General features: G+C 47.0%; 98 protein-coding genes, 1 pseudogene and 1 riboswitch (2 of these 100 cut by a window edge). Of the genes and pseudogenes, 28 read left to right on the forward strand and 71 right to left on the reverse strand.

The window, feature by feature from the left end; all coding sequences use genetic code 11:
• The 3 genes from ACN6NF_RS21105 to ACN6NF_RS21115 form a co-directional block, all read left to right on the forward strand.
• Nucleotides 1–874, forward strand: the 3' portion of a protein-coding gene (locus ACN6NF_RS21105; RefSeq protein ID WP_474319449.1) for an MFS transporter. 359 nt of this gene lie to the left of the window's left edge; 874 of the gene's 1,233 nt are visible here — the last part of the coding sequence; its start codon lies off the left edge, out of view; the stop codon is at nt 872–874.
• A 397-nt stretch (nt 875–1,271) separates the two neighbouring features.
• The gene (locus ACN6NF_RS21110; protein ID WP_474319450.1) at nt 1,272–2,405 is read left to right on the forward strand and encodes a virulence factor; all 1,134 of its coding nucleotides are present in this window, start codon (nt 1,272–1,274) and stop codon (nt 2,403–2,405) included.
• Between the two features lie 120 nt (nt 2,406–2,525).
• Nucleotides 2,526–2,728, forward strand: a riboswitch (Lysine riboswitch).
• A 134-nt stretch (nt 2,729–2,862) separates the two neighbouring features.
• Entirely contained in the window at nt 2,863–4,329 is a 1,467-nt protein-coding gene (locus tag ACN6NF_RS21115; RefSeq protein WP_474319451.1) for an amino acid permease, read from the forward strand.
• A 124-nt stretch (nt 4,330–4,453) separates the two neighbouring features.
• On the opposite strand, the gene ACN6NF_RS21120 is transcribed toward ACN6NF_RS21115, so the two are convergent.
• Nucleotides 4,454–5,830, reverse strand: a complete 1,377-nt coding sequence (locus ACN6NF_RS21120) for an MFS transporter (RefSeq protein ID WP_474319452.1) — start codon at nt 5,828–5,830, stop codon at nt 4,454–4,456.
• 48 nt (nt 5,831–5,878) lie between these two features.
• Nucleotides 5,879–7,006: a transglutaminase domain-containing protein gene (locus ACN6NF_RS21125; RefSeq protein WP_474319453.1), complete on the reverse strand. Its 1,128-nt coding sequence runs from the start codon at nt 7,004–7,006 to the stop codon at nt 5,879–5,881.
• Between the two features lie 280 nt (nt 7,007–7,286).
• Between ACN6NF_RS21125 and ACN6NF_RS21130 the strand changes: the two genes are divergently transcribed.
• The 3 genes from ACN6NF_RS21130 to ACN6NF_RS21140 are packed head-to-tail and all read left to right on the forward strand — an operon-like array spanning nt 7,287 to nt 9,745.
• Entirely contained in the window at nt 7,287–7,532 is a 246-nt protein-coding gene (locus ACN6NF_RS21130) for a FeoA family protein (protein WP_016820309.1), read from the forward strand.
• Nucleotides 7,523–9,532, forward strand: coding sequence for a ferrous iron transport protein B (gene feoB, locus ACN6NF_RS21135; RefSeq protein ID WP_474319454.1), 2,010 nt, complete (start codon nt 7,523–7,525; stop codon nt 9,530–9,532). Before ACN6NF_RS21130 ends, feoB begins: the two co-directional genes overlap by 10 nt.
• 36 nt (nt 9,533–9,568) lie before the next feature.
• Nucleotides 9,569–9,745, forward strand: a complete 177-nt coding sequence (locus ACN6NF_RS21140) for a FeoB-associated Cys-rich membrane protein (RefSeq protein ID WP_474319455.1) — start codon at nt 9,569–9,571, stop codon at nt 9,743–9,745.
• An 86-nt stretch (nt 9,746–9,831) separates the two neighbouring features.
• On the opposite strand, the gene xylB is transcribed toward ACN6NF_RS21140, so the two are convergent.
• Nucleotides 9,832–11,355, reverse strand: a complete 1,524-nt coding sequence (gene xylB, locus ACN6NF_RS21145; RefSeq protein WP_474319456.1) for a xylulokinase — start codon at nt 11,353–11,355, stop codon at nt 9,832–9,834.
• A gap of 56 nt (nt 11,356–11,411) precedes the next feature.
• Nucleotides 11,412–12,728: a xylose isomerase gene (xylA, locus tag ACN6NF_RS21150; RefSeq protein WP_474319457.1), complete on the reverse strand. Its 1,317-nt coding sequence runs from the start codon at nt 12,726–12,728 to the stop codon at nt 11,412–11,414.
• Nucleotides 12,729–12,862: 134 nt separating this feature from the next.
• Between xylA and ACN6NF_RS21155 the strand changes: the two genes are divergently transcribed.
• Nucleotides 12,863–14,035, forward strand: a complete 1,173-nt coding sequence (locus ACN6NF_RS21155) for an ROK family protein (protein ID WP_474319458.1) — start codon at nt 12,863–12,865, stop codon at nt 14,033–14,035.
• 103 nt (nt 14,036–14,138) lie between these two features.
• Here the strand turns inward: ACN6NF_RS21155 and ACN6NF_RS21160 are convergent, their stop codons facing one another.
• Nucleotides 14,139–14,369, reverse strand: coding sequence for a glutaredoxin family protein (locus ACN6NF_RS21160; protein WP_318300702.1), 231 nt, complete (start codon nt 14,367–14,369; stop codon nt 14,139–14,141).
• Nucleotides 14,370–14,422: 53 nt separating this feature from the next.
• Nucleotides 14,423–15,364: a thioredoxin-disulfide reductase gene (gene trxB / locus ACN6NF_RS21165; protein WP_016820315.1), complete on the reverse strand. Its 942-nt coding sequence runs from the start codon at nt 15,362–15,364 to the stop codon at nt 14,423–14,425.
• Nucleotides 15,365–15,647: 283 nt separating this feature from the next.
• Here trxB and ACN6NF_RS21170 point away from each other — a divergent pair, with 283 nt between their 5' ends.
• Nucleotides 15,648–16,379, forward strand: a complete 732-nt coding sequence (locus ACN6NF_RS21170; protein WP_013373094.1) for a ZIP family metal transporter — start codon at nt 15,648–15,650, stop codon at nt 16,377–16,379.
• An 81-nt stretch (nt 16,380–16,460) separates the two neighbouring features.
• Here the strand turns inward: ACN6NF_RS21170 and ACN6NF_RS21175 are convergent, their stop codons facing one another.
• Nucleotides 16,461–16,922 carry a hypothetical protein gene (locus ACN6NF_RS21175; protein ID WP_474319459.1) on the reverse strand — a complete coding sequence of 154 codons (462 nt, stop codon included), beginning with the start codon at nt 16,920–16,922 and terminating at the stop codon, nt 16,461–16,463.
• A 10-nt stretch (nt 16,923–16,932) separates the two neighbouring features.
• Complete coding sequence (locus ACN6NF_RS21180) at nt 16,933–17,487, reverse strand: NAD(P)H-dependent oxidoreductase (protein ID WP_474319460.1); 555 nt, start codon at nt 17,485–17,487, stop codon at nt 16,933–16,935.
• Nucleotides 17,488–17,622: 135 nt separating this feature from the next.
• Here ACN6NF_RS21180 and ACN6NF_RS21185 point away from each other — a divergent pair, with 135 nt between their 5' ends.
• Together ACN6NF_RS21185 and ACN6NF_RS21190 are read left to right on the forward strand one after the other, a co-directional pair.
• Nucleotides 17,623–18,258 carry an HlyD family secretion protein gene (locus tag ACN6NF_RS21185; RefSeq protein ID WP_474319461.1) on the forward strand — a complete coding sequence of 212 codons (636 nt, stop codon included), beginning with the start codon at nt 17,623–17,625 and terminating at the stop codon, nt 18,256–18,258.
• Nucleotides 18,259–18,267: 9 nt separating this feature from the next.
• Nucleotides 18,268–19,791 (forward strand): DHA2 family efflux MFS transporter permease subunit, encoded by a 1,524-nt coding sequence (locus tag ACN6NF_RS21190; RefSeq protein WP_474319462.1) that lies wholly within the window; start codon nt 18,268–18,270, stop codon nt 19,789–19,791.
• Between the two features lie 160 nt (nt 19,792–19,951).
• Here the strand turns inward: ACN6NF_RS21190 and ACN6NF_RS21195 are convergent, their stop codons facing one another.
• The 28 genes from ACN6NF_RS21195 to ACN6NF_RS21330 form a co-directional block, all read right to left on the reverse strand.
• A complete protein-coding gene (locus ACN6NF_RS21195) occupies nt 19,952–21,934 on the reverse strand; it encodes a heavy metal translocating P-type ATPase (protein WP_474319553.1) in 1,983 nt (660 codons plus the stop codon).
• A gap of 432 nt (nt 21,935–22,366) precedes the next feature.
• Nucleotides 22,367–23,815 carry a PEP-utilizing protein gene (locus ACN6NF_RS21200; RefSeq protein ID WP_474319463.1) on the reverse strand — a complete coding sequence of 483 codons (1,449 nt, stop codon included), beginning with the start codon at nt 23,813–23,815 and terminating at the stop codon, nt 22,367–22,369.
• Between the two features lie 304 nt (nt 23,816–24,119).
• On the reverse strand, nt 24,120–26,465 hold the full coding sequence (locus tag ACN6NF_RS21205; RefSeq protein WP_474319464.1) for a heavy metal translocating P-type ATPase: 2,346 nt from the start codon (nt 26,463–26,465) through the stop codon (nt 24,120–24,122).
• A 186-nt stretch (nt 26,466–26,651) separates the two neighbouring features.
• The gene (locus ACN6NF_RS21210; protein ID WP_007432172.1) at nt 26,652–27,020 is read right to left on the reverse strand and encodes an ArsR/SmtB family transcription factor; all 369 of its coding nucleotides are present in this window, start codon (nt 27,018–27,020) and stop codon (nt 26,652–26,654) included.
• Nucleotides 27,021–27,122: 102 nt separating this feature from the next.
• On the reverse strand, nt 27,123–28,247 hold the full coding sequence (locus tag ACN6NF_RS21215) for an NADH:flavin oxidoreductase (RefSeq protein WP_474319465.1): 1,125 nt from the start codon (nt 28,245–28,247) through the stop codon (nt 27,123–27,125).
• Between the two features lie 178 nt (nt 28,248–28,425).
• Nucleotides 28,426–28,761, reverse strand: coding sequence for a cytochrome o ubiquinol oxidase subunit IV (gene cyoD / locus ACN6NF_RS21220; RefSeq protein WP_016820324.1), 336 nt, complete (start codon nt 28,759–28,761; stop codon nt 28,426–28,428).
• Nucleotides 28,762–29,370, reverse strand: a complete 609-nt coding sequence (gene cyoC / locus ACN6NF_RS21225) for a cytochrome o ubiquinol oxidase subunit III (RefSeq protein WP_016820325.1) — start codon at nt 29,368–29,370, stop codon at nt 28,762–28,764.
• Nucleotides 29,370–31,346, reverse strand: a complete 1,977-nt coding sequence (locus tag ACN6NF_RS21230; RefSeq protein WP_474319466.1) for a cbb3-type cytochrome c oxidase subunit I — start codon at nt 31,344–31,346, stop codon at nt 29,370–29,372. The genes cyoC and ACN6NF_RS21230 overlap by 1 nt, the downstream gene beginning before the upstream one ends.
• 26 nt (nt 31,347–31,372) lie before the next feature.
• Nucleotides 31,373–32,356, reverse strand: coding sequence for a ubiquinol oxidase subunit II (cyoA, locus tag ACN6NF_RS21235; protein ID WP_474319467.1), 984 nt, complete (start codon nt 32,354–32,356; stop codon nt 31,373–31,375).
• 354 nt (nt 32,357–32,710) lie between these two features.
• On the reverse strand, nt 32,711–32,959 hold the full coding sequence (locus ACN6NF_RS21240) for a hypothetical protein (RefSeq protein ID WP_058711489.1): 249 nt from the start codon (nt 32,957–32,959) through the stop codon (nt 32,711–32,713).
• A 221-nt stretch (nt 32,960–33,180) separates the two neighbouring features.
• Nucleotides 33,181–34,527, reverse strand: a complete 1,347-nt coding sequence (locus tag ACN6NF_RS21245; RefSeq protein ID WP_474319468.1) for a GH1 family beta-glucosidase — start codon at nt 34,525–34,527, stop codon at nt 33,181–33,183.
• Nucleotides 34,524–36,995 (reverse strand): glycoside hydrolase family 95 protein, encoded by a 2,472-nt coding sequence (locus ACN6NF_RS21250; RefSeq protein ID WP_474319469.1) that lies wholly within the window; start codon nt 36,993–36,995, stop codon nt 34,524–34,526. Before ACN6NF_RS21250 ends, ACN6NF_RS21245 begins: the two co-directional genes overlap by 4 nt.
• 105 nt (nt 36,996–37,100) lie before the next feature.
• Nucleotides 37,101–38,795 (reverse strand): ABC transporter substrate-binding protein, encoded by a 1,695-nt coding sequence (locus ACN6NF_RS21255; protein ID WP_474319470.1) that lies wholly within the window; start codon nt 38,793–38,795, stop codon nt 37,101–37,103.
• Between the two features lie 63 nt (nt 38,796–38,858).
• Nucleotides 38,859–39,761, reverse strand: a complete 903-nt coding sequence (locus ACN6NF_RS21260; protein WP_474319471.1) for a carbohydrate ABC transporter permease — start codon at nt 39,759–39,761, stop codon at nt 38,859–38,861.
• A gap of 14 nt (nt 39,762–39,775) precedes the next feature.
• Nucleotides 39,776–40,789, reverse strand: coding sequence for an ABC transporter permease (locus ACN6NF_RS21265; RefSeq protein ID WP_474319472.1), 1,014 nt, complete (start codon nt 40,787–40,789; stop codon nt 39,776–39,778).
• Between the two features lie 276 nt (nt 40,790–41,065).
• A complete protein-coding gene (locus ACN6NF_RS21270; protein WP_474319473.1) occupies nt 41,066–41,482 on the reverse strand; it encodes a cupredoxin domain-containing protein in 417 nt (138 codons plus the stop codon).
• A 143-nt stretch (nt 41,483–41,625) separates the two neighbouring features.
• Nucleotides 41,626–43,425, reverse strand: coding sequence for a thiol reductant ABC exporter subunit CydC (cydC, locus tag ACN6NF_RS21275; protein WP_474319474.1), 1,800 nt, complete (start codon nt 43,423–43,425; stop codon nt 41,626–41,628).
• The gene (cydD, locus tag ACN6NF_RS21280; protein WP_474319475.1) at nt 43,406–45,166 is read right to left on the reverse strand and encodes a thiol reductant ABC exporter subunit CydD; all 1,761 of its coding nucleotides are present in this window, start codon (nt 45,164–45,166) and stop codon (nt 43,406–43,408) included. The genes cydC and cydD overlap by 20 nt, the downstream gene beginning before the upstream one ends.
• Nucleotides 45,166–46,179: a cytochrome d ubiquinol oxidase subunit II gene (cydB, locus tag ACN6NF_RS21285; RefSeq protein ID WP_016820336.1), complete on the reverse strand. Its 1,014-nt coding sequence runs from the start codon at nt 46,177–46,179 to the stop codon at nt 45,166–45,168. Before cydB ends, cydD begins: the two co-directional genes overlap by 1 nt.
• Nucleotides 46,166–47,572, reverse strand: coding sequence for a cytochrome ubiquinol oxidase subunit I (locus ACN6NF_RS21290; RefSeq protein ID WP_474319476.1), 1,407 nt, complete (start codon nt 47,570–47,572; stop codon nt 46,166–46,168). Before ACN6NF_RS21290 ends, cydB begins: the two co-directional genes overlap by 14 nt.
• Nucleotides 47,573–47,979: 407 nt before the next feature.
• Nucleotides 47,980–49,629 carry a response regulator gene (locus ACN6NF_RS21295; RefSeq protein ID WP_474319477.1) on the reverse strand — a complete coding sequence of 550 codons (1,650 nt, stop codon included), beginning with the start codon at nt 49,627–49,629 and terminating at the stop codon, nt 47,980–47,982.
• Complete coding sequence (locus ACN6NF_RS21300; RefSeq protein WP_474319478.1) at nt 49,622–51,412, reverse strand: cache domain-containing sensor histidine kinase; 1,791 nt, start codon at nt 51,410–51,412, stop codon at nt 49,622–49,624. The genes ACN6NF_RS21295 and ACN6NF_RS21300 overlap by 8 nt, the downstream gene beginning before the upstream one ends.
• A 125-nt stretch (nt 51,413–51,537) precedes the next feature.
• Nucleotides 51,538–52,119 carry a peptide deformylase gene (gene def, locus ACN6NF_RS21305; RefSeq protein WP_016820341.1) on the reverse strand — a complete coding sequence of 194 codons (582 nt, stop codon included), beginning with the start codon at nt 52,117–52,119 and terminating at the stop codon, nt 51,538–51,540.
• A gap of 300 nt (nt 52,120–52,419) precedes the next feature.
• Entirely contained in the window at nt 52,420–53,394 is a 975-nt protein-coding gene (locus tag ACN6NF_RS21310) for a polysaccharide pyruvyl transferase family protein (protein ID WP_474319479.1), read from the reverse strand.
• Complete coding sequence (locus ACN6NF_RS21315) at nt 53,369–54,748, reverse strand: lipopolysaccharide biosynthesis protein (protein ID WP_474319480.1); 1,380 nt, start codon at nt 54,746–54,748, stop codon at nt 53,369–53,371. Before ACN6NF_RS21315 ends, ACN6NF_RS21310 begins: the two co-directional genes overlap by 26 nt.
• Nucleotides 54,749–54,821: 73 nt before the next feature.
• Nucleotides 54,822–55,775 (reverse strand): glycosyltransferase family 2 protein, encoded by a 954-nt coding sequence (locus ACN6NF_RS21320; RefSeq protein ID WP_474319481.1) that lies wholly within the window; start codon nt 55,773–55,775, stop codon nt 54,822–54,824.
• A gap of 38 nt (nt 55,776–55,813) precedes the next feature.
• Entirely contained in the window at nt 55,814–56,755 is a 942-nt protein-coding gene (locus tag ACN6NF_RS21325) for a glycosyltransferase family 2 protein (protein ID WP_474319482.1), read from the reverse strand.
• A gap of 204 nt (nt 56,756–56,959) precedes the next feature.
• Nucleotides 56,960–57,760, reverse strand: a complete 801-nt coding sequence (locus ACN6NF_RS21330; protein ID WP_474319483.1) for a DUF1836 domain-containing protein — start codon at nt 57,758–57,760, stop codon at nt 56,960–56,962.
• Nucleotides 57,761–57,984: 224 nt separating this feature from the next.
• Between ACN6NF_RS21330 and ACN6NF_RS21335 the strand changes: the two genes are divergently transcribed.
• A complete protein-coding gene (locus tag ACN6NF_RS21335; RefSeq protein ID WP_474319484.1) occupies nt 57,985–59,349 on the forward strand; it encodes a hemolysin family protein in 1,365 nt (454 codons plus the stop codon).
• A 128-nt stretch (nt 59,350–59,477) separates the two neighbouring features.
• A complete protein-coding gene (gene bacA, locus ACN6NF_RS21340; protein ID WP_013373128.1) occupies nt 59,478–60,275 on the forward strand; it encodes an undecaprenyl-diphosphate phosphatase in 798 nt (265 codons plus the stop codon).
• A 124-nt stretch (nt 60,276–60,399) separates the two neighbouring features.
• Here bacA and ACN6NF_RS21345 read toward each other — a convergent pair whose 3' ends face one another.
• The 7 genes from ACN6NF_RS21345 to ACN6NF_RS21375 all read right to left on the reverse strand — a co-directional run bounded on the left by ACN6NF_RS21345 (nt 60,400) and on the right by ACN6NF_RS21375 (nt 66,368).
• Complete coding sequence (locus ACN6NF_RS21345; RefSeq protein ID WP_019688638.1) at nt 60,400–60,726, reverse strand: thioredoxin family protein; 327 nt, start codon at nt 60,724–60,726, stop codon at nt 60,400–60,402.
• Between the two features lie 157 nt (nt 60,727–60,883).
• Nucleotides 60,884–61,795 carry an aldo/keto reductase gene (locus ACN6NF_RS21350; RefSeq protein WP_474319485.1) on the reverse strand — a complete coding sequence of 304 codons (912 nt, stop codon included), beginning with the start codon at nt 61,793–61,795 and terminating at the stop codon, nt 60,884–60,886.
• A 157-nt stretch (nt 61,796–61,952) separates the two neighbouring features.
• Nucleotides 61,953–62,696 carry an alpha/beta hydrolase gene (locus ACN6NF_RS21355; protein WP_474319486.1) on the reverse strand — a complete coding sequence of 248 codons (744 nt, stop codon included), beginning with the start codon at nt 62,694–62,696 and terminating at the stop codon, nt 61,953–61,955.
• Between the two features lie 33 nt (nt 62,697–62,729).
• On the reverse strand, nt 62,730–63,710 hold the full coding sequence (locus tag ACN6NF_RS21360) for a siderophore ABC transporter substrate-binding protein (protein ID WP_474319487.1): 981 nt from the start codon (nt 63,708–63,710) through the stop codon (nt 62,730–62,732).
• Between the two features lie 12 nt (nt 63,711–63,722).
• Complete coding sequence (locus tag ACN6NF_RS21365; protein WP_474319488.1) at nt 63,723–64,481, reverse strand: iron ABC transporter ATP-binding protein; 759 nt, start codon at nt 64,479–64,481, stop codon at nt 63,723–63,725.
• Nucleotides 64,475–65,425: an iron chelate uptake ABC transporter family permease subunit gene (locus ACN6NF_RS21370; protein WP_474319489.1), complete on the reverse strand. Its 951-nt coding sequence runs from the start codon at nt 65,423–65,425 to the stop codon at nt 64,475–64,477. The genes ACN6NF_RS21365 and ACN6NF_RS21370 overlap by 7 nt, the downstream gene beginning before the upstream one ends.
• On the reverse strand, nt 65,415–66,368 hold the full coding sequence (locus tag ACN6NF_RS21375) for an ABC transporter permease (protein WP_474319490.1): 954 nt from the start codon (nt 66,366–66,368) through the stop codon (nt 65,415–65,417). The genes ACN6NF_RS21370 and ACN6NF_RS21375 overlap by 11 nt, the downstream gene beginning before the upstream one ends.
• Before the next feature lie 261 nt (nt 66,369–66,629).
• Between ACN6NF_RS21375 and ACN6NF_RS21380 the strand changes: the two genes are divergently transcribed.
• From ACN6NF_RS21380 to ACN6NF_RS21395, 4 genes and pseudogenes are all read left to right on the forward strand, one after another.
• On the forward strand, nt 66,630–67,307 hold the full coding sequence (locus tag ACN6NF_RS21380; protein ID WP_474319491.1) for a response regulator transcription factor: 678 nt from the start codon (nt 66,630–66,632) through the stop codon (nt 67,305–67,307).
• Nucleotides 67,308–68,225: a sensor histidine kinase gene (locus tag ACN6NF_RS21385; protein WP_474319492.1), complete on the forward strand. Its 918-nt coding sequence runs from the start codon at nt 67,308–67,310 to the stop codon at nt 68,223–68,225.
• Between the two features lie 108 nt (nt 68,226–68,333).
• Complete coding sequence (locus ACN6NF_RS21390) at nt 68,334–69,011, forward strand: ABC transporter ATP-binding protein (RefSeq protein ID WP_474319493.1); 678 nt, start codon at nt 68,334–68,336, stop codon at nt 69,009–69,011.
• A pseudogene (locus tag ACN6NF_RS21395) lies at nt 69,008–71,543 on the forward strand (ABC transporter permease). The gene ACN6NF_RS21390 and the pseudogene ACN6NF_RS21395 overlap by 4 nt, the downstream one beginning before the upstream one ends.
• Before the next feature lie 111 nt (nt 71,544–71,654).
• Here ACN6NF_RS21395 and ACN6NF_RS21400 read toward each other — a convergent pair.
• Nucleotides 71,655–72,185 carry a GNAT family N-acetyltransferase gene (locus ACN6NF_RS21400; RefSeq protein WP_474319494.1) on the reverse strand — a complete coding sequence of 177 codons (531 nt, stop codon included), beginning with the start codon at nt 72,183–72,185 and terminating at the stop codon, nt 71,655–71,657.
• A 262-nt stretch (nt 72,186–72,447) separates the two neighbouring features.
• Between ACN6NF_RS21400 and ACN6NF_RS21405 the strand changes: the two genes are divergently transcribed.
• Entirely contained in the window at nt 72,448–73,422 is a 975-nt protein-coding gene (locus tag ACN6NF_RS21405) for a ring-cleaving dioxygenase (RefSeq protein ID WP_474319495.1), read from the forward strand.
• A gap of 154 nt (nt 73,423–73,576) precedes the next feature.
• Here the strand turns inward: ACN6NF_RS21405 and ACN6NF_RS21410 are convergent, their stop codons facing one another.
• From ACN6NF_RS21410 to ACN6NF_RS21425, 4 genes are all read right to left on the reverse strand, one after another.
• A complete protein-coding gene (locus ACN6NF_RS21410) occupies nt 73,577–75,274 on the reverse strand; it encodes a M3 family oligoendopeptidase (RefSeq protein WP_474319496.1) in 1,698 nt (565 codons plus the stop codon).
• Nucleotides 75,275–75,526: 252 nt separating this feature from the next.
• Nucleotides 75,527–76,336: a bifunctional hydroxymethylpyrimidine kinase/phosphomethylpyrimidine kinase gene (gene thiD / locus ACN6NF_RS21415; RefSeq protein ID WP_474319497.1), complete on the reverse strand. Its 810-nt coding sequence runs from the start codon at nt 76,334–76,336 to the stop codon at nt 75,527–75,529.
• A 197-nt stretch (nt 76,337–76,533) separates the two neighbouring features.
• On the reverse strand, nt 76,534–77,940 hold the full coding sequence (locus tag ACN6NF_RS21420) for a DNA-binding protein (RefSeq protein ID WP_474319498.1): 1,407 nt from the start codon (nt 77,938–77,940) through the stop codon (nt 76,534–76,536).
• Nucleotides 77,941–78,187: 247 nt separating this feature from the next.
• A complete protein-coding gene (locus tag ACN6NF_RS21425) occupies nt 78,188–80,095 on the reverse strand; it encodes a bifunctional 2',3'-cyclic-nucleotide 2'-phosphodiesterase/3'-nucleotidase (protein WP_474319499.1) in 1,908 nt (635 codons plus the stop codon).
• A gap of 254 nt (nt 80,096–80,349) precedes the next feature.
• Here ACN6NF_RS21425 and ACN6NF_RS21430 point away from each other — a divergent pair, with 254 nt between their 5' ends.
• The 4 genes from ACN6NF_RS21430 (at nt 80,350) to phnE (ACN6NF_RS21445) (ending at nt 83,835) form a co-directional block, all read left to right on the forward strand.
• On the forward strand, nt 80,350–81,318 hold the full coding sequence (locus ACN6NF_RS21430) for a phosphate/phosphite/phosphonate ABC transporter substrate-binding protein (protein WP_474319500.1): 969 nt from the start codon (nt 80,350–80,352) through the stop codon (nt 81,316–81,318).
• Nucleotides 81,319–81,419: 101 nt separating this feature from the next.
• The gene (gene phnC / locus ACN6NF_RS21435) at nt 81,420–82,190 is read left to right on the forward strand and encodes a phosphonate ABC transporter ATP-binding protein (RefSeq protein WP_474319554.1); all 771 of its coding nucleotides are present in this window, start codon (nt 81,420–81,422) and stop codon (nt 82,188–82,190) included.
• Nucleotides 82,187–83,041 carry a phosphonate ABC transporter, permease protein PhnE gene (gene phnE / locus ACN6NF_RS21440; protein WP_474319501.1) on the forward strand — a complete coding sequence of 285 codons (855 nt, stop codon included), beginning with the start codon at nt 82,187–82,189 and terminating at the stop codon, nt 83,039–83,041. Before phnC ends, phnE (ACN6NF_RS21440) begins: the two co-directional genes overlap by 4 nt.
• On the forward strand, nt 83,038–83,835 hold the full coding sequence (gene phnE, locus ACN6NF_RS21445) for a phosphonate ABC transporter, permease protein PhnE (protein WP_474319502.1): 798 nt from the start codon (nt 83,038–83,040) through the stop codon (nt 83,833–83,835). Before phnE (ACN6NF_RS21440) ends, phnE (ACN6NF_RS21445) begins: the two co-directional genes overlap by 4 nt.
• A gap of 85 nt (nt 83,836–83,920) precedes the next feature.
• Here the strand turns inward: phnE (ACN6NF_RS21445) and ACN6NF_RS21450 are convergent, their stop codons facing one another.
• The 14 genes from ACN6NF_RS21450 to ACN6NF_RS21515 all read right to left on the reverse strand — a co-directional run bounded on the left by ACN6NF_RS21450 (nt 83,921) and on the right by ACN6NF_RS21515 (nt 97,877).
• Complete coding sequence (locus tag ACN6NF_RS21450) at nt 83,921–85,051, reverse strand: aminotransferase class V-fold PLP-dependent enzyme (protein ID WP_474319503.1); 1,131 nt, start codon at nt 85,049–85,051, stop codon at nt 83,921–83,923.
• A gap of 162 nt (nt 85,052–85,213) precedes the next feature.
• Nucleotides 85,214–86,089: a sulfate ABC transporter permease subunit CysW gene (cysW, locus tag ACN6NF_RS21455; protein WP_474319504.1), complete on the reverse strand. Its 876-nt coding sequence runs from the start codon at nt 86,087–86,089 to the stop codon at nt 85,214–85,216.
• A gap of 63 nt (nt 86,090–86,152) precedes the next feature.
• Nucleotides 86,153–86,986, reverse strand: coding sequence for a sulfate ABC transporter permease subunit CysT (gene cysT / locus ACN6NF_RS21460; protein WP_016820376.1), 834 nt, complete (start codon nt 86,984–86,986; stop codon nt 86,153–86,155).
• A 79-nt stretch (nt 86,987–87,065) separates the two neighbouring features.
• Complete coding sequence (locus ACN6NF_RS21465) at nt 87,066–88,130, reverse strand: sulfate ABC transporter substrate-binding protein (RefSeq protein WP_474319505.1); 1,065 nt, start codon at nt 88,128–88,130, stop codon at nt 87,066–87,068.
• Between the two features lie 365 nt (nt 88,131–88,495).
• Nucleotides 88,496–89,179, reverse strand: coding sequence for a hypothetical protein (locus ACN6NF_RS21470; RefSeq protein WP_045244999.1), 684 nt, complete (start codon nt 89,177–89,179; stop codon nt 88,496–88,498).
• A 116-nt stretch (nt 89,180–89,295) separates the two neighbouring features.
• Nucleotides 89,296–89,793 carry a hypothetical protein gene (locus ACN6NF_RS21475; RefSeq protein WP_474319506.1) on the reverse strand — a complete coding sequence of 166 codons (498 nt, stop codon included), beginning with the start codon at nt 89,791–89,793 and terminating at the stop codon, nt 89,296–89,298.
• Nucleotides 89,794–89,840: 47 nt separating this feature from the next.
• On the reverse strand, nt 89,841–90,890 hold the full coding sequence (locus ACN6NF_RS21480; protein WP_474319507.1) for a leucine-rich repeat domain-containing protein: 1,050 nt from the start codon (nt 90,888–90,890) through the stop codon (nt 89,841–89,843).
• A 152-nt stretch (nt 90,891–91,042) separates the two neighbouring features.
• Nucleotides 91,043–92,344: a pyrimidine-nucleoside phosphorylase gene (locus ACN6NF_RS21485; RefSeq protein ID WP_474319508.1), complete on the reverse strand. Its 1,302-nt coding sequence runs from the start codon at nt 92,342–92,344 to the stop codon at nt 91,043–91,045.
• A 32-nt stretch (nt 92,345–92,376) separates the two neighbouring features.
• Nucleotides 92,377–93,084, reverse strand: coding sequence for a purine-nucleoside phosphorylase (gene deoD / locus ACN6NF_RS21490; RefSeq protein ID WP_013373173.1), 708 nt, complete (start codon nt 93,082–93,084; stop codon nt 92,377–92,379).
• Between the two features lie 91 nt (nt 93,085–93,175).
• Nucleotides 93,176–94,360 carry a phosphopentomutase gene (gene deoB, locus ACN6NF_RS21495; RefSeq protein WP_474319509.1) on the reverse strand — a complete coding sequence of 395 codons (1,185 nt, stop codon included), beginning with the start codon at nt 94,358–94,360 and terminating at the stop codon, nt 93,176–93,178.
• 30 nt (nt 94,361–94,390) lie between these two features.
• Nucleotides 94,391–95,569, reverse strand: a complete 1,179-nt coding sequence (locus tag ACN6NF_RS21500; RefSeq protein ID WP_016820385.1) for a NupC/NupG family nucleoside CNT transporter — start codon at nt 95,567–95,569, stop codon at nt 94,391–94,393.
• Between the two features lie 75 nt (nt 95,570–95,644).
• A complete protein-coding gene (locus tag ACN6NF_RS21505) occupies nt 95,645–96,040 on the reverse strand; it encodes a cytidine deaminase (RefSeq protein ID WP_016820386.1) in 396 nt (131 codons plus the stop codon).
• A 30-nt stretch (nt 96,041–96,070) separates the two neighbouring features.
• Nucleotides 96,071–96,733, reverse strand: a complete 663-nt coding sequence (gene deoC, locus ACN6NF_RS21510; protein ID WP_474319510.1) for a deoxyribose-phosphate aldolase — start codon at nt 96,731–96,733, stop codon at nt 96,071–96,073.
• A 208-nt stretch (nt 96,734–96,941) separates the two neighbouring features.
• Complete coding sequence (locus tag ACN6NF_RS21515) at nt 96,942–97,877, reverse strand: sugar-binding transcriptional regulator (protein ID WP_017425578.1); 936 nt, start codon at nt 97,875–97,877, stop codon at nt 96,942–96,944.
• Between the two features lie 275 nt (nt 97,878–98,152).
• On the opposite strand from ACN6NF_RS21515, the gene ACN6NF_RS21520 reads away from it, so the two are divergent.
• A complete protein-coding gene (locus ACN6NF_RS21520) occupies nt 98,153–98,566 on the forward strand; it encodes a chemotaxis protein CheW (RefSeq protein ID WP_016820389.1) in 414 nt (137 codons plus the stop codon).
• Between the two features lie 60 nt (nt 98,567–98,626).
• On the opposite strand, the gene ACN6NF_RS21525 is transcribed toward ACN6NF_RS21520, so the two are convergent.
• The 6 genes from ACN6NF_RS21525 to ACN6NF_RS21550 all read right to left on the reverse strand — a co-directional run bounded on the left by ACN6NF_RS21525 (nt 98,627) and on the right by ACN6NF_RS21550 (nt 107,742).
• Nucleotides 98,627–99,745 carry a slipin family protein gene (locus tag ACN6NF_RS21525; protein WP_474319511.1) on the reverse strand — a complete coding sequence of 373 codons (1,119 nt, stop codon included), beginning with the start codon at nt 99,743–99,745 and terminating at the stop codon, nt 98,627–98,629.
• A gap of 713 nt (nt 99,746–100,458) precedes the next feature.
• The gene (locus ACN6NF_RS21530) at nt 100,459–101,088 is read right to left on the reverse strand and encodes a class I SAM-dependent methyltransferase (RefSeq protein WP_474319512.1); all 630 of its coding nucleotides are present in this window, start codon (nt 101,086–101,088) and stop codon (nt 100,459–100,461) included.
• Between the two features lie 41 nt (nt 101,089–101,129).
• Nucleotides 101,130–104,051, reverse strand: a complete 2,922-nt coding sequence (locus ACN6NF_RS21535; protein WP_474319513.1) for a glycosyl hydrolase — start codon at nt 104,049–104,051, stop codon at nt 101,130–101,132.
• 648 nt (nt 104,052–104,699) lie between these two features.
• Nucleotides 104,700–105,800, reverse strand: coding sequence for a bifunctional diaminohydroxyphosphoribosylaminopyrimidine deaminase/5-amino-6-(5-phosphoribosylamino)uracil reductase RibD (ribD, locus tag ACN6NF_RS21540; protein WP_474319514.1), 1,101 nt, complete (start codon nt 105,798–105,800; stop codon nt 104,700–104,702).
• Entirely contained in the window at nt 105,797–106,561 is a 765-nt protein-coding gene (locus ACN6NF_RS21545) for a GTP cyclohydrolase II (protein ID WP_474319515.1), read from the reverse strand. Before ACN6NF_RS21545 ends, ribD begins: the two co-directional genes overlap by 4 nt.
• Before the next feature lie 83 nt (nt 106,562–106,644).
• Nucleotides 106,645–107,742, reverse strand: coding sequence for an FAD-dependent monooxygenase (locus ACN6NF_RS21550; RefSeq protein ID WP_474319516.1), 1,098 nt, complete (start codon nt 107,740–107,742; stop codon nt 106,645–106,647).
• A gap of 256 nt (nt 107,743–107,998) precedes the next feature.
• Between ACN6NF_RS21550 and ACN6NF_RS21555 the strand changes: the two genes are divergently transcribed.
• A complete protein-coding gene (locus tag ACN6NF_RS21555) occupies nt 107,999–108,334 on the forward strand; it encodes a winged helix-turn-helix transcriptional regulator (RefSeq protein WP_474319517.1) in 336 nt (111 codons plus the stop codon).
• A gap of 169 nt (nt 108,335–108,503) precedes the next feature.
• Here the strand turns inward: ACN6NF_RS21555 and ACN6NF_RS21560 are convergent, their stop codons facing one another.
• Entirely contained in the window at nt 108,504–108,896 is a 393-nt protein-coding gene (locus ACN6NF_RS21560) for a winged helix-turn-helix transcriptional regulator (RefSeq protein WP_474319518.1), read from the reverse strand.
• Between the two features lie 149 nt (nt 108,897–109,045).
• Here ACN6NF_RS21560 and ACN6NF_RS21565 point away from each other — a divergent pair, with 149 nt between their 5' ends.
• Nucleotides 109,046–109,564 (forward strand): DJ-1/PfpI family protein, encoded by a 519-nt coding sequence (locus tag ACN6NF_RS21565; protein ID WP_474319519.1) that lies wholly within the window; start codon nt 109,046–109,048, stop codon nt 109,562–109,564.
• A 193-nt stretch (nt 109,565–109,757) separates the two neighbouring features.
• Complete coding sequence (locus tag ACN6NF_RS21570) at nt 109,758–110,459, forward strand: YoaK family protein (protein ID WP_017425588.1); 702 nt, start codon at nt 109,758–109,760, stop codon at nt 110,457–110,459.
• A 12-nt stretch (nt 110,460–110,471) separates the two neighbouring features.
• Here ACN6NF_RS21570 and ACN6NF_RS21575 read toward each other — a convergent pair whose 3' ends face one another.
• Entirely contained in the window at nt 110,472–111,647 is a 1,176-nt protein-coding gene (locus ACN6NF_RS21575) for an alanyl-tRNA editing protein (RefSeq protein WP_474319520.1), read from the reverse strand.
• A 239-nt stretch (nt 111,648–111,886) separates the two neighbouring features.
• Between ACN6NF_RS21575 and ACN6NF_RS21580 the strand changes: the two genes are divergently transcribed.
• From ACN6NF_RS21580 to ACN6NF_RS21590, 3 genes are all read left to right on the forward strand, one after another.
• Nucleotides 111,887–112,420, forward strand: coding sequence for a MarR family winged helix-turn-helix transcriptional regulator (locus ACN6NF_RS21580; RefSeq protein WP_474319521.1), 534 nt, complete (start codon nt 111,887–111,889; stop codon nt 112,418–112,420).
• Between the two features lie 136 nt (nt 112,421–112,556).
• A complete protein-coding gene (locus tag ACN6NF_RS21585) occupies nt 112,557–113,876 on the forward strand; it encodes an HlyD family secretion protein (protein WP_474319522.1) in 1,320 nt (439 codons plus the stop codon).
• The gene (locus ACN6NF_RS21590) at nt 113,860–115,110 is read left to right on the forward strand and encodes an ABC transporter permease (RefSeq protein WP_474319523.1); all 1,251 of its coding nucleotides are present in this window, start codon (nt 113,860–113,862) and stop codon (nt 115,108–115,110) included. Before ACN6NF_RS21585 ends, ACN6NF_RS21590 begins: the two co-directional genes overlap by 17 nt.
• 122 nt (nt 115,111–115,232) lie before the next feature.
• Here the strand turns inward: ACN6NF_RS21590 and ACN6NF_RS21595 are convergent, their stop codons facing one another.
• Nucleotides 115,233–115,343, reverse strand: the 3' end of a protein-coding gene (locus tag ACN6NF_RS21595) for an NAD(P)H oxidoreductase (protein WP_474319524.1). The gene runs 450 nt beyond the window's last position; only the last 111 of its 561 coding nucleotides appear in the window; its start codon lies beyond the right edge, outside the window; its stop codon occupies nt 115,233–115,235.

The raw sequence follows: 115,343 nt of genomic DNA on the forward strand, positions 1-115,343 counted from the left end.
GGGTTTGGCGGCAGCCACCTTTTCCCCTGTTGCTCTCGCATACGCCGTAGATATGTTTCCGACTGAAAAACGGGTAACGGCTATCGGTTTTATCAGCACTGGTTTTCTAGTGGCAGGTATTGCCGGACAGGTATTTAGTATTGTTATCAGCGAACAAATCGGATGGAATATGGTATTTCGGATGCTAGGTGTTTTGTACGCAATCACCTTCCTGATCGTTCTTTTTTTACTGCCTAAAGCTCCCTCCCCGCAACGAGGGATTCGCATTTGGGCAGCCTTCGCTCAGTTGGGGACCGTTCTGCATTCGTATCCTTTATGGTTAAGCTACACGATCGCTTTTGTTCTTCTGATGTCATTTGTGAGCATGTATACGGTTTTGGGAAGCTACCTTGGCAGTCCCGAATTCGGCCTGAATAGCACACAGATGCTATATGTCAGATCCGCTGGCATCATCGGTATGCTTCTCTCACCCTTCGCCGGAAAACTGGCCCTGAAATTCGGTGTTCACCTTTTATTACGTGTAGCTCTTCTTCTTTCCATTCTCAGCTTGGCGCTGATGGGGATGACGCATTCTCTAATATCTATCGTGGTATTAAGTGTATGTTTTGTCAGCGGCATTGCCCTGAGTGTCCCTTCACTTATTGCAATAGTTGGCCAGCTCGGCGGTACAGCAAGGGCCATAGCGGTTTCACTCTATACCTTCATTCTGTTTGCCGGTACGAGTCTAGCTCCTATGCTTTCCATTCGTTTGATGGGGAATGGCGGCAATCAGATGACTACATTTATGCTGTTGGCGGCTGTTCTGTCTGTGGGACTTATCGCCTCCCTGCTCATTCGCCGCCGTCAAAACGATCCACTGAAGCGGGATGCATAATACAAACATCAAACTAAAACCGAACTTAAAAGTACCTATAGTGCCACTGTGCAGTCGGATGGTACTTCCCATCGCCACTGCCCCCGGATTTCTAGAATAAAACCTATGAATAGGGTAAAAAACCGGGGACAAAAGCGACCGCTACGCTTGTACAATACCATTCCGCTTACTCCGTTTTCATGTTCATTTTTTCGAGTTTGGCTTATATAGCATCCTGTTTTCATTCAAAAATACTCCTATTTAACAGGTATACTCATCTAAATCATGTGATATATGTCATTGTGTTTTCTCTATAAATGAAAACTCTCTCTTTGGAGACCTACGCAGAATGAGGTACAATACAGATAAGCTATATATGATATATGGAGAACTTTTGAACAGGAGGCTGTACCGAGCTATGAAGATAACATCTATCGAGCCAACTCCCAGTCCGAACACCATGATGCTGCATCTGGATGAGCGACTGGAAGCGGGTATCCGCAGAACATATACACGGGACAATGAGCGTTCCGCTCCCCCATTTATCCGGCGTATGCTGGCGATTGAAGGGGTCAAAAGCGTGTTTCACACGACTGATTTTGTAGCCCTTGACCGTAAAGGAAATGCCGATTGGTCTACTATTTTGGGTCAGGTCCGGGATCAACTAGGCGAGGAAGGTGCTGACGCGAATTGGGATTTACCAGAGGAAACCTCTGGGGAAGCGTTTGGCGAAGCACAGGTTTTTGTACAATTTTTTCGCGGCCTTCCCATGCAGATTCGAGTTAAAGCGGGACAGCAGGAGGAACGAATTTCCTTGTCCGACCGCTTCGTGCAAGCCGTTACTCGTGTAGCAAGTGCAACGCTGATCAAGGAACGCAAGCTGAGTGATTACGGCGTCCGCTATGGTGAACTGCCGGATATTGCCCGCGAGGTTGAGCAGGAATTAGAGGCAGCCTTTCCGCAGGATCGGCTGGAACAAATTATCCAGCAGGCAATTGCCCACGGCGCGGACAACAGCGAATTCGTGGAGGAACGCCGCGAGTGGAGCGATGCCGAGCTGAAGCAGGCCCTCCAACACGAGGACTGGCGCACACGCTACGCTGCACTGGATCGGCTGGAGCCGACGCCTGAGCATTTGCCGCTGATCCGGCAAGCGCTGCATGACGACAAAATGCAGCTGCGGCGGCTGGGAGTCGTCTATCTGGGCGATATTCGTACACCGGAAGCGATGGAACTGCTGTTCGAGGCGCTACGCGATCCTTCAGCGGCAGTACGCCGCACTGCTGGCGACACGTTGTCGGACATTGGCGATCCCATCGCTACCAGCGCTATGATCGGGGCCCTATCGGACAGCAGCAAGCTGGTGCGCTGGCGTGCAGCTCGTTTTTTATATGAGGTTGGAACCGAGGATGCGCGTGATGCGCTGGAGAAGGCCGTCGATGACCCCGAATTCGAGGTCAGTCTGCAGGCTAAAATGGCGCTGGAGCGCATCGAATCAGGAGAGCAAGCCGCAGGTACGGTTTGGCAGCAGATGGCCAAACGGAACTCCTGATTTAAGAATGGATAAGTGGATTTCAAAAAATTGTCGATTGTCAGAAGGTGTACAGGTACGATATACTGTAGTTCGCTATACAATATAATATCATGTCATACACCTCATCAACCTGTTTTATGATGAGGTAGAGGTCGCGGATGTAATCAGTACACTGGAGGAGACGCCAAGAGCCGTCTGAGATTCCAGTAGAAAGGTACACCCGCCGAAGTATGCGGAGCTGACTCTTTGTAAATACTCCGTATGCTGGGGCTGCTAACCGAAAGGAGCAGAACTGTCACGCGATGTCCTAACACAAACACGCGTGTTGAGCTATCTTGTTATAGAAGAAGGTATGGTGCGGAATGCATAGACAAGACCGCAGGCGTATTCCCTGTGGTCTTTTGATTTATATACTCCCCCTCCTTCTGGCTCTTGCCCTGACATGAAATACAATTTCATGAAGGAGTGTTTGAACATGCAACACAAAGCAACATCTAACGCAACCTTGCGTAAAAGTCTCAAAGCCCGTCATATGACGATGATCGCCCTCGGCGGCTCGATCGGAACAGGGTTATTCCTTGCCAGTGGAGGCGCGGTCGCCGAAGCTGGACCTGGCGGTGCCCTGCTGGCTTATGCAGCAGTTGGCCTCATGGTCTACTTCTTAATGACCAGCCTCGGTGAGTTGGCTACGTTTATGCCTGAATCCGGCTCTTTTAATACCTATGCAGGTCGCTTCGTTGATCCGGCTTTTGGTTTTGCCATGGGCTGGAACTTCTGGTACAACTGGGCAGTAACGATTGCTGCCGAATTGGCAGCAGCGACCGTGCTCATCAAATACTGGTTTCCGGAAAGTCACTCTGCCTGGTGGAGTCTGTTATTCTTGGCCATAATCTTCTTGCTGAACGCGTTGACGGTCAAAGGCTACGGTGAGTCCGAATACTGGTTCGCGATGATTAAAATTGTGACTGTAATCATCTTTTTGGCCGTAGGGGTGCTGATGATTTTCGGCATCATGGGTGGTCCTGCGGTGGGCTTTGCCAACTTCACGGTAGGAGATGCCCCGTTCCATGGTGGATTCTTCGCTGTATTGGGCGTATTTATGGCTGCGGGCTTTTCCTTTCAGGGAACCGAGCTGATTGGGGTAGCCGCTGGCGAAAGCGAAAATCCGCGTGACAATGTGCCACGTGCCATCCGTCAAATCTTCTGGCGTATCTTGTTCTTTTATATTCTCGCGATTCTCGTTATTGGTTTGATCATTCCGTATACGAATCCGAATCTGTTGCGAGGAGATATCAGTGATATCGGAGTCAGTCCGTTCACGCTTGTATTTGAAAAAGCGGGGCTTGCCATTGCTGCCTCAGTCATGAACGCCGTTATTTTGACCTCCGTATTGTCGGCAGGCAACTCGGGTATGTATGCAGCGACTCGGGTACTGTACGCTTTGGCGCGGGAAGGTAAAGCCCCCCGTTTCCTTGGGCGTATCAATCGACGCGGCATTCCTATGAATGCACTTCTGATTACGACTGCTGTTGGTATGCTGGCTTTTCTCGCCTCCCTGTATGGAGACGGTGTAGTCTATAACTGGCTGCTCAATGCCTCTGGAATGTGCGGATTTATTACGTGGGTTGGGATTGCAGTCAGCCACTATCGTTTCCGCCGTGCCTTTACTGCACAGGGTCACAGTCTGAGTGAACTTCCCTACAAAGCCCGCTGGTTCCCGTTTGGACCGTTGTTCGCCTTTGCTCTATGTATCATTGTCATTATTGGGCAAGGGACGGATGCTTTCACCGGACAGGAGATTGACTGGAAAACGATGATCGCTACGTATATGAGTGTGCCGCTGTTCCTTCTGTTATGGCTTGGATACAAATGGATTAAACGTACTAAAATCGTTCCATTAAAAGAATGTGATTTGAGTTCAAATCCATCTTCGGATAAATAACAGAACACAGTGATAAAAAGCCCGTCTCCACATATCAGGGAAACACGCTGGTACACCTGGTCCCAAGACCGTTATCCGCATGTTCCCCTGTATATGCCCGGAGACGGGCTTTTTCTTTTTCTGTTTATTTGGAAGAAGCAGCTACTTCAGCTGATAAAGACATAGATAAGGCACGACGACTAAAAATACCATATATGACAGCAATCAGCGTCAACACTGCTGAAAACAAGTACAAATTAACAATACCCAGATGATCTGCAATCCAGCCCATTAAAAGCAGCGAAATGCAAAACGTCAGGCTTGTCAGCGTAGCCTGGGCGGACAGCACCTTAGGCAAATCATGTACCGACACACTCATTTGCATCATCGTGCGGCGGGAGACGACCGACATTTCCGCAGGTAGCCCCATCAACAGCACGATAAGCAGCGTTAGTGGCGGTAATGTGTTCAGTGCATACCAAGCTGTCAGCAGCCCGTAGCCTGCCATCCCTGCCAGCATGGCGGGCAGCAGTCTGCGCTGCAACAGCTTGACGCAGGCAAGGACTACGATGCCGCCACCAATCGCCCCCGCAAAATACGCGGCATTGATGTATCCCCACCATGCTTCGCTCTTGTGCAAGACCTGCTGAGCGAAGGCAAGCGTGAACGCACCTACCCAAACGGAGCCTCCTAGCAGGTCGATCATATCCATAAAAATAAGAGCCTTCAGTCTGCGACTGGATCCGATGAGACTCCAGCCTTCACGCAGTATTTCCTTTTTACGTTTAGGAGGCACCGCCGGGCTTTCTGATTCCGGACCATACAGCTTATCTTCCATTTGTGCGGGTGGCAAGTCATAGTGTCCTTGTCCCGGCTCGGTTACACCCTCAGAAGCCAAGACATCTCCATTTTGTACCCTTGTTCCAGGCTGAAGCAAATAATGGGCTTTGCCCTCTAGGGGGTCTCGAATCAAGCTGGTGAAGATCAGTGCTATCATATACAGACCGCCAGCCACCAGCAATGTTTTTTCCGAGCCCAGCATAGCTACGAGCACGCCACTGAGCCCCCACCCCGCTAATTGCACCGTCTGATCGCTGACTGATACCAAACTGTTTGCCCGCATGAGCCCTTCCCCGGAAGCAAGACGGGGAATCAGCGCATTGCGCGCAGGCGTGGTCCAGCCGTCCAGAAAGGACATGGCTGCCACCAACGCAAACACAACAACCCACATAGGCTCTGTGCCCGCTGACCATAAGTGGCCCAGCAGTACAGCGAAGAAGGCCAGTTGTCCGAACTGGGAAACAAATAAAATAAATGGAAGCTGGAATCGGGCCAAAATGAGCGGTGCCAAAAAGCCGCTGATCATCTGTGCACCCATTCGCAGCAACGGAACGAGTACTGAAGAGAAGATCGAGTCTGTTTCATGAAAAACCAAAGACACAAGTGCCATAATATAAAGAATGTCGGCCGCATTGGACATCGTCTGCGTGCCAAGCAAATAGGTAAAGGAACGCTTGTGCATATAAGTTAAAATACTCCTTTGTTAGTCTAGCTTTTTACAGCAAAATCATTAGGTCCATTTCAGAGTTACCCGAAGATTGCCGGTACTTCCGAGATCCGTAATCTGATAGGAAATGGATTTCAAGCCGAGTTGATATAAGGACTGTAAATCCTCCTTGAGACTTCGCTCCGTTCCCTGATAGCCGAAGGTAAGTGACGCCTCTCCCTTATTTATCATCTTACCAACCTGTTCCTTGATGTCAGCAGATGATTTGACCAGCCCCTTGCCGTCTTGCAATGGATATTCCAGGTTATTGTACAGTTTTTGATACACGACAGCCTTTGATCCTCCAGCAGCTATCAATGCTTTTAAGGTTTCCCGATACGATGTATTCGCCAGAGGGTATTGTTTCACCCATGAGTGATCCCGCCGCATTTCTGAATCGGTCAGCAGATAATATGAAGTGCTTACCTCGTTTGCACGATCGGGGGTCGGGTCATCCCATGTCGTATCCATGTGATACCATCGACCATCTAATAAAACAAGATTCCATGCATGCAGCTGTCCCCCTGCTCTACCTTCCACTATCCGGTTCGTAATCCCTGCTCGTTCAAGCATTTTATAGGCCAACAGCGAATAGCCCTGGCAGACCGTGCTTCCCGTTTTCAGCCCATCGTAGGCTGTATACTTTTGCTGTGCTTCATCATACTTCAGGCGAACGACGATCCAATCATGAATGGCCTTCACCTTTTCGTGATCCGTCATTCCCTTCGTAATGATATCCCCCAGCACAGCTTGAACTGTGCTATCCACATATGCCGTCTGTTCCTTCGTCTCCCGGTAGCTTAAACGAATCGTAACCTGGGCGGAGGTGGTTGTGCCTGTATAGCTGAATGCGTAGCTTTTGATTGTATAATTCACATACGGATCGCTCTCCATCGCCTGTTGGATGGCTGTCTGTAACTGCTGCTTGAGACCGTTCACTCGCCCTTGATATGTAAAGGTCAGCGTTTCACTCCGCGTAGCCATTGCCTGTAAAAGCTTGTTCTGAAGCTGCTGCGAGGATACGGAGGAAGCCGGCTTGACCGACGACGCATACACATTGCTGCCCCACTCTACAGCCTGCGGCAGCAACACAGCCAGCGCCGCACCTGCAACCAGACATTTTACAAGCCTAACCCCGATTTTTCTGTTCATACAGAGCGTTCCTGCCCTTCTTAGCATAGTTGTAAACAGCTCTATCTTACCATAAAAACAGTTGCCCCAAACGCTCTAGTTTTGTCGGTTGCAGACGAGTAAGAGTGCAGTTAATGACAGGTTGTGACACCATGATCTGCTATATAACAGTTGGAACCATAAGCAAACATGTCATTCACAGAGAATTTTATCACAGCAATCTAGTACTCCTCATGATATGGTACTGGCATCGGAAGTAAATGATATTGATTCTCATTCTAGATAAGAAAGGCTGAGCACCATGCCAGAATGTATTTCACTCCTTCGTACGCCACTAGGTCAGACTGTGCGATTGCAATCTCTTGCGCCTCTTCATCCCTCATTGCGCCGTCGCTTAACAGACATGGGCATCAACGAAGGCTCCATCATACGCTTAAAAAAAATCAGTTTATTGGGCGGTCCTATTGTTATTGAATGCAACGGCCAGCTGGTCGGCCTCCGTCAAAATCAAGTGAAACAACTGGAGGTTGTTCCGACATGGACATGATCGCTCTTTTTGGCAATCCCAATACAGGGAAAACCTCATTATTCAACAAGCTGACTCGTACGTATGCTGAAGTAGGCAACTGGTCTGGCGTCACCGTGGAAAAGAAAACAGGAATTCTGCGTGACAAGTCTGCCGTATTGGTGGATTTACCGGGTGCCTATTCTTTACTCCCTCTATCGCTGGATGAAGGTGTCGCTACCCGTTATTTGCTGGAGGAACCGCCTGCGGCGCTGATTAACATCGTGGATGCATCCCAGCTCCAGCGCAATCTTTATCTGACCTTACAACTATTAGAATACGGCCGTCCGCTTGTACTCGGCTTAAACATGACTGATGTAGCTGATGCCACCGGTCTTCGGGTAAACAAGGAACTATTAGCTGACCAATTGAACGTTCCCATTATTCCTATGGTGGCACGTACAGGTAGCGGAAGTAAGCAAATGCTTGCGTCTCTTCGAGAGGTCAGACATACATCCAATGTTTTTCAACTGGATTACGGTCCTGCTGTCGAAGCTGCTATTACGGATATTTGCAACTTGCTGCCGAATACAATTGTACCGCAGCTCCGGTGGGCTGCATTGCAATGTCTGGAAAACAATCCAGTCGTCATGGAATGGATGGCGAATGAGACACAGCGTGAACAAGTAACTACACGCATCCAGCGTTGCGAAGAAGAGCTTCTCAGGGAAGGTAATGCCGTCACTCCTGCTCAGTATATTCGTTCTGTACGAACAGCATGGATTGCTGAGCTGTGCAGCAAGGCAATTGACACATCCAAACTCAGACCTCACAACCTGACGGATAAGCTGGATGCATTGCTAACTCATCGGTATTTGGGGATTCCGATCTTTTTACTGCTGATGTACGCTACCTTTAAGTTCACCTTCGATTGGGCGGGTACAATTCTTTCAGATATGCTGGATGAATTTTTTTCTGGGACACTCAGCAGCTGGATTTCTGAGTTACTCGTCCACTTGAACGCGTCCGCTTTTACGCAAAGTCTAGTCGTGGATGGCATTGTGGCTGGGGTCGGAGGTGTGCTTGTTTTTCTGCCTCAAATTGCGATCTTATTTCTGATTATCTCAGTGATCGAAGACTCTGGGTATATGGCACGAGTTACGATACTTATGGATCGCCTGATGCAAGCCGTGGGCTTGAACGGGAAAAGCTTCATTCCCTTCATCATCGGATTTGGCTGTAATGTTCCAGCAATTATGGCAGCACGAACCATTGAACAACCCAGAGAACGTCTCATTACAACGTTGCTGGTACCCTTTATGTCATGCTCGGCCCGCTTGCCAGTCTATGCGTTGTTTGCAGGTGTGTTTTTCCCATCACATGCGGCAAGCATCATCATGCTGATGTATGTGTTAGGGATCACCGTATCGCTTATACTTGCCAAAATTTTTTCCAAAGTTTCTATTTTATCAGGCGAGCCCTCCCTCTTCATCGTGGAACTCCCTCCCTATCGGGTGCCGCAGGCTCTTACATTATTTCGCAGCACATGGGAAAAGGTCAAAGGCTTCGTCCGTAAAGCCGGAACGATTATTCTTGCAGGCTCCGTTGGCATCTGGCTCTTGTCCAATTTTGGTCCGCAGGGCTTCGGCGCTGAAATGGATGACAGCCTGCTCGCTACGATTGGAGGATGGTTTGCACCTCTATTGGCCCCTCTCGGTTTTGGCACCTGGCAAGCAGGCGCGTCCCTGCTCACAGGTTTTATGGCCAAGGAGGTAGTCGTATCGACTATGAATATCATTTACCACGTTCCCGATATGCAGGGATTGGAACTGCAAGTCAGTCAGGCCTTTACACCGCTTGCCTCATTTAGCTTTATGGTGTTCATTCTGTTGTATGTGCCGTGTCTGGCTACGGTAGCGGTTATTCGCAAAGAAACACTCTCCTGGCGCTGGACCGCATTTTCTGTGGTCTATCCGTTGATCGTTGCATACATCATCGCCATCTTGATCTATCAGTGTGGCAGATTATTAGGTTGGGGTTAAGGCAGACCCTAGAGCATATAGAAGGAAGTGGATTCCATGATCAATGTAATTATTTTATTGGCGATCCTTGGTTATAGTGCGTGGGTGTTGGTACGATTTTTGCGAAAAAGCCGCCAAGGCGCCTGTGCCGGCTGTTCATCAAGCAAGTCATGTCCTGGCTGTGCCGTGAGCTCAGTGACTGAGGATCATTCGAAAATGAAGAAGAGCCTTTAATTCAAACTTTATCGTCCATGATAAAAGCGGCTTCGGAGGTTTCCACATCCGAAGCCGCTTCTCATTTATGCGCAAAGCTCACCATATTACCGATAAACCGCCAAATGCTCACTTAGCTCCCGTGTGTGTAGATACACTTCACGGTATAACTCGTGTAAGCCTTCATACTGTGCCACACGTTCCGGGTTCGGCGAATACCTTGCTGCTTCACGCAGAAAAGCTTCAGCGCACGCTTGCAGCGATTCAAACCACCCGCTACCATAAGCAGCCAGCATGGCCGCTCCCAAGGCAGGTCCCTGCTCACTTTCCAGCTTGACAATATCCGCGTTAAATATATCTGCCTGCATTTGCAGCCATGCCTCATTACGCGCACCGCCGCCGATGGAAATCACTTCATTTACCGTTTTGCCTGTACCTCTGAGAATATCAATGGATTCCTTAAGCGAAAACGTAATTCCTTCCAGCACTGCCCGTGTAAAATGCACAAGCTTGTGCCCCGCATCCATCCCGATAAAGCTGCCTCGAATAGCTGCATCTGGATGAGGGGTACGTTCGCCCACGATATAAGGCGTGAACAACAGCCCTCGGCTGCCCGGCTCGATCGAGTTCACATCCTCCAACAGTGCATCAAAAGAATGCTCCGGCGCAAAGGTATCCTTAAACCAGGTCAAGCTATATCCAGCCGCGAGTGTAACTCCCATGATATAATAAGCATCCTGCTCACTATGATTAAAAAAATGGGCTCGCCCCTGAACGTCGATATCCTTGCGTTCCTCATAGGACAGCACAACTCCCGAGGTGCCGATGCTGCACAAGGTGCGGCCTTCGCTCAAAATGCCGGCGCCAATCGCGCCACATGCGTTATCTGCTCCGCCTGCATAGACCTTGATTTCAGACGAAAGCCCGCTCTGCTCCGCAATCTCCGGCAATAGTGTGCCCGTCTGGTCAAAGGACTCCACCAGCGGCGGGAACAGCGACAACGGCAGATCAAACGCTGCTGCGATCTCTTCGCTCCACTGCTTGTTCGCAATATCCAGCAGTAATGTGCCCGCCGCATCCGAATACTCCATCGCCAACTCTCCTGTGAGACAGTAGCGCACATAATCTTTGGGCAGCATAAAATGGGCCGCATGAGCCAGCACCTCTGGCTCATGCTCCTGCACCCACAGCAGCTTGGGTAGCGTGAAGCCTTCCAGCGCGCGGTTGCGTGCGATACTTAGCAGCGCTGACCCAAGCCTTTCTTCAATACGGCGGCATTGTGCCGTTGTGCGCGTGTCATTCCACAGAATAGCCGGACGAAGCACTTGGCCTTCCTTGTCAGTCAGCACAAGCCCGTGCATCTGCCCCGAAAAGCTAATGCCATCCACAGCATCTGTACCGCCGATTCCGGCCTTCTCTACAAGCTCTTTCAACGATGTTAATGTCCCACGCACCCAATCTTCAGGTTGCTGTTCGCTATACCCTGCCTTCGGCTGATGAAGAGGATAGGACTGGGAGGTTTCATAAGCCACTTGCCCCTTGCGGTTGACCAGCACCGTTTTAACTGCGCTGGTACCCAAATCCACGCCGATGACATAACGCTCCTGCTCCTGATTTAGCTTCTCCTGCATTGAAGTTCCTCCTTCCCTTTATCGTGCAATTCTTATTTCATATATAAGCTCTGGCATTAATCAGCCAGAATGTATTGATTTAATGTTGCTTTCAGGTATTCCTGACGACCGGACACGTTTTTGCGTGGTGCTTCGTTCGCCAGAGCATATTCAGCCAGGGAAGCAAGCGTTGCTTTTCCGGATACGATGTCAGCTCCAATGCCTTCCTTAAAGCTGCTGTACCGCTTCTCAATAAAGTCTTCAAACACACGATCCTCGATCAGTTTGGCGGCTACCTTCAGCCCTTTCGCATACGTATCCATACCTGCGATGTGGGCGAGGAACAAATCTTCTGGCTCAAACGATGCTCTGCGCACCTTGGCATCAAAGTTGATACCGCCACGGCCCAGGCCTTCATTTTGCAGTACTTCATACATGGTCAGTGTAGCATCATACAGATCAACCGGGAATTCGTCCGTATCCCATCCCAGCAGCAAATCGCCTTGGTTGGCATCCAGGGAACCCAACATGCCGTTAACCCGTGCTACACGTACTTCATGATCAAAAGTATGACCCGCCAAGGTTGCATGGTTAGCTTCCAGATTCAGCTTGAAATGCTGATCCAGATCATATTTTTGCAGGAAGGCAATCGTCGTCGCCGCATCAAAGTCATACTGATGCTTGGTTGGTTCCTTCGGTTTTGGCTCAATTAGGAACTGAGCGTCAAAACCGATTTCACGCGCGTAGTCCACAGCCATATGGAACATCCGTCCCAAATTGTCCTGTTCCAACTTCAAATCTGTATTCAGCAGTGTTTCGTAGCCTTCACGGCCTCCCCAGAATACGTAGTTATCCGCGCCCAGACGTTTGCCCACTTCCAGGCCTTTTTTAATTTGAGCAGCTGCGTGTGCGTATACATCTGCATTGCAAGTCGTCGCGGCTCCATGCAAATAACGTGGATGGCTAAACATGTTCGCCGTGTTCCACAGCAGCTTTTTCCCCGTAGCCTTCATGTGCTCCTCAATCAGGTCCACGATGGTATCCAGATTGCTATAAAATTCCTTCAATGACGCGCCTTCTGGTGCAATATCCACATCATGGAAAGCAAAATAAGGTAAATTCAGCTTATCCAACAGCTCAAAGGCAGCTTCCACACGTGCCTTCGCCAAATCTAGTCCGGTAAACTTGGACCATGGACGCTCCGCAGTCTCTACTCCAAAAGGATCAGAGCCGCCTGCAACCAGCGTATGCCAATAGGCCATACTAAAACGCAGATGCTCCTCCATCGTTTTTCCCGCTACTATTTCCTGAGGATTATAAAATTTAAATGCAAAAGGATTATCGGATTGCTTGCCCTCGAATTTAATTTGAGATACTTGTTCGAAATAAGCCATTATAAGTTCCTCCTTTGTAGTAAACGTTTACAAAAACGATTCTAGCACAGCCAACAAACTTTGTCTATCGCTTAAACTAAGTTTATTTTTATGATATAATAACGGGAATTACATCAACAGGAAGTGAAAAAAACATGAATGTTACTGGCGATCAGGCGCTTGTCAAAAAGCTGAATAAATCCATTGTATTGGAGCGAATCCGCCTTCATGCCCCTTTATCCCGGGCACAGTTATCCAGTCAAACCGGATTAAACAAGGCCACCGTGTCCAACCTGGTTGCAGAGCTTATTACCGATGGATTGGTGTATGAGACGGGATTAGGAGAATCCAGCGGTGGGCGTAAACCTTTAATGCTGCTGTTCAACAGCCGTGCAGGCTTTGTACTCGGTATCGAGGTTAGCGTACAGTACATCAAGGGTGCTTTGACCGATCTGGCAGGTACCATTGAAACAGAGCTTACCCTTTCTCTAACCCAGCATGATCCTGACTTTGTCATCGAACAAATTCGTAAGCTTGTGCAGAAGCTCATGCAGGTCACTCCTCCCTCCCCTCATGGTATTGTCGGCATTGGGTTGGGGGTGCCGGGTATGGTGGATGAAACCGGAAATGTTTTATTCGCACCCAATTTGGGCTGGGAAGAGGTTCCGCTGCGGCAGCAGCTTGAGACAGAGCTGGGTCTTCCCGTAGTGGTGGATAATGAGGCCAACGTCGGTGCACAAGGCGAATTGTACTATGGTATGGACGCGGATCATCGTCAGCTGGTACGGGATCTGGTCTACATCAGTGCAGGCTCCGGAATCGGGGCCGGAATTATCATTGATGGCAAGCCGTATCAAGGGGCTTGGGGATACGCGGGCGAGAGTGGGCATATGTCCATTGACTGGAACGGGCGCTCCTGTTCCTGTGGCAGCCGAGGCTGCTGGGAGCTGTATGCTTCGGAGAAGGCGTATGTAGCATCCACATTGAAACTGCCCGCACATAATACAGCGGGATTACTCCCGTTTGCCCAGCAAGGTGATGCGAGTACATTAAGCGTCCTTGGTGATATCGGGCGATATTTAGGTGTGGGTATTACCAACATTGTGAACAGCCTCAACCCCGGCATGCTTATCATTGGCGGTCCACTCGCGGAGGCGAGACCTTGGTTGGAGCAAAGTATGCGTGAAGTGATTGATGAACGTGCCCTGCCCTATCACCGTCGACAATTACAGATTCGTTTCTCCACGCTTGGTAGCCGTTCGACGATGCTAGGTGCCGCCTATGCGGCAACAGCTCCTTTTCTCGGGCGTGTACGTGTATCTTTATAAAAGACCAAAAAAAACAGGCCCCCGTTGCAGCAGTATGTAACTGCGGCGAGGGCCTTGTTCCAACGATTTGACGATCACAGGATCGCCAACTGTTTAGGTTGGATTAAGCGTTCAACACTTTTTCAAACTTGGTTTTGTTCATCCCGGAAATACGCTCTTCTCCGATCAAAGTCAATGGAACAGCGCGAATGCCCATATCCCAAACCTCTTGCGCAAAAGCTTCATTGGTTTCAATGTTGCGTTCTTCATATTCGACACCTTTTTCAGCCAGGTAACTTTTTACTTGACGGCAATGCGGGCAGTTTGTAGATGTGTAAACTATTGCTTTTTTCATGAATATCACCTCATCATTTATTGTTACATCATATTTATTCACACTTGCAAGTATTACAGCGCCAGGGCACTGTGCTCCAGACTTTCAATGTATTTCTCGCTGTCCATAGCAGCCATACAACCACTACCTGCTGCGGTAATCGCTTGTCTGTAGCGTGTATCCTGTACGTCGCCACAAGCGAAAACGCCAGGTACGTTTGTTTCGGAAGTACCCGGATTGACGACAATATAACCGTTCGCATCCGTTGTAATTTGTCCCTCAAGGAAGCCTGTATTCGGATGATGACCAATTGCTACGAATACGCCGCTCACTGTAATGATTTCCTCTTCACCTGTTGCGTTGTTCAGCACTTTCAAGCCAGTTACTCCGTTTTCGTCTGCAACCACTTCTACAGGAGTACGATTGAGGGCCCATTCAATTTTGCTGTTTGCACGAGCACGATCCTGCATAATTTTGGAAGCTCTCAATTCTTCACGGCGATGAACTAACGTTACTTTGGAAGCAAAACGAGTCAGGAAATTAGCTTCTTCCAGTGCAGAGTCTCCACCGCCGATAACAACGATTTCTTTGCCACGGAAGAAGAACCCGTCACAGGTAGCGCAAGTGCTCACGCCGCGTCCGATATTATCCTGTTCACCGGGAATCCCCAGGTATTTGGCAGTCGCCCCTGTGGAAATAATCAGCGTATCGGTAACCAGTTCACCCAAACCTTCTACATCCAGTGTAAAGGGACGAGCGGTTGTGTCTACCTTGTTCACCCAGCCTGTGCGGAATTCAGCGCCAAAACGCTCCGCTTGCTTACGCATATTATCCATCAAATCGGGTCCCATGATTCCTTCAGGAAAGCCTGGAAAATTCTCAACTTCTGTAGTCGTAGTTAATTGTCCGCCCGGTTGTGGTCCTTCGATCACCAGCGGGTTCATATTAGCACGTGCCAGGTAAATAGCGGCGGTCAAACCGGCAGGGCCGGTACCTATAATAATGGACTTGTACATATCTTGGTTCCTCCTAAAATATCATAAGTATTATATAGCGAGTTTTTCGGTACCGGGCGCTGGGCTGCTGCATATACTCTAAAAGTAGTGCTGGCAGAAGCTCATCCCAAAAAGTGGACACCCGGATGTTGTTAAAAACGAATCACTTGTTTTGTAGCTTCTTATGACTTAGACTGATTCTAAATCCTAATTTCATTATGCGGAAAGAGCTGTAAACAGTCAAATGAAGTTTTCATGAAGCGAAGCTTAAAGATAAATGAGGTATGGAGGGATTATCCCGATTATGAATGACGTTTTCGTAGGTAGCTTAATTTCTGCCTTGTCCACTGGACTCGGCGCCGTGCCTATTCTGTTTATGCGTAATATCACACATCGGCTTCGTGATGTTCTGCTGGCTTATGCCGCAGGAATTATGACCTCTGCATCCGTGTATAACCTGATTCCAGAAGCGATACAGCATTCCAATTGGTTCGTGCTGACTGCGGGGATTTTGCTCGGTTGCCTCGTATTACTGGTGATGGAAATGTATATTCCCCATGCTGATTTGGAGGACCCGGATTCCAAGACTTTTCAATTGGAGTCCAAATCTTTTCTCATCATCGCAGCTATTACGTTGCACAACTTGCCGGAAGGACTCTCTGTCGGGGTCAGCTACGCGAGTGAGACTCAGAATCTAGGCAATCTCATTGCCTTCTCTATCGGTCTGCAAAATGCCCCGGAAGGCTTTATTGTAGCGTTATTCCTGGTGAATCAAAACATCGGGCGTTTCAAGGCATTGGGCATTGCTACCCTAACCGGGGCTGTGGAAATCATCACTAGTCTGATCGGCTTTTATTTGAGCAGTTGGGTGAACGGACTGGTGCCGTACGGTCTTGCTTTTGCTGCCGGGGCTATGATGTTTATCGTCTACAAGGAACTGATTCCCGAAAGTCACGGGGACGGTAATCAGCGAATCGCCACATTCTCCTTTATTCTCGGCTTGATTACGATGATCGGGCTAACCGAATGGCTATAGCCGTGCAACACAAAAAGGCTGTATTCTGCCTGTATTCCAGACAGTAAAGCAGCCTTTTTGTCATGTTCAAATGAAGGGTTCTCATTTTTTTTGATTCATGGAACGCAGTGCTTCACGGTACTGCTCGTCCTCACTTTTGGAAGTCTCCTTCTCTCCATCAGAGAGTCGGGAACGTTCATGCTTTTCTCCGTCCTTTCCAGCAAAACCACGCAAAGCCGCACGATAATCCTGGTCCCCGTAAGCACCTTCTGTATTCTCGCGATCTTTTTCCACCCTTATTTCCGTCTGGACATCAGTCAACTTGTGATGCTCCTCGGCATGATGTTCTTCAATGCCGAAATCCTTAGTCTGGATCTCTCCCGTATGCTCCGTCAATTCATTCGCCTTGGGTTCCACTTGCACAGGATAAGGACGTCTGCTCCTTTGCCGAGATTCCTCTTGATGGGGGCGATTCTTGGCCGAGGACTTGCGCGTCATCTTCGTATTAAATACTAGCAAAAAGATAAAGGCAACCACAGCTACTGCGATAAAAGCAATGGTCATCGGCGGCCTCCTATTCTCTTTCGGCGTTACGGTACCGTCCCGCTATCGCAGCGACCCGTTTGCCCAAAGATCGACCTAGCGCAAGATCATCGCCCGTTGGAAGGTTGGGCGGTCCATCGGGATCTGTCTCTACCGGACATGTTACCCCTACGCCGTAATAGGAGCCGTAGAGCGCATTTTCCGTGATGCTAGCGGGCAGGCCTACAATAATCATACCTTGATGAAGCATTGGAGTAATCAAATTCAGTAGCGTTGATTCCAATCCACCATGTACGGTAGCGGTTGTGCAAAACACTGCACCGATTTTGTCCACTAGCTTGCCCTGCGCCCACAGATACCCCAGCCTATCAATCCAACTCTTCAGACCGCTACTGATGGTACCAAAATGACCCGGGCACCCCCATATGATCGCATCCACGCTTACAAGCTCATTCACATCGGCTTCATTTACATTTTTTAGCAGCACTTCTGTGTGATTCAGGCGTGCCCCTTCTGCGATCGAGCGAGCGAGACGTTCCGTATGTCCATTTTCACTGTCATATACAATCATGATTCTGGTCGTCATTGTGCGCATCATCCTTTGTCAGCAAGATCATCCTTTTGGCATACGCTCTTAACCTTTCCCAACATTCATCTGAATATTATGAATCGTTTGACGCATACTTTGAACATCCAAAAACACTAGGGAGGCATGCACAATATGAATTCGCGCGCCATATTAGTTAACCTGCTGGTAATCATCATTATTCTGGCAGGAGGTGGTGCCGCCGCCTACTACTACAATCAATCCGCCAACTACATAAAAACCGATAATGCCCAAGTGAGCGGACAAGCGGTTACCGTTGCCTCTCCAAGCGCGGGCAAGCTCACAGGTTGGAATGCTGAAGTTGGTAAGACGTACACCGCTGGCAGCACGCTGGGTAGTGTTGAAGGAGGCGGAAGCCGAATTAGCGTTACGATTCCAACTGATGGTACTGTCGTACAGCAAACGGCTGTCAACAACTCAATTGTCGGGGCGGGTACACCTTTAGCAAAGGCTTTTGATCTGAACAATCTTTGGATTACTGCCAATATAGACGAAACGGCTGTGCAAGATCTTCAAGTAGGCCAGACCGTAGATGTGTATATTGATGCATACCCGGATACGTCCCTAAGCGGTAAGCTCGAAAAGATCGGCCTAGCGACCGCTTCCACCTTTTCACTGCTGCCTACTTCCAATACCACTGCCAACTATACCAAGGTGACGCAGGTCGTGCCTGTCAACATATCCATTCAAGGTTACAAGGGTCTGGGTATTATACCAGGAATGAGTGCGACGATCAGAGTTCACAAGTAGGAGGCTGTCATGGATCAAAAAATGTCCGTCGGACGCATTCTGTCCGTGCTGCTGCTAGGCGCCTTCATTTCCATTTTGAATCAAACGCTGCTGAACGTGGCGATTCCGCACTTGATGAATGACTTCAATGTGTCTGCCACAACCGTTCAATGGCTATCCACTGGATATATGCTGACCAACGGGATTTTGATTCCAATCACCGCTTTTCTCATTGAGTCATTCGGGACACGTGCACTGTTCATATCCGCGATGGGGTTATTTACTGCCGGGTCTGTCGTCTGCGCTGCCAGCACCGGGTTCGCCCCTATGCTGGTTGGACGCGTGATTCAAGCTAGCGGTGCGGGCATCATCATGCCTGTGGTGATGAACGTTTTCCTGACTGTATTTCCTCCCGAAAAACGGGGCGCTGCTATGGGGACCATGGGGATCGCTATGATGTTTGCTCCGGCGGTAGGACCCACTTTATCTGGCTGGATTGTAGAGCACTACAGTTGGCGGCTGCTATTTTTGTTAGTAATTCCGCTGGCAATCATTGATATTCTGTTTGCTGTGCGCTGGCTCAAAAATGTGTCCAAGCTGACAAAACCACATTTTGATCTGCTGGGAACCATTTTTTCGACCCTTGGTTTTGGTCTTCTGTTGTATGGCTTTAGTTCAGCCGGAGACAAGGGCTGGAGCAGCAATACGGTAATACTCTCGCTCGCTTTTGGAATCGTGTTTATTGTGTTTTTTGTCGTGCGTGAGCTGAACATGCTGGAGCCTATGCTGGAATTCCGTGTATTTAAATACAATATTTTTACGGTATCTACGCTGGTTGGGGCTACCGTCAATATGACCATGTTCGGCGGGATGCTGCTGCTACCGATCTATTTGCAAAATATACGCGGTTTTACTCCGCTGCAATCGGGTCTGCTGCTGTTGCCGGGTGCGCTGCTGATGGGTGTGATGTCACCGATATCAGGGGCAGTATTCGATCGTATTGGCGCGAGACCGTTGGCGATCATCGGGCTAATCATTACGGCAATCACGACATGGGAATTCAGTCTGCTGACCGATGCCACCACCTACGGACATATTATGATCATCTATACGATTCGCAGCTTCGGGATGTCATTGCTGATGATGTCCGTTCAGACGGAAGGACTCAACCAGCTGCCTCCACATCTCGGCAGCCATGGTACTGCCATGTCCAATACAGTACGGCAAATCGCCGGATCTATCGGTACCGCTTGGCTCATTACTGTAATGAGCAGCCGGACTACGGTTCATATGGCAGATTATGCGAATGTCGCTACCACAGCCAATGCCTCTGTAACGGAAGGGGTATTACAACTGGGACAAACCATCGCACAAACAGCGGGTATTTCTGCGGAAAGCGGCTCTGCACTCGCGATACAACAGGTATACGGAAGAGCTGTTACAGAATCGACGATCCATGGTATTAATGATGCCTTCATCATTGCAACCGGAATTGCACTGGCGGGATTACTGTTTTCCCTGTTCTTGCGGCGGTCTACACCGCGTCGTAGATAGGCGCACTGCAATCGTGATTTAGAGGTATGAGATTGAACTAGCCTTGAAATACAAAAAAGGATGACACTGCCAAAGAAGGAGCATTCATCCCCCTTGCATGTAAGAGGGTTGAATGCTCCTGACTGTTTGTAATCTTATGTTTGTGAATTGGTTTATAGTCTTATGATCGCAATAAGCGCAGGCCGTTCAAAATGACAAGCAGTGTGCTACCTTCATGCCCAATGACCCCGAATGGCAGGGCTATATTTTGCACAAAATTACTAATCACCAGCAGCACAATGACACTTACCGCGAAGATCATATTTTGTTTGACCACTCGCTGTGCCTTGCGCGCCAGTGCTATCGTCGGCGCAATCTCCTCAATTCCGTCGTTCATTAGCACCACGTCTGCGACCTCCAGGGCTGCTCCGCTGCCATGCATCCCCATGCCTAGCCCTACGGTTGCTGCGGTCAAAGCCGGAGCATCGTTCACACCGTCGCCGACCATGACGACATGTCCGTATTGCTCCCGCAACATGCGAATATGACTGACTTTGTCCTCTGGCATTAAGCCGGCATATACGGCGTCGACTCCAGCCTGTGCCGCGATCACGGCTGCCGTTTCCGGGCGGTCTCCGGTCAACATGACGACCCGAATCCCCTGTGCTTGCAGGCGTTTCACAGATTCTCGTGCCTGTGGACGCAGCTCGTCACGTAGCGCCAGCATTCCGACAATCCGATCATCCGCGAGAATGATGGATACGGTTTTGCCCTCGGCTTCCAGTCGTGCTCGACTCTCCACCCACTCTGGCTCAGTCAGAAGACCAGGTTCATCCAGCACGTTCGTGCGACCGATTTTCCATTTCACCCCGCCTATGATGCCTTCCATTCCCCATCCGGTAAGGGCCTGCACTTGCTCGGCTGTGAGCAGCTCTCTCTGTCCCAATTCAGCTTCGGCTTTGGCTACAATCGCTCGCGCCAGCGGATGTAAGGAATAGCTTTCGATTGTCGCGACAATGTGCAATAGCTCATCAGCATCGTAATCTGGGGCGACAATCCAATCCGTGACCACAGGTGAGCCCTTCGTTAACGTGCCCGTTTTGTCAAAAGCAACAACCGAAGTTAATGCCATATTCTCCACATGCGCGCCACCTTTGAACAGGATGCCCCGCCGGGCACGATTGGAAATGGCCGATAGCATCACCGGCATAATGGATGACACGAGCGCACAAGGTGAGGCTACGACAAGGAACACCATCGCCTTGTAAAAAGCCGCTGCCCACGTCCAGCCTAATGCTAGGGGTGCACCCACAATGACGATCAGCGTGACGGCAACAACAATTCGGGCGTATACCGATTCGAATGTTTTAATAAACCGCTGGGAATCGGGAACCTCGGTCCGTGCCTCTTCTACCATACGAATGATTTTTGAAAATAAAGTATCTTCCGAGGACTGGCTGACCTCTACATATAGCACGCCTTCTCCATTAATGGTGCCTGCATATACTTCGTCACCTGCCTCTTTGTTTACCGGAACAGATTCCCCGGTAATGGATGCCTGATTCACCGCCGACACCCCCTTGAAGATTCGACCGTCCGCCGGAATTAGTTCGCCGGGCTTAACCAGCAGCAGGTCGCCTGGTAACAGCTGCTCAATGCCAACCGTTTCTGTTCCGTCGTGAGACAAGCGCAAAGCCGTTTCCGGTTTCAACGCCATGAGCTCGGAAATATCCTTACTGCTGCGCTCGGTGGTATAGCTCTCCAGCGCACCGCTGAGTGCAAAAATAAAGATCAGCATGGCTCCTTCATTCCAGTAGCCAATGGCCGCAGCTCCTAAAGACGCAGCGATCATAAGTAAATTAACATCCAGATCATGTTCTCGGATCAGGGTTTCAATCCCTTCTCTGGCTTTGGACCAGCCTCCAAGGGCATAAGACACCACATAGAGAATGATGGATAGCCATTGCCACCAATGTGAGACCCCCCATGCTATCAGCATTAGCATTCCACTGCCTAGAGCAGCCTGCATCTCCTTATTTTTCAGCATGCTTTTGAGCTGAAATTGCGGCTTGCGATTGGGACCGGGTCGTCCGCTGCCACTGTTTTTTGAAAGTGCTCGGTTAGAGGGAGACAATGTATCTTGTAATCGTTGAACTGCTTGCATCTTGTCACGTTCCTTTCCATTTTGGTCCTTGTACTTGCGTCTCATTGAGAATGATATCCATTGTTAAGTGCCCTAAAATAGCACATGCTGCTTCGGGAAGCCCGAAGCAGCATGTCTGGCAATGAGAATGATAATCATTTTTGCATCTATACAATTATTTTGCTTTAGAGAAACTTTTGTTTTATTATATACCCTTCCTTTTCCACTTGTAAACTGCTAATAGCCTAAATAAAAAAGATACCCGCGCAAACAACGCAGGTATCCTCTATATTTCAAAGCGTTCTATTCAGGATTTGCAAAATTCGATTCCAGTCGCTCCAAAGTGCAATATATAGACGAACTAGACCATTTCGATCTATATATTGTTCATTGAAAGTCGCTTACTGGATTTTTGCAAAATCCTCTATCACATGAATTCAGGTTATCTTCAGGCTATAGTGGAAACTTCCACGCATGGGTGTGTGCAGTTTCTGAAGTGTGTTGACGATTGGTTTGCTGTTGCAGTCTCCAACGCGCAGCCGCGAGGCGTACAACAGGAACTGCTGGGTCCGAGCAAATGACCCCCGTCAGTTCGTTCTCCCAAATCCAATTCCCATCCAGGGACTGGTGAATTTCATCTATCGCCACCCATATAGGAAGCTCGGGCTTTACACGCCGAACAGCTTCCATTATGCGTTTTATCGTATCATTAGCATTCTCATGACCGTCAACAACGGATGGAATCAGTGGGCCCCCAGCTCTGTTGTCATCAGATGGAGTTGGTATGACTTCTAAAATGATCATATCGGCAAAGCGTGCCAAATCTGCAGCTTGAGCCGCCTGCTTGGTCTGTCGTGCGCTCACTTCGAACATGTTATCGGCGTTGGCCGACTTCTCGGACTGTGCGGATTGCTCACTCCATGTATGGCCTGCATCAGGCACCAAACTTGCATCAATCGTCAAAAGTACGCCTACCCGATATGGAACGCACCGCAGGCGCCCGCACAACGTTTGCTCGGCAACGCCGTCAATCCAGTCTCGGATAGTCTGAAACTGGTTTACGTCAGCCGGATTGCGCACCATAATCTCCAACCGTGGTTCTCCCCCTTGTCGCATACTCCGCAACGCTGCACGCAGTAATGCCTCCAGCTGCATATCCTGCAGGCTTCCGATGCCCACTGCATTGTTTTGCTCAGTCAAAGCTATAGTCAGCGGCAATCCGTCCAGCAACTCAAACAAGCCCTCGTACTCTGTTTCCAGCAGGCCAATGATTCGTCGGGACAGGTGCTCACACAATCCCGGCAAACCAGATGCTTTATTAAATGATGTGTACGTCTCGGATGCACGGGAACCAGGGACAAGGATGGGATCGGGCTCCCCGTCAGGAGCATGAATCTTTTGTCCAGACTCTGCCGCGTCCAAATAGGCATAGCATAATTCCCTCACGCGGCCGGATGCCAGTGACAATGGACCATGCAGCAGACTATAACCGTCAAGACTACCTATTCCTAATGCTTCCTCTGAACTTTTACGACTCATACTTGCAGGAGCATCAGCATAAAGCCGTATGGAGGTGTGCCTGTATTCATCGCTCCATTTTAGTAGTGTGTCCATGGCTTGCACTGTATCATTGCCGTTACTCAGCATCGGTTCTCCAAGTAATTCCGGGTTTGCAGCCAGCAACGCCTCCGCTCGACTGATTGCACCCTGCTCGGCTAAACCAACCAGCCAGCCCAATGGATCTTCCTCCTGTGCAGCAGATACTTGATGGCTTCCTGCTTTTAGCGTCTCCATAGCCAATCTCCGTGCAGCAGACTCCATACCTGGCTCTGGAACGTTGCAATCCCGGCTGTTTATGCCACCCAACAGCTCTGCGAATACCTGCATCAGTTTAGCCTCCATGCTATTAATCCATCCTTTCTTTCGTCAGCAAGTTGGCACACACGAATTCGAGTACCCCTTCAAACAAAGAAAACGCTTACTCATTACTGAGCAACCGAATGTGACATGGGCCTTACTTATAAAGTCCCTACCTTAAACGTATTAGGCCCTCCCCACATTTATACATCTCTGCACAACTACTATATATGAGAAAATAGATCTCTATACTGCTGAAAGCACATGTTACACAAAAAAGGCAGCTATAAAAAACACCCCCTGTTTTCATAGGATGTCTACATCCAATGTTAACGGGGGTGTTCCCTTTTTATTCGTCAGAACCAACCTTCAGTACACGCATCACATTTAATACGGCTAGCAGTGTTACACCTACATCGGAGAATACAGCCTCCCACATGGTAGCAATGCCAAACGCGCCCAATGTCAGAAATACTGCTTTGACACCTAGCGCAAATATAATGTTTTGCCAGACGATACGGCGTGTGCGTTGGGCAATGTGAATTGCCGTCACCAGCCTCGAAGGCTCGTCGTTCATGATTACGATATCTGCTGCTTCAATTGCAGCGTCTGAGCCCAAACCGCCCATCGCTACACCGACATCTGCCAAAGCAAGTACAGGTGTATCATTGATTCCATCGCCTACAAACAAGATTTTATCGCTCGGTTTCTTACTTGCAGACAACTGCTCAATGGCTTCGGCTTTATGCTGAGGCAACAGTTCTGCCCGTACTTCATCCAGACCCAACTGACGTCCTACAGCCTCGGCAACTGTCCGATTGTCACCTGTTAGCATGATGGTTTTGACCACCCCCAGCTTTTTCAGCGAAGCAATCGTCTTGGCCGCGTCCTCCTTAACCTCATCCGATATCAGAATACACCCGGCATACATTCCGTCTACAGCCACATGTACGACCGTTCCTTCATCCATTGGCCCTGCTTGCTGCGCCACATTAAAAGCAATACGCTCCCGCTCCATCAGCTTAGCGTTTCCGGCCAATACCAGGCGCCCATCGATTTGAGCCTGAATGCCGTGGCCAGATATTTCGCTATATTGCTGCACTCGCTCCGTTTGGAGCTCATTGCCATATGCTTCACGCAGGGAAGCTGCGATCGGATGCGTGGAGTGCATCTCGGCCAATGCAGCAGTCTCTAGCAGACTTTCCTTCGTAAAAACTTCGGCAGGATAGATCCCTGTCACGTGGAAAACCCCTTTGGTGAGCGTACCTGTTTTATCAAAAACAGCGTATTTCACATGATTCAGGGCTTCAAGATAATTACCACCCTTGATCAGCACACCTGAACGGGAGGCTGCCCCGATCCCGCCAAAGAAGCCTAGTGGAATGGACACCACCAGCGCACACGGACAAGAAATAACGAGGAAAACAAGCGCACGATATAACCAATCCGCAAACTGTGCACCCGGCACAACAAGCGGAGGAACAACCGCCAGCAACAACGCTACAATAACCACTACAGGAGTATAATATCTGGAAAATTTCGTGATAAACTTTTCAGTCGGCGCTTTTTTGGCACTCGCATTTTGTACCAGTTCCAAAATTTTGGAGACCGCCGATTCACTAAATTCCTTGCTGACCTCTACCGTCAGAAGTCCGTTCGTATTCACAAATCCACTCATCACACTGCTTCCCGGCTCAACGGTACGCGGCACAGATTCACCGGTCAATGCAGAGGTATCGACATGCGACTTGCCTTCTACAACCTTACCATCCAGCGGAATCTTCTCACCCGGCTTGATTACGATCAAATCTCCAACGCGAATCTCTTCTGGAGACACCCTCCGTACGGACTCAGCGGTCTTCAGGTTGGCATAGTCTGGCCTAATATCCATCAGATCGCTGATGGACTTGCGTGAACGGTTAACTGCAATGCCTTGGAATAGCTCTCCAATTTGATAAAAGAACATGACAGCTACGCCTTCGGGGTATTCTCCAATAGCAAATGCGCCCACAGTAGCCAGCGTCATCAGGAAGTACTCGTCAAAGGCCATTCCACGCACCAAGCTACGTGCAGCCTGCAAGACAACATCACCGCCAACGATGATGTATGCCACTAAAAATAGAGCCAGCTTGCCCACACCTTCGACAGGTAACCACCAAGCAACAGCCGCAATAACCGCTCCTATGGACAGACGCGCAATCATGCGGCGCATACCGTCCGTACCATGATCATGCGTATGCCCGGCATGACTATCATCATCATGCGAATGAGCATGGGTAGCTTCACCATGATCGTGCAGTGCATGGTTATTGTGATGCATGTGTGTATGATTACTGTGGTTGTGCCCGTCGTGCGCCTCATGTGATTCATGGCTGTGGCCAACGTGGCTGTGAGCAGCATGCTGTGCGGCACCAACGCTGCTTCGGCTGTCTTCGCGCAGGCGTCCACCGGCACTTTTGGCAACCATCCGAACATGAGGCTCAAGTCTATGAACCTTCCGTTCCGTTTGGCGAAAAACCTCTTCTTTTTGATCCGAAGTTGTGGTCATCGTCAACGTTTTTGTTACAAAATTGACCGAGCAATCCAAGACCCCTTCTATTTTACTGACTCCATTTTCAATTTTGAGAGCACAGTTGGCGCAATCCAAACCTTCCAAAATCCATTCATGCCGTTCATTTCTTTTTAGAGCATCCATAATAATTGGCCTCCAATTAGCTATATATGAGCAACTGTTCATATATTATTTGTTAAGGTCATTATATTCAGGTTTAGGGGTAAAAGTCAATGATCATAGCCCTTATTAACAAAAAAAATCGACTTCAATGGACAAGCACCAAAAGAGCGCCAATTGCTTGGCGCCCTGCTGTTGTTTTTTCAAAAATTATTGATGTGATATGTGCTGATGAGTTTGCAAAAAAATCTGCTCCACATGATTATCATCCAGTGAATAAAACACTGTTTTGCCTTCCTTGCGCCGTTTGACAATACGCAGGTTGCGCAAATAACGAAGCTGGTGGGATACAGCAGATTGGCCCATATTCAACACCTGGGTCAGATCATGAACACACAGTTCTTTTTGGGCCAGGGCATAAATCAGCTTGATTCGTGTCGGGTCACCTAGCGCTTTAAACAACTCCGACATTTTGTATGCGATGGAATCCTCAACAAGGGAAGATTTTATGCGCTCAATTTCCTGATCTGAACCGTGACAAGCCGGCTCGCAATCCAAAGCTTCCGTTTCAGAATTCATCCTTTTTCACCCCGTGTATTTCGACTTGATGCTCCTATTATAACAAATTCGTAGAATTTACGAATAGCTTATATTACAGCTTGCCCTGTAACCGAAACTTGCCTAATTCAACGTTTTTAATACTTCGTCATTGTAAGGAATTATTTCTTTTATCTGTTGATCACGCAATTTCACTGCAAATGCCGGATCCACCAGCAATGCACGTCCAACTGCAACCAGATCAACTTCCTCTCGTTCTACTAGCCCCACAAGTTGTTCTAATCTGGCCTCCACACTACTGGATTGATCAGCCTGACGATTATCATTTTTTTCCAGATCACTCAGGAAGGCCTTCTCCAAACCAACCGACCCCACCGTAATCACTGGCTTGCCTGTTATCTTTTTCGTCCAAGCTGCCAGATTCAGATCTGAGCCTTCAAATTCCGGTTCCCAGAAACGACGACTTGAACAATGGAATACATCCACACCGGCCTTCACTAATGGAGCAAGAAACTGTTCAAGTTCCTGTGGTGTATGTGCAAGCTTTTCTCCATAATGGTACATCTTCCATTGGGAGAATCGCAGTACAATTGGAAAATCCGGGCCCACTGCACGACGACAAGCCTCAATGACCTCGACCGCAAACCGTGTACGCTGGACCAAATCGCCTCCATATTGATCGGTACGCTTATTGGTTTTGTCCCAGAAAAATTGATCGATTAAATAGCCATGTGCTCCATGAAGCTCAATGCCGTCAAACCCTACCTGCTTGGCATCAGCAGCGGCCTGAGCAAAGGCTGCGATGATATCAGCAATTTCCGCCTCCGTCAATGGCTCAACTACCTTTTCACCGGCGGGAGAAATACCCGAAGGACCGACAGGCAATGCTTCGGGATTCGGTTGGTTATCCGCCCCTATTTTCCGGGCTGTACCCACATGCCAGAGCTGCGGTATAATTTTGCCACCTGCCGCATGAACCTCCTCTACTACCTTGGCCCATCCTTTCAACCCCTCACCATAAAAGTTAGGGATGCTTGTGTGCTCCACAGCTGCAGGATGATGAATAGCCGTTCCCTCCGTAATAATCAATCCAACAGCATTTTCCGCTCGGCGCCGATAATATGCGGCAACCTCAGGCCCCGGAATACCTTGAGGAGAAAAATTCCGTGTCATGGGAGCCATAACGATCCGATTGGGAAGAGATAAGTTACCTAGCTTAAAAGGTTTAAACAATATTTCGGTGTCCATGACGTTTTCCTCACTCTCGATTATTATTATCTTTTTCGCTCTTCTGTTATACAATTCCATTTTACACACATACAAACTTGAGTTCAAGAAGCCACAGTTTAATTCCCGCTTCCTCTTTACAAAAAAAGAGGAAGTGGCATAGAGCCACTTCCTCTTATCAAAATTAGTGTGTTATTTATTAGTGTGCTACCATGTTGTATTCCATAATCCATACAGAACCGCCAACAACAGTCAACAGGATCACTATGCCAAAAATCAAAGTCATAACATTCCAACGTGGTCCATTGCTTTCACGGATGTGCATGAAGAAGAATAGCTGAACCAGAAATTGCAGCACTGCCGCGGCTAAAATAACAACCATGGTCGAAGTGCGGCTCAACATATGATTCATAACCACGCCGAGAGGAATGATGGTCAGTACGATGGACAGAATAAATCCGATAACATAGGATTTCACTGAACCGTGAGAATCATCATGACCATGCGAGCCCGCTCCTGATTGATGCTGTGCCATCTACATCACCCCCATCAGATAGACAACTGTCAGCAAGAAGATCCAGACAGCGTCCAAAAAGTGCCAGTACAAGCTCAATGCCGAAACTTTGCCCTTCGTCTCTGGAGTAAGTCCGCGTTTTTTCAATTGGAACATAAGTCCAATCATCCAAACCAGACCTAACGAAACGTGAAGTCCGTGTGTTCCGACCAATGTGAAGAATGCCGACAAGAACGCACTGGTTCCAAAATTGGCACCTTCATGTACGATTTCAACAAACTCATAAACTTCAAAACCGATAAAACCAAGACCCAGGATTGCCGTCACGATTAACCAGTTGATTAATCCCTTCATGCTTCCTTTGTTCATAGCCAACACAGCCAGACCACTTGTGAAGCTGCTTGTGAGCAAGAGGAACGTTTCAATAATAACGCCCGTCATGTTAAACAGCTCTGCGCCACCTGGTCCTCCGGCTGTGTTGTTCCGAAGGACGACGAAGGTTGCGAACAAGGTACTGAACAGGATTACGTCCGTTACGAGGAAGATCCAAAAACCAAGCATCTTCAATTCTTGCGGATCGTGATGCCCGTGGTCATGATCATGGCTGTGATGTGCTGCTGCTTGTGCCATTATACAGACCCCCTTATTGCCGCTTCCGTGCGTTTTACTTCATCCGCAGGGATATAGTAGTCGCCATCATAGGAGAAGAACGAACGGCAAATCATACAAATTGCCACGCCGATCAGCCCTGGAATATAGAAGAACGACCATCCAAATACGAATCCGAAACCTGCAATGAAAAAGAATACCGACATAATGAATGGAATCGCCGAGTTTTTCGGCATATGAATCGCTTCAATTGGCGGTTGCTTTCTGAAAATACCTTTTGCACGTTTATCTTTTTCTGCCCACCAGTCATCGCGTTCTTCTACTTGCGGAATGGTAGCAAAGTTGTATTCCGGTGCAGGTGAAGGAATTGACCACTCTAACGTGTGACCACCCCAAGGGTCGCCAGTTGTATCCTTCAGCTTGCGGTAATTTTTGATACCCAGAAGAATTTGAAGAACCTGGAACAAGAAACCAATCCCCATCAGGAATGCCCCAACGGTTGACACCATGTTAAGCGGCTGCCAGCCAGTATCCCAGCCGTAAGTGCTTAGACGACGAGTCATACCCATCAGACCGAGAGAATATTGCGGAATGAAACATACATAGAAACCAATATTCCAGAACCAGAAAGCCCATTTACCAGGCGTTTCAGGCAATGTGAAACCGAACATTTTAGGCCACCAGTAATACAGACCTGCCAGGTAACCGAACACTACCCCACCAATCAGAGCGGAGTGGAAGTGAGCGATCAGGAAGTAGCTGTTATGGAACTGGAAGTCCGCAGGTGCTACAGACAACATAACGCCCGTCAAACCTGCAATCAAGAAGTTCGGAATAAACGCAATAGACCACATCATCGGAGTTTTAAATTCGATTTTACCCCGGTACATCGTGAACAGCCAGTTAAATACTTTAACCCCTGTCGGTATTGCGATAACCATCGTCGAAATCGCAAAGAATGCATTCACATCTGCGCCTGATCCCATCGTGAAGAAGTGATGCGCCCACGTGAAGAAGGACAGAATTGCAATAATGAACATGGCGTAAACCATGGATTTGTAACCAAACAATTTCTTTTTGGAGAATACGCTGATGACCTCGGAATAAATACCGAAGGCAGGCAATACTACGATATACACCTCAGGGTGACCCCACATCCAAATCAAGTTGATGTACATCATCGGGTTACCGCCGAAATCAAGGGTAAAGAAGTGTCCTCCTCCAAAACGGTCAAGGAACAGCAAAGCCAAAGTAACCGTCAGAATCGGGAACGCGAAAATGATAATAACACATGATGAAAATACGGACCACGTAAAGACAGGCATTTTCATCCAAGTCATACCAGGTGCGCGCATTTTAATAATGGTAACAATAAAGTTGATCCCCGTAGCCAATGAACCTATACCGGAAATCTGAATACCCCAGATATAGAAGTTCTGACCGACGCCGGGACTAAATTGCAGTTCTGAAAGCGGTGGATAACTCAACCAACCTGCATCTGGCGAACCGCCGATAACAAAGGACAAGTTGAACAACATCGCACCCATAAAGAAGAGCCAGAAGCTCAATGCGTTCAGGAAAGGAAACGCAACGTCGCGCGCACCAATTTGAAGGGGTACGGCGATGTTAAACAAACCAAACATCAACGGCATCGCCATAAACAAGATCATGATTGTGCCGTGAGTTGTAAAAATCTGATTGTAATGCTCAGGATGCAGGAGTGTCACATCCGGTGTAGCAAGTTGAATACGCATCAATAATGCATCCACGCCTCCGCGGAATAACATCAAGATGGCCGCAAGAATATACATAATACCGACTTTTTTATGGTCAACCGTAGTCAACCAGTTTTTCCAAAGCCAGCCCCATTTTTTGAAATAAGTGAGCACAAACACGATCCCGATCGTTGCTAGTGCGATGGAAACGTCCGCTCCATAGATCATCGGGTCTCCAGTAACGAAGAAAGTGGATGCAAACTCTTTTATTTTGTCAAGCATTGGGGGCCTCCTTCCCTATAATCATTTTAATTGTGTCCGCTCATATTCATATGACTCATATCCATTTCAGCATGCTCTTCTGTACCGGTCTTGGACGAATCTTCTGTGGAGGTAGCTTCACCATGTCCAGCATGGGGGTTAGAAGAGCCTTCCACTACATACTTGTTAACAATTTCTTTGAACAAGCCGTCTGGAATCGAAGAATACTCATCAGGCTGGGACAAACCTGGTTTTGCAAGCGCCAAATAGCCGTCCTTCGTCAGCGGCTTAGACTGCTTCTTGATGTCAGCGACCCAGTTTTTATACTCTTCATCCGACTGGACTTCTACATCAAAACGCATTTGTCCAAAATGCTCACCGCTAAAGTTTGCACCCGAGCCAAAGTAAGTTCCTTCGTGATCGGCCTGCAAATGCAGTTTCATAGCCATGCCTGACATGGTGTAGATTTGACCGCCCAATTGCGGAATCCAGAAAGAGTTCATCGGGGCATCAGCAGTCAGTTCAAAACGGACTGGAACACCTTTAGGAATATGAACTTGGTTAACTGTAGCTATACCTTCCTCTGGGTACATAAAGAGCCATTTCCAGTCCAGTGAAGTCACTTGGATGGTTACTGGCTTTTGCGTACTGGCCAAAGGCTTGGAAGGCTCTAGCAAGTAGGTATATCTCGCAGTGATGACCGCAATAATACAAATAACGATAATTGGAATAGCCCACCATGTGGTCTCCAGCTTTTTGCTGTCATCCCAGTGAGGTTGATACTTCACCTTGTTTGTTGGGGTATCGCGATACCGCCAAATGATGAAGAAAGTCAAAATCATAACCGGTACAATTATAAGCGCAGACAATGCCGTCGTAAGAATGATCAGCTCTTTTTGTGCTTGCCCAATTGGTCCTTTCGGATCGAAAACAACGTATTTTCCGCCAGCATAAAAACACGTCCAGATGAGCAATGCTACCGTGAGCACGGTCAAAACCAACGCAATAATCGCTTTTGGTTTTTTGTTCATGTTGTTCCCCTCTCCTTAAAATAGTAAATTACTAAAACTAACGAACTCCTGTGATGTTGCCCTTATATAAGATAGCAGAAAAGCGGCCACTTTTTTTATTGTTAACAGAATTGTCGATTATTTGTCCGATTTTTGTGAAAAACCTCTCTAAAAATAAAATTTCTCTTGCAAATTCAAAATTTCTTTTTAATTCAAAAATGACATATAAAAACGTTAATTGTGCATCTTAAAGTATCTTAAAAAAGCTATATTAAAGCAAAAATCGGGACTCCTTACAGTTATCATCCTACACTGCTCGAAGCCCCGCGCTGTTGTTTTCGTCATCCGTTTTCTGTACAGCATTTTTCGATTATATTAACGACGTCCGTTCTCTTGGTCTTCCTTCTTGCGGGCAATGACAAATGATTTCCCAATTAGAAAAATAAAAATTCCGGCAGCAAAGGCGCCAATGCCTGTCATTAGATATATATTACGATCAGTTAAATTCCCTATATCAAGCAAAATAAGAATAATACCTACAATGCAAGCGATCAAAGAAATAACAGATACCGTACGGCTCATTTGGTTATCCCTTGATCCTGATTTTCTGAAATTCGAAGCCATACCCTCCACTCCCTCTAGTCTAAAATGGTTTAAAAAGTGCCCTCGTCAGGTATTTTTTTCAGTATGCACAATTTTTATTTTTTCATTCCTGCGGTTTCTACATACTTAGAACAATTTGTAATTCATCTTAGCTATTATTACCCCAGAGGACCTCCTATTTAAACAAAAGGGAGTAGAGACAGGCCTATATCTGCTTTATTTTTAATAATATTTCTCTTCGTTTAACGTCTAGTTTCCAACCAGTTATTACTTACTACATTTCGATACCAATAGTAACTTTCCTTCGGGGTGCGGACCTGTGTGCGGAAATCGACATGAATCATGCCGAATCTCATATTATATCCCTCTGCCCACTCAAAATTGTCCATAAGTGACCATGCCATATAGCCTTTAACATGAAGACCGTCATGAATGGCCCGGTGTACCTGCACCAAATGCTGCTGCATGTAGGAAATTCGACGGTCATCCTGAACCTTTCCGTTTACGACCTCATCATTGATACAAGCCCCGTTCTCTGTGATGTAAATATCAATGTTACCGTATTTTTGCAGATAGTGCAGTACCTCATACAGCCCTCGTGACTCCACCGGCCAGCCAATATCTGTGACAGGTAGTCCCATATTGATTTCTTCAGATTGGAGAAAGCCTGCTTCCGGATTAAAACGATTAACCGACATACTATAATAATTGATACCAATCATATCTATAGGCTCACCGATAATATCCATATCTCCATCTTGTATAGGTACGGTGGCTCCCTGCTCCGCAAACCAGTCTACCAAAAACTGAGGATACGAGCCTTGATAAATAGGCTGGAGAAACCAGTCACTGTGCAGGGAAATCGTGCGCGCACAAGCCGCTTTGTCTTCCTCAGAGGTGCTGTAAGGAACAGCCCAGGAGACATTTGGAGCGATGCCGATCTGGCCACTGGTGCCAAGCTCGCGGAATCGGCGTACAGATAGGCCATGCGCAACCAGCAGATGATGTCCTACATCAATCGCAGTCTGGAGATTCGTCAGACCCGGGGCATGAACTCCCAGCATATTGGATAAAAAGGCGATACACCACGGTTCATTAAATGTCAGCCAATGCTGTATTTTACCGTGAAACTCACGGAACATCGTTTCCGCAAACTGGACAAATGCCTGAATTGTGCGACGGTTTCCCCATCCTCCGGCATCTTGTAGCGCCTGAGGCAGATCCCAGTGATACAGTGTACAAAACGGTTCAATTCCGTTGTCATTTAACAAATCAACTACACGATGATAATAATTTAATCCTTCTTGATTGACTTCGCCGTCACCATTAGGAAAGATACGCGGCCAGGACACCGAGAAACGATATGTACGAATGCCCAGTTCCTTCATGAGGCGGATATCTTCTTCGTAGCGATGATAGCTGTCACAAGCCACATTGCCGTTATCCCCGTTAAAAACTTTACCAGGCGTATGGGCAAAGGTATCCCAGATCGACAGCCCTCTCCCATCCTCCTGATAAGCCCCCTCGATTTGGTAGGCTGCGGTTGCGGTACCCCACATAAAGTCCTGCGGAAATTGAAAAATAGTCATTGTGTCTCTCCCTCTCCCTCAATTATAATCGTATGTCCAATCGTAATTTCCTGCTTTTTGGTAAAAATCCATGACAAAATAAATCCTCCGTGCTTGGGATCAGGCTGAGCCTGACGATCATCAGCGCTAAACGGATGTGCACTGCGAATCGTGCAGCTTCCCGTCTGGACCGATGCGGTAAGCTCCGCACGGACAAGCCGCGAACCGGACCACTCCATGCTGACTGTAATCCCGCCACGCCCTTTCAAGCCGCTGACCCGTCCCTCCGACCATGCCGATGGCAGGGCAGGCAATAACGACAGCTCACCCGGGCGGCTTTGCAGCAGCATTTCTGCGATGCCTGCCGTCGCACCAAAATTACCGTCGATCTGAAAAGGCGGGTGAGCGTCGAATAAATTAGGGTAGGTCGATCGCGACAGCAACGTGCGAACATACTGATGCGCAGTGTCGCCATCTTCCAGCCGGGCGTACAGGTTGATCAACCAGGCACAACTCCACCCGGTATGCCCGCCACCATGTTCGAGCCGGCGACGTAGCGATATGCGGGCCGCCTCAGCCAGTTCTGGAGTATCACGGATATGGATCTGTCGGCCGGGATAAACCCCATATAGATGTGATACATGTCGATGCCCAGGCTCTGCTTCCTCAAAGTCGACCATCCACTCTTGTAACTGACCGTGACGGCCGATTTGATAGGGTATTAATCGTTCCCGTGTCTCTTCGCAGCGTCTACGGAACTCATCGTCTAACTCCAACAGATCCGCGGCCTGAATACAGTTGCTCAATAGCTCCCGAATCAGCGTCATGTCCATCGTAGAGCCCATGGATATACTGCAATCCTCGCCTTCGGGCGTGATGAATTTATTTTCAGGCGAAGTGGATGGGGACGTGACGAACCGACCATCCGGGCCTTCCATGAGCCAGTCTAGGCAAAAGGCCGCCGCCCCCTTCATAAGCGGATAAGCCTGTTCTGCCAAATAGGTTGTATCCAAGGTGAACAGATAACGCTCCCATAGATGAGCAGTCAGCCATACACCCCCAAGTGGCCAAAATGCCCAACTGGCATGGCCACCTGATGGTCCGGCGTTTCTCCACACATCTATATTGTGGTGAGCTGTCCATCCTTGAGCCCCATAATTGATGGAAGCGACCCTGCGTCCCGTCCGCCCGACTTCGCCAACCATGTGCAGCAATGGCTCATGGCACTCGGCAAGATTACACACCTCTGCGGGCCAATAGTTCATCTGTGTATTAATATTGGTTGTATAGTTACTGTTCCACGGCGGCTGTACCCGATCATTCCAGATGCCCTGAAGATTGGCGGGCTGACTACCCGGACGCGAACTACCCATAAGCAAATAACGTCCGTATTGAAATAACAGCACTTCCAGCCCCAGGTCTGCCTGACCTTTCTGATAGCGTTCTAATCGCAGATCGGTCGGGAGAACGGACTCGTCAGTTAGCGTGTCACCTCCCAGTTCTAATGCAACACGGTCAAACAGCTTCCGGTGATCCTGCTCATGGCGTTGCCGCACCTGCTCACTTCCCAGCGAAATTGCACCGTCTAGAATGACTTTGCATACTTCTGCTGACTCTGTTGCATCACTATTCGGCATAGCCTGAAATCCCCGAAATCCGGTAGCCGCTGCCAAATACACTGTGATTTTATCCGCACCCGAGATGATCAACGCTCCGTCATCCCTCGTCGTCAAGGCTCCTCCCTCGGGAATAACCCTCGCCTGAACTGCAAAAGCCATCCCCAAATCATTTTCGTAAACGACAGACTGCGGATGATCACCGTGATAATTAGATTCCACATGACTGGGCGCTCGTCCAGTCAACGTAATGAAGTCCCTGGTCGGTTCCTCGGACGGATCGTTATCGATAGCCCATTTGGAGGAATCACCAAGCGCATCCTCTCCAACTTCATCTTCACAAGGATGGGGAGTAGTAATGCGCACAGATGCATGGATTTTTCCGACCTTATTCGCAGTCAGTGACACCATAATGACTCCATCGGGTGCACTGGCGATAACTTCACGAGTATAGTGGACTCCATCACTCTGAAAAGTGACCGCTGCCGTTCCGGTCTGCATATCCAGTTCCCGTTCATAATGCGCAATCTCGCCTAGGTTCTCCTGCGTAATCCACAAATCTCCCAAAGGCTGGTAGGCTTCTGTATCGCGGCCCAGCATGTTTGAAGTAATCAGTTGTTCGGCTTCTTTGTATTTTCCATCTGCAATCAGCTTTCTGGCAGGTTCTAAATATCGCAACGCATCATACTGAACGCCATCCCTGGGGAATCCGGACCAGAGCGTATCCTCGTTTAATTGCAAATGCTCCTCCCTGATTCCGCCAAATACCATAGCTCCCAGCCGTCCATTGCCGACTGGCAATGCTTCCTCCCATACCTCAGCAGGCTGACGATACCATAACCGCAGGGACTGTGGCCTTTCGCCTTTCGTCAAGTCAAACCCTCCCTCATCAAGGTCAGACAAAGCGCTGAACCCCTATTGCTCATGGCGCATGCGCTCTGTCACACCGAGATTTCAAAGTTTGGAAAAATGGACTCGTTATTTAGCAGCCTTCCCACTCCATAACTCCACTCTGTCCTTCACCAGTTGCGTGTATTGCTGTTCCATTTGGACAGCACCGGCGGCATCCAGTTCTTTAATCATGTTGTCGTATACCGTATCAAAATTGGAAGCCGGTGTTAAAATGGCTTCCGGTATACGTTTACGGATTATGTCTGTCGTCTTTTTGAAAGTAACGTTATAGTTGGATTCATTGTCTGTCGTTATGTTATAGGCTGCGCCCCAAGGCTTCACATCAAATTCTTCTTTTCCTGGAAACAGTTCCTTCCACGTTTTTACGCCATACGCTTTAAGTGATTCTTTTTCCGGCTTCGAATAAGCCGCGATAATTTGTTCCGGGAATTTGGCAGTGTAGTAGTTACCCGTAGTATCCTTCACTCCATCACCATAGTGTCCGCTCATTAATGTGTACAAGTCTATTCCAGTGGATTTATTGAAGCTGGTTGTATTGTTTGTTTTTTGATCCAATACGTCGGCAGGAATGACACGTTTGCCGTCTTTGATTTCATAATGCTTGCCTTCGATCCCCCAGTTCACTAGCACCTGTCCTTCATCGGAAGCTAAATAATCCAGGAATTTAATAGCCCGCACCGGGTCCTTGCAACTTTCCGTAATACCTACACCATAACCGGACGCGAAGCCCGTATCCTGGAAGGAATGATCCTTGTATTCTTCTGAGAGTGTAACTGGAAAATGCGCGTAGCTGGCATCAGCCTTGCCTGACGCTTTTAATGCATTTTCGGCATCCTGATAACCCCACTCCTGGTCGATCAGACCCAGGACACGACCGCTGGCAATTTTGGATTTGTATTGATCGCTTTTTTGCACAAACGAATCTTTATCGAGCAGCCCTTCATTATACATGTGGTTTAACCAACGGAAATATTCCTTTTCTTCCGGACGTTTGTAATGAAGCTTGGCTTCAAATGTTTTGGGATCAATAAAATACTCACCATCATCCGGCGCTCCAGTTGTCTGGAAGGCAGGGTTCGTTACCGTAATCATAATTCTCCAGTCATCCGCATCCAGCGTGAGAGGGATCGTTTTTTTGCCATTAATCGTCGGATGCTTGGCTGTATAGGTTTTGAGTACGTTTTCAAAATCCTGTAATGTTCTTACCTTGGGGTATCCCAGTTCCTTGAGCACCTTGTGCTGAATTTCAAATCCCCCCGTCGCGTCAAAACTCTCCTGTCCTACACCTGCATACGTAGGAATAACATAGATGGCTTGATCCTTATTACTGTATTTCAGCCGATCCATATAGGGTCCGTATAGCTTTTTGAGATTCGGTGCGTGATCGTTGATCAGATCGGTCAGATCAATCATAGCCCCCGCATCCACAAGCTTGTTAATATTAGCTTTAGGAGAGACTAGGTCTGGGTATTCACCACTTGCTGCCATTAAAGCAATCCGGTCATCCCCACCTCCGCCGCTGACATCAAATTCCGCATTTAAGGTTACACCTGTTTTCTTGGTGATTTCCTTGCCTATTTCATCCTTCATTCCATTCCATTGCGGACTTGTATCTGCTCCAAAGAAGCTAAACGTAATCGGATCTGTGCCGCTGGATGAGCCTTCTTTCGCTGTTTTATCGCTTCCACCGCAACCTGCGAGTGCGGCAAGCGATACGGCGAGCAAGGGAATTAGTGCAAATCTGGACCAGTGTTTTTTCATGTTCAAAACCTCCTGCATTCGTAAGATTTTTACCGTTGTGAATGGACTGCTACGATTGGATTGTTATGATTTAACAGCTCCCAGTGTCATACCACCTACAAAATATTTTTGCAGGAATGGATATACGAGCAAAATCGGAAGCGTGACGGTAATCGTGATTGCCATTTTAATCGACTCTGGCGAAATTTGAGCCATTTGCTTAGCCATATCGTTGCTATTCGCCATATTGGCGCCGCCTTGCTGCGTACTTTGCAGTATCTTCATCAGCTCAAATTGCAGCGTTGTCCATTGCGCGGCGGTTCCATTGTACAAGTACGTATCAAACCATGCGTTCCATTGATTTACCGCCAAAAAGAGAGCAATTGTCGCCAGCACAGGCTTGCACAGCGGTAAAATAACCTTCCAATATATCGTAAAGTCATTTGCTCCATCCAGCTTGGCAGACTCCTGTAGCGCATACGGTAAGCCATCCATGAAGGAACGAATGACAAAAACGTTAAATGCGCTGATCAGCCCCGGAAAAATATACACCCAGAACGTGCCCAGCAAATGTAAATCACGCATCAAAATAAACACAGGCACCATTCCGCCGGAAAAATACATCGTCAACGCCAGAAAGGTAGATATGAACTTGCGCGCGCGGAAATCGACCCGACTCAGCGTAAATGCAAGCATAGAAGCACAGATGAGTCCCAGCACCGTTCCAACTACTGTACGTAAAATCGATACTTGCAGACCTCGAAGCAGGCCATCGTATTGGAAAATCGTTTTGTAATTTTCGAGTGTAAACTGGCGAGGCCATATATAAATACCGCCACGAACCGTGTCCGTCGAATTGTTCAGGGAAATCGCTAGTACGTTCAGAAACGGGTACAGCGTCAACACCACAATCAGAGCCATGAGGACATAGTTGAATAGGTCAAATAGCTTTTCTGACCGTGTAGCATTAAATGCCTTATTCGTCATTTCGCTTCTCCCCCCTACATGATGCTTTCTTTGGTCAGTTTTTTGAATATACCGTTCGCTGTAAACAACAACAGAATGCTAACCAGTGAGTTGAAAATGCCTATTGCTGTCCCGTAAGAGAAGCGGCCCAGATTAATCCCGTAATTCAGTGCATACAAATCCAGCACTTCCGAATAATCCGTTACGAGACTGTTGCCAAGTAAGAACTGCTTTTCAAAACCATTACTGACCAGATGTCCAATCGCCATAATAAACAGAATGGCGATGGTCGAGCGGATACCTGGCAATGTAATATGCCACATCTGTCTCCAGCGGCTGGCCCCATCCACACGTGAAGCTTCATATTGTTCCTGGTCAATTCCGGTGATGGCAGCTAAATAAATAATCGTATTCCAACCTGTCTCTTTCCATATGTCGGAAGCGGTTACAATGTACCAAAACCAACTCCCCTTAGCCATAAACTGAATCGGTTCATCCACAATATGAAGCGCTACCAAAATATCGTTAACAATTCCACCGTCAATGGACAGCATTTTCGTCACCAATCCGGCCACAACTACCCAGGATACAAAGTGCGGGAGGTAGGATACTGTCTGTACAACTCGCTTGAACAGCATACCACGCAACTCATTTAGCAGAATTGCAAAAAAGATCGGTACAACAAAACCAAAAACAATACCCATCAGGCTCATTGCCAGCGTATTTCGTAATACCAGATAAAAACGTTCATCCTGAAAAAGCTCAATAAAGTTGTCCAACCCTACCCACTTTTGATCCCAAAACGATTTGGCTGGCTTATAATTTTGAAACGCCATGGTCCAGCCCCATAGTGGAAAATAACTGAAAACAAACACCCATATGACGAAAGGAATGGACATAAAATAAAGATACTTTTGCTGTTTCACACTGTTCCACAGGCCTTTTTCACCGCGTTCGGGCTTCGATCCGCGAGCCTTACGCGGTCTTCCCCGATTGGATTCAGGAATCACAGCATCAGTTCTGGAAGCGGTTTCAGTTGAAGATCCCATAACAAGCTCCTCCTCATCTCTAGATACTATTATCATACTTTGCTGGCTCGGAAGCGGGTACCCAACGAATTAGGAGAAAAATCAGTTCAAAATTAGATATATGGGGAGTGGATTAAAATTTACATTCGTGCCACTACGCATGCGGATGGTGCTTCCCATCGCTGTTGCTTGTACAGCACCATTCCGCCTGCTCCGTTCTCATGTAAATTCTCTGAGAGAAGTCTAGTGAAAGAAAAAAAGCTTTCTAGCATCCATGTGCTAGAAAGCTTTTTTGATTTATTTTACTGTAATCGTCCCGTAGTACATATACATGCCACAATTATACTCATATACGCCCGGTTTTAAGTCCTGGACGGTAAAATAATTATTTTCGTGATCCAGGTAAACGTCCATTCCGATCTTCAACGACTGTACTTCATCGATGCAAGTAAAGGAAGTCATTTTCTTGAAATTGATCTTGGTTGGAACGCCGGCTTTCACTTCAATATTTTTAGGATAGAAACCGTCTCCTTTTACACCCACTGTAACAATCTCGTATTTGGTTTTATCTGGCTCTTCCTGAGCTTGTTCAGGTTGAATGGCCGGAAACGACGACACGCTCCCCTGAAAATAAAACAGGACAAACCCGCCCATGATCAGGGCTACAAAACCAATCAGCATCAAATGCCAATATTTAGAGATGCATGTTTTCATTCATATCAGCCCCCTCCAGTTGAATGTCTACATGACATGTTACGCATCAACTCTAACCAGTATATAAAAGTTAATCTAAATTTTAAATACCTTGTTTCAAAGCCTCTAGCAAATGAACCATATATCCGATACGGTGATCATCACTATTTTTCCAGACCCGGATGATCCAGCTTATACAGATTACGGTACCGGGTATGATCTCGCCAAAGCTCATCATGACTGCCTCGCATGGAGATGGTTCCTTGTTCCATAAAGATCACTTCATCCATATGCTTCATTCCCGTGAGATGATGAGTGATCCAGATCAATGTTTTGCCTTCCAGCACGCGAAACATCGTTTGCATCAGTTCATGCTCCGTCAGCGGATCAAGCCCCACTGTCGGCTCATCCAGCAAAACAATCGGGTGATTTTGCAGCAAAATCCGCGCCAGTGCAATGCGCTGTCTTTCTCCACCGGAAAAGCGAAGACCCGTCTCCTGCATTCTTGTATCGTAACCCTCTGGTAAAGAATCAATCAGGGTTCCAAGCCCTACCTGCTCCGTCACTGCACGAACCTCATCCAGTGTAGCGTCGGGGCGTCCTAAACGAATATTGTTCGCTACCGTTGTATCGAACAAATACGGTTGCTGGTTCAACACCGCAAACAGACTGGAGTATGCTCCACCTGTAAATACGGGCACTCCTGCGACAGTGACGCTCCCTTCATCAGGCTGCAATGCTCCCTGAATCAGATTCAGCAGCGTAGACTTGCCCGCACCACTGCGGCCAAGCAATGCAATCTTGCCCCCCTGCGGTACGTGTAGGGAGATATTACGCACACTCCATTCCTGCGTTGCAGCATAGCGGTAGCTTACATTGTTCAGCAGCAGGGCTCCCCCGTGGCTTAATCGCTGAGCGGTAGCCTGTTCCTTTTTAGTATCTGCTACATCGTCTGCTGCTAGCTGTCCTGCATCCGATCGTGCTGCAAGTGCAGATGTATCTTTCTCGGAATCCTTTAGCCGTCGAAGTGAATCTTGATACTCCGGTGCATGAACCACCGCTTCCCCAGCGCGAACGAAAGCATCCAGCAACGGAAAAGTTACTAGCGCAAAGGATGCCAGCCACGTGGCTTCAATGCGATCCTGTGCCACCAACCCTCCGGCCCACACAGTCATAATTACAATTCCGCCGCCTACAAGGCATTGTGCGATCCAATGAGAACGCCACTCGTTCCGGCGAAGTGAATTTCCCACCATGTCAGCTCTCTTGTGCCGATGTGTAAAGGTGCTAAGGAAATGCCCAGTCCGTCCGCTCAGCACCAGATCACTCATACCGAACAAAGCATCCGTCAGTTCCTGATAAGATTTGCTCAGTTCCTGCTTGAACGTACGCCGTTTGGCAAGCGAGGTCCAAAGTGAGATAGCTGGGGCGATAAAAAGCAAAAATCCCCCATATAGCGCCATCAGCAAGGCAAATGTTCCGTCCATCCAGCCAAGCGCCAGGATGCCTGCTGCATAAATCAGCAAAGCTGATAACGCAGGCAGAACCAGCTTCAGATAGATATTTTGAAGCTGCTCAATATCCTCCGCCAGCAATCCCAATAGATCCCCTGTACGAAATTTGCTGCGAATCATCAGCGCTTGCGGTTCCACAGCGCGATACAGACGTACCCTCATACGAGACACAAGGCGCAGCGCAGCATCATGACCTACCAAGCGTTCCAGATACTGAATGACGGCTTTACTAAAACCAAACGTTCGCACAAGCACAATTGGCACATACACCATTAATATATTTTCAGGCTTTAAGGCCGAACGAGTAATCAGATGACCGGACGTAAAGAGCAGCGCGCCTGCACATCCAATGGACAACGCACCCAAAAGAGCCGCTGCCAGAAAGGCCCAAAAATAGTGTTTCAGATAAGACAAAAACCAGCCTTGGCTACTATTGTCCGTTGCTCTCATACCGTTCGTCCCCTCCTTCCGACATTCCCGTCAGCAATCGATAATATTCTCCCTTTTTGGCAACCAGTTGCTGATGGGAACCTACCTCTTCCAGACGACCTTGATTCATCATCCAGACACAGTCCATATCCGGCATCCAATGCAGCCGATGGGTGGCGAGAAACATCCTCTTGTGTTTCAATACGGACAAAATGGTCTGTTTTAATTCCCATTCTGTCTCAATATCTAAATGTGCCGTAGGCTCATCCAATAAAATAATCGGACGGTTACTGAGCAAAGCACGCGCCAAGGCAATCCGCTGCGCCTGTCCTCCGCTCAATGTCCGGCCTGCTTCACCAATAGGCTCATTCAACCCACTCGGAAGACCGTCCACCAGTTCACGCAGTCCAACGGCATCAATCGCCCACTCTACCTGCTGGTTGGATGCTTCCGGCTCATAAAAGCGAATATTATCGGCCAAAGTAGCGCTAAACAAGTAAGGATGCTGTGGAATATAGGCAATATGCCGCTGCCATTCAGCTTTGGTATCCGCAGATAATCGACATCCATTAAGGATCACCTCACCTGAAGTGGGGTCAGAAAAGCCGCCAAGTAGACTAAGCAATGTCGTTTTGCCTGCACCACTCGCTCCGACGATGCCGATCATGTTCATGTGCGGTTCAACACTTGCAGACACATGTTCAAGCCGGGCAGAGCCGTCTTCATTCAGTAAACACGCATCAGACAGCTTAAGGATGTCATGCCCCGTGATGTCTAATCCTTTATCATTAGCTGTCTGTACATTCGTCTCCGTCGCTTCTTCTTCTGCACCGAGAATCGAGCGTATCGCTCCCCAAGCCTCTTTACCATCCAATGAGGCGTGATAGTCTGATCCCAACTGGCGTATAGGCATAAAATATTCCGGTGCCAGAATAAGCACCGCAAGCGCTGCCTCCAGTCCCACTGAACCACTAATCAGACGCAGACCCAAGCCTACCGCTACAAAAGCGACCGACAGCATACTGAAAAAATCGAGGGCAAATGAAGAAAGAAACGCTACCCGCAGCGTACGCATCGTGGCTGTACGATACTGGTCGCTGACCTTCCCTACGGTTTCCCCATGCGCCCGACTGCGTCCCAAAAACCTTAGTGTCTGTAGTCCACGCAACGAATCCGTGAAATGATGTGATAACAGACGATAGGAACGCCACTGTTTGTCCGCCTGCTTCCGCGCCGCCAAGCCGAGTAAAATAAAGAAGCCCACCAGAATCGGCATCGTAGTTGTCAAAATCACACCTGAAATCATATCCAATGTGAAAACATACACTAGCACAAGTAAGGTTACAGCCATCATGTCTATCATACGAGGAATGGATATTTCCAAATAATTGCGAACCCGATCCACGCCATCCAGCGCTAGCGTCACCAACTTGCCGCTTCCTTCTTGCGCAGCAAAACCCGGGCCTCGCTCAAACAAACGCGCAAGCAGACGCTCCCGTAAGGAAGCGCCTGCTGCTTCGGCGAAACGACCGGCTGTCCGGCGTTGCAGCCAGATCATCGTATGCCTCACTGCAAAAGCCGCGAAAAACAACGCCAGCGATGGCCATGCCATTACCAGCGGATTTTGTTTAAATAAAATCGTAACAGCCTTTGCCAAAAAGATGGCTTGTGCAATTACCGCTGCTCCCTGGAGCAGAGAAAGGGCGGCCAGCAGCAGCATTACTGGCCGAATGCCCTTTAATTCAAACCAGGCTTTATCCATTAGTATTCCAGATGATCCTTCTCACTGAGACGCTTATGGAAAACAAAATAGCTCCACGCCTGATAAGCCAACACAAAGGGTAAAAGCGTTGCTGCAACAATCGTCATGGCTTTCAGTGTGTAATGACTGGAGCTTGCATTATATATCGTCAAATCAAAAGCACTGTTGATCGAGCTCACCATAAATCTTGGGAACAAGCCAACGAATAACGAAACGAAGCTTAGCAAAATGATGACACCGGTCATCCCGAAAGCCCATCCTTCACGACGCTGCTTCAGGAAATACCATGTTAGCACATAGGCAACCATTCCCACTGCAACCGCAACATACATAAAGGGACCGCGACGTGCAAATAAATCCGTTGCAAAATAAGTCCATACCACCATACCAGCAAGCAAAATCCCCAACACCGGAAGAAATTTGGACGCGATCACACGAGCACGATCCCTTACTTCACCAATCGTCCGCAGAGAAATGAACGTCAGCCCGTGCATAAGGCACATTCCGACCACGGTCAGTCCAATCCATACGGTGTATCCATTGAACACATCCAAGAATCCGGCTTTCAGATCCATGTTTTGCTGAATAGGTACACCCTTCACCAAAGCCGCAAAGGCCATGCCAAACAGCATCGGCGGCAGGAAGCTGCCAATCAGAATGCAAGCATCCCACGTTCCTGTCCACCCTTTCCCTTCGGCCTTGCCCCGGAACTCAAAGGAGACTCCTCGCAAGATCAAACCTAACAAAATAAACACAAATACCAGATAATATCCGCTAAACATCGTTGCATAAAAATGCGGAAAAGCGGCAAACATCGCACCTGCTGCTGTAATCAGCCACACTTCGTTGGCATCCCAGAATGGACCAATCGTATTGATCATCAAACGTTTTTGTTGGTCATTACGCGGCACTAATCCCGTAGCCATCCCTACGCCAAAATCAAAGCCCTCTAGAAAAAAGAAGCCTGTAAACAGCACAGCGATCAATAAGAACCATAAATCATTTAGCGACAATGCTGTCACCCCCTTGAGCAAATGGATCATGAATTACCGTATGCTGATGCGGCTCAATATCTGGGCCTTTACGAGCGGTACGAGCAAACAGGAATGCCAATACACCCGTTAAAATGAGATACAACGTCGTAAATGCAATCAGTGAGAACAACACTTCTCCTGCTACAACGGTAGGTGAAACAGAATCTTTCGTTTGAAGCAAACCAAACACAGTCCAAGGCTGACGTCCCATTTCTGTCATGATCCAGCCCGCAGTATTGCCAATGAATGGGAGCGATATCCCCCACAGCATAAGACGGAAGAACCAACGATGGGAGACCTCCAATTTTTGTCGAAAACTCAGATAAGCTCCGTACAGAGCAAGTGCAATCATGGCACAGCCTGCCGCAATCATAATGCGGAAGCTCCAGAAGGTCGTACGGACAGGCGGAATATAATCACCCGGACCGTAGGTCTTTTCATACTGTGCTTGAAGCTCCTTCATACCAGGCACAGAGCCAGAAAACTTGCTATACGACAGAAAGCTCAGTGCAAACGGAACCTTAATCTCAAAGGTATTTTCCTGCTTATCAGGATCAATATTTGCAATAACCGTCCAAGGCGCCGGATCGCCGCTGTTTCCCCACAGGCCTTCACTGGCTGCCATCTTCATGGGCTGTGTTTTGACCAAATATTGAGCCTGTCCATGACCAAACAAAGGAATAGCAATGGCACAGATTAATGCAACAATAATGCTCAATTTAAAAGAAGGTTTAAAGAAGTCCATATTCTTTTTATGCATCAGCTTCCAAGCACTAATCCCTGCTACGAGGAAAGCGCCAGTTGCGATGGCAGCAAAGATGGTGTGAGGATATTCCCACAGAAGCTGCTCGTTCGTTAACAAAGCAGCAAAATCCTGCATTTCTGCCCGGCCATTTACAACCCCATATCCTACGGGACGTTGCATGAATGAATTAGCAGCCAAAATCCACAAAGCCGAGAGCATTGTGCCGATCGCTACTAGCCACATGCACACTAAATGTACAGTCTTGGATAGTCTTTCCCAGCCGAATACCCATAGGCCAATAAAGGTTGATTCCAGAAAAAACGCAAGCAATGCTTCAATGGCTAGCGGTGTACCAAATACATCACCGACAAAACGGGAAAAGTCCGACCAATTCATTCCGAACTGGAACTCCTGCAAAATTCCGGTAACTACGCCCAGCGCAAAGTTAATCAGCAGAAACGTTCCCCAGAATTGAGCCATTTTTTTGTACAAGTCTTTTTTCTTAATAACATACATAGTCTCCATAATTGCCACCAACAATGACAATCCAATGGAGATCGGCACATAAACAAAATGAAGAATCGTAGTGGTTGCAAACTGCAACCGTGCCAAATCCAATACGTCCATGATGCTGCTCCTCCCCTGTACTTCCCTTAACAATGATTTAATGTTTGTGATCTGAAGTCTTTTATATTTGTGATTGTATTCACATTGTTACATATGAAACTGCCACTTTTTTAGGAAATGACTCACTTAGCTAACTTCCCCATGGTTGCCATAACCGGGCTTCAGATTATCCCCATTATATAGAATAAATTTAAATGAAATAGAATCAAAAATGTGAACATCGTGTCAAAGTTGTGTCATAACGATGTCTTTTCTATGAAAACTACCTAAATTCCATAGTAAATGTGACTTTTTCTATTGATCCACCCTTTTTTCACCATATAAAAAAGCCTTTCTTACAGATATCGGAGAACATGCATCCGGCATCTGCAAGAGAGACTTCATAACGTTAAACCTAGGGAATCCGATCAACAGCCTTCTGTTCCTCCGTTCTTTTGGACCTGATTACGGTAGGAGGAAGGTGACACTCCAACATACTTTTTAAATTTACTATGAAAATAATCTGCATTCGCATATCCCACACGGCCCGCCACTTGGTGCACCTTAATCCCCTGTGCAAGCAATTCCCTTGCTCGCTCAATCCTTACCTTATCCAGGTAGGCATTAAAGGGCTCGCCTGTATGACTTTTGAACAGTTTGCCCAAATACCCACTATTGTAATTGAACATATCTGCCAGTAACTCCAGTCGCAAATTTTCATCATAATGACCATGTATAAAGTCAATCATTTGCTTCATGATGATCTCCTTGCCACTCATATCAGTCTGGCCAATCCACTGCAACACATGTTCGAGCGAGTGATCCACCAGCTCGCCCAATGTTGAATACGCATATACATTGGTAATCAAGTTGGAGTGCTCCTCCAGCACAGTCCGGCTGTGTTCCTGTCCAGCTGCATACTTGTTCAGTGCGAGTGTGAATGTCTGAGCGAAGGCCGCCTTGATTGCAGATTCTGTACGATAAATCTGAGGAAATTGGACTTCCATGTCCTTAATGACACGGGTTGCCGCTTTACCATTAGCCATATCCAGCGCGTAGTACAGCTTTTCTGCATAATGCATGGGATCATCTGATGCTCTATCAGACGCTTCATCCATTTCAGCATGTGCTGTCTCCCATTCATGTAGGTCGCCGGGAAGCATGACTCTTTCTGCCCGGAACAAAAACGCACGCTCCAATAATCGTAATGCCTGCTCAAAAGATCTGGAGATATCCTTAAGAATGTCTACCGGAGCGCCGGCAGCCCCATAGATTTCATTTACCCACGGTTTTAGTTCCTGTCGCCATGCAGCCAGCAACTGAACAGCATCTTTTTCCGTTTTTAACCTGGCGGGAAGCAATAGGCCCGTATATATTCCAGCCTCAAACACAATGCCTCTACCCTGCTCACGACACAATTCGGCCAGCCTCTGCTTTGCTGCCAACTGCCGGGCTTGCCGATCCCAGTCAGGTATACGCAAATCTAGCAAAACCACCTGATAGCTACTCCAGTCCAAGGCTGGTAACGCTGGCTGTTGTCCGTGTTTTCCACCGCCGTTTTGATGTTCAGCCTGCTTGGATGCACGATGGCTGGGTTCTACAACATTACGAGCATGTTCTCCATGAATCGGAAACAGCAATGCTTCGATCCAATCGCGCTCATGCGAAGACGGACTCCCCCACTTTCCATCTCCCTTTTCATTTTCAATGCTTTGCCGTACTCGCTTTAGCTCCAGCGTCATTTCTTCCTCATCAACGGGCTTCAATAAATAACCATCGACCCCGAATCCCATGGCTTGCCTAGCATAATTAAAGTCTGCATATCCGCTTAAAATGAGAAAGTGGTACGGCTCCCCGTTCATTTGTCGTATGTTTTGTATAACCTCCAGTCCACTCATCCCAGGCATACGAATATCTACAATGACCAGTTCCGGTCGATGCTCTCCGAACTTTTCCAGCGCCTCGCGTCCGTTCTCAGCCGTATCGACAATGCGAAAGCCACAATCTCCCCAGTCAATAATGGAAGATAGTCCTTCACGAATCGCAGGCTCATCATCTACAATCATCGCTTTATACATTCGACGCTTCCTCCCTCGGTATGAAAAAGTATACGGTTGTTCCTACCTGTAATGCGCTTTCAATATGCAGACCATAACGTTCACCATACATCAATGTCAGACGTTGATGAACATTGCGCAGACCAATACTGCTCCCTTCCGGCTCTTCCGTACCCGTGATCCGAGCCAACAGGCGGGTCAGCTGCTCTTCCTCCATGCCAATTCCATCATCAGCCACTTTAATGTGCAGCTCTCTTTGTTCGATTGTAATATCTACCTTCACGGTAACTGGCTCTTCCTTATTTTCTAGGCCATGAATGACTGCATTTTCCACTAGCGGTTGTATGATTAAGGGAGGAATCGACATGTCCTTCGCGCTTTCTTCCAAATTCACTTCATAGACCAAACGATTCCCAAACCTGAACTGCTGAATTTGCAAATAGGATCGCACCATATCCAGCTCCTGTAATACGGTTGTTTTACCACTGCCAATCTCCAGATTCCTGCGCATCAACCTGCCAAGCAAACGTACCGTCGTTGCAATCTCCGCTTCCCCATTCAGATGAGCTTTCATTCGGATAGATTCTAATGCATTAAACAGAAAATGCGGATTAATCTGGCTTGCCATCATTTTGAGCTTGATATCCTTTTGTGCCAATTCAAGCTTGTTGTTATGCTCACTGGTCTCATAGACCTGTGCCATAAGCTGGCGGATACTGCTCACCATATAGTTGAAACGGCGGGATAAATCACCGATCTCGTCCCTTCCCTCCACACTCGATACCACATGAAAATCGCCCGCAGCTACCTGACCCAGTTCATAGCTCAGCCGCTGAAGCCGTTTGGTAATAAGCCAGGAAATGATGGTAATCAGAATCAGCGCCATGATGAGTACCGCTAGTACACATAATGCACCAATCAAGCTGACCCGGTTCGCCCCCTGCACGATATGTTCCGTTGAAAACACCGAAATAATCGTCAACCCGCTCACACTTGAGGTTGGCAGCAGCTCATCCACAATAATGTTTGAGGGCGTTCCGTTGATCTTTGCTTCATATATCCCCTTACCTGCACGCTGAACATCAAAGCCTAAATGTAAATCCGTCAACGTCCGACCTACCGATTGTGGATGGGTAGCTGCCACCACAATTCCGTTACGATCCGCAATCAATGTTTCAAATGGCTCCTTACTCAGCATATGATTCAACTCGGTCTGACTCAGTGCAATCATCAGAACTCCCTTGGAATTGTATTCGGGAAAAGGAATTTGCCGTACCAGGCTGAGGCGATTAACCGGGTTATCCTCCTTATCCTGAATGTAAAACCAATTAATCGCCGTCCCCTTCAAAGCCTCCTGGAACCACGGCTGCCGCTCAATGTTAGCGTCCACAGGAATAAACTCCAGATTGTTGACCAACGTCGGATTGTACGAATAGAACCGGATAGTAGCAACCTCTCTATATTGCTGGGTGTACTCATTAAAATCCTTGTATTGATGGTACGCATTCATGAGCTCCACCATGCCGGGATAACGGCGGTTCGCCATCTCCTTTAGCCTTTTATCGAACATCAGCCCATTTGAAATATCTGTTGGCACACGTAATAAATTTGCTGTTTGGCTCTTAATCTTTTCCACATTATTAACCGTCTGGGCAATCGCACTATCCAGTGCCTGCTCTCGCAAATAAAAAATAACGCAGCCGCCCACCACCAGCACTGGGATCATGACAATCAGTACGTAGGAGAAGAGCAGCTTATTCCGCATACGCATATTATTCATCAGATGCCTTACTCCACGATACATGCCATCCCTCCTGTAAGATAAGCGCTTACATGTTTTCAGTTTAAAGCTTCGCAACATTTATATCCATATTTTCTTGCAAAATAAAAAGGTGGTGAACGGAGTCACCACACTTTACGGATCACGAACTATTTACGTACAAAAGGTTCGATATGCACTCCCTGTGGCAGCTTATACGGATCTTCAGGATTGATACGGTCATAGAACATAATGCCATCCAGATGGTCCATTTCATGCTGTACGACAATCGCTGCATACCCCTTAAACGTTAACAGCTCCTGAGTTCCGTCCGGTAAATTGGCCTTGATGCGAATCTTCTCGTAACGTGGTACATATCCGGGTATGTACCGATCTACAGACAAGCATCCCTCACCCTGTTCCAAGTAAATCATGGATGTAGAGTGACTGACCAGCTTCGGATTAAATAGGCCATATTCTACCGTTTTGTCTCCATCTTCATAATAAATAGCACACATTCTTTTATTCAACCCAACCTGGTTGGCGGATAGCCCTACACCCGGGCGCAGCTCATAGCGGGTGGCCAGCTCTTCATTTTGGCTATTTTTCAGGTAATCCAGCATCCATTGCATCTGTTGAAGATCCTCTTCAGACAGCGGCAGACATACCGGATCAACCTTTGTGCGCAAAATCGGTTCCCCTTCACGCACGATATCCTTCGTGAGAAGCATGTCCATCGATTGATTGCTCATTCGTCAGCCTCGATTCATTTAAATAAATATTACGATCATGTGATGTACAGCAAAAGCTGGAGAATTCCCCGCTTTTCTGCAAGTTTTATCCCATAAATTATATCTATTCATGAAATGAATTGTCAAAATAGAGCGGTATGGGAGAGAGAAGCCATGATGCGTCCTCTGTATATAAAGCCATTAAATATTCACTGCCTTAATTGTTCATCTAATTAAATTATACTTATGTTCTTATAGCACTGAACCAAAAACCTCCTAAACTGAAGTGTTCAGGAGGTCTTTACATAGCTTTTCTTACGATTAAGACGGTTGCTCTAATGCTTCGGGTGCTTCACTGAACAGCTTCGCCTTCGGATTCGGCTGTGTCCAGGTATTATAATATTGTGAATTCTTGCCGTAAGAATTATCGATGACAACATGCGGCATATCAAGCAGGCAGGCCAGAATATGACCATGCAGCCGTGAAGTGCGAACCTCGCGGTAAGAGCTGAACAGCGTAACCGCCTTGTTCATGAGATGGTCGGTGTACTTGTACCAGAATGTACGCGTAGGCAACGGGCCGCCGATTTTCTTATTCAGACGGTAAAACTTTTGGAAATAGACGATCCCCTTCACTTCCAGCGGAGTGAATAAAGTATCCCAGTCCAGACGGTGAGAGGCATCAGCCTCGTCATCGAATTTCTTTTGCCCCCCCACCGTTTCAATATCCGTACGCAGGAAGTACAGTACATCCTTCACGGTTTCCGTAGTTGGCTTCAATGGCCAAAGCTGGTGCGCCATATCAGGACATAATGTGATGCTACACTGGTTCAGCTTATCCTTAGCCCACTGATAAGAGCGTGTATCCCGCACAAACATATGTAGATCCGGGTGAGCATTAAACAGGGCAGCCACCTCATTAGCCTTCTGTTCAGACTGGAAGTGGATCGTCTGCGGCATGATAACAATTCGGTGGTTAGGGAAATCACGAACGATGCGTTCCCGCAAATTTTGGTGATTTGAATATAAGTCGCCAAAGTTGCCACCACCGTGGCATACGATAATCCAGTCGCCCGGAATATGAAGCTGATCGGGAATATCCATGGCGCTATAACGGGCACGGACACGAATATCATTATCCTTAAAGAACGCTTCGGTGCCTTTCATGATCAGTACGTCTCCACCGTTATTATAGACGGGATAATCGACATAAATAATGTTCGAACCTTGAGGGACTACGTCGAGAATGACGCTCAGCTTATTTTTCAGTTTAGCCATGGGATGCGAATTCGGCATCTTTCAGTTCTCCCTTCCTGCGCTTCTTTTGTATAGTCTGCAAGACAAATGTAATATCACTTTTATCAAAAATGATCCGGGATAGCGGAACATTGAAAAACATTGGGAACGAGAACAGCGAGAACGCCAACCGTACACAAGCACCTACAAGCAAAGCAATAGCAATGCCGTCCAGACCGAAGATCGGTGTACAAATAAAAAACAGACCGACGGTGATCGCATAGGCTACAATTTGCCGGAACAATACCAGTCCCGGACGACCAAGTGCGTTAAAGGCCGAAGCCAGAATCCAGGAGCCGCCACCAATAATACATTCCAGTGACAGCAGGTAGAACGTTAGCGATGCTTCCAGAAAAGCGGGCCCGTACAGCAACCCCAGCATGTATCGGCCAATGAAGAGAGCCGGTACAATGACGACTAGCATCGCAGCCATAGAGATGCGAAAAGCACGCCCCACCGTTTCGACAATCTTGCTGTGCTCCATCCCTGTCACCTTTGGAAAGGTAACGTTAGTGACGGCATTTTGCACCACATTGAACACACGAGACAAGGCGTAGACAACAGAATACAGACCGAACGCTTTGGGTGACAGCAGCGCCACAATGACGATTTTGTCCGTTTGTGTAGACAGCGTCCCCATCAGCTCCATCCCATACACCCGCGCTCCATAGCTATAGTAAGGGCGCAGCACTTGGCGGCTGGTCAACGGACGAAATGTACGCAAATTCATATGCTTGCGCAAACGAAGGAACGCCCACATGAGCGCAAGGAAACTCGCAGCAAAATTCACTGCCCCCGCCAATTGCACATTGAGTAAGCCCATCAGCCACAGGGTCACTAGACCGATGAAATTCAGTAACGGATAGTAAAACAGCAGACCGTTATATACGCTAAACCGATCCAGTCCTTGCGATAATGCCGTCGTGAGTGCTGTAAGCACCGCTAACGGTACTGCTGCCGCACAATAAATCTGCGACAGTTGGATAATGTCTGCACCATAGCCATTCAGCCACAACGGCATACATATCCAGGCCACCGCTCCTGCCAACAGACTGGCAGGCAACTGAATCCAGAGCGACAACGCCAGCAGTTCTTCCGTCGTGCCTGTTTTTTTCTTGAGGTTATAAATTAACGAGGTTGGCAAGCCGAAGCTCAATACACTGCCGATCAGCGTAGGCCAGAACAGAACAGCCGCCAGTTCACCTTTCCCCTCTACTCCGAGCATACGTGCGGTCAGGATGGAAGTCAGGGTCGTGACGATTAGCACAAAAAAATTGTTAAAACTCGTGCGCATGATCGTTTTGGCGAGACTGTCACCCGTGAATACTTTCCTTGCTGCTGTCCATGTGCTCATGTTACGTCCAACTCCTGTTCCTTATTAAGCCTCTCGTCTCTATGCTCACATCGCGCCTTTTGACGCACCTCCATCAGCCCACCGTTTTTTTGGAATTGCGCTCAGACAACTGTCCTCCGCTAACAGGCTCCTTCGTACTTGAGAAAATCTCTTTCAGTGCTCTTCTATAGCCTTGAATGGCTTTATGATTTTTTTGGGGTCTTTCCCGCAAAATCTGATACAACGTCGTCCAATATAATGCTGCATAACCAATCGGCCCAGATCCCTCGTCACGTAGTAGATGAATATGATTCATCACCCGCATATAAGTAACCTGTTCCATATTGTCGCGCGAGGACGGCGATTCGTGATGAAGCAGCGTAAGGGCCGGATTAATATACAATGGACCGCTTTTCATAGCGATACGGGAAAGTAATAAATCCTCGCCGACGCTATAGCTTTGCAACCAAGGTACCGGCTCCAGACTTAGAATTGCATTACGGCGAAATGACATATTACAACCATGAAAAAACTGGGTCTTAAACGTCTTCTTAGCCTTATGCCAGTTGTACATCGAGCCGGACTGGCCGCTGAGGGACAATCTCCCTTTGGACAAAGATTGCTGAAACGAAAGCAAGCAGCGAATCGTACCCATGAAGCTGTTACTCATTCCCTGTGCTATGCCGCCAACACCAGCTGCCTGTGGATACGCCTCATAGGTGCGCATTAACTCATTCAAGTAATTGCTTGGCAGCTCAACATCATCGTCAAGGAACAAAATGATGTCACCTTGCACAAGCTCCACCGTCTTTACACGCGATAACCATAGTCCGGGCTGCTCCTTGCGATGATATCGGTAGGCAATTCCCGCTCTGCTCAACTGATGCTCATAACGTTCCAGCACATGCTTTGGCAGTTTTCCGTCATCAATAATCCACAGCTCGGTTTCACATGCCTCCGGTGCTCCCCCCATGGCAATTGAATTGATGCATCGGGTCAGATCGTCAACCCGATTGCGGGTGCACAGAGCAATGGACAAGCTTAACATCATACTCCCCCTTTATCCTGTCAATGGTATAAAACAGATTACTGAACCGCCGGGCCTAAATATTCGTTATATTTTTGCTTACGCGGGTTCAGAATGAACAACACCCCCTGCTTGTATCCATCTGCTGCGCTAAAATTACGGCGCAGCGTTTCTTTGAGCATCAAGTAGGTTAAGGTCCATAAAAGAGCTCCATACTGGATAAATCCCGCCTTTTTCAGGGCAAGAAAATAATAGTGGTTAATCGCTGTCGCCTTGGCTACTTTGCCTGCCTTATCGCGTGAGCTTGGAGATTCATGATGGATGATCGTTAAGTCGGGATTAATTACCAGTTTGCCGTAACGGCTCGCTAACTGGCACATGTACAAGTCGTCAGCCACCGCATAGCTGGTCATCCACGGATACGGCTTCATGTCCCGAAGCGCATCCCTCCGAAATGACATATTGCAGCCATGGAAAAATTCAGTGTCAAAAGTCTCGGTTGCTTCGCTCCAACGCAGTAAGGAACCTGCCAGACTACTGGGTGAGAGCTTACCAAGAGAAGAAGACATCTGAAAAGTCAAAACGCCAAGCAGCTTTCCTGCCCGGCTTGAATGTAGTCCCTTTGCAATCCCTCCAACACCTACAATCGTTTCATCCTGTTCGTAGGTATCGAGCAAGCGCCGGATATAGAGTTTATCGTCCAGTTCGGCATCATCGTCAAAATACAGCACAATATCATACCGCACGAGAGACAAGGCCTCATAGCGGGATAACCAAACGCCGGGACGACTTTTTTTATAATATTTAAGAACACCTTGAGGCAATCCGGATACCATGTGACGGTACTGTTCAATCTGTTGGTCGGAAATATCGCCGTCATCAACAATCAGCAGTTCTACAGCCGTATGTTCCAATTGCTGCTGTGCAGCAATAGATTGTATACAGCGTGTCAGGTCTTCGATCCGGTTGCGGGTACAAATGATGATGGAGACATCGGACATGCCATTACCTCCTGTGTGTGTATCCAGATGCTTTGGAAGAGATATTCAAAGTTTTTCCAATTGCTGGATTATATATGTTTATTGTATCTTTGACAGCGTTTGAGTGTATATACCTCTTTTGTATACTTTTTCAGTCTCCAAAAGGGTAGACAATCCTTAAAAAAGAGCAAAAAAATAGGATCGGCTTCTTATGCCAATCCTGATCTATCCTTGAAAATCCAGAAACAACGTGGCATTCACATACCGACGCGCCATCGACAAAAAATAACTATTTTGCACCGATACCGCTGCCACCAGCAAAGTATTACGCACTGCTTCACACTGGTTAGGGGTCAAATGCTGCAAACGACAAGTATATTGTTCTGCGGCTTGTACCAGCAGTTCTTCTGTGGCGGCTTCCTGACGCTTCTGTCCTGTAGCAGGATTTCCGTTGTCTTTTGCATACCCTGCTCCTGCCACATCAAGCAGTTGGTCTCCGTTCGCATCCAGTTCTTCAAATAAAGTTGAATATGCAGCGTACAAATCGACCGGCTGAATCAGATCATCCGTATCATCTTCTGGCTGTTGGAACAGGATATAAAATAGCTGACGGATAGATTCAAAATCAAGACATGATTTTAAATCTTCCACGATGAGTAATATGGCAGCCTGGTTGACTGAGTATTTTTTGCCGATCTTCGGAGCGCCGAGGAACTCCTTGAAATCACGTTTGACCCAATTTTGCATAGAGGCCAGTGAGACATGGCTATATTCCACCAGTTGGCCTAGAGAAACGATCTCCTGCAGCGAAAAGGCTGCGCTGTGCTTGCCCTTGATGATTTTATCCAGCACAGGCGTCACCTCGGTATATAGAAATGTCGGCATGGTGCTACCGGAACGGGCAAGATGGCTATGAGTTCGCCTCCAAGCGTCTTGAAGAACAGCCAAAGGCTGCAATTCGCTGCGACCTTCCATGGCCAGCAGCAAATGGGCCATATCACGGCGAGTGAGGGTAAAAGACTCCATCTGCTTTCCTCCCTTTATTACATTTCAAGTTCATTCGAACTCATCATACGCCCTTAAACAAGGCTTGTAAAGTGAAGCAATGAGCCGTGCGGGTTCTATTATGCCTTATTTTTCGTGTAAATTAGAGGTAGGTGACCTGCTACGATTCCATATGAACCTTGTATATTTTCTTTTAAGTTCTTAAAATAAGTTCAAGTGAACTCAAAATAGAGTTCCTTAAAAAATTGAACGAAAAAGGGATGAGTGAAAATTATATGGGTATAGGTGTCAGTCTATTTTTGTTTGCGGTGTTGATTTTATTTAGTGCTTTCTTCGTGGCTACCGAGTTTGCGATTATTAAAATCCGTTCCAGCCGGGTAGATCAGCTGGTGGTGGAGAACCGTAAAAACGCACTGGCGCTACAAAAAGTCGTCAATAATCTGGACGGCTATCTGTCTGCCTGTCAGCTTGGTATTACGATTACAGCGTTAGGACTCGGTTGGCTCGGTGAACCGACTGTAGTCAAACTGCTGGAGCCTCTCTTTCAACAGCTCAACATCAATGGGGAGTTTTCACATATCCTGGCCTTTATTATTTCATTTGTCATTGTAACTTACCTACACGTGGTGATTGGCGAACTGGCTCCCAAAACATTGGCGATCCGCAAAGCGGAAGCTGTCAGCCTGTTAACCTCTCCAGTCATCGTGTGGTTTAACCGAATTATGTATCCGTTTATCTGGCTCCTCAACGGCTCGGCCAATCGCCTGGTTCGTCTGTTTGGTCTTCAACCGGCTAGTGAGCATGAAGAAGCGCACTCTCAGGAAGAAATTCAGATCATTTTGTCCGAAAGCGTGGAAAGTGGTAAGATCAATAACACCGAATATGGCTACGTAAATCGTATCTTCGCTTTTGACGAGACCGTTGCCAAAGAAATTATGGTGCCACGTACAGATATGGTATGCTTGTTTACGAATCGCTCGCTCAAAGAAAACATGCAGACTATTCACGAAGAACAGTATACCCGTTTTCCGGTAGCGACAGACAGCAAGGATCAGATCATTGGTATGATTAATACCAAGCAGCTATTCCTTGAGTATGATCGCAATCCCGAGCTTGTTTTCGATAGCCTGATTCAACCGATCTTGACCGTTCCGGAAGTTATCCCCGTCAACACGCTGCTGAAACGTATGCAGAAGGAGCAGGTTCATATCGCTCTCCTGGTCGATGAATATGGTGGAACCTCTGGTCTGATTACCATTGAGGACATTTTGGAGGAGATTGTTGGCGAAATCCGGGACGAATTTGATAAGGATGAACGGAAGGAAATCGAGAAACTGACGGAGAACAGTTATTTGATGGATGGTAAAGTGATGCTTTCCGATCTGAGTGATCTGACGGGCTTGACATTGGACGATGAAGACGTGGATACTGTCGGAGGGTGGGTGTATAGCCGGGTTCCGGAACCGAGACAGGGCAAGGAATTCATAGAAGATGATGTGAAATTTATCATTCGTGAAATGGGTAAAAATCGTATTCGTCGGGTGGAAATTATTTTACACCACAAATCCCCGATCTCGGAAATGGAGTCGGACACTTCTTCCCAGGAGTGAACCTTTGTGATCTGAGCGACCAGCATACTGCACTTGGCACTTGCGTTCACTCCTACTGAAATGACATATTTTTAGGGCAAACGACTCAGGTTGTTTGCCCTACATGCGTGTAAGGAGGAGCTAGTAAATTGGATATTTTATCATCTATTATTATGGGTATTATTGAAGGGCTGACAGAGTTTTTGCCGGTCTCTTCGACGGGTCACATGATCCTTACGGCTGATCTTCTAGGGTTGAACACCGAGAATGATACGGTCAAAACATTTGAGGTTATCGTACAATTAGGTGCTGTGATGGCGGTCGTTGTATTATACTGGCGCAGATTCCTCAGCCTGTTTGATTTCAGACGTAAAATCTCATCCCAGCCACGTCTAAACCTGTTACATATTATTTTAGCCATGATCCCTGCGGGATTAATTGGTGTACTGTTCCGTGATGTAATCAAACAATACTTGTTTGGTCCTGAAACGGTTTTGTACAGTTTGGTCATCGGGGGCTTGCTCATGATCGCGGCTGAAAAATTCCATCCGCCTATTAGATCACATACGTTGGATGAGATCACGTATAAACAAGCCTTTACCATCGGTGTGTTCCAAGTCCTAGCTCTATGGCCAGGCTTCTCTCGTTCAGGCTCAACTATGTCTGGGGGCCTATTCGCACGTGTAAGCCATACGGCAGCCGCAGAATTTACATTCCTCGTATCTGTTCCGGTCATGTTGGGTGCATCGGGGATTGATATGATTAAAAGTATGGATCATCTGTCTATGAGTGATTTCCCGGTGTTCGCAGCCGGCTTTATTACTGCCTTTATCGTCGGTATGCTGGCAATCAAAACGTTCCTCGGCCTGCTCAAACGCTTGAGCTTGACTACGTTTGCCATCTATCGTTTCGTGCTGGCAGCTGTGTTCTTTTTCATTATTTTGTAATCATTGTTTGGTATCCTATAACCAAAAAGGGATATCCAAGTGGCCTTAAGGTCACCTTGGATATCCCTTTTGCTATTTTACGGGCTTGGGTAGATCGTCCTGATCTACCCACCATGCGTACTGATTACTGTTTGGATTCCAGCGTAGTCAGGTATTCCGAAACTTGAGCTGGCGTTTTGGCGTATTTGCTGTGCAAATGAGCAATTTTCTCGCCATTACGGAACACGAGCAGACTCGGAATGCCGCGTACTTGATTTTCTTCAGCAATCGGCTGAAACTTCTCGGCATCCAGCGCAAAGAAACGCTTATCCGCGTTCTCCTTCATAATGCCGTCCATAAATTTATCCAGCGTCTTGCAATCTGGACACCAGCTGGTATCAAATTTCACGACGGTTAGACCGTCACCGTTAATTAAATCCTGATATTGTTGCTCAGATTCAATACGTTCCATTCGTTGTTCCCTCCTAGAGTGAATTGATAATATCTTCACATTCACATATGAATGATAAATCAGGCTTATTCCTATATTGTAATGATTCTTTTATATATTGCAACTGGGATGAGTACATGTTCGAGCGTATACTTCACTTATACTATTGTGGCTCGGATCAGCGGTATTGCGCATCATAACGATTGGCTCGGCTGATTTGCTGTAGCATCTCTCGTTCGTACTCAGTTAGCGGTGCAATGTCGGCAGCAGAAATATTATGCTCCAATTGCCCCAAAGAGCTTGCACCCGGGATCACAGCAGCGACAGCCGGATGAGACAGGCTATAACGGATCGCTGTCTGCTCCATACTACGGTCCGCCCCTGCAAATGCCTTTAATTGCTTACGCACGTCCAGTAGCTCTGCTTCTTTGTAGTCTAGGTATCCCTTCGCTGCCTTTTCTTCGCCCTTGTCAGCCAATACGCCGCTCGCCACGGGTCCACGTGCAATCATACTAATTCCCCGCTCCTGAAGCAAAGACAGTACTTCTTCCTCTGCACGCCGATCCAGCAAGCTATACTGATTCATAACACTAACGATATTCGAGCGTTCCACATATTCACGGATGACATGCGGGCGAATGGAAGAAATACCATAGTAGCGGATGACCCCCTCCTGCTGCAGTTGCTCGAAAGCCTCAATGGTTTCATCGATCGGATCATCAATCGTCCCTCCGTGCAACTGATACAGGTCGATATAGTCCGTTCCCAGGCGGCGTAGACTCTCTTTCACGGCTGACAGGATATATTTCTTGGACGGGTCCCATTCCCAGTCCTCCTGCCCCGGTATACGCCGATTACCGACCTTGGTCGCCAGGATGACATCCTGGCGCCGTCCACGGATGGCTGCCCCCACAATTTCTTCATTGCGTCCATGCTGGTACAAATCGGCCGTATCCAACAGATTTACGCCCCTGTCTAACGCTTCATGGATCAAGTAAACAGCTTGCTGCTCCTCCGTACCGACCGACATACATCCCAAGCCAATCTCACCTACCAGCAAATCCGAAGCTCCTAGGCGGTTTTTTTTCATCGTTGTCTCCCCTCACTTCAATAACGTATAACTTTAAAATTTTAATATTTCTCTATTATACGAAAAATACATGCAAAAAAAACAACCCCAAAGACATAGAGACCCCACGCTCTCCAATCCTTTGAAGCTGTTGTATGAAATTCGCATTCCATTTTGGCTATCCGAACAGCCATTGTACAGCTTTAGGAAACTGACGCTGAAAACAATCCACACGATGCACCGCATCTTGATCCAGCTCAAGCAGCACATCTTTTGTGTCAAGTCCCTGTGTCAGGAGCACCTCGTGTGCCTGAAGGGTCAGCGGAACCATGTCTTTTTGTACATTCGTCTTCCCTTCCCCTTCACGGGTCCCGACAGATATATATATCCTGTGTGTCCCAGCCATTACAGTGGCAAATGATGCAGATTGCATATAATCGATCATACCGGGAAACCAATATGAGCCCGAGATCGAACCAATGCGTCCAAATATATGCTTATACTGGAAGGCCGCATACATGGAAATCAATCCACCCAACGAAGCACCGATCAGCCCTGTATGCTCCAGCCCAGTTTGCACTGGATATTTTGCCTCGACATAGGGTATTACTTTTGTAACCACAAACGCCAGATAGGCATCTCCGCCACCGCCAAAAGCAGGTCTTCCCTCTACTAAAGCAGCTGCCTTCCAAGGCGTATAATCGTCCAGCCGATTCACGGGCTGAATGCCCACCAGTATCACACGGGGCAGCTCTCCCGTAGAAAAACCTCTTTCCAGTTCATCCAACCCGCTTAGAAATAAAGAGCTGCCATCCTGCACATACAGCACAGGATACAGCTCATTATGATTCACAGATACGGGAGGTGTATAGATGTGTAGAAGATACCCATCTAATGAAATTTCATCTACATGACCTTTCATCTTACGCAGTCCCCCATGATGTGAATGTATGCATTACAGTGCAGCATCTATTTCCTTGATCATTTCAGATACGGATTCCAGACCATTACCTGACAGGTACCAGTAGTTAGGATCAAGGTATACAATATGTCCATTTTTATATGCATTGGTTTTCTTCACCAGTTCATTCTCAATGGTTTGTTTACCTGTAACCTGTTCCTTGCCTTCCTCGACCACCACAGCCCCACGGTCAACGACAAAAATATAATCTGGATTTTTTTGCTGTACATATTCAAAGGAAACCTTTTGTCCATGCGTGGATACTTTAATGTCAGGATCTACAGGAGTTACGCCAAAAGCATCATGAATGATACCGAAGCGAGATTGTGAGCCATATGCACTCAGACTTCCTTCATTTGTTAGTACGATCAAGCCTTTAGCCTTGCTCGCTACAGCCTTATCATGTACAGCCTTAATGGAGCTATCAATCGCAGCCAGTTCCTGTTTGGCAGCATCCTCTTTATCGAAGATTTGACCCAAGGTTTCAACGTTTTTCTTAAAGGAATTGATATAATCCTTGGTGTCTACAGCCATCGAAATAGTCGGTGCAATTTTGCTCAACTCTTTATATGCATCAGCTTGTCTGCCACCGATAATGATCAGTTCAGGAGAGAGATCACTGATTTTCTCATAATCCGGCTCAAACAGCGTGCCCGCACTTGCATATTTGGAATCTTTATATTTGCTCAAATACGTAGGAAGATCCTGCTGCGCTACCGCCGCAACGTCTACTCCTAGCTTATCCAACGTATCCAATGAACCAAAATCAAAAACAACGACATTTTTCGGATTGACTTTGACTTGGACTGGATTCTCATCGAGTGCGTGTTTGACCGAGACGGTTTTGGATTCCGTTGTTGCAGTCGAGGAGCCGTTCCCATTCGCTTCTTGTGTTGCCGGAGCCGCTTTACCACAGGCCGATACGATCAGTACCAATGCAAGCATCAGTGTTAAAAACATCAAATTTTTCTTCATTCTACATTCCTCCTAAGTGAAGTACACACAAATTTTATGATCACCGATCTGTTGAATCGGAATATCCATATCGTACAAATCTTTTAATACCTGACTATCAATCATCTCGTCAGCCGTTCCTTGTTTTAGCAATCTGCCATCCTTCATCCCGACAATATGGTCCGAATAACAGGAAGCAAAGTTAATGTCGTGAAGCACCACCAGAATCGTTTTGCCCAGATCATCCACTAAATTGCGTAGCGTCTTCATAATCTGAACCGAATGCTTCATATCCAAATTGTTCAGCGGCTCATCCAGCAGGATGTATTCCGTGTCCTGTGCCAGAATCATAGCAATAAAGGCCCGCTGCCGCTGCCCTCCACTGAGCAAATCAATATGCTTGTCCTTCATATCCTCCAATCCCATGTAAGCCATAGACTGCTCCACCATTTTGCGATCCTCGCTGTTCAATCTGCCCTTGGAATACGGAAAACGGCCGAAGCTGACCAGCTCCTTCACGGTTAAGCGGATGTTGACATCATTGGTCTGTTTTAAAATGGATATCTTCCGGGCTAGCTCCTCACTTTTTGTCAGGCTCACGGCCTGCCCGTCAATCAGGATTTCTCCCTCATCACTGTCAGTTAGGCGACTAATCATCGACAACAAGGTGCTTTTTCCAGCGCCGTTAGGTCCAATAAAGGAGGTAATGGTGCCTTTAGGTACAGTGATGGATACCTGCTCCACCACATTTTTATTCCCGTAGCGTTTGGTTACGTTTTTGACTTCTACCATGATTTATTTTCCCGCAGCAAAAGGTACAGGAAGTACACCCCCCCGATAAAGTTAATAATGACGCTGACTGTTGTCGACAAGTCGAATACTCTCTCTGCCAGCAGTTGGCATCCTGCCAATGCGATGACACTAACAAAGATGGAGGCCGGAATTATATAACGGTGCTGATACGTCTTCATCACCTGATAAGCCACATTGGCCACAATTAATCCGAGAAATGTGATCGGTCCAACAAGTGCCGTAGATATGGAGATGAGAATCGCTACAATAATCAGCAATCTTTTGATGATATAACTGTAAGGAAGCCCTAAATTAATCGCATGCTCCCGTCCGAGCGACAGCACGTCCAGGTACTTAATGAATCTCCATGCATAAGCAAATACGAGCACGAGCACGAATACAGAAAGCCATAACAGTTCGGTGTTTACATTACTAAAGCTGGCAAAGCTCTTGTCCTGAATTTTCGCAAATTCGTTCGGATCAATTAGCACCTCCATAAAGGTAGACAGGCTGTTGAACAATGTACCAAACACCAGACCGATCAGCAGAAGTACATAAATCCCCCGTCCATCCTTGCGGAAAATTAACTTGTATAGTAAACCTGCGAACAGCACCATCATCCCTACTGACAGCAAAAAGTTTAATTCTTTGCTAGTCGAAATCAGCGGGACGGAACCAAATGCAAAAATTATTGTCGTCTGAATCAGCATATACAGTGAATCCAGCCCGATAATACCCGGGGTCAAAATCTTGTTATTCGTGACCGTCTGGAAAATAACAGTTGCAAAAGCAATGGAGCCACCGGTCAGAATGAAGGCTGCGACCTTTTTCAATCGTCGTGGCAGCGCGTAATGCCAGGTGTGCGGAAGATCTATAAACACAAAAGCAGCAATTAACACAAGCGCGGTAGCGGCTAATATTCCGATTTTTAATTTAGGATTCATAAGCCCTTCTCCTCAGCAGCAAATACAAGAACAACGCGCTTCCGATCACACCAACCGTGAGCCCTACAGATATTTCATACGGATAAATGATCACCCGTCCCAAAATATCGCAAAACAGCACAAACACGGCACCCAAGATCGCTGTATGTGCCAGGCTTTTTTTCAGATTATCCCCCATGTACATACTGACCAGATTGGGTACAACCAGTCCCAAAAAGGGAATCGTCCCGACAGTTAAGATGACAACAGAGGACACCAAAGCTACGATCACCAAACCCACATTGACGGTGCGCTTGTAATGTACACCCAAATTGGCCGCAAAATCCTCACCCATGCCTGCAATTGTAAAACGGTTCGCATATATGTACGCCAACGCGACCAAAGGAACACTAAGATACAGCATCTCGTAGCGACCACTCATAATGAGAGAAAAATCCCCCTGCATCCACGAAGAAATGCCCTGAATCAGATTGTATTTGTAAGCAAAAAAAGTCGTCACCGAATTTAAAATGCCTCCAAACATCAAACCAACAAGCGGGATAAATACCGGGTCCTTAAAACGGATTTTATCCAGTATCTTCATGAAAACCAAGGTTCCCCCTAAAGCAAATCCAAAAGCCGTCAGCATCTTCGTCCAAAATCCCGCTGCTCCAAACACCATAATGGCCATCAGCACACCTAATCGTGCCGCATCCATAGTGCCTGCGGTGGTCGGCGAAACAAACCGATTCCGGGTAAGCTGCTGCATGATCAGCCCACAGATACTCATACTCGCCCCTGCGATCATAATGCTGATCAAACGTGGGAATCTGCTAATCAGAAGCACCTGCGCTTGATCGCTGGATAAGTGGAACAAATCAAGTGGAGTTACATCATGCACACCGATAAACACCGAGGCGAAGGCCAATACCAGAAATGCCAGTATTAAATAACGCAATTTCATCTCTAACTAAGGGAGCCTGTCCAATAACTTGTACCAAGCTTCGGCCCTGTCCTCCCCTCCAATAATGATAATCATTATCAAAATTAACTAGGATAAATTATAGCAGTGATATTGTATCTGTCAAATTCTTCGAATTGTTTTAAGCATGACCAAACAGCCGTGCGATAACCAGTGAGCAAATACGAGCAAAATCCAGTAAACTAGAAAGAGAGCCCGTGAGTCCAGCTATATTTAGTTGTGAAAGCATATAGGAGGAAAAAGATGAACCGCATATTAATCGTTGAAGATGATTTAGCTTTGAGTAATGGCATTACTCTCGCTCTTAAAGGACCTAACAACGAATTTGTGCAAACACATGACCTTAGTACTTCAAAAGAACAATTGGCAAGCGTTGCTTTTGACCTAGTGATTCTTGATCTAAATTTGCCAGATGGAAACGGACTAGATTTTTTAACCGATATTCGTAAAACAACAACTTTGCCGGTCATTATTCTAACTGCACATGATATGGAAACAGATATTGTAACTGGTTTGGAATTGGGCGCCGATGACTATATCACCAAGCCCTTCAGTCTGATGGTATTAAGGGCAAGAGTAGACGTCCAGTTAAAAAAGATCAAGCGTGTTCTTGCAGAAACCATTCAGATTGACGTCTTTTCCTTTTCATTTGAAAAGATGAAGTTTGCTAAAAATGCTACACCTGTGGAGCTAAGCAAAACGGAGCAGAAATTGCTCCGCCTCTTAATTGATCATCGTGGGAAGATCCTTACCCGTGATTATTTGGTAGACAGCATCTGGACAGATGGCGCTGAGTATGTGGGCGAAAATGCCTTGTCAGTCACCATAAAAAGGCTACGTGACAAGCTGGAGGACCTTCCTTCCTCTCCTCAGTACATTAAGACTGTGTACGGTATCGGCTACACTTGGGCGGTGAAATGAATGACGATCCTGAATTATGCGTGTTTTGGAATTGCTATTACTGCTCTTTTTATAGCCGGGGTTACCATTCTTCTCTATCGTAAGAACGTACATAAAACAATGATGACTATGGATCATATGATTGAAGCTGCAATTCGTGGCGAGTTTTCAGAGCGCATTTTTGACGAATCCGTCTTATCAGCAGTAGAGGCCAAGCTTGCGCAATTTCTTTCTATTTGCTCCGTTTCCTCGAAAAATTTGTTGGCAGAAAAAAATAAAATAAACGAGCTCATTTCTGATATCTCACATCAAACGAAAACACCTATTGCTAACATCCTCCTCTACTCACAACTGCTCAGTGAATATGATTTGCCACCGGAAGGTTCCACTTGTGTAAAGGCTTTATCCACACAAGCCGAAAAGCTTCATTTCCTGATCCATTCCTTAGTAAAAACATCACGGCTTGAAACAGGGATTATTAAATTGTCATCAAGGCAGGAGTCAGTTCAGAAGCTACTAACTACTGCACTGGAACAAATTATGCCGAAGGCAAACGCTAAAGGAATTTCGATTACAATGGAGAGTAAAGAAATTCAGGCTTCTTTTGATTTAAAATGGACGGTTGAGGCAATCTATAATATTTTGGACAACGCCGTCAAATATACAGAAATTAGCGGGAATATATTCATTAAAGTGAGTGCTTATGATTTATTCTGCCGAATTGATATTACTGATAATGGCATTGGAATTGCAGAGGAAGAACACAGTAAGATTTTCAAGCGTTTCTATCGGTCACAAACTGTAAACTCGCAAGAAGGTGTCGGGATTGGACTATTTTTAGCAAGAAAAATTGTTTTGGCTGGGGGCGGATACATCAAACTATGGTCACGCCGAGGCCGTGGTTCCACCTTCTCGATTTTTCTCCCCATAGACAAGTAATTCTTACAACACTGTTAGATTTCAGAAAGATTGTAGAAAGATTGATATGGTAAAGTCTGTATTGCGAAGTATTGGTGATACAGACTATTTATCATGGAGGAGAAATGAATGACTCTGTTAAAAACTCAGGAGTTGAAGAAGTATTATGGTAACGGGGATACCGCTGTTCATGCCCTAGATGGAGTGAACCTGGAGGTGGAAAGCGGAGAATTTGTGGCCATTGTCGGTACATCCGGGAGCGGCAAATCTACCCTTCTCCATATGCTGGGTGGACTTGATCGTCCGACAAGTGGAAACGTTACGATTGACGGTAAAGATATTTTCACATTGAAAGATGAAGAATTGACTATATTTCGCAGACGAAAAATTGGCTTCGTATTTCAAAATTACAACCTAGTGCCTGTTTTAAATGTCTACGAAAATATTGTGCTTCCTATTGAACTGGATGGTAAAGCACCGGACAAAACCCACATAGATAAAATTGTACATACCTTGGGGCTTGACCATAAGCTGAATAATCTGCCCAACCATCTTTCAGGGGGCCAGCAGCAGCGTGTAGCCATTGCCAGAGCACTGGCAGCCAAACCCGCCATTGTCCTAGCAGATGAACCCACCGGGAACCTGGACAGTAAAACCAGTCTGGATGTGATGGGGCTGATCAAAGTATCCAGTCAACAGTTCCGCCAAACGATGGTGATGATTACGCACAACGAGGAAATTGCCCAAATGGCAGACCGGATTATTCGGATTGAGGACGGTAAAATGGTCGGTGGTGAAGGCAAATGATTCAGGTTAGAAATAAAAAAACGATCCGTAATCTGGCAGATAAGAGCTTCAAAGTAAACAAAGCCCGTAACCTCTTTGCCATTGTTGCCATAGCTCTCACTTCATTGTTATTTACAACGTTGTACACCTTGGGGCTCGGTGCTGTTGAAAACTTACAACGGGCAAATATGCGACAGTCCGGTGGAGATGGACATGCCGTACTTAAATATATAACGGATGATGAATTTAATCATGTCAAGGATCATCCATTGATCAAGGAAATTGCTTATAACCGTATATTAAGCGACGGAGTTAAAAACGATAGCTTCCTAAAACGCCATACGGAATTCTGGTATTACGATGATGTAGGGTTGAAGCTCGGTTTAATTGAACTTAATGCGGGGCACAAGCCTGTGGCGAAAAACGAAGTAATTGCAGACTCCAAGACGTTGCAGCTATTGGGGGGTTGGAGCACCTTTGAGGCTAAAACTTGACTTGCGAGGTAAAGAAGTACAGCGTGATTTTATCCTCTCCGGCTGGTGGAAAAGTGATCCTGTGGTTAACATAGGGCAAATATGCGCTTCTAAAGCCTATGTCGATGCTCATGCCAAGGAATTACAAGGCAACTATAAAAAGGATCACTTCCATACAGGAACCATTAGTGCATATATGATGTTCGACAACAGTTTTGATTTGCGAGGAAAGCTCAATAAAGTGATTACCGAAAGCGGTTTTTCACTTGACGAAGATGCACCGAACTATATCGCAAATAATGTAAATTGGGCATACATCTCGACTAATTTTAGTTTAGATACAGAGACCATCATAGCGTTAACTTCTGCCCTGTTACTGATCATGTTTACCGGTTATTTAATTATATATAATATTTTCCAAATATCAGTGATGCGAGATATCCGTTTTTACGGTCTCTTAAAGACGATCGGTACAACTCGCAAGCAAATCCGCCGGATTATTCGTAGACAAGCACTGATTCTATCAGCGCTAGGAATCCCGATCGGATTGATAGCAGGTTTTTTTGTCGGTAAATCGCTCGTGCCTTTTATCATAAATATGAGTGTATATAACGGTACCGAGGTATCGGTATCCCCCAACCCATGGATTTTTATAGGATCGGCTTTGTTCGCATTCATTACCGTAATGATCAGCACTTTCAAGCCAGGCAGAGTTGCTTCGTCCGTATCGCCGGTAGAAGCAGTCAGATACACAGGTGGGATAAACAAGAGCAATGGCAGGCTGAAAAAATCAACCGGAGGTGCAAAAATCCACCTCATGGCTCGTTCCAATTTGGGGCGTAATAAAAAACGCACCGTTTTAGTGGTTATAAGTCTTTCTTTAAGCTTGGTCCTTCTGAACACTGCCTTCACACTATCTCGGAGCTTTGATATGGATAAATTTTTAGCCAAATTTAATGATACCGATTTTCTTATTGCTCATGCTGAATATTTCCAGATTCCCAGCAGTTTTAGTGGGCAAGAAAATGGGACCACCGAAAGTTTTATTAAGGCTGTACAGGCACAACCAGGCTTCGAAGAAGGCGGCCGATTGTACGGTGACCCAACAGCTTTCACGGCTGAAAATACAAAGGGAATTACGGATGATACCCAGAACACTGACGCTCACGGCAACTTCCTTATAGACGTGTATGGGCTGGAAGATTTGCCCCTGCATCGACTGCAATTGATTGATGGCGAGCTTGATTTTAAGAAACTGGCTTCCGGTAAGTATATCCTGGAGGGAGTCGAACTGAACGACAACGACAAGCCTTACATGGAAAGCATTCATCATAAAGTGGGCGAGAACGTTATTTTGCATAGTTATGTGAGAACAGCAAATGAAGCTCCATTGGGTAGAGAGTATATTACACAAAAGTTTACAGTGCTTGGTCATGTGGGTATCAAATCCACCAATTCGAATCGCCTTTCGAGCTATAATAGCTTTTACCTCCCTGCGGAAATATACAAATCACTTGTAAAAGAGCCTGCTGTGATGAGCTACGCCTTTAATGTATCCTCAAATCAGGAAGCGTCAATGCAGAGCTTTTTGAAGCGCTACACTGAAGCAATCGAACCGATGACGAACTACGAATCCAAAATTACATCAAGGGACGCTTTATCAGGTATGCAAACCACTGTTGAGTTGATCGGTGGCACGCTTAGCTTGATTATTGGCCTGATAGGTATCCTGAACTTTTTAAATGCAATTTTAACCAGCATACTGACCCGGCGCAATGAATTTGCTATGTTGCAGAGCATAGGCATGACTAAACGGCAATTGCGGGGAATGCTGATTTATGAAGGACTATATTATGTTTGTGCCACCAGCCTGACCTCTATTCTATTGGCAGCCTTATTTTCTCTTTTGATTGTAAAACCGTTTTGCAGCTTGCTATGGCTTTTAAGCTATCACTTTATACTTTGGCCACTTCTAGTCTTGTTGCCTTTACTCTTCTTGCTTGGGATACTGATACCAGTAGCAGTCTATTCTATGAATAACAAACAAAGTATTGTGGAGCGACTTCGAGAATCAGAGTAGTTGCACCTAAAAATAAGCAAGCAAAATACCCATGAGCGTCAAAAAAGATGACTTCTGATCCATTCAGAGGTCATCTTTTTATGCTTAGAAAGGTTCTTATTTGCAGAACAACTATCCCCTCCACTCTTCCCGTAAAAGCCCCATTCGGATCGAATCATAATACTTTCCATTATAATATCTGCACTTGAGAAGCCTGGCTTCGAGGGTCATGCCCAGCTTCTCTCCAACCTTCATCATCCGCTGGTTTCCTGACCAGGTTGTAAAGCCTACTCTTACTAGAGGCAATGTATTAAACAAATGGTCGATCCACAATCGAAGTGTTCTCGTACCATAGCCCCCGCTCCAATACCCCGAATCATAGATACCTATCCCCATTTCAAGCCATTGGGAAGGCTGATGCTCCCAATAGTAGCTTACTGATCCAATGATCTTGCCTTCCACTTCAATGATCCAAAAGTCATCTTGCCCGATTCGCTTTTCCTTCTCTTTTAAATACTCGTCAAAAGAAAGCGTCTTATGTTCATAGTAGGGTGCATCCCATCGCTTCCATTCCGGTGCTTCTTCCTTATAAGTTAACGTCCACAGCGCATGTAGGTCTTGTTCTGTAACAGGCCTAATCGTTAAATCCCTATCCGTATACATCGCGCACACCCCTTTAAATCATAAAATGCTCATTTCTATGTTAGGTTATATGATCCCTTATTGTATCTGCTTTTGCATTATTTCGAATTCAATTTTTGTCCATCAAGAAACTGTATTGTAGCAAGATCGCAATTCATGTTGACAAACAATCAAAAATAATATATCTTAATATCAAGATAATAAATATAAAGAAAAGTTTACAACGACGGTTTATTTTGCTTTGAAAAACCTAATCATATAAAAACCAAGGAGGGCAAATAATATGAAATTGTTAGGATTACATCACGTTTCAGCGATTACAGCGGCAGCGGCTAAAAATGTTGATTTTTATACTCAGGTATTGGGACTTCGGTTGATCAAGAAAACGGTGAACCAGGACGATGTTAGTGTGTATCACCTTTTTTATGGAGATGAACGCGGAACCGCGGGTACGGAAGTCACTTTCTTTGAAATTCCACATGCGGGACAAACGCGTACAGGGAATAACAGCATTTCAGCGCTCTCTCTGCGTGTACCGAACGACAAGTCTCTGGATTATTGGAAAAACCGCTTCGAGCAGCTGGATGTGAAGCATGGTGAAATTATAGATCAAGCAGGACGCTTGGCGCTTTCGTTCGAGGATTTTGAAGGACAACGCTTCTTCCTCGTTTCAGATGAGCATGACAACGGAGTGCGCGGCGGCACGCCTTGGGAGAAAAGCCCTGTCCCAGCAGAATACGGCATTGTTGGACTTGGACCGGTTCATCTGACCATTCCCAAAGCGGAGAATACCATTCTCATTCTTGAGCAAGTGATGGGCTTCCGCAAAAAAGGCTCCTACCCTTCCCCTGTTGCCGGACAACCGGATGTGGTTATCTACGAAACAGGTGAAGGCGGTACAGGAACTGAAGTCCATCTGGAAGAGCGCAACGATCTGCCACAAGAGCGACCAGGACGCGGCAGTGTGCATCACGTCGCTTTCCGTGTTGAAACCGAGGAAGAGCTCAAACAGTGGGTAGACCGTATTGGGCAGCTGCAAATTTCCAACTCTGGTTTTGTAGATCGCTTTTATTTCCGTTCCTTGTACTTCCGTGAGCCAAATGGCATTCTGTTTGAATTGGCTACCGATGGACCCGGCTTTGACACCGACGAGGAATTAGAGTTTCTGGGCGAATCGCTGGCACTGCCTCCATTCTTGGAGCCGCGCCGTGCATCGATTGAAGCCAATCTCAAGCCGCTCAACACCAAACATGAATAGGGTTAGCTCTAAAATCACACAAAGCCGGGACTTCTACATCATGTAGAGATTCCCGGCTTTTTTCGTGTAATTGCTCTGTTTTCATTTAAAAAAGCATCTCATCTACAAGCTTTCCAGCTTTGAGAGGCAAGCGAAATGCCCTTTTTGGCTGTACTTACAGCTTTTTATCATCCACGCTGTTCAGCCATGCTTCAATTTCTCCGATCACAGAGGCGATACAGCCGTCTTGGAACGGCGAGATCAGTCCAGCCAGCTCAACTAATCCGGTAAAGGATCGGCTTCCTCCGGCACGACACAGCTTCAAATAATCTTCCCATGCTGCCGCTCGGTCTTCGCCCATACGCTTCCAGAACTGGAATGCACATAATTGTGCCAGCGTATAGTCAATATAATAGAACGGAGATTGAAAAATATGGCCCTGCTTGTGCCAGAATCCGCCCTTTTCGAGGTACTCGTTGCCTTCATAATCCAGATGCGGTTTATACTTGCGTTCAATGGAACGCCATGCACTTTTACGTTCGGCCGGGGTCCAGTCTGGATGTTCATATACGGCATGCTGGAATTCGTCTACGGCTACGCCGTAAGGCACGAACAGCAACGATGAAGATAGATGTTCAAAGTGATATTTGTCCGTGTCTTCCTCAAAGAACAGCTTCATCCAAGGCCATGCGAAAAACTCCATACTCATCGAATGGATTTCAGCCGCCTCCATGGTCGGCCAGTGGTACTCGGGAATTTCAAAATGTCGGCTTTCATAGACCTGGAAGGCATGACCTGCCTCATGAGTCAATACGTCGATATCACCGGATGTCCCATTAAAATTGGAGAAAATAAATGGCGTGCCATATTCGCTCAAAAATGTACAGTAGCCTCCGCTTTGCTTGCCTTTTTTACTGATTAAATCCATCAGTCCACGCTCGACCATAAAACTGAAAAATTCATGTGTTTCCGGTGAAAGCTCTTCATACATACGTGCTCCATTACGAAGAATCCAGTCCGGATCGCCTTTGGGCGTAGGATTGCCTGACAAGAAGTTGAAGCCCTCGTCGTAATAGCGAAGCTGATCTACTCCGATCCGCTCGCGTTGGCGCTCTTTCAGCTTGGTTGCCAGAGGAACGATGTGCTTCAGCACCTGCTCGCGGAAATTGGCTACCATCTCTGCATTGTAATCTGTACGTCCCAAGCGGGCATAGCCCAATTCTACGAAATTGTCATAGCCCAGCTTGTGTGCTATGCGTGTACGCACCTTCACCAATTCATCATAAATCCGGTCCAGCTCGTCCTCATGCTCACTCATAAATTGATATTTGGCCTCGGAGGCCTGTTTGCGGGTCTCGCGATTGGTTGCCATTTCAAAAGGTAGGAGCTGAGACAATGTGCGTTCTTCCCCCTCGAACGGGATCTTCGCTGAGGCAATCAATTGAGCATATTCCGAGGTCAGCTTATTTTCCTGCTGTAAATCCTCAATGATATCCGGGTGGAACGACTTAAGCGCTACCTCGGCAATACTGAAAAGCTGGCTGCCCCATTGGCTCTCCAACTCGGCTCTAAATGGAGAATCTACCAATGCACGGTAGTAATCGGTTACATACTCCTGAATAACCGGCATGAAATCATCAGCGTACTCTTGCTCTGCTTTGTAAAACGCATCTTCCGTATCAATGGAGTGCCGAACTTCCACCAATTGCAATTGCGTATCTACGTTACTGCGCAGCTTGTTAATTGCATGAATAACTTCATTTTGACGTTCTACACTGTCCGCTTCACGAAACTGCTGCAACAGGGTTTTAAACCGCTGTTCAATTTCAGGTTGCTCTGGCCGGCTGTAAGCCATTTCGCTGAATAATGTCATTGCTTCGTTTCCCCCTTTAATGTAATAAATCTGATGCCTATTATACAGTACGATTAGACCAAACTGGAAGCTGGAATACCAAAATAATACAACCTTAAAAGCCGCAATACCATGTATTGCGGCTTTTAAGCCTAGGCTAATTCTATATATCATAGCTGTCATTATCTATATTAACCTAAATATATATACAGTAATATATATACAGTCTGGTGGAGATTTATAAGTCTCCTTAATATGGCAGACTTTCATGCTTTAATGATTTTGCAAACGATGTGCTACATGCAGGGTCGGACCGACAAATTCATTTAACTTGAAGCCACCTTCAATGGCCTGTGTAATGAATTTCTTGGCCTGGTCCACAGCTTCACGCACAGTCAGCCCTTGTGCCAAACCAGCCGTTACCGCGGCCGAAGTGGTACAGCCTGCACCGTGGGTAAAGTTGGTTTGTACAACATCCGCTTCAAACCAGTCAAAAGTGATTCCGTCATACAGCAGATCCATTGCTTTACCTGCACGAACTTTGCCACGGTCCTTGATCAGTACATGCTTAGCACCACGCTCGTGGATAATAGCAGCCGCTTCCTGCATCTGCTCCAGTGTGGTAATCGGTCCATTCTTCGCCAACTGCGAAGCCTCGAACAAATTTGGTGTTACCAGATCAGCGCCAGGAATCAACAATTCCAGCATGGCCTCTGTATTTTCTGGCTGGAGCACTTCATCCGTGCCTTTGCAGACCATAACCGGGTCAATCACAATCCGTTTCAAATCATGCTTTTTCAAATGGCTGGCAACCAGTTCGATGATATCTACGGAACCCAGCATACCAGTCTTCATCGCATCAAAACCGATACCTTCCAATACAGTACGTAGCTGCGCCTCAACCACGTCCAACGCAACAGGATATACAAGATGGTTCCAAGTTTTAGGTTCCATCGCAACTACAGTAGTCAATACAGTCATGCCATATACGCCAAGCTCCTGAAAGGTTTTCAGGTCCGCCTGAATACCTGCTCCACCGCTTGTGTCGGAGCCGGCTATCGTTAGTGTTTTGGGAATCGTCATTAGTACATGCTCTCCTTCACTTTCTGTGCTGCATTTATCCTAATCCTGCATGCGAAACTTGTCAACGCGCAAAACAGTCCTTTCCATACGAAAAGTCACATGAACCAGCAACAGCTAAAAAACGAGAACATCCCCCTTTGAAATGAGAACATCCTCGTAAGTACGTGTTATATGAAGAATTTGAATGAATTATAGAATTATAAATACCCACTAGCACTATGATCATAGGCATGGTTTTTTTCGTTTGCCCGTACGCCGAGGCAAAGACTCTGATACAACTGCTGCTGTTCTGGGGTAGCAAAATTCCGATGCTGCTCAAATAAAGCCATACAACCAATGATATGTTCGGTATAGCTGTTGTCGACAGACAATTGCAGGCAATGCAGTGTTTGTCCTAAGCCCTTGGGGTAATCGCCTTTTCGAAAATAATATTCCGCATACACCTTGCAAAAGGAGGCAAAGCGAAATGAATTAAAGTGCTTACGATAATGTGTGTCCCATTGTTCCGGTGCAAGCTCCCAGAAGCTCTTGAGTTGCTGGTTGAACAGCTCCAGCTCGGCATCCACAAAATAACCAAACCGATTCGCTGATTCAAGCAACGTATTCAAGCCTTCCAATGTCTCATCCGGATGCTCGCGCAGGTAAGTAATATATTCATAGATTGCAGAAGTGTTGCCCATTTTGATTTCTATACAAAGTCTGTTGCCCTGTGCATATACACGATGCAGGTTAACTACTTTCCAGCCTTCCTCGTCCAAACCCTCAAACCAGCTCAAATCTGCATAACCTTCAATCCATTGCTTGGATTCCTCATATCTACCCTGAAGCTCATAGCAGCTGGCCTTGAGCAGATGTCCCTGAGCATAGTAATAAACGAGCGGCTTAAGCAGCTCCAGGTGCTCATCTCCAAAGCGGTTCCGATTGCGGTACAATGCCTGCGCCAGCTCTCTCAGCTCGTCCGCATACATTTCCATCTCGGCCCATTGCATTTTTAAAGCAAACACTTGAGCTAGCATATGTAAGCCTTCCAGTGCATAAATTTCCGGCAGACGACTACGGTACAAATGGAATTGTACAGCAGCCTTCAAGTTCCGTTGGTTATCCTTAATCTGAATCTGGAATATGCGAAAATAGCTTATCGCCAACCGTTCGGAGTGGGTATACTTCTCACTTTCAATGACACAATCATACAAAAGCATGGAGGCTTCATGTCGGCCATCCTCAAACATCGCTTCTGCGGTCTCAAAAATGGCTGGAATATTCGATAAATCGTCCATCAAATAACCAAGTACTCTGCGTATACAGTCCAGCTTGTTCAACTCTGAGCAACGAAGAAGAAACGGACGCAACCTCCTCCAGTGTGGCAAGGAATGAATAAAACACTCATCTACATACATCTCGAACAAAGATCCTTCTTCCAATCCCATCGCCTCAGTAATCAGATCAAGCTGATTCACTGAAATAGGGCGGGGCGGGTTTCGGTTAAGTATACCGCTAAGTGTACCAGGATTTACTTTAGAAGCATCTGCAAAACATTGCATCGAAATGCCTTCACTTTGAATATACTTTTCTATTTCTGCGCGGATCGTGGTGTTTTTTTCCAAAGGGACACCCCCTCAAACGAATGATGGTGACTTTTTCATTACCTTTTAAACCAAAATTTGTTTAATCAAAGTATATGTCTATTTATACGAGAGGTCAATAACTTTAAAACGCGACCCAGGACATACAAAATCACGAATTTCGTACGATTTTAAATCATTTTTATGAAAAAAGGCCGTCCTCTGAGAGACAGTCTTTTTCTATTATTTTGATGCTGTGGACTTAGAGGACAATAACTTGCAAAATATTTTAAAATTGACGAAAATCTAGAGCAAACTTAGCGTATCCTTCTGCCGTCAGTCCTTCATAGAGCAATTCAGAATAAGCATGGTCAACATTCGTTGCTTGCGGCGAGGTTAGGAAGGTCACATGTGGACGACCCGACCATGGGGCGAGGGACCAGTGACCGTCGGCCTTTGGCGTCAACGTCTTCATATGCCGCACATACTCAGTCAGCACATGTCGGTTCTCATCCGGTGAAGCCAGTATAATTCGCTCTCCACCCGGATTAACCAGCGCAGAGGAGAATGCGCGATAGTTATTCGTAACAACCAGATAATTCCGCTGCATATCCATTGGTTCTCCATCAAAAGACATATGAATGATTCTGTGCGCATCTAGGTCCTTTAGTTCCCCGGCAGCATCATATCTGGCTGGCTGTGTTACATCAATCTGGTACTCGATGCCATCGATGATATCAAAATTAAAGCTTGGAAACTCAGAATTAATCAGCTCTTGCTCCTCCTCTGCCGAAGGATCAATTTGCCTGAATTGACCGGCCGACCACTCAAGCCATTCCCGAATTTCTGCCCCGCTCAGTCGAACGACATGCAGCGTATTCGGAAAATTGTACAGGTCGGCGATATGCTTTATCGCCAGCGTCCCTGCGGGAATATCGGTATAATACGCCGGACCATATCTGCCACCTGTTTTAAAAGGAGCTGCTGCCGACAGAACGGGCAGCCCTTCATACTCGCTCCCTTGTAGCTGCTGTTTCACATACCAAATTTGTGCATCATTCACGAGCTGAACCGAAGCATCATCCATCACCTGGGCAAAAAAGCTGTTCACCGCTACCGTCGTTCGACCTACAGGTGCACGAATATATTCCAGTGTTCCAGCATGTTCATCTGCTACCGCCTGCTGAATAGCAGTATCTGGTTGGACGAGTGCTTCCTTGCGTATCGGGTCATACACCGGGCGTACCTCGGCAGCAGATGCAGCCACTTGCCACTTCCCTCCAATAAGGGCCAGATCCAGATCAATGATACCCAGATGATCTCCCCAGAAGCCCGGCTCTACTGCTGGAATGCCATGGATGGTGCCCTGCTCTGTATCCACACCTGTCATACCTATAAACGAAGGGCCGGGAAATACTTTATGGGCATGACCAAACACAATGGCATCGATCCCTTCCACCCTGCTCAGATGCAGCACCGCATTTTCCATATTGGGGATTTCGGGAATATCCTCAAAGCCTGCATGGGGCATCGCAATGATGAGATCAGCTCCCGCCGCCTGCATTTCTGGAATAAACCGTCTGGCGGTTTCCAGCATATCTTTGACGATAAGTTTCCCTTCCAACCATGCCTTGTCCCATTGCATAATTTGCGGAGGCACAAAGCCGATGACTCCCACCTTCAGCAGATGCTTAGCGCCTGTTTCATCCTCTACCGTCTTATCCAGCAATAGATAAGGCGTGAAGTAGTTTTGTTCTTCCTCTCCCGCTATATAGATGTTGGCATTCACAAAAGGAAACTGGGCTCCTCGAAGGCAGGTCTGCAAATATTCCAACCCATAGTTAAATTCATGATTACCAATACTGCCTGCCTCGTACCCCAGCAGATTCATGGCTTTATAGGCGGGATGCACCTCGCTTGGGTTCTGTTGGAGCCGCTGTACAGCATAATCTCCCATCGGATTCCCCTGAATTACATCTCCGTTATCCAGCAGCAGGTGATTGGGCACCTCTGCCCGAGCTGTGTGAATCAGACTAGCGGTTTGCGCCAGACCGTAATACAGCGTTTCCTGATCTGTATAATAATCATAATTCCACAAACTGACATGCAGATCGGTTGTAATCATAATACGGAATTTCACCCTTACAGCACCTGTATTCTCCTGCCCTGTCTTATCATTAATGTCCAATTGGTCCAATCTTGTTCTCTCCCTCAGCTTCGGTCATAGAGCTTGAACAAGTCTAACAGAGCACTGTTAAGAGAATGTTAAAATATGCAATTCGCATAAATACCGCATATCGTCTTTGGCAAATGATAAATTTTACATCATTTTTACCAAAGTCAGGAGTGGTTTTTACCCTAGCTGCGGGACTAGCTGTTAAGATTTGGTTTGTCACTGAATTTACAGGTTTTTTTAATTTTCGTTATTACGATGTTTAGGGGGAAATTATTTTGTTCAAAAAAGCACTGACCTTGTGCATGACCTTCACACTGGCAGCGGGTTTAGCCGCTTGTGGCTCAAATGCAAGCAATAACAACAGCGCCTCCACTCCAGGTACAGATGGCTCTAAAAACGAAAGTACAGCCTATGTTCCTAAGGAGTTAAAGGTACAATTCGTCCCTTCTCAAAATGCAGATACGCTCGAAGCCAAGGCAAAACCGCTCGAAAAGCTGCTGGGGGACAAGCTCGGAATTCCGGTAAAAGTAACCGTATCTCCTGATTACAATACGATTGTGGAAGCCATGTCTTCCAAACAGGTAGATGTAGGATTCCTTCCGCCGAACGCTTATGTACTGGCACACGATAACCGTAAAGCAGCCGACTTGCTCCTGCAAGCTCAACGCTATGGCATTGAAGATACTACAGGCAAGGACACGACTGAAAAAGTAAACTTTTATAAAGCAATGATCGTGGTGAAAAAGGACTCTCCGATTCAAAGTCTGGCTGATCTGAAAGGCAAGAAGGTTGGCTGGCAAAATGTAACCTCCTCCGCAGGCTATGTGTACCCCGCAGCAGAGCTGAAAAAAGCTGGTGTGGACCCGGACACAGATGTGCAGGGTGTGACGATCAAAGGCCACGACGCTGCTATTTTGGCACTGCTGAACGGTCAGGTTGATGCTGTCGCTGTTTTCCAGGATGCACGTAACACAGTGAAGAAGGAAATCTCGGACGTATTTGAAAAGACACGTGTCATTCATTACACAGCTAAAATTCCAAATGACACCGTCAGCGTACGTTCCGATATGGATCAAACGTGGAGAGACAAAATCGCCCAAGCCTTTATGGACATTGCCAACGATCCTGAGGGCGGCGAAATCATTAAAGAAATTTACACCCATGTAGGTTATGAGAAGGGCGACGATAAAAACTTCGATTCTGTGCGTGAATACGCCGAAGCTGTCGGCCAAGCGGTAAAGTAACAGCTACGAAACAGGCTTTAAGAATGACAGGGCAGCACCGTCCATGTATTCATGGCGGTGTTGTTTTCATTCCACCCCATCGGGGAGAAAGTTGGGAGCATATGATCGAATTTCGAAACGTATCGAAAACATACCCGAACGGCACCAAAGGGTTGAATAATATTAATTTGACGATTCAGGAGGGAGAAATGGTCGTCATTGTCGGCTTATCCGGTGCAGGTAAGTCCACTCTGCTGCGTTCCATTAACCGACTGCATGACATCACGTCCGGCGACATCGTTGTAGGCGGCAGGTCTGTCACGTCTGCTGGAAGCAGCGAGCTGCGGCGCATTCGCCGTGATATCGGCATGATCTTTCAAAGCTTCAATCTGGTTAAGCGTTCGACGGTGCTTCGCAACGTACTTTCGGGCCGCGTCGGTTATCATTCGACGCTGCGGACCATTCTTGGTCTCTTCCCGAAGGAAGACATCGAACTGGCACTAACGGCGCTGGAACGCGTGAATATCCGCGAAAGAGCCTATAGCCGAGCCGATGAGTTGTCCGGTGGCCAACAGCAGCGTGTATCCATCGCGCGTGCTCTGGCGCAGGAGGCTAAAATCATTCTGGCAGACGAGCCTGTCGCGTCGCTTGATCCGCTGACCACCCGCCAGGTGATGGACGATCTCCAGCGAATTAACCGGGAAATGCAGATTACGACCATTGTCAATCTGCATTTCATTGATCTGGCGCGCGAATATGCAACACGGATCATCGGATTACGCGCAGGAGAAGTCGTCTTTGATGGCACACCGGAGGAGGCTACGGATGAAGCCTTTGCGGAGATCTACGGCCGGGCCATCAAGCATGATGAACTGCTGGGAGTGGGATCATGAAGCCCGACTCTACTGCCCAGCCGCTCTCTTCGACGCAACCGTCACCATCTGCTGGACCACCGCAGCCAGGCAAACCGCCCGTAGGGCCACCTTTGCCAGGACGTTATAAGCGTTACGCTACCTGGATGATTTTTATCGTGGTGCTGATAGCCTGCTCCATTCATACGGATGCCACGCCTTACCAATTGATCCTTGGCTTACCGGAGATGGGCAATTTGCTGGAAGAAATGTTTCCTCCTGACTGGAGTTACCTGCCTATCATCTGGAAACCGATGCTGGAAACGATCCAGATCGCTATTGTCGGTACGACACTGGGAGCCATATTGGCAATCCCTGTCGCGTTGCTGTGCTCCTATAATGTGATGCCGCGCAAGCTAATCTCACTGCCGATGCGCACGATTCTGAACCTGGTACGGACGATTCCCGATTTGCTGTTTGCCTCAATCTTTGTGGCTGTATTCGGCATCGGACCGTTCGCAGGAATGCTCGCCTTGCTGTTCTTCTCCTTCGGGATCATAGCCAAGCTGACCTTTGAGGCGATTGAAGCCATTGATCCCGGGCCACTGGAGGCCATGACCGCTGTTGGCGCAAGCCGCATTCAAGTCATCGCCTTTGGTGTGGTTCCGCAGGCACTGCCTTATTTTGTGTCGTATCTGCTATACACCTTTGAGGTTAATGTACGCGCAGCTTCTGTTCTGGGACTGGTCGGCGCGGGTGGCATCGGTCTGCTGCTTGACCGTTCCCTTGGGCTGTTCCGATATGACCGGGCAAGCATTATTATTCTACTGACCCTCGTCATCGTCCTTGCGATTGATTACGGCAGTAACCTGCTACGGAGGAAGTTATTATGAATGATCCTACGCTTCGCAGACCTATTGGCTCCCGCCTGCGCTTTTGGGCGTTAGCTATTCTGCTAATTATCATTTACATTTGGGCTTTTCGCGGGATGCAGTTTGAAGGATTACAAGGGACGGCCAAAAGCGTCTCTGTCGCAATATTGGACGGCTTTCTTCATCCCGACTGGTCATTTGTCTACATCCCTGAGGGGGAGGACTTGCTGCGTGGGTTGCTGGATACACTGGTCATTTCAGTGCTCGGAACCTTCGTGTCCGCATTTGTCTGTCTTCCGTTTGCCTTTTGGGCATCCAGCAATATGACCCGTCTACGCCCCTTATCAGGCAGCGGGAAGTTTGTACTTAGTATCATTCGGGTATTTCCCGAAATGATCGTCGCCATTCTATTCATTAAAGCCGTAGGTCCCGGCTCGTTTGCAGGTGTGCTTGCCCTCGGCATTCACTCCATTGGCATGCTGGCCAAGCTTTTCTCAGAAACGATTGAAAGTGTCGATCACGGGCCGCAAGAAGCTTTGATCGCGTGCGGTGCCAACCGTTGGCAGGTCATTTTCTTCGCCGTGCTGCCGCAGGTGATTCCACAGTTTCTTTCCTATTCGCTCTATCGTTTTGAAATTAACATCCGGTCCGCAACCACGCTCGGTCTGGTTGGTGCAGGTGGTATTGGAACTCCGCTGCTGTTTGCACTCCAAATGCGCAACTGGAACCGTGTAGGCGTCATTTTACTCGGCATTGTAGTCTTGATCATTTTGACGGATCTGATATCCGGCTGGCTACGCAAACGGATTGTATAATTAAACATCTCTTTCCTAACAAAAGCCTCTCCTGTGTAAAAGGGACATGCTATGCTCCCATTTACTTGGAAGAGGCTTTTGCTGTTCAACAACTCCCACCTAGTTCATCTAGGACCCGCCGGACTTCCTCTGCCGTATTGTAAAAATGCGGAGCCACACGAATAACATCCTTTCGTGCTGACACAATCATATTTCGGCTCCGCAAACGCCTCTCTACTGCCGACACGTCGGCTACTTCAACAGCAAGCAGACTTGGTAAAGTGCCTCCTCCATCAGGTATACGTATGTGCAACCCTTTGTTGCGTCCATATTCAATAGAAAAGTCCAACAGCTCATTCATATAGGTCTGAATGTTCGTGACCCCAATTTCCAGCAGCAGCTTTAAGGCTGCATTGGCGGCAAAAATGCTAATGAAGGAAGGTAATCCTGTCTCAAAGCGTCGGGCGCCTGCCGCTGGAACCGGATGAGCAATATCAAACCGGGAGACGGACTCCTGTCCAAGCCAGCCCGTAAGACGGGGCTTGAAGCGTTCTATTCGCTCCTTACTTATATAAAGAAAAGCCACTCCCGGTATCCCCAGCATATATTTGCGTGCTCCCGCGACCAGCATATCTATGCCCATCGCTTTTACGTCTATCGGAATCATTCCTGCAGACTGATAGGCATCGACGAATAGTAACGCCTGATTTCGATGAGCTATATGTGCAATGGATTTGAGATCCTGCTGAAATCCGTTGGTATAATTCACATGGGATACCATAATGAGCGCAGTATTCTCCGTAACATGCTCCTCATACTGCTCTAGGGTCACTTCTCCCTCCGTAGAAGGGATACAGCAAATATGATCACGGAACATCTCCTGTGCCTGCCAGATGTGGCCCACCGTCGGAAAGTCGGTGTCTGCATAGACAATCCCTTCTTTTCCCGGTACATAAGGAAGGGCAGTGGCCACGCCAGCAATCGCCTCAGAGGCTGAGGACAGCACCGCAATTTCGTCAGGCTCCGCCCCGATGAGCTTGGCAAAATGTCCTCTGGCTTCCTCCAAACGTGCCATGGATAGATCGCCGTTATGACCGTGTTGCAGCAAGCTTCGATGATATTCCTCAATAGCAGCGGAAACCGGTCTCGATATCGCCCCCTGGGAACAGCTCCCTACATGGATATGTGAGGACAGCACCGGAAACAACTGACGGTAGGACTGAAACGGATGTTTCATATTTCCCTTCGCTCCTCCTGGACACACCAACGTGCCTTGATATGATCATTTTATTATCCATATAAGCCACCTTAGAACAAGGGCCTCTCTTCCCATCTTCTCGCCGTTAACAGACGATAGACACAAAGAGAGGCCCTGTTGGATCATATACACAATTATTAATTAATGCACGCGTTTGCGTCCAAACCAGCTTTTAAGCACCAAAGTTGCCAAAGCAAGTAGCAGCAACAACGAGGCCACCGCAAAAGATGCCGAGAACTGATACTCGTTATACAAAATCTCCACATGCAGCGGAAGTGTATTCGTCTCGCCCCGAATATGTCCCGAGACGACGGACACTGCACCAAACTCGCCCATGGCTCTCGCATTACACAGAATAATGCCGTACAGCAAACCCCATTTGATATTCGGCAGCGTCACTTTCCAGAAAATGCGCCAGCCGCGTGCGCCCAGTGTGACCGCCGCTTCCTCCTCCTGCTGCCCCTGATCTTCCATCAGCGGAATAAGCTCGCGCGCTACAAAAGGAAATGTAATGAACAGCGTTGCCAAAATAATGCCTGGCAAAGCAAATATAATTTTAATATCATGCTCGTCCAGCCACGGCCCAAGCCAGCCCTGTGCGCCAAACACTAATACATACATCAGTCCTCCGACGACAGGCGAGATCGCAAAGGGTAAATCAATCAAGGTGACCAGCACACCTTTACCACGAAAATGAAATTTTGTGATCAGCCAGGCGGCCGCTACACCAAATACCGTATTCAGCGGAACCGTTATCGCTGCCACCAGTAGCGTCAAGCGCAATGCGGACATGGCATCCGGGTCCCGTAGCGCTTCAACGTATACGCTCCATCCCTGCTTGAGTGCTTCGGTAAGCACAACGATTAGCGGCAATACCAACACCCAGAGCAAAGCTAAAAAAGCAGCACCAATGAGCGTCCACTTGACCCAAGGGGCTTCGGTTGTAACCCTATGGGGCGGTGCAGATGAAGGTACTGGTGCAGAAGCAAGCTCCTGCCCAGTTATCGCTTGTGACATGATGTATACCTCCTTGAATACGGGGTTTAATGCGCAGGCCTCTGCTGTCTGCGCATGCTAACGTTAGACTGCACGGCGCCGCGACCAGCGCTGAAAACTGTTAATCACGAATAACAGTACGAATGAAATGACCAACAGCATCAATGCCACCGCCGTAGCCCCTGCGTAGTCATTTTGCTCCAGCTTGGACATAATGAGCAGCGGAGCAATCTCGGTCTTCATCGGCATATTGCCAGAAATGAAAACGACAGATCCGTACTCGCCAATGCCGCGGGCAAAGGCAAGCGCAAAACCCGTCAGCAGCGGTGGTACCAGTTCCGGCACAATAACGCTGCGGAAGGTACGCCATCTGCCCGCTCCCAGCGTAGCAGCCACCTCTTCCTCATCTTTATCCAGCTCCTCCAGCACCGGCTGAACTGTCCGTACAACGAACGGAATGCCAATAAACATCAACGCGAGCGTAATCCCTGTCTGTGAGTATGCCATTTTCCACCCAAGCGGTTCGAACAGTGAGCCGATCCAGCCGTTCTGTGCATATAGAGCGGTCAACGCAACCCCTGCCACCGCCGTGGGCAATGCAAAGGGCAGATCGATGACCGCATCAAACATTCGTTTCCCTGGAAACTCATAACGCACCAGTACCCAGGCGATCAATAAACCGAGAAACAGATCGATCAGCGCCGCAGCTGCGGCACACAAAAAGCTCACCTTGTAGGAAGCCAGCACTCTGGCATCCGTCGCCACGTCCCAAAATTTCTCCCACGTCAGCCCGGTTGAATTCAGGAGCAGTGCTGATAATGGCACCAGCACCACCAGACTGAGATACAGCACACTATAACCCATCGTTAACCCGAAACCGGGAAGTACGCGTTTTCGGGTGGCTTGCATTTGACTCATGTTCTGTCCATCCCTCTCTCCATCCTTTGACTATGGCACTCGCGCCAACTGATCCTCTCGCCTTTACACTTCACTTATGTTATGAACTACCAGGTACATAAATCTGGTCAAAAATCCCCTTGTCGCTAAAATGCTTTTGCTGTGTCTCTTTCCATGTTCCGAATACATCCTTCAAGGTTACAAGCTCCAGGTTAGGAAATTGATCCTTGAACTTTGCCGTCACACTCTCTAATGTGGGGCGATAATAATTTTCAGCAGCTATGGTCTGCCCTTCTTCACTGTACAAATATTTCAGGTACGCGTCCGCCACCTCGCGTGTACCTTTTTTATCTACCACTTTATCGACCACCGCTACCGGAGGTTCAGCCAAAATACTGATCGACGGATATACGATATCGAATTTATCCGCACCTAGCTCCTTCACAGACAGCAGTGCTTCATTTTCCCAAGCGATCAGCACATCGCCAATTCCACGCTCTACGAAAGTCGTCGTCGCTCCACGTGCTCCGCTATCCAGTACCGGCACATGCTTATACAGCTCCTGTACAAACTGCTGGGCTTTGGCTTCATCGTTATTGTTTTTTTTGAGCGCATAGGCCCAGGCTGCAAGATAGTTCCAGCGGGCTCCGCCCGAGGTTTTAGGGTTCGGTGTAATGACCTGTACATCGCCGCGGACTAGATCATCCCAATCCTTGATCCCCTTCGGGTTCCCTTTACGTACCAATAATACGATGGTTGAGGTGTACGGGGAACTGTTATGCTCATATCTACTTTGCCATCCCTCTTTAACAAGCCCTTTCTCCTGTAACGCATCAATATCATAGCCCAGAGCCAGTGTAACCACGTCTGCATCCAGCCCGTCCTGCACAGAGCGGCTTTGCTTGCCAGATCCCCCGTGGGATTGCTTGATCGTAACCTTCTGTCCTTTCTCCTTCTCCCAATGGGCGGCAAACGCTTTATTATATGCCTCATACAACTCGCGGGTCGGATCATAAGAAACATTGAGCAACTCCACGTCCTTGGAGCCGGAAGCAGAGCTACCATCCGCCTGCGTCCCTTCCTTGCTTGCCCCGCAAGCACTTAGCACCATCGTTAAAACCAAAGATAGTCCGAGAATAAGCCGAATTTTGTGTTTCCTCTTCATCAAGACACCCCTCATTCTATGTAATTTGTAAATACACAATCATTTACGCCTGTTATTTACAGACATAATCAAAAAAAGAGCGGAGAATTCCCTGATGCAGCCCTGATAGGTCAAACCTGTCGCGTGTACAGTGTCTGCCTGCTGTTCCTAGAGGTTCTCCGCCAGAATGGCGAGGTTATACTTTAATACTCTAATTCCTACCTGTTTAATGAGTTATATGGATATAATACGAGAGTTTATGAGGGATGTCAAACCTTTTTTTGGAATGGGATGATCTATAAATTGCTTTCTTCAAGGGGGGGACAGTCAGAAACTTGTATACGTTTCCGACCGCCTAGAGGGCATGGCCACACGTGGAATACGACTTAGTTGGCTACCGTTTCAAGATTGATCGAAAAGACTCCAAAATGCTTCGGATTGTCCGTAGCTCTTCTCAGCCACAGCTCACCCGATCCCACCATAACGCCCTGATAATTAACAAACAACTCATCTGTCTTTTGGTTCACTAGCGCCTCACGAATCGCGTCCGTAAAAATCTGATCATATTTAGCCAGAAAATCTTTTTTGTTCGGAATCGTTAGCGACTTTTCACTATCATTGACACGCAGAGGGTACAAAATAAAATTGGCTACCTTCTCCTTATCATTGTCGGCAACAGCCTTCTGCAACGCTTTGAATGTGTTCAAAAATGCTTTAGGATCTTGAATACCTGCTACCTCAAAAGGATTTTGAGATGCATTGGAGGCTGCAGGAGCAGAAGATGTATCCTTTGAAGGAGCCGGGACGGAAGGAGCTGACTTTTTCGCATCAGTACCGCTGTTTTCTGCACTCTCGCTCTCTTTAGCTGCTTTGTCATTTTGGGCTGAACTGCTCTGATTGCCTCCAGCACTGTTCTCGATCATGCTTGTACTGCTTCCAGCATCACTCGGTTCAGCATTATTATCCTGGCCGCATCCAGTAAGAGCTACAAATGTAAGTGTAAGTAAAATGGCTGTAAGTGACAGCCTCCGTGACATTTTGTGATTATCGGATTCATGTTTTTTAGGCACAACGGGTCATCCTTTCTGCTTTCTACTCTGACCTATTCTGTTCATTAAGTCTTCAACCGTTCTATTGTAACATAAGTAGACTAATGACCGCATGTCGTGCCCATTCTGGAAGGAGCTTACAGTGTAATATATGCGAAGGTTTTAATGTCTCCTCGTGATCCGTCGTCCGTACTTACTTTCAAAATCAACTCTTTCAAGGAGCCATTCGCAGCTTCATTCTGCCCCTCTGGCTTGATAAACAGCAGATCGTGGCGTTCTCCCGGCTGTAACGTTCGGCTAGAAAACCCGCTCGTTGTGCCTTGCAAGTCTGATCCATTCGAACTGTTGAGCTTGTATCGTACGGGTTGCTTTCCTGTATTCTTGATACTGATATACAGCTTGCGCCCCTCTTCAAATCTAAATTCTGTTTGTCCTTGTCCTCCGAATTGCATTCTTTGGTCATGTACGATACGCTTCGCTGCTTCCCCTTGCTTATTCTGCATGCTAAGCGGAGCTGTCTGGTGCGTTGCACCCGTCGTTGATGTATAGGTGTTCGTCGAAACGCTCATATTGGCAAAAGCGGCATAACCTACGATCACCCCCGCCACACCCATCCAAACCCATTTTTCCACCATTTCATATCCCTCCTTCACAAAATATACTGAAGCTATGCTGTATGAAGTCAGTCGTCACCGTGATTGCACAGATGGAACGGCTTATCTTCTATAAGAAAGCGATCCAGCCAGGTCATGGTATATATACATTCGGGTGCCGATTCAATCAATCCGTTCACAATGTCTAAGGAGCGCAGATTTTTTAGGTTTTGTATCTCAGGGGGGAGCGTACGGATTCCGCTATACGAGATATCCAGATGCTCTAGTTGATGCAGCTCTCCGATTTCAGGCGGCAAATGCCGGAATGCCAATTTCTCCTTGGGGATCACCTTTTGGCCCGGTGCCGGGCGATCATAGCATCCACAGCTGACTCTTAGGCTTTTGAGTCGGGATAGCTTGGCAATGTCAGCAGGTAGCTCCTCCAAATCCGCCACTTGGATCGTCAGTGACTCCAAGGATTTCAATTCAAACAAAGCAGACGGTAGTGTTCGTATATCCTGTTCAAAGATAGTCAGATGCCTGAGAGAACGCAATTCTCTAATCCGTTCCGGGATCTCCGTCAAGCTATACTGCATGAGCTCCACTCGATCCGGTTGATGCCGAATAGCATCATTCAAAAACATATCTATATTGCCATGATGTTCAGGTTTATGAATAAAAACACCAGGGATAAGCTTTTCCAATTCATCTGCATCTTCTTTATCCATATTCAATCTACCGATTCGTTCGTGAGCAATGTTAATGATCCAATCCTCTCCATCGGCATTCTGGAAACACAAATCTTCTGGTAGTTTCGGGTGCACCCAGGAAAACAGGCTGGACGCCGCATGCTTTAATACTCTTCCAGCCTCAGGCGTGCATTGGTACCGGTAGAATATTCCTGGTGTGTAAGCAATGGAAAGCTCCCCCCTTATTTCCTCATAGGAGTGCGTGGACAGTAAAAAAGGATTCAATTGCTGTAACAATTTCTCGAACAAAACATCCTTGTTGGCGACTCCATTGTCATCCTCAGTTACCCAGTTATGTACGCCGAGCATAAATGTATCTGCCCGTTCCATAGCATAATCAATCAGTCTTTCATAAGCTGTCCCACGAACATCGCTGTATAATTGGAACATGTCTCTCCTCCTCTGTGCTGTCCTGCACCCTAACAATAAAAAAAGCCAAACTCATATCTATTATGAGTCTGGCTGTCATATTTTTCAAACTTGTTCAAAGGAATCCATACGGTGGCTCTCTATCTAGATCAGCCGCAAATACAGCTTACATATTATTCTGTCACCGTTCCATAGATCAGCACAGGTGCTTCCGCGTGATCCGCAATACGGATGTTTGCGTAGATTTTCTCCATCACTTGATCTACGTCTTCACGGTTGGCATGGATGGTAACCAGCGAATCGCCTTTTTGAACTGCATCGCCGACTTTTTTGTTCAGCATCAAGCCGACAGCCAAATCAATCTCGGATTCTTTGGTCGCACGACCTGCTCCCAGCAGCATCGCAGCGGTACCGATTTCGTCAGCCACAATTTCAGCTACCACACCGTCCTGCTTTGCAGGTACTTCAATAAGATACTGCGCCTGTGGCAATCGTTCTGGATGATCCACTACAGAAGCGTCGCCGCCCTGATTTGCAATAAACTCTTTGAATTTCTCCAGTGCTTTGCCGTTACGAATGACCTCTTTGAGCTTCTCTTCAGCGTCTTCGAGAGAGTCTGCTTTCCCGGCCAAAAATACCATCTGACTGCCCAAAGCCATACACAGCTCTTCCAGATCTTTGGGTCCTTCGCCGCGCAGCGTATCAATTGCTTCTTTAACTTCCAGTGAGTTCCCGATAGCCAGCCCCAACGGTTGACTCATGTCAGAAATAACCGCCATGGTCTTACGACCCACATTATTCCCGATGCTTACCATGGCATGTGCCAGTTCTTTGGCATCTTCTACTGTTTTCATGAATGCCCCCGCACCTGTCTTGACATCCAGTACGATGGCATCAGAGCCGGCAGCGATTTTCTTACTCATAATCGAGCTGGCAATCAGCGGAATCGAATTTACCGTTGCTGTAACATCACGCAAAGCATACAATTTTTTATCCGCAGGGGTCAGGTTGCCACTTTGTCCGACGACCGCAATTTTGCTGCGATTTACCAAATCTACGAATTCATCCTTGGTGATCTCTACGTGAAAGCCTGCTATAGCCTCTAGCTTGTCGATTGTTCCTCCGGTATGTCCGAGGCCGCGACCTGACATTTTCGCTACCGGAATGTCTAAGGCTGCTACAAGTGGAGCCAGTACCAGTGTTGTCGTATCACCCACACCACCAGTGGAGTGCTTATCTACCTTTACACCTTCAATTGCGGACAAATCAATCGTATCTCCTGAATGAACCATTGCCATGGTCAAATCAGCACGTTCCCGTTCGTTCATATCTTTGAAGAAAATAGACATCGCCAATGCACTGACCTGATAGTCAGGAATTTCACCCTGAGTATAGCCTTGGATAATAAAGTTAATTTCCTCAGTGCTCAGTTCTTTTCCGTCACGTTTTTTTTCAATCAAGTCTACCATTCTCATATGTCATTTCTCCTCACTGTGCGTATGATCGTTTACAGGGATACTGCTGTATCCAGTGCAACTTCCATCATTTCTTTAAACGTGGTTTGCCGTTCTTCTGCCGTCGTTTCTTCACCTGTCAGCAAGTGATCACTTACCGTCAGAATGGTCAGTGCGTTTACACCAAACTTGGCTGCCAGCGTGTATAAAGCCGAAGTCTCCATCTCCACACCCAGCACGCCGTATTCCATCAGCTTTTGTACCACTGATTTGTCATCACGGTAGAAGCTGTCTGAGCTGAATACGTTGCCGACATGCATGTTCAAGCCTTTGGCAACACCGCGATCATAAGCGCCCTTTAAGAGAGGGAAGCTGGCAATCGGTGAGAAATCATAGCCGCCAAAGATATGGCGGTTCATGCCGGAATCTGTACAGGATGCCTGTGCCAAAATGACGTCACGAACGTGTACATGCTCCTTCATTCCGCCGCAAGTACCCACACGGAACAAGTTTTTCACACCATACTCGCTAATCAGTTCGTTGACATAAATACTGATGGAAGGCAGCCCCATCCCGGTTCCCTGTACAGACAGACGTTTGCCTTGGTACGTTCCCGTGAATCCGAGCATTCCGCGCACCTCGTTGTAACAGGTCACGTCCTCCAGATACGTTTCAGCGATAAATTTCGCCCGTAACGGGTCTCCTGGCAGCAAAATCGTTTCTGCAATTTCTCCAGGTTTGGCTCCAATGTGTACACTCATGTTTTTATTCCTCCGTCCCATTTGTCCATGCTCATATTGTTACTCATATCGTTACTAATCATCCTGCCTGCACTCTTGCTAGGGTCCTGGATTACTGAAGCTCTGCCAAAAAGCTAGTTCCGTGTTCAGGCAGTTTTACACCAAAGTTATCCGCTACGGTCGCCCCAATATCCGCAAACGTCTTGCGAACCGCCAGTTCCTTGCCTCCAGCAGCAAAACGAGGGGAATATGCCAGCAAAGGCACATATTCGCGGGTATGATCCGTTCCGCGATATGTCGGGTCATTCCCATGGTCTGCGGTGATGATCAGCAGATCGTCATCGGTCATTTTGGCGAATACCTCGGGCAGACGGGCATCGTAATCGTCCAAGGCTTGACCGTATCCCTGCGGATCACGGCGGTGGCCGTATACAGCATCAAAGTCCACCAAATTCAAGAAGCTTAATCCGGTGAATTCCTCGTCCAGCGTAGCGACCAGCTTATCCATGCCGTCCATGTTGGACACTGTGCGCACTGCTTTCGTTACACCCTCGCCGTCATAAATGTCAGAGATTTTACCCAAGGCGATTACATCCAGACCTGCATCCTTCAGCTCGTTCATTGTGGTACGACCAAATGGCTTGAGCGCATAGTCATGTCGATTGGAGGTACGAGAGAAGTTGCCTGGCTCGCCTACGAACGGACGGGCAATAATGCGACCCAGCATGTACGGATCTTCCAGCGTGATTTTACGACAGAACTCGCAAATCTCATAGAGCTCCTTCAAAGGTACAACCTCCTCATGCGCCGCAATTTGCAGCACTGAATCCGCTGAGGTATAGATGATGAGTGCACCTGTTTTCACGTGTTCTTCGCCCAGTTCGTCAATGATTTCCGTGCCACTGGCTGGCTTGTTGCCAATGACTTTACGGCCTGTATGCTCCTCAATGCGCTGAATCAGCTCATCTGGAAACCCATCCGGGAATACACGGAAAGGAACTGCAATATTCAATCCCATAATTTCCCAATGACCTGTCATCGTGTCCTTGCCGTTGGAGGCTTCCTGCATTTTGGTGTAATACGCAAGTGGCTTATCGGCCACCGATACCCCTTCTATGGAACGAATGTTGGACAGACCGAGCTTACCCATATTCGGCATGTTCAGACCGCCGCGTTCGCGCGCAATATGACCGAGTGTATCTACATCATAATCATCAAACTGGGCAGCATCCGGTGCTTCGCCAATACCAACCGAGTCCATAACGACCAAGTGAATCCGTTTAAATTTAGACATCATAAAAATCCTTTCCCTGACTCGCTGTTTTTTTTACAAAAACAACCCTGCAATCGTTGCCGACAGCACGCTAACCAGCGTCGCTCCGTACAACAGCTTCAGACCAAAACGGGCCACTACATTTCCCTGTTTTTCATGCAGACCCTTCACAGCCCCGGAAATGATACCGATGGATGAGAAGTTTGCAAAGGATACGAGGAATACCGATACGATCCCGACCGTACGCTCGGACAAGCCTGTTTGCTTGGTCAGATCCAGCATGGCCACAAATTCGTTGGATACGAGCTTGGTAGCCATAATGCTGCCCGCCTGCACTGCCTCATTCCACGGAATCCCCATAACAAAGGCGAACGGCGCAAACACATAGCCAAGCAGCGCCTGAAAGCTGATCCCAAACAACCAGGAGAAAATACCGTTAACCATGGCAATCAGCGCCACAAATCCGATCAGCATCGCAGCTACCGTAATAGCAACCTTGAAACCATCCATAATATACTCCCCGAGCATTTCAAAGAAGGACTGCTTCTCTTCCTCTTGAACCTCCAGTAAATCGTCTTCCTTCTCAATCTTGTACGGATTAATAATGGAAGCGATAATAAAGCCGCCAAACAGGTTTAATACCAAAGCGGTAACCACATATTTGGGGTTCAACATTTGCATGTAGGCTCCCACAATCGACATGGACACCGTAGACATCGCAGATGCACACAGTGTATACAGCCGATGTTTTGGCAGCAGACCAATTTGCTTCTTAACGGAAATAAACACCTCGGATTGACCCAAGATAGCCGAAGCTACAGCGTTGTAGGATTCCAGTTTACCCATTCCGTTTACTTTGCTCAAGACAAGCCCGATATATTTAATAATAAAAGGAAGGACTTTTACATACTGTAAAATCCCAATCAGTGCGGATATGAACACGATTGGCAGCAGTACACCGATAAAGAACGGTGCTGCTCCTTCATTCGCAATTCCGCCAAAAACGAAGTTGATCCCTTCCATAGCATAACCAATCAGACTATTAAAACCTTTTGCAAAACCTTTGACTAGAATTTCACCAATCTCTGTATTCAGCAGTACGAAAGCAAGCGCTGCTTGCAGAACAACCATAACTATCAGCGGACGATACCTGATTTTACGCTTGTCACTGCTGGCAACGTAAGTAAGTGCAAATACAACGAGCAATCCCACCAAAGCGATTACATATTTCATTTCAATTCCCCCTCATTACATTAAGCGCTTACATTGCCCATAAAAAGAATGCGCCCCAAAGAGGCATTCTTTTTTTTATTTCCCCAGATCCGCAGGTCGAAAGGCACCCGGCAGTAATTGATCCACCGTCCACTCTTCCGTATTTCCATGAAGGTTTGTCAGATAAATTTTGGTATCTTGATGAGCAAATTCGGAAATGACCTGACGACAGGCCCCACATGGAGACACAGGTCCTTCCGTATCAGCTGCTACCGCAATCGAATCAATTTTTCGGCAGCCTTCGGATACCATTTTGAAAATCGCTGTCCGCTCTGCACAATTACATAAGCCGTAGGAGGCGTTTTCCACATTGCATCCGTGATAAATCGTGCCATCGCTCCCAAGAACCGCAGCACCCACTTGAAAATTCGAATACGGAACATATGCCTGATTACGCGCCTCAAGCGCTTTCTGAATCAATTGATCCTTCATCGCGAATCCCTCCATGACTTTAAAATAAACTTAGTAGGAAGATGTTGATTGCTCGCCCTCGATGATTTTCACACCGGAACTTGCACCGATCCGACTTGCGCCAGCTTCTACTAATTTTTGTACGTCCTCCAGGCTGCGTACGCCGCCAGAAGCTTTAACACCAATATCAGGTCCTACTGTCTTGCGCATCAAGGCTACGTCTTCCACAGTAGCTCCACCTGTAGAGAAACCCGTTGAAGTTTTCACAAAATTTGCTCCGGCTTTGACGGACAGCTCACACGCCAGTACCTTCTCTTCGTCTGTCAGCAGGCAGGTTTCAATAATTACTTTTACCAGTGTACCCGCAGCCGCTTCCACAACCGCACGGATATCCCGCTCGACAAGCTGTACATCGCGCGCCTTCAAAGCGCCTATGTTAATTACCATATCAATTTCAGTTGCACCGTTAGCAATAGCATCTTTGGTTTCAAATGCTTTCGTTGCCGGTGTATTAGCTCCCAGTGGGAACCCGATAACCGTACAAATAGCCACGCCTGTGCCTGCGAGCTGTTCGGCTGCATAAGCTACCCACGCCGGATTCACACATACGGAAGCAAACTGGTATTTTTTTGCCTCAGCAGTCAGTTTTGTAATTTCATCCTTCGTCGCATCTGCACGCAACAATGTATGGTCGATTAATGCTGCAATGTTCATATCTAAAGGCTCCTTCATTTAATAAATAGTGTGAAGAAAATGAATCGTTTATTTCTCTGTGTTGAGATCATCATAGCACGGCTCTGAACATATGTAAAACACATTTTGAAATTATGTTCACGCTTGTACACAGGCCGTTCACCTACAATTCATGTTACCCTGTAGGCACACACCGTAACCATGTTTAATTGAATTAAGACCACAGGTTCTATTGCAAAAGTGCTTGTGCTGTAAACTGATCCGTCACCAAGATATTCGCATACTTACCGCGCAGTGATGCCCGAATGGCCTCTACTTTGCGCTGGCCTCCAGCTACAAGGATGGACTTCTCTTTCTTTCGCAGCTCAGGTAGATCGATTCCAACGGTACGGCTGTTGATTTCCTGACTGCATATGTTGCCCTCATCGTCAAAAAAGCGTGAGCAAATATCGCCCTTGCCGATTTTTTGCAGCAGCTTCTGCTCTTCATGGTTAAAATAGCCTAATCGGAACAGCAGCGCATCCTCCTTGACCGTACCCACCGTAAACACCGCAATGTTCGCCTGCTTGCCAAGTTCAATGATACGTTGGATATGCCGATCCTCCTCAACCATTTTCTTAACAGCTTGACTGTCGAAAATTACAGGCAGCGGCAAATACCGAGCGATGGTGTTAAAGGCTTCTGCGAACAAATTCACGGTTTCCACGGCATAAGTGTTGACATGCGAATGGCTTACGCCTCCTTTGAGCTGAACCACCTCAACTCCCTTGACCTGCTTTTGCTGGAGATGAAGCGCCACCGCATGCATGGTTGTTCCCCATGTCACTCCAATAATATCAGCATCCTGTACCGTTTCATGCAAATAATCCGCTGCTTTTTTGCTAATATGCTTCTTGATCTCCTGATATTCATTTAATGGCGAATAACAGACCAGCACGGTATCCAGCCCGTATTTCTTTTTCACCTGCTCTCCGAGCGCGTCCATATCCTCCATCGGGTCCACAATACTGATCCTCACGTATCCCTGTTCCTTGGCAGCCTGAAGCAACCGCGATACCGTAGGACGTGAAACCCCAAGTCTGACCGCGATATCCTGCTGGCTATAGTCGTTTAGATAGTATAATCTGGCTGCCTCGATACTTAATCGCTGCTTTTCATGATCCATTCTACCTCAACCCGCTTATCTTAAAATGTAGTGCATCGGACACGACCTCAGCTCCAAACATTATATATGAAGGGAAACTCTTAGCCACGCCTTGTCCGGTTGGTTGTTATTTTGGAAGATTTAACTGCTCGTTTGTGATATTCTGTGATTAACTAAAACCATTTTACCGCATCCTCCACTTTATCGTTCCATCTGTTAAAACGCAATAGTTAACCCAATTTATCACTAGTTCACAACTTGTGATGGACTTATCTGAATATGTAAGGAGAATTGCTATGTCTGAATATATTGTATGCAGTCTGGCGGACAAGAAATTCGCGTTAAACTTTCTGGAAGTTGAGGAAGTTATGAATGCCAAAAAAGGGACACCGCTCCCCTTTTCCGAAGCATGGCATGAAGGAATGGTGACCATTCGTGGCGATGTATTTACAATCCTTAATCTTCGTAAGAAACTGTTTCTTCCCGCATCGAGCGACTCCTCCGAGGACAAAATGATTTTGCTCAGTCGTGCGAAGATTGCCTTGCTTGTCGATCAGGTGGAGGATACGGCATCTGCTGAAGACAGTCAGCTACAAAGCAATGAGGAAGAATGGCAACGCGAATTGTTTCCTACTGTGATGGAGCATCGGGGTGCTCTCATTCCGGTGATCGATATGGACGCTTTTCTCGCATCCACCAAGACGAACTAAAATAAATAATACTCCCGAACCTTGAGCCAGCTTGCACTCATCGTTCGGGAGTATTTTCCGTTATTGCAGTCCCTGCCCCTCTTTCATATGAACCAACGTGTTTAGCTGCTCCAGCAGCGTATTTCCGCCAGTCAGCGATATCGTACCAATCTTCTCGCAGATCTTTTCCATGAATTCCAGCTCTTTGAGGCGATAGAGGGTGGCGTTTTCGTCCATCAGCTTGGCCGTATTGAGCAGACTACGAGTGGATGCCGTCTCTTCACGTCGTGTGATGAGGTTGGCTTGTGCCTTCTTCTCTGCCAATAGCACTGTATTCAGAATATCCTTGATATCCCCCGGCAAAATAATATCCTTCACCCCTGCGGACGTAAAAGTAACCCCATATTCACCGCTCTGCTCATTCAGTCGTGTCAAAACATATTCCGCGATCTCCTGCTTCATTTTCAGCAAATCATCCAGCTTCATCGTACCCACATATTCACGCAGCAGCAGTTGAAGCATAATGTATATTTGTTCCTCGTATGCTCTGAATTCCAACGCCCGTAGCGGCTCAATGATCCGGTACTGACAGACGAAGTTAAGACGCAGCGTGATTTTGTCCTCAGTCATAATTTCCTGACCCATCAGGTCCATCTGCTGCTGTCGCATATCTAGTGTTTTGATCTCTGTATTCACCGTGGACAACCAGAAATAATATTTTCCCGGTTTTAGTTCACCTTGCAGCACATTATCGTAATACAAAAAGCCCAATTCATGACTGCCCACCTGAAGGGCTTTCCAGAAGCCTGGTGTCTTGGACAAGAATGCTTGCCCCAATGCCTTATCAATGGCAGGCTGCCGGGTATCTGCACGAACAAAACGATGCTCCTTGAGCATGTTCCAAAATGCATACTTCCCGGCTGTCAGCAGCTCTACAAACCGATTATCCTCATAATGCAGAACATATTCATGGTCCTCTACATCGATGACAGTCAATTGCTCCAGCAACAGAGGATCTGTCAAAAACAAACGAATATCATGATCTGGTACAAAAAATGATTCGGCTACATTCAAAATTTCAACGGCTTCCTGCTGAAATGTCTTCAATAGGTAGGTACCTGGGAGCAACAACTTGTGGTAGCTTCCTTTTTTGAACAACAGTCCGCGCTCATCGGCTTTAATCGTTATCTTCTTAAACATCGTATCACTCCTAGTATTTAAAATCCTCAACTTAAAAATAGGCTTCTTCGTATGTATGGCGGCTCCACGTTCTTCTTCAAGTTCAAATGGACCGCTCTACTTATTCGCACGTTGAGTCAAAACGCATTTTTAAAATGAGGATTTTTTATTTTTATTTGTTGTGGCAGGGGTAGGACCCTTGCAGAGCATCCCTCCGTGTGAAAGGCGGGGCCAAGCTTAAGGAAAAAGAAAGGGGCCGCCTGTTCCCGTGTTCCGGGGATGGAATTCACCAGCCCAACATCGACTGTGAATCCGTATTCCCGTAGCCTCGGGTCCTGTCGGCGCTTGCTCTCTCCGGTATCCGCTGACCGCATAGCCATCGCTCCGGCATCTGTCATCAAGACCAGACATGGGATGCTCTTATCGGGGTCTTTTCATTGTTTTATTCGACCATTCGAATACTCTACCAAAAGTCGCTTGGAAGGCGATTGGGAATCGAACCCTAATTGTTGGTGGATACATCAGATTTACAGGACACCTGACCCGATCAGGGCAGGCACTGCGGGACCTTAGGAAATCCTCGCCTCGGTAATATCTTCCTGTATCAGCCTTTATCATTATTGCGCACCCTAGCACACACGAACATGGCGAAAGTATTACGACCCCATAAAAAACAAAAAAAGACACGGAGGAAGCGCAGATGCTTCCCTCGTGTCGTTCTCTCACCATTCACCTTACAGCTCTTTGTGACATTTGACCATGATAAATTTGAATGGAGGTTTGCTTTCCATATTTTTATGTGGCTCAACAATTTCCGAAATTTCTGTTAATCCATATTTTCCGAATTCTTGTTCTATCGAGTCAGCATCATAAAAAAACATGTTTACCCCTTCCATGATCTCGAAATAGTCTTTACCTAGCTGCTTTCCCTTTCCAAACATCGGAGCTTCCTTTGAAATCGTAGTAAAAATCATATATCCGTTTGGCTTTAGCTGATGATAGCAATCTTTAATAAACTTCTCTCTCTCTTGTTTATTCAATAAGTGAATAAGCGCATAACAAAATATACCGTCATAAAGTTTGTTATCAAAAGGCATATCCGTTACGGAACCATGAAAAATACTAATATTAAGTCCTTTTTGTCTTGCCAAATCAATCGCTGTTTTTGAAATCTCTATACCTGTAACATGTATTCCGTTGTCCATAAAAACCTTGGCGTTTCTACCATATCCAATACCAGGTATCAATATATCCTTAACGTTCTTTTCAATGAAAAAGTCCTTGGTCAGGATTGCTGAGTCTGAAGGTTCAAAGCCCCACATCATTTGATTTTCTATAAAACTGGATTCCCAAAATTCTGTCATACCTTTATCTCCTCTATAATTATCTTATAATAATTTCAAATTTATTCAGGAGCAAGCCTGGTTTGGGACGTGTTCAACACCTCGGTCGCGGAAACTTCGGAACCCCCTGTCATTGTGGAAGTCGTCTGGTGGGTATAGCTAAATGAAGGAGTCTCATATTGCAATCCCGCCTTTTCGTACGTGAACCAATAGCTAACGGCTTTCCCAATGGAAAGGTCTGTAACCCGCTGCTCCCAAACACCGGCATTGTTGGTCATCCGGTAGTTGAGCTGTTGTCCACCTGCTAAAGTATAATGCACGTCAACATAGGCTGAGGCTGTTTTGGGTGTAAATTGAAGCAGTGCTTCACGATCGCTGACAAAGCGGGCCCGTACGGTGTAATCCTCCGTTTCTCCGCCTCCATCATTGCCGCCAGATGCTGCCTCCGTAGTTACCGATACAGCACGGCTTGCCGCAGACAGGTTACCGGCTGCATCACGAGCCTTGACGGTAAAGCTATAAGTAGTAGCTGCATTTAGTCCTGTAATTGAAGCGGAAGTAGCGTTTATTTTTGCCGCCTGGGCCCCGTCCTTATACACAATATACTCCGTAACACCAACATTGTCTGTGGATGCCTCCCATTCCAGGGTAACCGTCGAAGCCGTTTTGGTCGTAGCTCGTACATTTGCCGGGCTGGATGGAGCCTCTGTATCCGGCTGCGGATTGCCGCCGCTTCCATTTCCAGTATTAAAGCTGTTTGGCTGCACGGTAATGCTGTGCCCATCTGAGAAGGTTACTGTTTTGACCTGGTCTGTAAAGTTGTAGGCCACATAGGTTTTTACACCGTTCTTATGAAATACGGCATAAATAGGTGAATTGGCAGTGACGCTGCGGTCGATGTTTCCTACAGCATCCAAATTATAAATCCAGTGGTAGGCATTCGCCTTGGAATTCCCAGCTTCCGGTGTCATCGCCGCTACGCGTGCACTGAATTTGGCCTTGGCATCAGACGGGTCCGAAATCGCTCTGTACATATACACGATATCTTCCCACGGACTGAAATTCCCACCGCTTTTTTGCAGCAGATTGCTAAAATTTTCAGCCGCATATTCCGGATATTGTGTCAGATACAAGGAAGCAGAAGTAATCGGCAGCCAGTTGATGCCATGCACCTCTGCGGGATTATTGGTCCACCATGTGGCATTCCCCACCGTTTTACCACCCCAGATCATACTTGCCGTCGCACTTTGCATCCCTGAAGGGGTGTTTGTACCTTGTACATCAAACCAATATTCGTTAATCGCATTCATTTCCGTCGTGTATAGATAAATGCCCAGATCACGAGTTTGCGTATTTCCCGTCGCCTCGCCCCATAAAATCAGACCGGCCCAAGCATTCATCGCCTCCGAGGAGGATTCATTGTTGTTGCCGTCGCCAAATTTGGCATGACCGGAAGCCCAGGTGTGACCGGCATAGGGATCAAAATTACGTAAATACGGAAATTTAGAATCAGACCTGTCTGTATTGGCAATGTCGCGAATGAGCAGTTGCACCATCTGCCCCCATTGTGAATTGGATGCCCAGCTCTTGTCCACCCGTGCAATTTCGGCCGCAGCCTTAATAAAGTATCCGTAATGGAAATGATGGTCATTTAATTCTACCGCGCTGCCAAAGCTGTCGGGATAGCCGATTAATGTTCCCCAATTGCTATTGTACACAAATAGATTCGAGCTTTTCAGATTTCCTGAGCTGTCGCTGGCCTTAAACCAGTCCTGCAGCCGATTTTTAATCTCATTGCGGAACTGGGTCGCTGCTGCAGTATTACCCACCTGGTCAGCAATCGGCGCCAGCGCTGCCAGCTTGCCCAAACGTTTTCCAGTCCAGTACGTATCTCTATCGCCAGAGTAGACTTCCTCCTTCGCCTCGTCTATATAGCTGTTCAGCGTATTTTTATCATAAGATCCCAAATCGGGCAAAGAAGGGAGTACCCCTGTAAATTTCATCTTCGTTTGAAAAGAAGCTCCTTCCGCCGTTTTCATCAGACCACGTACAGAATTATACGTGTAGCCCAGCAGGGATTGTGATGAGTTTTTCCACTGATGTGGATATAAGGCAAAAATAGTACCCGCTTGTGTACCTTGTTTTGCGATTGTTGTAACGGTAAAGGTGGTTGTTACCTCGGAAGAGGCTTCGTTATAGCTGTACTGTGCTTTAGAGTTTGTAACAAAAGAATAGGCATATTGCTGAAATTTGTCCAAGGTCGCCGTTGTTTTGTCAGGCAAAGCCGCCACTGTAAAATAGTTTTTCCCGTTCAATTGATTGACCAGAGTGCTCGTTCCGAGGCCAGACCAGGTGCTGCCGGAAGGACCAAACAGACCATAGTGCGAGCCATTGATCGTAATGCCAAGCACAGGGGAGGTAGCTGAGCCGGACCAGACCTTGGGTACCTCATTGAACGAGAGCTTGGGATTACCACCGCCAAACTCGAAAAAAACATAGGGGGAGCCGTGTCCATAGGTAGCACTCATTTTGTTGCTTCCGCTTTGAAATAGTGATTTGACAAACCAGTCGCTGAAGTCGTCCACCTTGGCATCCGGAAATGAAGCGCTTACAGAATGACCTACGGTAAAATCGTTTACGTCATCCATCCAGCCTGCGATGTACCCCGGATTGACCGTAATTTTACCGCTTGGGTTAAAGATGCGCAGACCGTTTTGCTGATTTTTCAAGGCAAGTGGATGCGGATATTGAGCCTCGGAGTAGGGCACCCAGGCCAGACTGCTCCACCAGTCGTTGGTAGGCATTGGGCTGGTTACATTCGCAGTCTTATAAATTTCGTTTTGCGGTGTAGCTGCTCCGGTAGGTAATGTGGTTGAATATGAGCCTGTGCCTTGTGTGACCTCACCCGAAAAGGCTTTAGTAGAAACCGGTGCAGCTAAACATATCAGACTGGCACTTAACAAGCATAATATCATCTTTTTCACAACCAACATCCTCCTTTGGATTCTCTTAGCCCTTTCACTGCAAGGCGTTTCCCTTTTCATCCAAGCTGAATTCAACTTCATTGTGCTTGATCTACATTTCCAGGTCAATCCTTATATTTCTATAATCTAACTAAACGAGGCGAAAGTCTCTAAATAATACATAAGAAACCAGGACGAAAAACCCAAATATTATGTAATTATGTCATTTTGCAATAAGTAATTATGTCATTTCGATTTCACCCCATAAGACGTTCACCTTATGAGTTATTCACCCCATTAACCATTCATCCTACTAACCGTCTAATATATAAAAAAGAACCCTCCAGGCCTTTTAGCCCTTCAGATTCGATTCTCAGTCTTTTGAATTTCTAAGTTTTTAAGTTTTTAAGTATTTGAGTTTTTGAGTTTTTGAGTTTTTGTTTCTTATGCTCATTCCCCATGCTCCACACACCATTTTCGAAAAATGAGTGACTTTGCGGTGGGCAGCAGCGGAGCGGAGGGATTGAATCTGGAGAAGCGGTAGCGTTCGCCTTTGCAGTGGGATTCTTACCTTTAAATATCTTAAACAATCCGAAGAATCCCACTGCAACAGCGATCGGAAGATCAACCCCTTCGCGGAGCCTCCTTCTCCACCCAAAAACAACTCACTCATTTTTCCCGCTCAAAATACCCTTCTATTTTCCAGTCCACGCCAACCTGTGTCACGCTCAAATCCTGCAAGGCCACCGCATCGCCCATCGCAGACACGCCCTCTCCCCCAAGAAAGCCCGGAGCCGTGCGGCCTCCAACCAGCTTCGGTGCCATATACAGCACCAGCTTGTCTGCCAGTCCTTGCTGCACGAACGAAGCATTCACCTCGGCCCCGCCTTCCACGAATACTGATGAGACCTCCGCTGCCCCCAGAATGTCCAGCATTTGTGGAAGGTTGACCCGCTCACTGTTTTCATCCTGTGTCGGATATACCTTTATACCGAGCTGTTCCAGCTGGCTTCGCTTGCCTTCATCGTAAGCCCGTCCTGTGAATATCCAGGTCGGCGCCTCTCCATCTGTAATAACACGAGCATCTAATGGAATACGAAGCTTACTATCCAGAATGATACGAATCGGATTCCGCCCTTCTGGTAGACGAGTCGTAAGCTGGGGATTATCATGAATCACGGTCTGTACACCGACCAGGATTCCTACATGCTCGTGACGAAGACGATGCACATCCTCCCGTGCGGCCTCAGATGTGATCCACTTGCTTTCAGAGGTTCGAGTTGCAATTTTACCGTCCAGCGTTACTGCCGATTTGATCGTAACAAAAGGACGCTTGCTCACGATGTATTGATTGAACACTTCATTCATACGGATGGATTCCTGCTCACATACTCCGACAATGACCTCAATGCCCGCATCTTTCAAAATCTGTACCCCTCTGCCGGAAACCAGCGGGTTCGGGTCCAGTGCTGCAATGACCACCCGACGAATGCCTGCCTTCACAATCGCTTCCGCGCACGGGCCTGTCCGACCGTGATGGGAACACGGCTCCAGCGTTACGTATATCGTCGCTCCCCGAGCGTGGTCACCTGCCATACGCAATGCATGAATCTCGGCATGGGGCTCACCGGGCTTTAAATGAGCGCCGATCCCTACGATGCGGTCATTGTTAACAATGACTGATCCGACGAGCGGATTCGGCTCTGTTTGCCCTTTGGCACTTCTGGCATTTTCCAGTGCCAGGCGCATATATTTTTCGTGAGTGTTCATAGAACCTCCCTGAGATCGGAATCCCGCAAATGGCCGGATCGTTCTACTTTTGTATTCAAATACCGTTCATTATATTGTGACACATCGCCCCAGAGCGGCATACGACCCGCCACATTCATCCCCGATTTCTTTAAGGCATCCAGCTTTTTAGGGTTATTTGTAATTAGAGTTACTGGTTTTTGTCTCAGGTGTTGAAGCACACTAATGGCATCCGCATAATTGCGTGTATCATCTTCAAAACCCAACTGATGGTTGGCTTCAACGGTGTCCATGCCTTCTTCCTGCAGAATATAAGCCATGGCTTTACTAAACAAACCGATCCCGCGACCTTCATGATTTGCCAGATAGAACAACGCACCTGTGCCATGTTCGACGATCATTTTCATCGACTGGTGAAGTTGAAATCCGCAATCACAACGCTTGCTACCAAAAATATCTCCCGTATGGCAAATACTATGCATACGAACTAATGCATTTTCGGACTGTTGGAGATCCCCGTACACCAATACGCTAGATTGTTGTCCCTCCGCCAAATTGAGTGTGGACAATCGCTTCACAATCGTCTCAGCATTGGCATTCAGTAAGTTCTGGCGATCTTCCTCGTCCCGTACAGACAACCAGCAATACCATTGAAAAACAACCGTCTCCCCTTCCAAATTAACTGGTAGCTTGATCGGTCCTACCAAAATCGTCGAAGATTGCTCTCCACGAACGGTTTGAATTTTATCGTTAAGTAGCGTAGCTACAACTTTAATGTTCATCTCTCTGCACCATCCTTTATATAAACTCTATATATGAAATGCCTCGCAGTTCTCAGGCTAATCGTTGTTGTCAGGGTTTTATATCATTGAACTATGTGTAAGAAATGTTCATGAAACGTGGACTCCATGATCAGTTGACGCTCCTGAAGCTCGGTGACAGCCTTCCGTCGTCTGTCTTCGAAAGCCTTCAGGTCTTCTGCTGTATATACCCGCTGGCGTAAACGAAGAAGCTCACTGGCCAGCACATCGGCATCCTTCAAAGCAGCATTCAAGCCAAAAGCTCCCGTAGGTGTCATGGTATGCGCCGCATCTCCAATCAGGACCAGTCCGTTCAGCGCCCATGTGTCGCTGCGGCTGCTGAAAATATCCAACGGTACGAAGTCCCTCCATGAACGAATGTGATCATGCACACTATGCTTCAAATCTGGAAAAGCCTCCGTAAACAGCTGTATAAATGGTTCAAAAGATTGCTTAAACAGGGTGGGAAAGCTTCCCTCCTCCACATTCCAGCCAATTTGAATATAGCCCTCAGCCTGCGAGAATAAAGCCAACTGACCTCCGTTGACCAGTGCCAGACGAGTGACGGGCTCCCACCCGGCAGGTGCCGTGATTTTGGCCCATAGCAGATCATAGCCGTGGCGAATGTTCGTCACAGGCATCTCCGCCAACTTGCATACAGTCGAATAGCGTCCGTCTGCCCCCACAATCAAAGAACTGTGAATCGTAATCTCATGACCATTCTTATCGCGGGCGGTCAAGCCCGTGTACCCCTGCTCGCCGTCACCCTCCAGCGCAGTCACAGTTGTACCTGCCAGGTAACGAAAGGACTCGTAGGTGGATGCCTGCTTGAGCAGAGCCTCCAAAAATCGAGGTTGTGGAATATGCACTCCCACATTACCATGGATTAAAGCTGGCTCGACCGTCTTGATCTGCTGCTGATGCTGCCAATATTCGATTCTTGTGGAGGCAAGAATATGATCCTCATGAATTTGTTCGAGCAGCTTATGTTTTTGGATCAATTTCTGACCCTCATCATTTAAAATTTCACCGCGGAAAGCCTTTCCGGGTATGCTCTGCCGCTCAACCAATATCGTTGAAACGCCCTGCTCCGCCAGTAAACAGGATAACAAAGTCCCTGCAGGTCCCCCTCCAACTACGCACACTTCACATTCCAGCTTCATCCGACTTCCCCCTGCACCCAAACCATAACCTCAACGATTCGTTCGTACCTGTTCATTTAATTACATCATTAATCATATCAAATTAAGTTCAAATTTTAAGTATTAAAATCTCAAGCTCCGTATCAAAGCCAACAAGTTACTTTATGTAACAAAGTATATTTATATCATTCCATTTCGTCAAGTAATAAATTTATGTAAAGTAAAATCATTTACTTTTCACAGTGAATCGTTAATAATAGGAGCATGAGGTGATCACATGAACATTCCGCAGATGTGTCCACGGTTTGAAAAGGCTATGGAGCTACTGAGCAAGCGTTGGACGGTGTTGATCGTATTTCAACTAACGAATGGTCCGCAACGTTTCGTCGCTATTGAGAATTCAATTCCTAATTTAAGTGGAAAGGTCCTTTCGGACCGTTTGAAAGAGCTGGAGGAAGAAGGAATCATACAACGTATGGTTTATCCTGAGAAGCCCGTGCGGATTGAATACTCCCTTACGGATAAGGGACGCGATTTAGCTCCTTTATTTGACCATATCGGTAATTGGGCAACACGCTGGATTGAGGTTTTACCAGCACTTGAACAGCAATGATCCATTGGGCTACAGCTATTTTTCCTAGACTAACATGATCCACACACACAGACTGCTAACATGCCAAAGAACGCCTTTGCTCTAGGTACAATTCGTACTCATAGTGCAAGGCGTTCTATTTTTTTATATGACGGAGCATTAAAGGTCCATCTTGGATCGCATCCAGAATTTATACGTTCCCCTCACTGCTGCGTTGCATTTCCTCACGGATGGATTGCACCCGTTTTTTTCCCCACTCATACATCATCTCCACAATCGGTAAAATCGTCATCCCCAGCTCAGTCATCGAATATTCCACCTTTGGAGGCACTTCGGGATATACTTCCCGGTGCACAATACCGTCCTCCATCAACTCCCGTAGCTGATTGGTCAGCACTTTATGCGACAGCTTCGGAAACAGCCTTTGCAGGTCACTGAACCGGTGCGCCCCTTCCACACCCAAATGCCATAAAATGACGACCTTCCACTTTCCGCTTAACACGGACAAGGTCAGTTCCTTTTCGCAGTTATAGTCTCCGTTAACGATCTTCTCCCGTATTTCTTCTCTCAGCGTATCCGTCATATATCAATTAACTCCTTCTAAATCATCATGGTCTTGCACTCTAATAGTAACCTGTAGGTAACCTCCGTACTTGAAAGTGCATTCTTCACAGCCTGACGAAGCCATCCTACAATAGTAAATAACGTTACACATTCAAGGAGGAATAAAGTATGAGTAAAAAAGCTCTTTTTATTATACCCCCAGAGCGCTTTAATGAGGATGAATTGTTTAAACCGAAGGAAGCGCTGGAGCAAGCAGGTGTTACTGTAACGCTAGCTAGTACAAAAACAGGCGAAATCATGGGTGACTACAACGGTAAAGCGACCGCTGAGCTTGTTTTTACAGACGCTGTGCTGGCTGATTATGATGTGGTATCTGTAATCGGCGGATCAGGAACGAATGATCATCTGTGGAATAATGCAGATCTCCAAGCTCTGCTGAAACAAACTCATGAGCAAAAGACTTTAGTGGCCGGCATCTGCGCAGGCTCTGTAGCCGTGGCTCAAACCGGGCTGCTCTCTGGGAGAACGGCTACATGCTATCCAGTGGATGTACAAAAGGATCAACTCCAAGCACATCAAGCCGAATATCTAGCTCAGCATGTCGTTGCGCATAGCGATATTATTACAGCCGATGGCCCAGATGGAGCTCAGGAGTTTGGTAAAGCACTCGTTAAAGCTCTGCAATAAGCATATTCTCGAAGTTCCAGATGGCACTTTAAGCAGCACTCTAACAAGCCGCATCACGTCCTTTCTATTGTATGGGACCTGATGTGGCTTCTTTGTGTCATTTTCATGCCAAAGTGATTAATTTAATTGTATGGTCCTGGATTTTCGTGTTAGCTTTAAAGAATCGACGTTTAGTATAGGAGGCTTATATGCCGTGTTTATGAAAGGCAAAATCCATTTACATCAGGTAACGTCCGAATCGTTGCGACTGGGCGCCTTACTATCATTAGTAGGGGGCTTTTTGGACACATATACCTTTGTGGGAAGAGGCGGTGTTTTCGCCAACGCACAGACAGGCAATATCGTCCTGCTGGCTGTCAAAGTCATTCAGGGGCACTGGGTTCAGGCATTATCCTATATCCCGCCCCTGATCGCCTTTTCACTGGGCGTTTTTGTTGCCGAAGGGATCAAACGAAAATCAACCCACCGTTTAACTCCAGACTGGACCCGCGCAATTCTTTTACTGGAAATCGCGATTTTTTTCATCGTGGGATTGATTCCGCAAGGAGTTCCCAATACGGTAGTAGTGGTGATCGTCTCATTCGTCGCTTCCGTGCAAATGACTTCCTTCCGCAAGCTCATTGATGTGCCGTACACCTCCACGGTCAGCACCGGTAACCTTCGATCAGCTATCGAGGCTGTGTATGTCGCTGTAACGACCAAGGACACGAACGCTGCCATTCGAGCGATGCGTTATGGTGTCATCCTGGCTGCCTTCTTGGTAGGAGCCTTGCTGGGGGGATTTCTGACTTTGACGATTGGGGATAAAGCCGTTTGGGGCGCTGTTGTTGCACTTATTTTTTCTTTTATTTTATTTACAGAAGAGGAAAAGTGGAAGCTACCGCTGCGTCACTAATCCTCCATTATATTAGCCCTGAATGAACTGCCGCTGGGCCGTTTCAAAGAAATTCAAGAGGTTCTCACGGGACGAAAATGCTGCCTGAGCAGATTGGTTGCTACCGCCCCCCTTGCCCTGAAACGCGCCCAGATTCTCTTTCAAAAACGCTCCGCAACTAACAGATTGGCTACCGTTATGTGCCAGAATGATTTTGTTTTCAGCTGTTGTGGCAAATAAAACAAGCAAATCATGCTCAGCGGTTAGCTTGGTAGTTAATTGCTGCAACTCCTGAATGGATTTTTGTTCAAATACATGAGCAATAACGTGCCCCTGTACAGCAGACAGCAGCTCTTTCGCCTGGTACGATGCATTTTCCTCTTGTAGGAGCTCTACTTGCGCCTTGAGTTGCTTATGCTCCTGCTCCCATTTTTCGAATCGAGTCAAAATATCCTTTCGCCCAGTATTGAACTTCGCAGACAACACGTCCAAAATCCGAACACTATCATTAAAGTCCTGGAGTGCGCGAGCACCACATTTGAAATGGATTCTCGCCATCCCTTTTTGCTTTTCCCATTTCAAGCATTTAATCATCCCGATTTCCCCGGTCTGAGCCACATGTGTACCGCCGCAAGCATTATATTCAATGCCTTCGATCTCAACAATCCGAATATTTTCCGTAACTTTAGGCATTTTCACAAGCGGAATGTTCTTCAATTGCTCATGGGTTACAAAATAACTTTTTATACTGCGGTTATTGTAGATTTGCCGATTTGCTTCCTGCTCGATTGCCGATAGCTGCGCAGTTGTTACATCCGCACAGTTGACATCAATTGTGGCGTACTCTTGTCCCAAATGAAAGCTTTCTGTACGTGCACCCAACAGCTCCAGGCAAACCGCTGACAGCAAATGCTGTCCGCTATGCTGCTGCATATGATCAAATCTGCGCTCCCAATCCAATTGGCAGGCCACTTTTCCCTCCTCCGGCAAACGTTCTACCTGATGCCATATATCCCCATCTTCAAGAGCAACATCTAGTACACGGATGCCCTGAATCGTTCCTGTATCACATGGCTGACCTCCACCATGCGGATAAAAAGCCGTTTCCTTGAGCATAACAAAAAATGCTCCGTCTCTTTCCATACTCTGTGTAATATGAGTGTCCCACTCCGTAAGATTTGGAGCGGTGTAATATAATTTTGTCGACATTTCAGGTCCCTCACTCTTGGATATCTTGGTCTCATGCGATATCCACTTATTATCAAGCACTTCATTGTAAATATCAATGTAGTGAATAGCTTAAACTACTGCACTGACACCTCCATGTAGTAGAAGTCTGCATGACGATTAGCAAAATTTAGCTTGAAATTCATTTTTGAATCGATTAAGATTAGTCGGCTAACTAATTTGCCAACTGGAACACAAATGTAAGAAGAAAGGAGAACCTTATGGATTTTGATTTACGGGACTTGCCCACTCGTGAAGCGCTGCAAGAATTTTCTATGCGTATCCCAGAGATTGATGTAAGAGCGACAGAAGCGATGCTATTTTTTATGCGCGTATCCTCCAGTCTTTTTAAAGTCAGCTTTGAAGGCTTTGAGAAGTTTGGTATATCTCACGGAAAATTTTCAATATTAATTCTCCTGTATCGCAACATCCAAACAGGATTGCTGGCTACAGAGCTTGCGGAGAAAGTAGGGGTTAGCAAACCTACCGTTACCGGTCTGCTTGACCGTCTGGAACGCGATGGGCTTATTATTCGATCTGTTCATCCTTCCGACCGCCGCATGAGCATTGTTAAACTGACCGAACAAGGAACAGAAATGATGGAAAGACTGCTGCCTGTACATTTTACATGCACTTCCACATTGATGAGCCATCTATCCAACGATGAAAAAGAACTGCTCCTGACATTACTGAAAAAAATAGAAAGCGGCATCCCTGAAGCAAAAGAGATATATAAAGCAGCAAAGCCAGAGTAAGTTTTAATTTTTGCATTTTAGTTAGTCGGCTAACATCTAAATTATTAAATAATAGAATAAATAAAATGTACATAATCAGGATATTTATTCGAGTCTAGGTTGAATCCATTTTATGAACATAAGGAGCATATTACCCATGAATCGCACACAAGTCACCAGCCTTATCATCCCTGTCATTTCTATTGCCTGTCTGATCGGCGGAGGGTTCCTGCTTCAGACTAACGGACAAGATCAAGTCACTGCTTCGCGATCCGTTAAAGGCACAACGCTCAATGCTGATAGCATTCATGTATCTTTTGAACAAGTAGGCGGCAAAGTCCTAAACATCCCGGTAACAGAAGAAACGAAAGTGAAAAAAGGAACTGTCCTTATGGCTTTGGATTCCAAAGATGTGGATTTGCAAATTGAGCAGCTGCGGACACAAATTGCGCAGTTCAATACACAGATCAGCCAACAGCAACAATCCATCCAATTAGGGTACACACGAGCAACAACTCAGGAAAAACAAGCACAGCTGGATATCGCGCAAGCTCAAGTCACTGAGAGCAAAAGCCAAGCGGCACTGCTGCGGGCACAGGCAGTTGAGCGTCAAGCCACTGCTGCGGAACAACAGGTCAATAATGGTGCTCGGGATGAAGATGTTCAGCAGCAACGAATTGCCGTAGCTTCTGCCACCAAAAGCGTTCAGACGGCTCAGACCAACTACAAACGTAATAAAGCACTTTATGATGCAGGAAGTGCATCCAAAGCAGTGTTGGATGATGCTGAATCCTCATTGACTTTAGCGACAAATCAGTTGAGCCAGCAAAAGGAGTCTCTTCAAAAGCTGCTCCATGGCGCTACTCCTGAAGAACGTATGCAGGCCAGTGAACAGACCACACAAGCAGCGGTTGCGGTAAAACAAGCCGAGGAGGAAATCCGTGGTGCCCAATTGTCCGTCGATCGTTCCAGAACCCAACTAGAAACCATTCAGCAAAGTCGTCAACAGTTGGCAGATCAGAAGTTGGCTATCGACCTTTTAAAGCAACAAAAAGACACACAGGAAGTTCAGCTTAAAACATTGTTGCTCAAAAAAGAGCGGCTGGTATTAAAGGCACCACAGGATGGCAAGGTTACTTCGATTAGTACAAAAGTCGGGGAAAATGTCGCGCAAGGAGCGCCTGTGATTACCCTGGAAACCAACGATTTATATTACGATCTGTATGTCAATGAGGAACAAGCGGGTAAATTCAAGGCCAATCAAGAAGTTAAAACCCGAGTGTCTGCTCTCAACAAGGACTTGAAAGGTACCGTACGTTATGTGACCGCTGCGCCGCAATTCGCTAATGTAAGGATGTCCCGTGAAAAAGGTGAGGCAGATACCGCCACATTCCAAGTACGTGTATATGTAACAAGAGAAGCCGCTTTGCTACCAGGCATGACAGTTGAGGTAAATACGAATGAAATCTCTTCGTGATGAATGGACGTATCTGGTTCACTCCAAGTATCCGATCATAGCTATCATCTTCCCGCTGATTGCAGTGCTGGGGTACTCCCTGCTGCTCCCAAGCAGCCAAATTAACGATGCTAACGTGGTAGTGGTGGATCAGGACAACACAGCCTACAGTCGTGAATTGATCCAGAAGATAGATGCTTCTCCATATATGAACGTAGCAGAGATTGTTTCGTTTACGGACAACCCTGAGCAGTATTTCTATCACGAAAAATATTTAGCCGTTATTTCCCTGCCGCACGGTTTAGAGGACAATCACCATCGTTCCCTTTCCAGCCGCGTGGGTCTCATTCTTGATAACACCAACGTTCAATCTATCACTTCCATTCGTACAGCTATGCAGGAAATTAGCGTTTCTGAGAATATGGAACTGTCTGTTCCAGCTATGTTGAAAACGGGGATGAACGCCGAACAGGCTCAGGGAGCTCTCAATGGTATCGCCTTGGAGGTGCGTTCCCTGTTTAACCCAACCAATGATTATCAGAATACGACGATACTTGCATTCACTTGTATGTTCTCTTTTATGATACTCAATATCAATAGCTTACCTATCGTCGCCAGACTAAGGGTTTCCAAGAGACTGGCTGCCGAACTGCAAAATCCGTTTAACATCCTGCTGCGTATTCTTCCTTATACGCTGTTTTCGACGGCTGGCTTAATCTTCTCTCTCGGGATGCTTAAAGTGTTTGGGGGAGGTCGTTTCGAGGCCAATCCGATCCTCTTCATGATTCCGGTTGTCCTGTATGTATTCGGTACCGTATGCTTCAATGTTCTGGTTGCATGGGGCGCTGCACATCCGGGAATTGCCATTGGCAGAATGGTGATGGTGCTCATGCCTGCTTTTGTACTATCAGGGGCCGTTCTTTCCAGATCACTGTTTCCACCTTTAGCGATTCAAATCGGTGATTTCTTTCCCTTCGTATGGATGTACAAATTCCTGCGCACCATGGGACTGCGCGGTGCATCTTTTCAGGAGATGCTTCCGGAACTCGGATCTTTGTTATTATATGTCGGTGTACTCTCCATGCTGGTGATCGCCAGAGCCCTGTGGGAAAAACAGAAGCTGACCAAGCAGACTGCGGGCACTGCTTCTGAAAAGGGATCGCCACATCCCGTTATTCCAGCAAGCTCAACTGGCGGCGGGTTATCTATGCAAGGGGCACCATCAGCACCTATGCACGAGCCTATAAAAGGATAGAGTCTCGTCTATAAAATAAAAAAGGGTTAAGTGCCGACTAACGAGCCTTAACCCTTTTTCAATAATCAGGATTTTGCAAATCCCTCAACAATATGAAATTCTCATTGTTATCAGAATAAAATTCACTTATATGCCAGACCTAATTGATAAGCGTGCTCCAGTAAACCTACAATGTATTCTTTCGATTCGGACAAAGTATCATAGAAGAACTCCACCTTGGACTCTCTTACTCT

This window comes from Paenibacillus sp. TSM33 (assembly GCF_056099025.1).

Coding starts and splice junctions, on each gene's coding strand:
- ACN6NF_RS21110 (WP_474319450.1), top strand. CDS start 1,272: ATGAAGATAACATCTATCGAGCCAACTCCCAGTCCGAACACCATGATG.
- ACN6NF_RS21115 (WP_474319451.1), top strand. CDS start 2,863: ATGCAACACAAAGCAACATCTAACGCAACCTTGCGTAAAAGTCTCAAA.
- ACN6NF_RS21120 (WP_474319452.1), bottom strand. CDS start 5,830: ATGCACAAGCGTTCCTTTACCTATTTGCTTGGCACGCAGACGATGTCC.
- ACN6NF_RS21125 (WP_474319453.1), bottom strand. CDS start 7,006: ATGAACAGAAAAATCGGGGTTAGGCTTGTAAAATGTCTGGTTGCAGGT.
- ACN6NF_RS21130 (WP_016820309.1), top strand. CDS start 7,287: ATGCCAGAATGTATTTCACTCCTTCGTACGCCACTAGGTCAGACTGTG.
- feoB (WP_474319454.1), top strand. CDS start 7,523: ATGGACATGATCGCTCTTTTTGGCAATCCCAATACAGGGAAAACCTCA.
- ACN6NF_RS21140 (WP_474319455.1), top strand. CDS start 9,569: ATGATCAATGTAATTATTTTATTGGCGATCCTTGGTTATAGTGCGTGG.
- xylB (WP_474319456.1), bottom strand. CDS start 11,355: ATGCAGGAGAAGCTAAATCAGGAGCAGGAGCGTTATGTCATCGGCGTG.
- xylA (WP_474319457.1), bottom strand. CDS start 12,728: ATGGCTTATTTCGAACAAGTATCTCAAATTAAATTCGAGGGCAAGCAA.
- ACN6NF_RS21155 (WP_474319458.1), top strand. CDS start 12,863: ATGAATGTTACTGGCGATCAGGCGCTTGTCAAAAAGCTGAATAAATCC.
- ACN6NF_RS21160 (WP_318300702.1), bottom strand. CDS start 14,369: ATGAAAAAAGCAATAGTTTACACATCTACAAACTGCCCGCATTGCCGT.
- trxB (WP_016820315.1), bottom strand. CDS start 15,364: ATGTACAAGTCCATTATTATAGGTACCGGCCCTGCCGGTTTGACCGCC.
- ACN6NF_RS21170 (WP_013373094.1), top strand. CDS start 15,648: ATGAATGACGTTTTCGTAGGTAGCTTAATTTCTGCCTTGTCCACTGGA.
- ACN6NF_RS21175 (WP_474319459.1), bottom strand. CDS start 16,922: ATGACCATTGCTTTTATCGCAGTAGCTGTGGTTGCCTTTATCTTTTTG.
- ACN6NF_RS21180 (WP_474319460.1), bottom strand. CDS start 17,487: ATGACGACCAGAATCATGATTGTATATGACAGTGAAAATGGACATACG.
- ACN6NF_RS21185 (WP_474319461.1), top strand. CDS start 17,623: ATGAATTCGCGCGCCATATTAGTTAACCTGCTGGTAATCATCATTATT.
- ACN6NF_RS21190 (WP_474319462.1), top strand. CDS start 18,268: ATGGATCAAAAAATGTCCGTCGGACGCATTCTGTCCGTGCTGCTGCTA.
- ACN6NF_RS21195 (WP_474319553.1), bottom strand. CDS start 21,934: ATGCAAGCAGTTCAACGATTACAAGATACATTGTCTCCCTCTAACCGA.
- ACN6NF_RS21200 (WP_474319463.1), bottom strand. CDS start 23,815: ATGGAGGCTAAACTGATGCAGGTATTCGCAGAGCTGTTGGGTGGCATA.
- ACN6NF_RS21205 (WP_474319464.1), bottom strand. CDS start 26,465: ATGGATGCTCTAAAAAGAAATGAACGGCATGAATGGATTTTGGAAGGT.
- ACN6NF_RS21210 (WP_007432172.1), bottom strand. CDS start 27,020: ATGAATTCTGAAACGGAAGCTTTGGATTGCGAGCCGGCTTGTCACGGT.
- ACN6NF_RS21215 (WP_474319465.1), bottom strand. CDS start 28,247: ATGGACACCGAAATATTGTTTAAACCTTTTAAGCTAGGTAACTTATCT.
- cyoD (WP_016820324.1), bottom strand. CDS start 28,761: ATGGCACAGCATCAATCAGGAGCGGGCTCGCATGGTCATGATGATTCT.
- cyoC (WP_016820325.1), bottom strand. CDS start 29,370: ATGGCACAAGCAGCAGCACATCACAGCCATGATCATGACCACGGGCAT.
- ACN6NF_RS21230 (WP_474319466.1), bottom strand. CDS start 31,346: ATGCTTGACAAAATAAAAGAGTTTGCATCCACTTTCTTCGTTACTGGA.
- cyoA (WP_474319467.1), bottom strand. CDS start 32,356: ATGAACAAAAAACCAAAAGCGATTATTGCGTTGGTTTTGACCGTGCTC.
- ACN6NF_RS21240 (WP_058711489.1), bottom strand. CDS start 32,959: ATGGCTTCGAATTTCAGAAAATCAGGATCAAGGGATAACCAAATGAGC.
- ACN6NF_RS21245 (WP_474319468.1), bottom strand. CDS start 34,527: ATGACTATTTTTCAATTTCCGCAGGACTTTATGTGGGGTACCGCAACC.
- ACN6NF_RS21255 (WP_474319470.1), bottom strand. CDS start 38,795: ATGAAAAAACACTGGTCCAGATTTGCACTAATTCCCTTGCTCGCCGTA.
- ACN6NF_RS21260 (WP_474319471.1), bottom strand. CDS start 39,761: ATGACGAATAAGGCATTTAATGCTACACGGTCAGAAAAGCTATTTGAC.
- ACN6NF_RS21265 (WP_474319472.1), bottom strand. CDS start 40,789: ATGGGATCTTCAACTGAAACCGCTTCCAGAACTGATGCTGTGATTCCT.
- ACN6NF_RS21270 (WP_474319473.1), bottom strand. CDS start 41,482: ATGAAAACATGCATCTCTAAATATTGGCATTTGATGCTGATTGGTTTT.
- cydC (WP_474319474.1), bottom strand. CDS start 43,425: ATGAGAGCAACGGACAATAGTAGCCAAGGCTGGTTTTTGTCTTATCTG.
- cydD (WP_474319475.1), bottom strand. CDS start 45,166: ATGGATAAAGCCTGGTTTGAATTAAAGGGCATTCGGCCAGTAATGCTG.
- ACN6NF_RS21290 (WP_474319476.1), bottom strand. CDS start 47,572: ATGGACGTATTGGATTTGGCACGGTTGCAGTTTGCAACCACTACGATT.
- ACN6NF_RS21295 (WP_474319477.1), bottom strand. CDS start 49,629: ATGTATAAAGCGATGATTGTAGATGATGAGCCTGCGATTCGTGAAGGA.
- ACN6NF_RS21300 (WP_474319478.1), bottom strand. CDS start 51,412: ATGTATCGTGGAGTAAGGCATCTGATGAATAATATGCGTATGCGGAAT.
- def (WP_016820341.1), bottom strand. CDS start 52,119: ATGAGCAATCAATCGATGGACATGCTTCTCACGAAGGATATCGTGCGT.
- ACN6NF_RS21310 (WP_474319479.1), bottom strand. CDS start 53,394: ATGCCGAATTCGCATCCCATGGCTAAACTGAAAAATAAGCTGAGCGTC.
- ACN6NF_RS21315 (WP_474319480.1), bottom strand. CDS start 54,748: ATGAGCACATGGACAGCAGCAAGGAAAGTATTCACGGGTGACAGTCTC.
- ACN6NF_RS21320 (WP_474319481.1), bottom strand. CDS start 55,775: ATGTTAAGCTTGTCCATTGCTCTGTGCACCCGCAATCGGGTTGACGAT.
- ACN6NF_RS21325 (WP_474319482.1), bottom strand. CDS start 56,755: ATGTCCGATGTCTCCATCATCATTTGTACCCGCAACCGGATCGAAGAC.
- ACN6NF_RS21330 (WP_474319483.1), bottom strand. CDS start 57,760: ATGGAGTCTTTTACCCTCACTCGCCGTGATATGGCCCATTTGCTGCTG.
- ACN6NF_RS21345 (WP_019688638.1), bottom strand. CDS start 60,726: ATGGAACGTATTGAATCTGAGCAACAATATCAGGATTTAATTAACGGT.
- ACN6NF_RS21350 (WP_474319485.1), bottom strand. CDS start 61,795: ATGAAAAAAAACCGCCTAGGAGCTTCGGATTTGCTGGTAGGTGAGATT.
- ACN6NF_RS21355 (WP_474319486.1), bottom strand. CDS start 62,696: ATGAAAGGTCATGTAGATGAAATTTCATTAGATGGGTATCTTCTACAC.
- ACN6NF_RS21360 (WP_474319487.1), bottom strand. CDS start 63,710: ATGAAGAAAAATTTGATGTTTTTAACACTGATGCTTGCATTGGTACTG.
- ACN6NF_RS21365 (WP_474319488.1), bottom strand. CDS start 64,481: ATGGTAGAAGTCAAAAACGTAACCAAACGCTACGGGAATAAAAATGTG.
- ACN6NF_RS21370 (WP_474319489.1), bottom strand. CDS start 65,425: ATGAATCCTAAATTAAAAATCGGAATATTAGCCGCTACCGCGCTTGTG.
- ACN6NF_RS21375 (WP_474319490.1), bottom strand. CDS start 66,368: ATGAAATTGCGTTATTTAATACTGGCATTTCTGGTATTGGCCTTCGCC.
- ACN6NF_RS21380 (WP_474319491.1), top strand. CDS start 66,630: ATGAACCGCATATTAATCGTTGAAGATGATTTAGCTTTGAGTAATGGC.
- ACN6NF_RS21385 (WP_474319492.1), top strand. CDS start 67,308: ATGACGATCCTGAATTATGCGTGTTTTGGAATTGCTATTACTGCTCTT.
- ACN6NF_RS21390 (WP_474319493.1), top strand. CDS start 68,334: ATGACTCTGTTAAAAACTCAGGAGTTGAAGAAGTATTATGGTAACGGG.
- ACN6NF_RS21400 (WP_474319494.1), bottom strand. CDS start 72,185: ATGTATACGGATAGGGATTTAACGATTAGGCCTGTTACAGAACAAGAC.
- ACN6NF_RS21405 (WP_474319495.1), top strand. CDS start 72,448: ATGAAATTGTTAGGATTACATCACGTTTCAGCGATTACAGCGGCAGCG.
- ACN6NF_RS21410 (WP_474319496.1), bottom strand. CDS start 75,274: ATGACATTATTCAGCGAAATGGCTTACAGCCGGCCAGAGCAACCTGAA.
- thiD (WP_474319497.1), bottom strand. CDS start 76,336: ATGACGATTCCCAAAACACTAACGATAGCCGGCTCCGACACAAGCGGT.
- phnC (WP_474319554.1), top strand. CDS start 81,420: ATGATCGAATTTCGAAACGTATCGAAAACATACCCGAACGGCACCAAA.
- phnE (WP_474319501.1), top strand. CDS start 82,187: ATGAAGCCCGACTCTACTGCCCAGCCGCTCTCTTCGACGCAACCGTCA.
- phnE (WP_474319502.1), top strand. CDS start 83,038: ATGAATGATCCTACGCTTCGCAGACCTATTGGCTCCCGCCTGCGCTTT.
- ACN6NF_RS21450 (WP_474319503.1), bottom strand. CDS start 85,051: ATGAAACATCCGTTTCAGTCCTACCGTCAGTTGTTTCCGGTGCTGTCC.
- cysW (WP_474319504.1), bottom strand. CDS start 86,089: ATGTCACAAGCGATAACTGGGCAGGAGCTTGCTTCTGCACCAGTACCT.
- cysT (WP_016820376.1), bottom strand. CDS start 86,986: ATGAGTCAAATGCAAGCCACCCGAAAACGCGTACTTCCCGGTTTCGGG.
- ACN6NF_RS21465 (WP_474319505.1), bottom strand. CDS start 88,130: ATGAAGAGGAAACACAAAATTCGGCTTATTCTCGGACTATCTTTGGTT.
- ACN6NF_RS21475 (WP_474319506.1), bottom strand. CDS start 89,793: ATGGTGGAAAAATGGGTTTGGATGGGTGTGGCGGGGGTGATCGTAGGT.
- ACN6NF_RS21480 (WP_474319507.1), bottom strand. CDS start 90,890: ATGTTCCAATTATACAGCGATGTTCGTGGGACAGCTTATGAAAGACTG.
- ACN6NF_RS21485 (WP_474319508.1), bottom strand. CDS start 92,344: ATGAGAATGGTAGACTTGATTGAAAAAAAACGTGACGGAAAAGAACTG.
- deoD (WP_013373173.1), bottom strand. CDS start 93,084: ATGAGTGTACACATTGGAGCCAAACCTGGAGAAATTGCAGAAACGATT.
- deoB (WP_474319509.1), bottom strand. CDS start 94,360: ATGATGTCTAAATTTAAACGGATTCACTTGGTCGTTATGGACTCGGTT.
- ACN6NF_RS21500 (WP_016820385.1), bottom strand. CDS start 95,569: ATGAAATATGTAATCGCTTTGGTGGGATTGCTCGTTGTATTTGCACTT.
- ACN6NF_RS21505 (WP_016820386.1), bottom strand. CDS start 96,040: ATGAAGGATCAATTGATTCAGAAAGCGCTTGAGGCGCGTAATCAGGCA.
- deoC (WP_474319510.1), bottom strand. CDS start 96,733: ATGAACATTGCAGCATTAATCGACCATACATTGTTGCGTGCAGATGCG.
- ACN6NF_RS21515 (WP_017425578.1), bottom strand. CDS start 97,877: ATGGATCATGAAAAGCAGCGATTAAGTATCGAGGCAGCCAGATTATAC.
- ACN6NF_RS21520 (WP_016820389.1), top strand. CDS start 98,153: ATGTCTGAATATATTGTATGCAGTCTGGCGGACAAGAAATTCGCGTTA.
- ACN6NF_RS21525 (WP_474319511.1), bottom strand. CDS start 99,745: ATGTTTAAGAAGATAACGATTAAAGCCGATGAGCGCGGACTGTTGTTC.
- ACN6NF_RS21530 (WP_474319512.1), bottom strand. CDS start 101,088: ATGACAGAATTTTGGGAATCCAGTTTTATAGAAAATCAAATGATGTGG.
- ribD (WP_474319514.1), bottom strand. CDS start 105,800: ATGAACACTCACGAAAAATATATGCGCCTGGCACTGGAAAATGCCAGA.
- ACN6NF_RS21545 (WP_474319515.1), bottom strand. CDS start 106,561: ATGAACATTAAAGTTGTAGCTACGCTACTTAACGATAAAATTCAAACC.
- ACN6NF_RS21550 (WP_474319516.1), bottom strand. CDS start 107,742: ATGAAGCTGGAATGTGAAGTGTGCGTAGTTGGAGGGGGACCTGCAGGG.
- ACN6NF_RS21555 (WP_474319517.1), top strand. CDS start 107,999: ATGAACATTCCGCAGATGTGTCCACGGTTTGAAAAGGCTATGGAGCTA.
- ACN6NF_RS21560 (WP_474319518.1), bottom strand. CDS start 108,896: ATGACGGATACGCTGAGAGAAGAAATACGGGAGAAGATCGTTAACGGA.
- ACN6NF_RS21565 (WP_474319519.1), top strand. CDS start 109,046: ATGAGTAAAAAAGCTCTTTTTATTATACCCCCAGAGCGCTTTAATGAG.
- ACN6NF_RS21575 (WP_474319520.1), bottom strand. CDS start 111,647: ATGTCGACAAAATTATATTACACCGCTCCAAATCTTACGGAGTGGGAC.
- ACN6NF_RS21580 (WP_474319521.1), top strand. CDS start 111,887: ATGGATTTTGATTTACGGGACTTGCCCACTCGTGAAGCGCTGCAAGAA.
- ACN6NF_RS21585 (WP_474319522.1), top strand. CDS start 112,557: ATGAATCGCACACAAGTCACCAGCCTTATCATCCCTGTCATTTCTATT.
- ACN6NF_RS21590 (WP_474319523.1), top strand. CDS start 113,860: ATGAAATCTCTTCGTGATGAATGGACGTATCTGGTTCACTCCAAGTAT.